Origin of the sequence: Paenarthrobacter sp. TE4293 (assembly GCF_050435325.1) — a bacterium.
Lineage (GTDB): Bacteria > Actinomycetota > Actinomycetes > Actinomycetales > Micrococcaceae > Arthrobacter > Arthrobacter nitroguajacolicus_C.
The window spans coordinates 1-103,710 of sequence record NZ_JBNJRY010000013.1 but is presented as its reverse complement, the minus strand read 5'-3'; the positions used below and the strand labels follow the sequence as shown (position 1 = coordinate 103,710).

General features: G+C 63.1%; 95 protein-coding genes and 1 tRNA gene. 27 read left to right on the top strand and 69 right to left on the bottom strand.

Translation table 11 applies throughout. From position 1 onward, the window contains the following. Positions 1–170: 170 nt before the first annotated feature. The 3 genes from QF015_RS21180 to QF015_RS21170 form a co-directional block, all read right to left on the bottom strand. Positions 171–932, bottom strand: a complete 762-nt coding sequence (locus QF015_RS21180; protein ID WP_310209870.1) for an acyltransferase — start codon at positions 930–932, stop codon at positions 171–173. 76 nt (positions 933–1,008) lie between these two features. After that, positions 1,009–2,889, bottom strand: coding sequence for a hypothetical protein (locus tag QF015_RS21175; protein WP_429390651.1), 1,881 nt, complete (start codon positions 2,887–2,889; stop codon positions 1,009–1,011). Further along, complete coding sequence (locus tag QF015_RS21170) at positions 2,886–4,916, bottom strand: CDP-glycerol glycerophosphotransferase family protein (RefSeq protein WP_429390650.1); 2,031 nt, start codon at positions 4,914–4,916, stop codon at positions 2,886–2,888. The genes QF015_RS21175 and QF015_RS21170 overlap by 4 nt, the downstream gene beginning before the upstream one ends. Positions 4,917–5,106: 190 nt before the next feature. Here QF015_RS21170 and QF015_RS21165 point away from each other — a divergent pair, with 190 nt between their 5' ends. Then, complete coding sequence (locus tag QF015_RS21165) at positions 5,107–5,865, top strand: DUF4191 domain-containing protein (RefSeq protein ID WP_310209881.1); 759 nt, start codon at positions 5,107–5,109, stop codon at positions 5,863–5,865. Between the two features lie 74 nt (positions 5,866–5,939). On the opposite strand, the gene QF015_RS21160 is transcribed toward QF015_RS21165, so the two are convergent. After that, complete coding sequence (locus QF015_RS21160; protein WP_310209883.1) at positions 5,940–6,377, bottom strand: RDD family protein; 438 nt, start codon at positions 6,375–6,377, stop codon at positions 5,940–5,942. Between the two features lie 320 nt (positions 6,378–6,697). Between QF015_RS21160 and glnA (QF015_RS21155) the strand changes: the two genes are divergently transcribed. Continuing rightward, positions 6,698–8,122, top strand: a complete 1,425-nt coding sequence (gene glnA / locus QF015_RS21155) for a type I glutamate--ammonia ligase (RefSeq protein WP_090825712.1) — start codon at positions 6,698–6,700, stop codon at positions 8,120–8,122. 109 nt (positions 8,123–8,231) lie between these two features. Here glnA (QF015_RS21155) and QF015_RS21150 read toward each other — a convergent pair whose 3' ends face one another. From QF015_RS21150 to QF015_RS21135, 4 genes are all read right to left on the bottom strand, one after another. Then, a complete protein-coding gene (locus QF015_RS21150) occupies positions 8,232–8,456 on the bottom strand; it encodes a hypothetical protein (protein WP_429390649.1) in 225 nt (74 codons plus the stop codon). A 188-nt stretch (positions 8,457–8,644) separates the two neighbouring features. Next, the gene (locus tag QF015_RS21145) at positions 8,645–8,995 is read right to left on the bottom strand and encodes a hypothetical protein (RefSeq protein WP_310209888.1); all 351 of its coding nucleotides are present in this window, start codon (positions 8,993–8,995) and stop codon (positions 8,645–8,647) included. Between the two features lie 617 nt (positions 8,996–9,612). Then, positions 9,613–9,828, bottom strand: coding sequence for an AsnC family protein (locus tag QF015_RS21140; protein ID WP_310210105.1), 216 nt, complete (start codon positions 9,826–9,828; stop codon positions 9,613–9,615). 54 nt (positions 9,829–9,882) lie between these two features. Then, positions 9,883–10,452 carry a GNAT family N-acetyltransferase gene (locus QF015_RS21135; RefSeq protein WP_429390648.1) on the bottom strand — a complete coding sequence of 190 codons (570 nt, stop codon included), beginning with the start codon at positions 10,450–10,452 and terminating at the stop codon, positions 9,883–9,885. 61 nt (positions 10,453–10,513) lie between these two features. Here QF015_RS21135 and QF015_RS21130 point away from each other — a divergent pair, with 61 nt between their 5' ends. Next, entirely contained in the window at positions 10,514–12,001 is a 1,488-nt protein-coding gene (locus tag QF015_RS21130) for an arylsulfatase (protein WP_429390647.1), read from the top strand. Here QF015_RS21130 and QF015_RS21125 read toward each other — a convergent pair. Next, positions 11,998–15,009: a bifunctional [glutamine synthetase] adenylyltransferase/[glutamine synthetase]-adenylyl-L-tyrosine phosphorylase gene (locus tag QF015_RS21125; RefSeq protein ID WP_429390646.1), complete on the bottom strand. Its 3,012-nt coding sequence runs from the start codon at positions 15,007–15,009 to the stop codon at positions 11,998–12,000. The two genes, QF015_RS21130 and QF015_RS21125, sit on opposite strands and share 4 nt — an antisense overlap. 8 nt (positions 15,010–15,017) lie before the next feature. Then, entirely contained in the window at positions 15,018–16,358 is a 1,341-nt protein-coding gene (glnA, locus tag QF015_RS21120; RefSeq protein ID WP_310209902.1) for a type I glutamate--ammonia ligase, read from the bottom strand. 190 nt (positions 16,359–16,548) lie between these two features. Between glnA (QF015_RS21120) and panB the strand changes: the two genes are divergently transcribed. Further along, the gene (gene panB, locus QF015_RS21115; protein ID WP_310209905.1) at positions 16,549–17,454 is read left to right on the top strand and encodes a 3-methyl-2-oxobutanoate hydroxymethyltransferase; all 906 of its coding nucleotides are present in this window, start codon (positions 16,549–16,551) and stop codon (positions 17,452–17,454) included. Here the strand turns inward: panB and QF015_RS21110 are convergent. Continuing rightward, positions 17,451–17,615 (bottom strand): SPOR domain-containing protein, encoded by a 165-nt coding sequence (locus QF015_RS21110; RefSeq protein ID WP_011774435.1) that lies wholly within the window; start codon positions 17,613–17,615, stop codon positions 17,451–17,453. The genes panB and QF015_RS21110 overlap by 4 nt on opposite strands. A 108-nt stretch (positions 17,616–17,723) precedes the next feature. Between QF015_RS21110 and map the strand changes: the two genes are divergently transcribed. The 3 genes from map to QF015_RS21095 all read left to right on the top strand — a co-directional run bounded on the left by map (position 17,724) and on the right by QF015_RS21095 (position 20,253). Next, positions 17,724–18,602: a type I methionyl aminopeptidase gene (map, locus tag QF015_RS21105; protein WP_429390645.1), complete on the top strand. Its 879-nt coding sequence runs from the start codon at positions 17,724–17,726 to the stop codon at positions 18,600–18,602. 72 nt (positions 18,603–18,674) lie between these two features. Next, entirely contained in the window at positions 18,675–19,478 is an 804-nt protein-coding gene (ppgK, locus tag QF015_RS21100; protein WP_310210107.1) for a polyphosphate--glucose phosphotransferase, read from the top strand. Between the two features lie 7 nt (positions 19,479–19,485). Next, on the top strand, positions 19,486–20,253 hold the full coding sequence (locus QF015_RS21095; RefSeq protein WP_429390644.1) for an SDR family oxidoreductase: 768 nt from the start codon (positions 19,486–19,488) through the stop codon (positions 20,251–20,253). A 66-nt stretch (positions 20,254–20,319) separates the two neighbouring features. On the opposite strand, the gene nrdR is transcribed toward QF015_RS21095, so the two are convergent. The 3 genes from nrdR to QF015_RS21080 all read right to left on the bottom strand — a co-directional run bounded on the left by nrdR (position 20,320) and on the right by QF015_RS21080 (position 22,901). Continuing rightward, complete coding sequence (gene nrdR, locus QF015_RS21090; protein ID WP_310209911.1) at positions 20,320–20,823, bottom strand: transcriptional regulator NrdR; 504 nt, start codon at positions 20,821–20,823, stop codon at positions 20,320–20,322. 175 nt (positions 20,824–20,998) lie between these two features. Next, the gene (gene hisD / locus QF015_RS21085) at positions 20,999–22,363 is read right to left on the bottom strand and encodes a histidinol dehydrogenase (RefSeq protein WP_310209913.1); all 1,365 of its coding nucleotides are present in this window, start codon (positions 22,361–22,363) and stop codon (positions 20,999–21,001) included. 4 nt (positions 22,364–22,367) lie between these two features. Further along, a complete protein-coding gene (locus QF015_RS21080; protein ID WP_310209916.1) occupies positions 22,368–22,901 on the bottom strand; it encodes a hypothetical protein in 534 nt (177 codons plus the stop codon). Between the two features lie 111 nt (positions 22,902–23,012). Between QF015_RS21080 and QF015_RS21075 the strand changes: the two genes are divergently transcribed. After that, positions 23,013–23,513 (top strand): flavin reductase family protein, encoded by a 501-nt coding sequence (locus tag QF015_RS21075; RefSeq protein WP_429390643.1) that lies wholly within the window; start codon positions 23,013–23,015, stop codon positions 23,511–23,513. A 19-nt stretch (positions 23,514–23,532) separates the two neighbouring features. Here the strand turns inward: QF015_RS21075 and dnaE are convergent, their stop codons facing one another. From dnaE to QF015_RS20955, 24 genes are all read right to left on the bottom strand, one after another. Beyond that, positions 23,533–27,090 (bottom strand): DNA polymerase III subunit alpha, encoded by a 3,558-nt coding sequence (dnaE, locus tag QF015_RS21070; protein WP_310209922.1) that lies wholly within the window; start codon positions 27,088–27,090, stop codon positions 23,533–23,535. A gap of 68 nt (positions 27,091–27,158) precedes the next feature. Further along, on the bottom strand, positions 27,159–28,085 hold the full coding sequence (locus QF015_RS21065) for an RluA family pseudouridine synthase (protein ID WP_429390642.1): 927 nt from the start codon (positions 28,083–28,085) through the stop codon (positions 27,159–27,161). Continuing rightward, positions 28,078–28,701: a signal peptidase II gene (lspA, locus tag QF015_RS21060; RefSeq protein WP_310209928.1), complete on the bottom strand. Its 624-nt coding sequence runs from the start codon at positions 28,699–28,701 to the stop codon at positions 28,078–28,080. Before lspA ends, QF015_RS21065 begins: the two co-directional genes overlap by 8 nt. 99 nt (positions 28,702–28,800) lie before the next feature. After that, complete coding sequence (locus QF015_RS21055; RefSeq protein ID WP_207597125.1) at positions 28,801–29,499, bottom strand: DivIVA domain-containing protein; 699 nt, start codon at positions 29,497–29,499, stop codon at positions 28,801–28,803. A 156-nt stretch (positions 29,500–29,655) separates the two neighbouring features. Further along, positions 29,656–29,943, bottom strand: a complete 288-nt coding sequence (locus QF015_RS21050) for a YggT family protein (protein WP_026542516.1) — start codon at positions 29,941–29,943, stop codon at positions 29,656–29,658. A 106-nt stretch (positions 29,944–30,049) separates the two neighbouring features. Next, complete coding sequence (locus tag QF015_RS21045) at positions 30,050–30,586, bottom strand: cell division protein SepF (RefSeq protein ID WP_026542515.1); 537 nt, start codon at positions 30,584–30,586, stop codon at positions 30,050–30,052. Between the two features lie 85 nt (positions 30,587–30,671). Then, positions 30,672–31,430 carry a YggS family pyridoxal phosphate-dependent enzyme gene (locus tag QF015_RS21040; protein WP_429390641.1) on the bottom strand — a complete coding sequence of 253 codons (759 nt, stop codon included), beginning with the start codon at positions 31,428–31,430 and terminating at the stop codon, positions 30,672–30,674. Continuing rightward, entirely contained in the window at positions 31,423–32,151 is a 729-nt protein-coding gene (locus QF015_RS21035) for a polyphenol oxidase family protein (protein WP_429390640.1), read from the bottom strand. The genes QF015_RS21040 and QF015_RS21035 overlap by 8 nt, the downstream gene beginning before the upstream one ends. A gap of 25 nt (positions 32,152–32,176) precedes the next feature. Next, positions 32,177–33,397 carry a cell division protein FtsZ gene (gene ftsZ, locus QF015_RS21030; RefSeq protein WP_141284800.1) on the bottom strand — a complete coding sequence of 407 codons (1,221 nt, stop codon included), beginning with the start codon at positions 33,395–33,397 and terminating at the stop codon, positions 32,177–32,179. Positions 33,398–33,613: 216 nt separating this feature from the next. Further along, positions 33,614–34,570 carry an FtsQ-type POTRA domain-containing protein gene (locus QF015_RS21025; protein WP_429390639.1) on the bottom strand — a complete coding sequence of 319 codons (957 nt, stop codon included), beginning with the start codon at positions 34,568–34,570 and terminating at the stop codon, positions 33,614–33,616. After that, a complete protein-coding gene (murC, locus tag QF015_RS21020; protein ID WP_310209941.1) occupies positions 34,563–35,933 on the bottom strand; it encodes a UDP-N-acetylmuramate--L-alanine ligase in 1,371 nt (456 codons plus the stop codon). Before murC ends, QF015_RS21025 begins: the two co-directional genes overlap by 8 nt. After that, positions 35,930–37,048, bottom strand: coding sequence for an undecaprenyldiphospho-muramoylpentapeptide beta-N-acetylglucosaminyltransferase (murG, locus tag QF015_RS21015; protein ID WP_429390638.1), 1,119 nt, complete (start codon positions 37,046–37,048; stop codon positions 35,930–35,932). Before murG ends, murC begins: the two co-directional genes overlap by 4 nt. 6 nt (positions 37,049–37,054) lie before the next feature. Further along, on the bottom strand, positions 37,055–38,356 hold the full coding sequence (ftsW, locus tag QF015_RS21010; RefSeq protein WP_310209946.1) for a putative lipid II flippase FtsW: 1,302 nt from the start codon (positions 38,354–38,356) through the stop codon (positions 37,055–37,057). Positions 38,357–38,358: 2 nt separating this feature from the next. After that, positions 38,359–39,948, bottom strand: coding sequence for a UDP-N-acetylmuramoyl-L-alanine--D-glutamate ligase (gene murD / locus QF015_RS21005; protein WP_429390637.1), 1,590 nt, complete (start codon positions 39,946–39,948; stop codon positions 38,359–38,361). Then, positions 39,930–41,039, bottom strand: a complete 1,110-nt coding sequence (gene mraY / locus QF015_RS21000) for a phospho-N-acetylmuramoyl-pentapeptide-transferase (protein ID WP_026542506.1) — start codon at positions 41,037–41,039, stop codon at positions 39,930–39,932. Before mraY ends, murD begins: the two co-directional genes overlap by 19 nt. Beyond that, a complete protein-coding gene (locus QF015_RS20995; protein WP_429390636.1) occupies positions 41,036–42,526 on the bottom strand; it encodes a UDP-N-acetylmuramoyl-tripeptide--D-alanyl-D-alanine ligase in 1,491 nt (496 codons plus the stop codon). The genes mraY and QF015_RS20995 overlap by 4 nt, the downstream gene beginning before the upstream one ends. 6 nt (positions 42,527–42,532) lie before the next feature. Continuing rightward, the gene (locus QF015_RS20990; RefSeq protein WP_429390635.1) at positions 42,533–44,164 is read right to left on the bottom strand and encodes a UDP-N-acetylmuramoyl-L-alanyl-D-glutamate--2,6-diaminopimelate ligase; all 1,632 of its coding nucleotides are present in this window, start codon (positions 44,162–44,164) and stop codon (positions 42,533–42,535) included. A 102-nt stretch (positions 44,165–44,266) separates the two neighbouring features. Further along, positions 44,267–46,063, bottom strand: coding sequence for a peptidoglycan D,D-transpeptidase FtsI family protein (locus QF015_RS20985; protein WP_310209956.1), 1,797 nt, complete (start codon positions 46,061–46,063; stop codon positions 44,267–44,269). Positions 46,064–46,105: 42 nt separating this feature from the next. Then, a complete protein-coding gene (locus QF015_RS20980; RefSeq protein ID WP_310209959.1) occupies positions 46,106–46,768 on the bottom strand; it encodes a hypothetical protein in 663 nt (220 codons plus the stop codon). Then, a complete protein-coding gene (rsmH, locus tag QF015_RS20975; protein WP_429390634.1) occupies positions 46,765–47,763 on the bottom strand; it encodes a 16S rRNA (cytosine(1402)-N(4))-methyltransferase RsmH in 999 nt (332 codons plus the stop codon). Before rsmH ends, QF015_RS20980 begins: the two co-directional genes overlap by 4 nt. 168 nt (positions 47,764–47,931) lie before the next feature. After that, entirely contained in the window at positions 47,932–48,363 is a 432-nt protein-coding gene (gene mraZ / locus QF015_RS20970) for a division/cell wall cluster transcriptional repressor MraZ (protein WP_310209962.1), read from the bottom strand. A 448-nt stretch (positions 48,364–48,811) separates the two neighbouring features. Further along, positions 48,812–49,180: a DUF3040 domain-containing protein gene (locus tag QF015_RS20965; protein WP_310209965.1), complete on the bottom strand. Its 369-nt coding sequence runs from the start codon at positions 49,178–49,180 to the stop codon at positions 48,812–48,814. A 239-nt stretch (positions 49,181–49,419) separates the two neighbouring features. Further along, positions 49,420–50,682, bottom strand: a complete 1,263-nt coding sequence (gene dinB / locus QF015_RS20960) for a DNA polymerase IV (protein WP_429390633.1) — start codon at positions 50,680–50,682, stop codon at positions 49,420–49,422. 44 nt (positions 50,683–50,726) lie between these two features. Beyond that, positions 50,727–51,071, bottom strand: coding sequence for a hypothetical protein (locus QF015_RS20955; RefSeq protein WP_429390632.1), 345 nt, complete (start codon positions 51,069–51,071; stop codon positions 50,727–50,729). A gap of 10 nt (positions 51,072–51,081) precedes the next feature. On the opposite strand from QF015_RS20955, the gene QF015_RS20950 reads away from it, so the two are divergent. Both QF015_RS20950 and QF015_RS20945 read left to right on the top strand, forming a co-directional pair. Next, positions 51,082–51,324, top strand: coding sequence for a hypothetical protein (locus QF015_RS20950; RefSeq protein ID WP_310209972.1), 243 nt, complete (start codon positions 51,082–51,084; stop codon positions 51,322–51,324). After that, positions 51,321–52,415, top strand: coding sequence for a polyprenyl synthetase family protein (locus tag QF015_RS20945; RefSeq protein WP_310209976.1), 1,095 nt, complete (start codon positions 51,321–51,323; stop codon positions 52,413–52,415). Before QF015_RS20950 ends, QF015_RS20945 begins: the two co-directional genes overlap by 4 nt. 119 nt (positions 52,416–52,534) lie before the next feature. On the opposite strand, the gene QF015_RS20940 is transcribed toward QF015_RS20945, so the two are convergent. Then, on the bottom strand, positions 52,535–52,888 hold the full coding sequence (locus tag QF015_RS20940; protein ID WP_310209978.1) for an Rv2175c family DNA-binding protein: 354 nt from the start codon (positions 52,886–52,888) through the stop codon (positions 52,535–52,537). Between the two features lie 258 nt (positions 52,889–53,146). Between QF015_RS20940 and QF015_RS20935 the strand changes: the two genes are divergently transcribed. Together QF015_RS20935 and pknB are read left to right on the top strand one after the other, a co-directional pair. Next, complete coding sequence (locus QF015_RS20935) at positions 53,147–54,484, top strand: LysM peptidoglycan-binding domain-containing protein (protein WP_429390631.1); 1,338 nt, start codon at positions 53,147–53,149, stop codon at positions 54,482–54,484. Positions 54,485–54,571: 87 nt separating this feature from the next. Further along, entirely contained in the window at positions 54,572–56,638 is a 2,067-nt protein-coding gene (gene pknB / locus QF015_RS20930; protein ID WP_429390630.1) for a Stk1 family PASTA domain-containing Ser/Thr kinase, read from the top strand. A gap of 61 nt (positions 56,639–56,699) precedes the next feature. On the opposite strand, the gene QF015_RS20925 is transcribed toward pknB, so the two are convergent. Both QF015_RS20925 and QF015_RS20920 read right to left on the bottom strand, forming a co-directional pair. Continuing rightward, positions 56,700–58,103: a class II 3-deoxy-7-phosphoheptulonate synthase gene (locus QF015_RS20925; RefSeq protein ID WP_429390629.1), complete on the bottom strand. Its 1,404-nt coding sequence runs from the start codon at positions 58,101–58,103 to the stop codon at positions 56,700–56,702. Between the two features lie 66 nt (positions 58,104–58,169). Next, positions 58,170–58,961, bottom strand: a complete 792-nt coding sequence (locus QF015_RS20920; RefSeq protein ID WP_310209990.1) for a lysophospholipid acyltransferase family protein — start codon at positions 58,959–58,961, stop codon at positions 58,170–58,172. 109 nt (positions 58,962–59,070) lie between these two features. On the opposite strand from QF015_RS20920, the gene QF015_RS20915 reads away from it, so the two are divergent. Genes QF015_RS20915 through QF015_RS20905 form a run of 3 tightly spaced genes read left to right on the top strand, consistent with a single transcriptional unit; the run spans position 59,071 to position 61,209 of the window. Continuing rightward, a complete protein-coding gene (locus tag QF015_RS20915; protein WP_310209993.1) occupies positions 59,071–59,859 on the top strand; it encodes an alpha/beta hydrolase in 789 nt (262 codons plus the stop codon). Then, entirely contained in the window at positions 59,856–60,659 is an 804-nt protein-coding gene (locus tag QF015_RS20910; protein WP_310209995.1) for an alpha/beta hydrolase, read from the top strand. The genes QF015_RS20915 and QF015_RS20910 overlap by 4 nt, the downstream gene beginning before the upstream one ends. Beyond that, positions 60,646–61,209 (top strand): hypothetical protein, encoded by a 564-nt coding sequence (locus QF015_RS20905; protein ID WP_429390628.1) that lies wholly within the window; start codon positions 60,646–60,648, stop codon positions 61,207–61,209. The genes QF015_RS20910 and QF015_RS20905 overlap by 14 nt, the downstream gene beginning before the upstream one ends. Positions 61,210–61,239: 30 nt before the next feature. Here the strand turns inward: QF015_RS20905 and QF015_RS20900 are convergent, their stop codons facing one another. Then, complete coding sequence (locus QF015_RS20900; RefSeq protein ID WP_429390627.1) at positions 61,240–62,298, bottom strand: ROK family protein; 1,059 nt, start codon at positions 62,296–62,298, stop codon at positions 61,240–61,242. A 185-nt stretch (positions 62,299–62,483) separates the two neighbouring features. Between QF015_RS20900 and QF015_RS20895 the strand changes: the two genes are divergently transcribed. Beyond that, positions 62,484–64,295 carry an AMP-dependent synthetase/ligase gene (locus QF015_RS20895; RefSeq protein ID WP_310210004.1) on the top strand — a complete coding sequence of 604 codons (1,812 nt, stop codon included), beginning with the start codon at positions 62,484–62,486 and terminating at the stop codon, positions 64,293–64,295. A gap of 64 nt (positions 64,296–64,359) precedes the next feature. Here the strand turns inward: QF015_RS20895 and QF015_RS20890 are convergent, their stop codons facing one another. After that, positions 64,360–67,755, bottom strand: coding sequence for a pyruvate carboxylase (locus QF015_RS20890; protein ID WP_429390626.1), 3,396 nt, complete (start codon positions 67,753–67,755; stop codon positions 64,360–64,362). A 302-nt stretch (positions 67,756–68,057) separates the two neighbouring features. On the opposite strand from QF015_RS20890, the gene QF015_RS20885 reads away from it, so the two are divergent. Further along, positions 68,058–68,867 (top strand): ParA family protein, encoded by an 810-nt coding sequence (locus QF015_RS20885; RefSeq protein ID WP_310210010.1) that lies wholly within the window; start codon positions 68,058–68,060, stop codon positions 68,865–68,867. Between the two features lie 145 nt (positions 68,868–69,012). Here the strand turns inward: QF015_RS20885 and QF015_RS20880 are convergent, their stop codons facing one another. The 5 genes from QF015_RS20880 to gcvH all read right to left on the bottom strand — a co-directional run bounded on the left by QF015_RS20880 (position 69,013) and on the right by gcvH (position 72,082). Next, positions 69,013–69,606: a MerR family transcriptional regulator gene (locus QF015_RS20880; protein ID WP_026542483.1), complete on the bottom strand. Its 594-nt coding sequence runs from the start codon at positions 69,604–69,606 to the stop codon at positions 69,013–69,015. A gap of 235 nt (positions 69,607–69,841) precedes the next feature. Beyond that, a complete protein-coding gene (locus QF015_RS20875; protein WP_310210012.1) occupies positions 69,842–70,345 on the bottom strand; it encodes a bifunctional nuclease family protein in 504 nt (167 codons plus the stop codon). After that, the gene (locus QF015_RS20870) at positions 70,345–71,061 is read right to left on the bottom strand and encodes a MerR family transcriptional regulator (RefSeq protein ID WP_310210113.1); all 717 of its coding nucleotides are present in this window, start codon (positions 71,059–71,061) and stop codon (positions 70,345–70,347) included. The genes QF015_RS20875 and QF015_RS20870 overlap by 1 nt, the downstream gene beginning before the upstream one ends. Before the next feature lie 20 nt (positions 71,062–71,081). After that, positions 71,082–71,558: an FHA domain-containing protein gene (locus tag QF015_RS20865; RefSeq protein WP_310210014.1), complete on the bottom strand. Its 477-nt coding sequence runs from the start codon at positions 71,556–71,558 to the stop codon at positions 71,082–71,084. Positions 71,559–71,695: 137 nt separating this feature from the next. Then, on the bottom strand, positions 71,696–72,082 hold the full coding sequence (gcvH, locus tag QF015_RS20860; protein ID WP_310210017.1) for a glycine cleavage system protein GcvH: 387 nt from the start codon (positions 72,080–72,082) through the stop codon (positions 71,696–71,698). A 117-nt stretch (positions 72,083–72,199) separates the two neighbouring features. Here gcvH and QF015_RS20855 point away from each other — a divergent pair, with 117 nt between their 5' ends. After that, entirely contained in the window at positions 72,200–72,769 is a 570-nt protein-coding gene (locus QF015_RS20855; RefSeq protein ID WP_429390625.1) for a hypothetical protein, read from the top strand. 83 nt (positions 72,770–72,852) lie between these two features. On the opposite strand, the gene QF015_RS20850 is transcribed toward QF015_RS20855, so the two are convergent. Continuing rightward, a complete protein-coding gene (locus QF015_RS20850) occupies positions 72,853–74,061 on the bottom strand; it encodes an MFS transporter (RefSeq protein WP_429390624.1) in 1,209 nt (402 codons plus the stop codon). A gap of 172 nt (positions 74,062–74,233) precedes the next feature. On the opposite strand from QF015_RS20850, the gene QF015_RS20845 reads away from it, so the two are divergent. After that, entirely contained in the window at positions 74,234–74,680 is a 447-nt protein-coding gene (locus QF015_RS20845; protein ID WP_429390623.1) for a MarR family winged helix-turn-helix transcriptional regulator, read from the top strand. 125 nt (positions 74,681–74,805) lie between these two features. On the opposite strand, the gene QF015_RS20840 is transcribed toward QF015_RS20845, so the two are convergent. The 10 genes from QF015_RS20840 to QF015_RS20795 all read right to left on the bottom strand — a co-directional run bounded on the left by QF015_RS20840 (position 74,806) and on the right by QF015_RS20795 (position 84,565). Further along, positions 74,806–74,882, bottom strand: a tRNA-Pro gene (locus tag QF015_RS20840). Between the two features lie 141 nt (positions 74,883–75,023). Then, a complete protein-coding gene (gene der, locus QF015_RS20835) occupies positions 75,024–76,574 on the bottom strand; it encodes a ribosome biogenesis GTPase Der (RefSeq protein WP_310210027.1) in 1,551 nt (516 codons plus the stop codon). Positions 76,575–76,584: 10 nt separating this feature from the next. After that, positions 76,585–77,319 (bottom strand): lysophospholipid acyltransferase family protein, encoded by a 735-nt coding sequence (locus QF015_RS20830; RefSeq protein WP_429390622.1) that lies wholly within the window; start codon positions 77,317–77,319, stop codon positions 76,585–76,587. Continuing rightward, entirely contained in the window at positions 77,309–78,022 is a 714-nt protein-coding gene (gene cmk / locus QF015_RS20825) for a (d)CMP kinase (RefSeq protein ID WP_429390621.1), read from the bottom strand. The genes QF015_RS20830 and cmk overlap by 11 nt, the downstream gene beginning before the upstream one ends. Further along, positions 78,022–79,128, bottom strand: coding sequence for a prephenate dehydrogenase (locus QF015_RS20820; RefSeq protein ID WP_310210037.1), 1,107 nt, complete (start codon positions 79,126–79,128; stop codon positions 78,022–78,024). Before QF015_RS20820 ends, cmk begins: the two co-directional genes overlap by 1 nt. A 3-nt stretch (positions 79,129–79,131) precedes the next feature. Next, positions 79,132–80,343 (bottom strand): pseudouridine synthase, encoded by a 1,212-nt coding sequence (locus QF015_RS20815; protein WP_310210040.1) that lies wholly within the window; start codon positions 80,341–80,343, stop codon positions 79,132–79,134. Positions 80,344–80,494: 151 nt separating this feature from the next. Continuing rightward, positions 80,495–81,151 carry an SMC-Scp complex subunit ScpB gene (gene scpB, locus QF015_RS20810; protein WP_310210041.1) on the bottom strand — a complete coding sequence of 219 codons (657 nt, stop codon included), beginning with the start codon at positions 81,149–81,151 and terminating at the stop codon, positions 80,495–80,497. Further along, positions 81,144–82,061 carry a segregation and condensation protein A gene (locus QF015_RS20805; protein ID WP_429390620.1) on the bottom strand — a complete coding sequence of 306 codons (918 nt, stop codon included), beginning with the start codon at positions 82,059–82,061 and terminating at the stop codon, positions 81,144–81,146. The genes scpB and QF015_RS20805 overlap by 8 nt, the downstream gene beginning before the upstream one ends. A 6-nt stretch (positions 82,062–82,067) precedes the next feature. Continuing rightward, positions 82,068–82,967, bottom strand: coding sequence for a ParA family protein (locus QF015_RS20800; RefSeq protein WP_310210044.1), 900 nt, complete (start codon positions 82,965–82,967; stop codon positions 82,068–82,070). A gap of 251 nt (positions 82,968–83,218) precedes the next feature. Continuing rightward, a complete protein-coding gene (locus QF015_RS20795) occupies positions 83,219–84,565 on the bottom strand; it encodes a cation:dicarboxylate symporter family transporter (RefSeq protein ID WP_310210046.1) in 1,347 nt (448 codons plus the stop codon). Positions 84,566–84,702: 137 nt separating this feature from the next. Here QF015_RS20795 and QF015_RS20790 point away from each other — a divergent pair, with 137 nt between their 5' ends. From QF015_RS20790 to QF015_RS20765, 6 genes are all read left to right on the top strand, one after another. Then, positions 84,703–86,349 carry an ATP-binding protein gene (locus QF015_RS20790; protein WP_429390652.1) on the top strand — a complete coding sequence of 549 codons (1,647 nt, stop codon included), beginning with the start codon at positions 84,703–84,705 and terminating at the stop codon, positions 86,347–86,349. After that, positions 86,346–87,059, top strand: a complete 714-nt coding sequence (locus tag QF015_RS20785; RefSeq protein ID WP_429390619.1) for a response regulator — start codon at positions 86,346–86,348, stop codon at positions 87,057–87,059. The genes QF015_RS20790 and QF015_RS20785 overlap by 4 nt, the downstream gene beginning before the upstream one ends. Before the next feature lie 73 nt (positions 87,060–87,132). Next, positions 87,133–87,774 carry a GntR family transcriptional regulator gene (locus QF015_RS20780; protein WP_310210052.1) on the top strand — a complete coding sequence of 214 codons (642 nt, stop codon included), beginning with the start codon at positions 87,133–87,135 and terminating at the stop codon, positions 87,772–87,774. Between the two features lie 21 nt (positions 87,775–87,795). After that, positions 87,796–89,316 (top strand): MmgE/PrpD family protein, encoded by a 1,521-nt coding sequence (locus tag QF015_RS20775; protein WP_429390618.1) that lies wholly within the window; start codon positions 87,796–87,798, stop codon positions 89,314–89,316. Then, positions 89,317–90,222, top strand: a complete 906-nt coding sequence (gene prpB / locus QF015_RS20770; RefSeq protein ID WP_310210057.1) for a methylisocitrate lyase — start codon at positions 89,317–89,319, stop codon at positions 90,220–90,222. A 76-nt stretch (positions 90,223–90,298) separates the two neighbouring features. Next, positions 90,299–91,438 (top strand): bifunctional 2-methylcitrate synthase/citrate synthase, encoded by a 1,140-nt coding sequence (locus QF015_RS20765; RefSeq protein ID WP_429390617.1) that lies wholly within the window; start codon positions 90,299–90,301, stop codon positions 91,436–91,438. Positions 91,439–91,512: 74 nt separating this feature from the next. On the opposite strand, the gene QF015_RS20760 is transcribed toward QF015_RS20765, so the two are convergent. Continuing rightward, positions 91,513–92,010, bottom strand: a complete 498-nt coding sequence (locus QF015_RS20760) for an 8-oxo-dGTP diphosphatase (protein ID WP_429390616.1) — start codon at positions 92,008–92,010, stop codon at positions 91,513–91,515. A 56-nt stretch (positions 92,011–92,066) separates the two neighbouring features. Between QF015_RS20760 and QF015_RS20755 the strand changes: the two genes are divergently transcribed. Further along, the gene (locus tag QF015_RS20755) at positions 92,067–92,837 is read left to right on the top strand and encodes a hypothetical protein (protein WP_310210066.1); all 771 of its coding nucleotides are present in this window, start codon (positions 92,067–92,069) and stop codon (positions 92,835–92,837) included. 4 nt (positions 92,838–92,841) lie between these two features. Here the strand turns inward: QF015_RS20755 and xerD are convergent, their stop codons facing one another. From xerD to QF015_RS20710, 9 genes are all read right to left on the bottom strand, one after another. Continuing rightward, positions 92,842–93,801 (bottom strand): site-specific tyrosine recombinase XerD, encoded by a 960-nt coding sequence (gene xerD, locus QF015_RS20750; RefSeq protein ID WP_310210069.1) that lies wholly within the window; start codon positions 93,799–93,801, stop codon positions 92,842–92,844. A 2-nt stretch (positions 93,802–93,803) separates the two neighbouring features. Continuing rightward, positions 93,804–94,466: an NUDIX domain-containing protein gene (locus QF015_RS20745; protein ID WP_429390615.1), complete on the bottom strand. Its 663-nt coding sequence runs from the start codon at positions 94,464–94,466 to the stop codon at positions 93,804–93,806. Positions 94,467–94,495: 29 nt separating this feature from the next. After that, entirely contained in the window at positions 94,496–96,241 is a 1,746-nt protein-coding gene (locus tag QF015_RS20740; protein ID WP_310210075.1) for a CTP synthase, read from the bottom strand. 147 nt (positions 96,242–96,388) lie between these two features. Beyond that, positions 96,389–98,128, bottom strand: coding sequence for a DNA repair protein RecN (gene recN / locus QF015_RS20735; protein WP_429390614.1), 1,740 nt, complete (start codon positions 98,126–98,128; stop codon positions 96,389–96,391). A gap of 3 nt (positions 98,129–98,131) precedes the next feature. Continuing rightward, on the bottom strand, positions 98,132–99,163 hold the full coding sequence (locus tag QF015_RS20730) for an NAD kinase (RefSeq protein WP_310210081.1): 1,032 nt from the start codon (positions 99,161–99,163) through the stop codon (positions 98,132–98,134). Between the two features lie 13 nt (positions 99,164–99,176). Beyond that, complete coding sequence (locus QF015_RS20725) at positions 99,177–99,989, bottom strand: TlyA family RNA methyltransferase (protein WP_429390613.1); 813 nt, start codon at positions 99,987–99,989, stop codon at positions 99,177–99,179. A gap of 3 nt (positions 99,990–99,992) precedes the next feature. Then, positions 99,993–100,286 (bottom strand): hypothetical protein, encoded by a 294-nt coding sequence (locus tag QF015_RS20720; protein WP_310210087.1) that lies wholly within the window; start codon positions 100,284–100,286, stop codon positions 99,993–99,995. 9 nt (positions 100,287–100,295) lie between these two features. Further along, on the bottom strand, positions 100,296–101,282 hold the full coding sequence (locus tag QF015_RS20715) for an HAD-IIA family hydrolase (RefSeq protein WP_429390612.1): 987 nt from the start codon (positions 101,280–101,282) through the stop codon (positions 100,296–100,298). Beyond that, complete coding sequence (locus tag QF015_RS20710; RefSeq protein WP_429390611.1) at positions 101,275–102,138, bottom strand: hypothetical protein; 864 nt, start codon at positions 102,136–102,138, stop codon at positions 101,275–101,277. Before QF015_RS20710 ends, QF015_RS20715 begins: the two co-directional genes overlap by 8 nt. A 6-nt stretch (positions 102,139–102,144) precedes the next feature. On the opposite strand from QF015_RS20710, the gene QF015_RS20705 reads away from it, so the two are divergent. After that, the gene (locus tag QF015_RS20705; RefSeq protein WP_429390610.1) at positions 102,145–103,182 is read left to right on the top strand and encodes a hypothetical protein; all 1,038 of its coding nucleotides are present in this window, start codon (positions 102,145–102,147) and stop codon (positions 103,180–103,182) included. The last annotated feature ends 528 nt before the right edge of the window (positions 103,183–103,710 follow it).

Here is a 103,710-nt window from a genome sequence, read left to right as displayed (position 1 = left end):
AGAAGGGCTGGGAAATCCCGGCCGCCCTGGCCCACATCGAGTCCTCGGGCACCACCCGCCAGGAAGCCTCCACCATCCTCGCCGCCCACGGCTAAACACCCAAGCACCCCACAGCCCAGCAACCCAGTCCTCAGCCGCGTCGCCTCATCAGGCGGCGCGGCTGAGTTGCTTCACCCGATAAAGAACCGGTTCCTGCCGTCCATCTGATCCAGCTGGAAGCACCATGCAGCCCGTCCAATGCCGGATGTGGCAGCGTCCAGTCCGCGTTCCAGTGCCTGGATGTCCGCAACCTGTTCGTCGGAGGTGAAGATGAACTCGTCGCCCGAATGGACCAGGCTCGCTTGCGTCTGCGCGCCTGTGTAGCCATGCACCGAGGGCCGCGTCCAGAAGATCCCGTTGCTGACGATCCTCGCCGGCACTCCCGCCGCCGTCGCGTTCGATGGGACGCTCTTGGTAACCAAGGCACGAGCGGCAAGAACGCTGCCCGAGCCCACTCTTGCGCCCTTGAGCAGCAGCGTGTCCTCGCCCAACCACACGTGGTCCCCGACCCAGATGGATTCGCTGGGGTTGATCCGCTGGCGGTTCTCCACTGAGTAGATCAAGTGGGGGTCCGCGGTTCTGAAGGCAACCCGGGAGGAGAACATGGCATCCCGGCCCACAATGACGTGTTTGCGCTCGGTGGGAAGCACCCGCGCTTCGGCCGTGAACGTTGCTCCGGGTCCCAGATAGAAAACAGACTCTTCAAAGACCGTGGCCACCAGTCGCAGGAATCCCTGCGATTTCCGCAGATGGATGACAGCATCGTTTCCCAGGAAACGGAGCCTGGTGTTGCGCAGCCTCGTTCCGTCCTCGACGAAGAGGACATTTCCTGTTCCTGCGAATTCCACAGTAGAGGAGGTGAATTCGGAACCGGGCGTGTCTTTGAGATGCACGACGTTGTTCCGAATCCCGGGAACATCCGCGTAAGAGCGAATGACCTGGTTCTTTGGGGCTGGGTACTTACTGCTGCTATCGCTCTTGTCCGACACCGGCCAAGGCCTCCCCGGAGTCGCCCACCATAATGCTGGTGTCCTCCCACTCGATGGCTGACAGGACATCGGCCGCACCGTCGGGGGCGTCGGCGTGGACAATTATGTGCAAGCGCCGGACGGCGGCTGCGACGACGAATCTCACGGCGGCAAGGTTTGCCAGTGACCAGCCATCAAGGGGCTGGATAACTGCCCTGTAGGCCGTTCGGGCACCCCTGTCGGTGATATCTGTCGGGTCTGATTCGGCGTCGGAAACGAAGTGGACTTCCATCGTGTCGCCCTCCTGGCCCATGGGGAGGCAGCGGTAGCGGAAGCGGGCGAAGACATCGCCGTCGAGCACTGTGTAGTCCCGGACTGTTTCGGCATGGAGAGCGAGCGCCTGGGAGCTCAACGTCTTCTGTGCTATCCGCGATCCCGGTTTGACGGGCTCCGGCAAGGTAGCAGTCCACGTGGTGCCATCCGGTTTTATGGCCATCAACTGTGTGAGCTGATCGATGGGGTCATAGGCAGGAAGGAGGCTCTGCTCGATGGCCGTATATTTGACGAAGTTGTAGGAGTGCTCCGTCATGAGCTGCAGGAACTGTGTCCGCCCTGAACGCCCCCCAATGAACCAGTTCGCTCCAGTAATTCCGGACCCTGTCGGATCGATGCGCACTTGCACCTGAAGCGTCTCCCCATGGCGGAAGGTGCGCATCTCTTCGCAACCGAATACTTCATCGACCGGGCCGTTGAGGAATCTGCGGATGACGCCCAGCATGGCCGGCAATGCGGTACGGGCAACCTCCGAGTGTTCACCGTTGATGCGGTATTTGGACAGGTTGGGTACGTCGGCCGCCAGCTCAATCAGCGAGTGATTGCTGAGCTCATCTGAATTCGTATAGAAGTAGTCTATTTTGCGTCCTTCCGCGAAGTATCCGCGGAGGCGGTCCTCCGGCTGTTCGATATCGCGCAGGCTGCGGTTCTGCAAAAGGTTGTCTTTGAAAAACGGCTTGTTGAAGTAGTACGGCAGGTTCATTTGCGGCACTGCAAGCAGCAAAGCCGCGCGGGGATAGTCCTTGGCGTACTGGATGGCGATGGACCCGCCCTTGGAGGCGCCGAAGAACAACATGTTCGACGGATCGATGTGGAACCGTCTCCGCAAGCCTTCAATCGCTCCCCCAACGCGGCTCTCCAGCGGCCTCCCCGCGTTATCCACCATCATGTAGGAACCGGCCACCAGGTAGCGGTCCTGAAAGCACACCATCAAGGTGTCCTGCAGGTCCCTCTCCGTGAGGTCCTTGAGGTAACTCACCGCGTAGGAGATCCGGGTGGTTGATGGGCCAAACCCAGGGAACGTGACAAGCATCTTCTTCGGGCTGGCCGTGTTGCCGCGCAAGGAGTAAAAGACGTCTCCGTGCTGCTCCACGCCGTATTGCTCATCGTATTTGAGCTGCTGCGGAGTAGTGAAAGCTCCCCGGCCTATCTTCACCTCAAAAGGAACATCAATGTCTACAGTGAAACGGGAGGCATCGTCCGAGCTGACCATAATGTTTCGGTACTCAAGGGGGTAGCCCCGCGCGGGCGGCTCGACCATATTGCCGTAGACCACTTTCCCATCCTGGAAGAGTCGGAACTGCTGCCCTTTGCACAACTCCCAATTTCGAAGGGTGAGTTTTGCAAAGTAGATCCCCTGTGGGAGGTTGTCGGAGGCCAAGCGGCGGATCTTCCCGTCCCAGCCCTTGGCTTTGATGATGCGCCGCACGGGTGAATCGGCGTCGGATGCCAGCACCGCCCTGGCGAGCTCCGATCCCGCGGGCGAGTATGCCGCCGCGCGGCCTGCTTTGGTGATGCGTCGTTTTAAGCCACGAATCAGCGTCGTCACAGACTCAACATCCTTTCCACGATCTTTTGGTTAATGCGTGCCGGATCCACGCCTTCGAAGAACCGCTCGCGACGCCGGACATAGGTGGGGTCCTTGACGGCGAAGTCCTTCTGGACAATGTGGCTGACCAGCGCGGAGTGCTCAGTGAACACCGGACCCAATCCGTCGGCGACGTAGTCCAACCGGCTTTCGTAGGGCTGATCCCTGAAGAAGTCGGCTGCGTCCCAGTGGTAGTAGGCAATAGGGGTGCCAATGAAGGCGGCATCAAGTGCGGCAGAACTGTAATCCGTGAGGACCAATTCGGCTGAGCGTATGGCTTCCCGATAGCTCAGGTCTGATTTCACCACGCGTTCGGAAAACCTGAACTGGCCGGAGCGCTTTTCCACGTTGGGGTGAAGCTTTACGTGCATGATCCTGTCTGTGTCCTCAAGGAACTTCACGAGCCGGGCGTCCGAGAGCAACCGGTCGATGGCCTGGTAGTAGCTCGACTGGGCGAAATGTTCAGTCGATGACTGATGCAGGTTGAAGCGCCATGTGGGCATGAAAAGAAGATGCTGTTGTCCGTGGGGGTCGCGGGCCAGGGCCTCATAGCGGGGCAAACCACAATTGAGGGTCTCCACGGGAGCCAGTTTGCTCATGTAGTCCGCTTCGATCTTTCCCGTCACAACAAAGACATCGAAGTATTTGGAGAGCACCCAATCGGACATGTCATTGAGTTGGATCCCGTGCTGGAGGTAGACGAACCGGGAGTTCGCGAATGACTTGCCCCTGTACCGGATCGTGTAGATCTGGGAAGACACCACGAGGTCGGATACCAGAAATTTCTCGTAGAAGTCTTTGGTGAAGATGGAGATCAGGTTGAAGCCCTTCGCTTCCAGTCGCTCCCAGTCGGGCGATTTGGGGTTGATTGCGAAGTAGGTGTTGCTGTATTCGGGATGTTTCGACGTGAAGTACTCGTAGAGGTGCTCGGCATTGTCGTCCGCTTGATGGGGGCGGTCGAAGAACAGGATGGTCGAGGAAGGACGGATCGGCCGGTTGTAAAAGTTGTAACTGCCGGGCCTGGCGTGGCCGGACCGGAGGTTGCGCGCCAGGTAGCACTTTGTGATCGTCAGGTTGTCCTCACCGAACAGCAACTCATACAGCGGCAACTCGTGGTTGCTGCGCTTCGCCGTCTGGTTTTGGCGGAAAACCAAGTAGGCATCTTTGTCGTTTAATTGTTTGTAGAACTGCTTGTCTGCCGCCGGATCATCCAGCCAGCGGATCCATGCAGCCTCGAAGGGCTGCAACGCTTCCACCATGCCCAAGAGATCCATCAGCTCGAAACCGCGGATCAAGTCCCGGAGATGGTTCAAAGTGATGGACGATGCCTTCTGCCCCCTGCTTCCCCGGAGGAACAGCGCCACGTAGCGCAAAACCTGAAGCCTGATTTCCTTCGACTGCACAGGCATGACGGGCATCAGCCGCTTGGTTTCCACGGAAATCCTGAGCCCGATCGCGGCCTTGGTGTCTGATGCCGTAGAGAAACCGGTGGCCAGCGGCCTGACCTTCGCTATTGACCAGTACATCCGGTAGCTGGTGTAGATGGCCGAACGATCCACATCGCCAAGTGCTTCCAGCGCGTCGGACAACCTCCTGGTGTTGAAGGCACTGCCAAAAACATCGGTGTCCCGGGCGTAATGGTACGCGTCATCCAGCTTGGTTCCCGCCACGTTCTTGGGGATGGGTCCCGTGTAAATCACCGGCTCTGCAAGATAGACGGTCCGTGACTTGAGGTATTCGAAGAGCGTGGCGACGTAGTTTGCCGACAGCTGATGGGAAGTCCGCATGAAGATGACATATTTGCTCGCGATGTGTCGGCAAAGCCCGGCGATCACGTCCGGCGTCAATGGCTCAGCAACGTGCAGGATGGCGAACTGCGATTCAAGGCGCAGGCGTGCAGACAGAAGGCGCCGATACATGGCTGACTCGCGGTCAAGTTGTCCGGTTTCCTCAAGGACGATAGTGAGCAGTGGCGGCAAATCGGGCATTTGGTTCCTATGGGGGGGTCGAACGTGGGGTAGCGCAGCAGTGAGTCACTCCGGCTCTGGGAGTCACCTCAATGAAGTGCCGCTCCGGACCGAAACATGACGGGGAAATCGAAAATCGATCATCTGCACGCCGGCGCCGTTGCCCGATGCGTCCGGCGTCTGGGCGTACATCACGTAGAATTAACGCACTATGGCGAACTCCCCTGATTCCAAATCGACCCCGTCGGCCGACGCACCCAAGCGTGGGCTGTTCCAGCGCAAGCCCAAGGAAGCCAAGGCCAAAAAGCCTAGCCAACTGAAGCAGATCGCTGAAGTCTTCAAGATGACCCGGCGGAATGATCCGCAGGTCGTGTGGATCATGGTGCTGGCCTTCCTTGCTGTGGTGGCTGTTGCCTTCCTTATTGGCTTCCTCTTGGAGAACTGGGTCACAGGCCTGATCATTGGTATTCCGCTCGGTCTCCTGGCGGCAGTGTTCATCCTGTCCCGCCGGGCGGAGAAGGCAGCTTTTGCCCAGATTGAGAACCAGCCGGGCGCCTCAGGCGCTGCCTTGGGCACCCTTCGCCGCGGTTGGGTCACCCAGGACCAGCCGGTGGCCGTTAATCCGCGCACGCAGGATGCAGTATTCATGGCCATTGGCCGCCCCGGTGTCGTATTGGTCAGCGAAGGCCCCACACACCGCGTCAAGCCCCTTGTAGATGCCGAGCGCAAGCGCCTGGCCCGAATTCTCCCGAACGTCACCATCCACGTCCTCGAATCCGGCCGCGGTGAGGGACAGGTGCCGCTGAACAAGCTGGCCAAGACCATGGGCAAGCTCAAAAATGAGCTCACCAAAATTGAAGTCAACGCTGTCAGCAAGCGCATCAACTCCTTGGGGAACCGTCTGCCGATCCCCAAGGGCATTGACCCTTACAAAGCCCGCCCGGACCGCAAGGCCGCACGCGGACGCTGAGTTCTTTATGACAACAAAAAACCGCTGCTCCCCGGACGGGGAGCAGCGGTTTTTTAGTTGCTGTAAAGCTGTTCTTACATCCGGATGAGGATGGTGTTCATGGCCTTGTCATGCAGGCCACGCTGATCGGGATCGAAGACGACTGCCGGGATGACCAGGCATAGGAGAAGCGTCCGTACCACTGCGGCGACGGGACCAGCCGGACCACCGCCCAAGCGGACCACATGGATTCCGGCAATCCGGTGTCCGATGCTGTAGCCCAGCGTGCCGATCAGGAGAATCTGTTCAACGGCGAAAATCGCCAGGGTGGCCCACTGGTTTCCACCGAAGGCAAAGTTGCTGATAACCAACGCAATCGTCCAGTCCACCACGATCCCCAGGATGCGGCGCCCGGCGCGCGCAATGGAGCCGGGGCCAGACTCAGGCAACCCAAGTCTCTCACCGGGATACTTGGAGATTCCGGAGGTGTCCGGACCGCTCAACCAGGAGCCTATGTCTTTTCGATCAACCACACCTCAAGCCTAGCGGTTGGCCAGCATGGCGTCCGACTCGCTCCAGCTGCGGCACCTGTAAGCAAGCTCTCCGGCAGTGCGTTGTTCGCCCAGCGGACCCGCGTGGACCTGACACCGCAAAGCCGACTACCGTTTACACGACAGATGATTCTGTAACCTGCCGGAAACAATACTGACACCCCCGGGAAATCCCATCTCCCTATGGTGGTATGAGTTGCCAGCCACCACTGCAAGGGGATGCTTTGTGTCTCCGGAGCTTTGGTATGGGCTGCACCACGCGGCCTTCCGGGCCTGTTACTTGATATGCATAAGGAGCATAGATGTTCAAGACTGCGGACGAAGTCCTCAAGTTCATCAAAGACGAAGACGTCAAATTCGTCGATATCCGCTTCACCGACCTTCCTGGTGTCCAGCAGCACTTCAATGTGCCGGCCAAGAGCGTTGACCTCGACTTCTTCGTCAATGGTCAGCTTTTCGATGGTTCTTCCATCCGCGGCTTCCAGGGCATCGCTGAGTCCGACATGCAGCTCATCCCGGATGTGACCTCGGCTTTCATCGACACCTTCCGCATCGAGAAGACTCTTGCACTGAACTTCTCCATCGTGAACCCCCGGACCGGTGACCCCTACCACCGTGACCCGCGCGGCGTAGCAGAGAAGGCCGAAGCTTATCTGGCCTCCACCGGCATCGCCGACACCGCGTTCTTCGCTCCCGAAGCTGAGTTCTTCGTCTTCGACAACATCCAGTACGAGTCCTCCCCGCAGGGCAGCTTCTACAAGATCGACTCCGAAGAAGCACACTGGAACACGGGCCGCAAGGAAGAGGGCGGCAACCTCGGTTACAAGACCCCCGTCAAGGGCGGTTACTTCCCGGTTTCCCCGACCGACAAGCAGGCTGACCTTCGCGATGCCATGTGCGTCGAGCTGGACAAGGCCGGCCTCGAGGTTGAGCGCTCCCACCACGAAGTTGGCTCTGCCGGCCAGGCCGAGATCAACTACAAGTTCACTACGCTGACCGCGGCTGCCGATGACCTGCAGAAGTTCAAGTACGTCATCAAGAACACCGCCGACGCCTGGGGCAAGTCAGTCACGTTCATGCCGAAGCCTGTCTTTGGTGACAACGGCTCGGGCATGCACTGCCACCAATCACTGTGGAGCAACGGCGACCCGCTGTTCTACGACGAGAAGGGCTACGCAGGTCTCTCCGACACCGCGCGCTGGTACATCGGTGGTCTGCTGAAGCACTCCTCCGCAGTCCTGGCCTTCACCAACCCGACGGTGAACTCCTACCGCCGCCTGGTCAAGGGCTTCGAAGCCCCCGTGAACATGGTCTACTCGCAGGGCAACCGCTCCGCCGGTATCCGTATCCCGATCACGGGCACCAACCCGAAGGCCAAGCGCATTGAGTTCCGCGCTCCGGACCCCTCCTCCAACCCGTACCTGGCGTTCGCTGCCCAGCTGATGGCCGGCATCGACGGTATCCGCAACCGCATCGAACCCCCGGCTCCGATCGACAAGGACCTCTACGAGCTCCCTGCCGAAGAAGCCAAGGACATCCCCAAGGCACCGGGCTCCCTGGAAGAAGCCCTCGAGGCCCTCCGGGAGGACAACGAGTTCCTGCAGGCCGGCGGCGTCTTCACCCAGGACCTCATCGATACGTGGATCGACTACAAGTACGAAAATGAGATCCGCCCGCTCTCACTGCGCCCGAACCCGTACGAGTTCGAGCTCTACTACGGCGTCTAGCTAGAACATGCGGCAGACGCGGGCACAGTCCGCAGACAGTCCGCAAGAATCAAGACACAGAAAAGGCCGGCCCCAGGTTTCATCACCTCGGGGCCGGCCTTTTTGTCTTCTATGCTTGCTGTTCAGTCCGCGATTTGAGTCGGTCTGCAAGGACGCCCGCCACCGCGGCCCGTGCTGTTTCCTCGTTGTCGGGCCACTTGTGCCCGTACGTGTCCTGCGCCGTCTTGGCTGACGAGTGCCTAAGATTTTTTTGGACCACTTTCACATCGAGTCCGTGCGCAATGAGCATGGGCAGCGAGAAGGTCTGGGCCGATTCCAACCCTGCGAAGGACATCCGTATCCGTACGGAGACCATCGCGGAGCAGCACACCAGACAAACGTCATTGTTTAGTTCGAGCCCTACTAATGCGTCTAAGCAGACCATGCCGCAGGGGCGGGCCTGGTCCGCAGGCATTCCGCAAGACACAGAAACGGCCGGCCCGGAGTTTTATGCCCCGGGCCGGCCTTTTGTATGCGCGGGATCTACTCCGTCTTGTCCTGATCGCGTTCGCGGATGTTCCTGGCGATTTCGTCCAGTTTTTCCTTGACGAAACCGGCCGCTTCCGAGAGCCCCTTTTCCGCGCTGCCGAGCGGGTCCAACTGGAGATAGACCTTGTGATCGACGGTAAGGTCGTATTCGTCCTTCAGGTGGGTTCCGCCCCCAACTCCGTTCAGGGACAAATAGACGAGCGCTTCCGTCCGGGCGATGCCCGCGATGGTTCCAAAGACCACAGTGAAGTCATTGGGCTGAAAGCTGATGGACTGACCCACATGGCGCCGGTCCAACTCCCCCGCCAAGATAGCTTTCTCGGTCGAACTTCCGTTGTATTCCATGGACTTTCCCTCTGTCTTGAGAACAGTGACAGAAAGAAGTCTATAAGGTTACTTAGCGTCGGCGCAGCCCACAGCGCCATGGGGCGCAACAGTGCCGCGGCCCCGAGGGCTGGGAAGGCTTAGTGCCCGGTCCTCGGCGCTTGGCCGACTTCTTCCGGTGCCGCACAGTCAGCGCAGAACACCCGGTCGGTTTCTTCTCCGCAGCACTGGCAGCGATGGATCAGGGCCGCTGGTTCAATCACATACGTTGTCATACGGACCATGCTGCTCCCCGCGCCGTGGCCGGGGCACGAGTAGCGTGTACTCGTTTTTTAGGCCGACGCGCGTCCAGACTACTTGGTTTCGAGGACCCGCGTCCCGTCGACGGAAGCTGAAGCGACGCCCTGGACTCCCCCGCCAGGTTCACAGTCCGGGAAGGTGGCAAAGCACCGGCGGCAGGCAAACGTGCCGGCGCGGCCGTGACGGGAGGCCCAGTGCGGACCCGCCTGCTCACAGCGGAAACAGCACGCGTTTGAAAAAGCGGCCCCGTCCGAATCCACCATGATTGTCACGGGAGAATCCTAGAACACCCAGCCACCAAGGAACAGACCCAAGCGCCCTGCGCCGCGGACGCCCTGCTACTGCTTGCCGTACTTCTTGTGGACCGCCTGCTTGCTGACGCCCAGGCAGAGAGCTATGGCCTCCCACGACAATCCTGACTGCCGGGCTGCCCGCACCAGCGAAGCTTCCCGCCGGCCTACTTCCTTCTGAAGTTCGGCCACTGCGTGGAGCGCCTCGGCCGGGCCCATTCCATCCATCGATCCCACCAGTGTTTTCATCCGGTCCACCTCCATATTGTCAACCATAGTTGACGTCCTTGGAAGCCGTCAACCGTGGTTGACGCCAGGTCACCCGAGAGCCTTGTGCATGATTCGCTGAGGACCGGAACTGCCGCCAAGGTACCGGCCAGCATCGACGAACCCAGCCTTGCGGTAGGCGGCCTGCCCCGCCGGATTGCGTTCATTGACGGATAGCACGACGCCGGCCTGGCCGCCACCCAGGCGAGCCGTCAGCTTGCGCGCTTCCTGCACGGCCGCGCACGCCGCCCTTGATCCGAGACCACGCCCTTGGCTTCGCGCATCAATGAGGAACCCCCTCAGCAGCCATGCGGAATCGTCGTCGGCCCATCCTGCCAGGCGCGCAGCACCGGACTGGAGGGTGAGCACGCCAACAGCCTTTCCGCCGGACTCAATAACATATGGCAGCCGGGAATCTTCCTCAAGGCCGATCAGCATCATGCGCAGCGGGTCTCCGACAAACCCGCGTTGCCCCTCTTTGATGGACAGCCCCGCCACAGCATCAAGGTGTATGGCACGCGAATCGTCGTCGAGGAGTTTTAGCGGTATCAGCCACATGTCACCCACGTCTTCTTGACCACTCTCGATCGAAAAGCCTTCATATGAGTCATTTTCGAGCATTGCCCACGGTCCTCCTACTAGGGTTATAGCAATTGTTCCCTACCTCGAAGGAACCTCCACGATGGGCCAGCCGAACGTCATTTTGATCTGCGTCGATGAATGGAGGGGCGACTGCCTGTCCTCGGACGGCCACCCTTACGTGGAAACACCCCACCTCGATGAACTGGCCCGCAACGGTGTCCGGTTCTCCAAGGCCTATTCTGCTACTCCATCCTGTGTCCCTGCCCGGGCAGCCCTCTTTACGGGACAGTCGCAGGAACGGCACGGCAGGGTGGGGTACAACGATGGTGTTCCCTTCCACGCAGTCCACCCGGTGACGATACAGGACGAGTTCAGAAAAGGCGGATACCACACACAAGCCATCGGAAAGATGCACGTGTGGCCCGAGCGATCACGGCTCGGCTTCGACGACGTGATCCTCCACGACGGCTACCTCCACCACGCACGGCGCGAACACGGGCAGAACTTCCCCAAATTTGATGACTACGTTCCGTGGCTCCGAAGGCAACCCGGAATGGGGCCCGATGCCGAGTATTTCGATCATGGCGTGAGCTGCAACTCGATCGTCGCCCGACCGTGGGACAAAGCGGAGAATCTGCACCCCACGCACTGGATCGGCACTCAAGCGATTGAGTGGATGCACCGGCGCGACCCCGTCAAGCCATTCTTCCTTTACCTGTCCTTCCACCGTCCGCACCCACCGTACGATCCGCCGTCGTGGGCTTTTGAACAGTATCTCGGCATTCCCGCCTATGAAGCCGTGGAAGGCAATTGGGAACACCACTGGGACGATCACCGCAGCGACGGTGACTACCAGGCCAGCTACGGGAGGATGCCGGACCATGTGGTCCATCGGGCACGGGCCGGGTACTACGGCCTGATGGCGCAGATCGACTTGCAGATCAACCGGATCAAGGAGTCACTGGCGGATTTTGGCCTTGACAGCGACACGGTGATCGCCTTCACCAGCGACCACGGTGAGATGATGGGCGACCATCATATGTTCCGTAAGGCGGTGCCTTACGAGGGCTCCTCCCGCGTGCCCTTCATCATCGCCGATGCACCAGCAACCAAGGACGCAGCACGTGGAACCGTGGTGGACCACGTAGTGGAACTGCGGGACATCATGCCGACCCTGCTGGACCTGGCCGGGTTGCCGATCCCGGAGTCTGTCGATGGCAAGTCCCTGGCGCCCGTGGTGCGCGGCAAGAGCACCGAGGCCGTCCGCGACATCCTGCACGGCGAACACGTGTACTGGGGACAGAACCTCCACTGGGCGACCGACGGACACCACAAATACATTTGGGGCTCCGGAGAAGGAACCGAGGAACTGTTCAATCTCGACGCCGATCCCCAGGAGCGTTTCAACCTCACCGACGATCCGGCGAGCCAGGGAACACTGCACCGCTGGCGCGCACGGATGGTGGAAACACTGCGGGACCGCGAAGAGGGCTACGTGGATGACGGCAAGCTGATACCCGGAGCCCCGGTGGTTGCGATGTTGCGGCACGCACGGGAGAAGGCCACTGAGACGCTCTCCAGAGATTAGTTGCCGTAGAAGATCTTCTCGAACACTCCCCTGGCCCTGCGACTAAGCCGTAAGTAGTCCTCTTCGAACTGGCCCGCATGTCCGGGGGCATAGCCGCACCACCGCGCCGCAGCTTCAAGGTCTTTCCGCGATGACGGCAAGAGGTCTGACGCCCGTCCTGTCACGATCACGTTCGCGGAGCGGATACGGCTGGCGAGGCGCCACGCGTCCCTCAGGAGCGTCGCGTCCTCGTGGTCGATGAAGTCCAGCTTCTCAGCGGCGGCGAGGGCATCGAGAGTCGAAGTGGTCCGAAGCTCGGGAAACTCGCCGGCGTGCTGCAGCTGGATCAGCTGGACCAGCCACTCGACATCGCTCAGGCCGCCGCGGCCAAGCTTGACGTGACGCGCCGGATCAGCGCCACGCGGCAAGCGTTCGGACTCCACGCGGGCCTTGATGCGGCGAACCTCCCGCACGTCCTGCTCCGCCAGCTCCTGCGGATAGCGGATGGGATCAATAAGTTTGACGAAGTCGGCGGCCAAGTCATCCGAACCGGCCATGGGGCGTGCACGCAGCAGTGCCTGGGCTTCCCAGATCAGGGACCACCGTCGGTAATACTCGGCGTATGACTCCAAGGACCGGACCATCGCCCCGTTCTTGCCCTCAGGGCGCAGGTCGGCGTCCACCATCAATACGCGTTCGGCCATGATCGCCGGCTTGAGGGGCTGGGTCAGGAAGCTCGAAACCTTGGCGACTATCGCCGTCGCCTGCTCCTGGGCCTCTGCGTCGGAGAAACCGGGCCGGGCCCGGTGCACGTAGATGACGTCCGCGTCCGAGCCGTAGCCGATTTCCCGTCCTCCCTGCCGGCCCATGGCAACCACCAGGACATCGGTTTTCAGCGGACCGTCGGCGGCAACGGCGGCTTCGGCCACATGCAACGCCCCCAGGACAGCCGCCCGGTCGGTCTCGGCGAGGGCAAGACCCACGGCGTCCTGGTCCAACAAACCGGCACTGTCCGCAATCGCCGTACGCAGGATCTCCCGACGCCGGATCAGGCGTATGAGCCTCATGGCACTTTCGGGATCCGGGTGGCGGGAAAGCTTCGACTGGATCTCCTGCCACTGTGCCTCGAACGGGATGGGCACCAGATCCTTGTCACTCCCCAGCCAGGCCACAGACTCCGGAGACACTTCCAAGAGATCCGATATCAATCGGGAATTGGCCAGCACCTGGCACAAGCGTTCCGCGGCCGCTTGGGAGTCGCGGAGCAAACCCAAGTACCAGTGCGTGGTTCCCAGGGCCTCGCTGACCCGCCGGAAGGCGAGCAGACCGGCGTCGGGGTCCACGCCTTCGGCGAGCCAGCCCAACAGAATGGGAAGCAGCTGGCGCTGCAGCGCCGCGCGCCGGCTGACGCCCGCCGTCAACGCTTCGATATGCCGCATGGCACCCTGGGGATCCGAGTAACCAAGGGCGGCGAGTCGGCCTTGCGCTGCTTCAGGGCTGAGTTTCGCGTCCTCGCTGCTCAGCTTCGCGGCAGTATTGAGGAGCGGCCTGTAGAAGATCCGCTCGTGCAATTCACGCACGGACTTCTTCGTCTTCTGCCAGGTCGCCATCAGCTGGTCCGGATGGGGTCGCTCCAACGAAAAGGGCCCGAGAACGGCCTTGGCAAGGAATCGTTGGGCGTCCTCGGTCACTGGCATGAGGTGGGTCCGCCGCAGTTGGAACAACTGGATCCGGTGCTCCAACAGGCGCAGGTAACGGTAAGCGTTGTCGAAGGCGGCTGCGTCAGCGCGGCCGATGTACCCGCCGGCCGACAAAGCTGCGATGGCGGATGTGGTGTCCCTGCAACGAAGCGACTCATCAGACTTGCCGTGCACGAGCTGCAGTAACTGCACCGTGAATTCGACGTCACGCAGGCCTCCGCGGCCCAACTTGATCTGGCGCTGCTCCTCGGCAGCAGGAATGTAATCGGTTACTCTGCGGCGCATCGCCTGCACCGACTCGACGAATCCCTCGCGTCCGGCAGAAGCCCACACCAAAGGCTCAACCGCCTTCTCATAACGCTGGCCAAGGTCGCGGTCGCCGGCGATGGTCCGGGCCTTCAGGAGCGCTTGGAACTCCCAGCTTTCGGCCCAGCGCGCGTAGTAGCTGAGGTGGGAGGGCAGGGTGCGGACCAGGGGTCCCGATTTTCCTTCCGGACGGAGGTTGGCATCGACTTCCCACAGCCCGGGCTCGGGCGCGGAAGAGGAAATCGCCCTGGAAATACCGGAGGCAAGCGCCGTCCCGATGGTGGATGCACGGGCATCTTCCAGTTCCCCGGCCTCGATGACGTAGATGACATCGACATCGGAAATGTAGTTCAGTTCGCGGGCGCCGCATTTGCCCATGCCGATAACGGCCAGCCCGACGTCGGCGACCTCCCCAGTGTGGTACTGTCCAGCCGCTTCGGCCCGGGAGACAGCGAGGGCAGCCTCAATGGCTGCTCCTGCAAGGTCCGCGAGTTCGGCACCAACGGCCGGCATGAAGTCCTGGGGCGAAGCAGCACAAAGGTCCTTGATGGCCAGTTCCGTCAGCCCCCGACGGTAGGCGCTGCGAAGGGCCGCGTAGGCCGGCATGCCTGTGATACCGGCGACCGGACGCTGGGCACCGGGCTCGGCTTTCACGGAACGAAGCAGCATGGCGCGGAGCTCTTCGCTGGAGGCCTGGAGGGGTTCCGGGCTGACGCGGACATCGAAGACATCCAGGTTCTCCGGCCGCCGCATGAGGAACTCCCCCAGTGCCTCGGAAGCGCCCAACAGGCGGTACATTGGTTCGCTGATGTCCTGCTCGGCAGCAGCCGGCTTCTTCAGTCCGGGATTCTTCTCCAGAAGCCTGACCAGCGATTGGAGGGCCGTATCCGGGCTCGCCGACATGGAAAGCCCGGCGAAAAGTGCGTCCTGGTCAATCCCGTCGAGTTCAGGAGCAGCAAGGAAACGTTCGGCCTTTTCGAGATCACTGAATCCGGCCGAGATGAGCCGACGTGCAAGGCTCATGGCCGGGCCTAGAGAATGCCGAGGTTGCGCTGCAACTCATACGGAGTGACCTGGAGGCGGTAGTCCTGCCATTCCGCGCGCTTGTTGCGCAGGAAGTGCTCGAAGACCTGCTCGCCCAGGATCTCGGCCACCAGTTCGGATTCCTCCATGGCGCGGATGGCGTCGTGCAGGCTGGCCGGCAGCGGGGCGTGTCCCATGGCCTTGCGCTCCGCGGTGGTCAGCGACCAGACATCGTCTTCGGCCGCAGCGGGAAGTTCGTAGCCTTCCTCAATGCCCTTCAACCCGGCGCCCAGCAAGACCGCGTAAGCCAAGTACGGGTTGGTGGCGGAGTCGATGCCCCGGTACTCGATGCGCGCCGACTGGCCCTTGCCGGGCTTGTACAGCGGAACCCGGACCAAAGCGGAGCGGTTGTTGTGGCCCCAGCTCAGGTAGCTCGGGGCCTCCCCGCCGCCCCAGAGGCGCTTGTAGGAGTTGACGAACTGGTTGGTGACGGCCGTGAATTCCGGAGCGTGCTTCAGGATGCCCGCGATGAACTGGCGTGCCGTCTTGGACAGCTGGAATTCAGCTCCTGCTTCGAAGAACGCATTGGTGTCACCCTCGAACAACGAGAAGTGGGTGTGCATGCCTGAGCCCGGGTGGTCGGTGAACGGCTTGGGCATGAAGGTGGCGTAGGTGCCCTGCTGGAGGGCGACTTCCTTGATGACCGTGCGGAACGTCATGATGTTGTCCGCGGTCTGCAAGGCATCCGCGTAACGGAGGTCGATCTCGTTCTGCCCCGGGCCGCCTTCATGGTGGCTGAACTCAACGGAGATCCCCACGGATTCGAGCATGGTGACGGCCGTACGGCGGAAGTCCTGGGCGACGCCGCCCGGAACGTGGTCGAAGTACCCTCCTTCATCCACCGGAACCGGCGAACCATCGGGGCCCAGGTCCTTGGACTTCAGCAGGTAGAACTCGATCTCCGGGTGGGTGTAGCAGGTGAACCCCATGTCCGCAGCCTTGGCCAGGGTCCGCTTGAGGACGTTGCGGGGGTCGGCAGCGGAGGGCTCACCATCGGGCGTCAGGACATCGCAGAACATCCGCGATGTCTGCTCCGTCTCACCGCGCCACGGCAGGATCTGGAACGTTGAGGGGTCCGGCTGGGCGAGCATGTCCGACTCAAAGACGCGGGCAAGTCCCTCGATTGCTGAACCGTCGAAACCAAGGCCCTCTTCAAAAGCGCCTTCAACCTCTGCGGGCGCCAGCGCCACCGATTTGAGGGAACCCACGACGTCGGTGAACCACAAGCGTACGAAGCGCACGTCACGCTCTTCGATCGTCCGCAGAACGAACTCTTGCTGGCGGTCCATAGGGCCTCTTTTCCGATTCAGTGTCCATGCCGCTGGTTCCACCGGTGTGAAGCCACGACAACTCAGCCTTCACTCTACTAAGAGTTCGGTGCTAATGCCGCAGCAGTACATGCGCGTAACACAGCGTTTACATTCAGTGACGCCGCACACACTGGTGGCAGGCGTCGTCGGCACCGCTTAGGCTCTACCCATGGCCCCGAGCAACCTCCCTGAGTCCACCACGCCCGACGAAGTTCCCGCACCTTATGGGAACGGCCCGGCATCGGCTGCCACGGCGCCCGTTGCAGCCAACGCGAAGCCGATCAGCAAAGTCAGGATCCACCACCTCCAGCAGGCCAAGGACAACGGCGGCCGCTTCGCCATGCTCACCGCCTATGAGCAATACACTGCGGAGATCTTTGACCAGGCCGGAATCGAAGTGCTCCTGGTCGGGGACTCGGCATCCAACAACGTGTTCGGCAATGAGACAAGCCTTCCCGTCACTGTCGACGAGCTCCTCCCCCTGACTCGGGCAGTAAGCCGGGCGGCCAAACGGGCGATGATCGTGGCGGATCTTCCCTTCGGCAGCTACGAAGTTTCGCCGGGCCAGGCAGTGGCTACGGGCGTCCGGTTCCTCAAGGAAGGGCTGGCGCACGCCGTCAAGATCGAGGGCAGCGCTTACTACGCGGACACCGTCAAGGCCATGGTTCAGGCCGGCATCCCGGTCATGGCCCACATCGGCTTCACCCCGCAGAGTGAACACGCCCTTGGGGGATACCGGGTCCAGGGCCGCGGAGACGACGCTCAGCGCCTCGTGGACGACGCCGTCGCCTTGCAGGATGCCGGCGCCTTCTGCGTGCTCATGGAAATGGTTCCGGCTGGGACGGCCGCTGCCGTGGACGCCGCACTGCGGGTGCCGACGGTGGGTATTGGCGCCGGCAGCAGCACGACGGGCCAGGTCCTCGTGTGGCAGGACATGGCCGGATTGCGTGGAGGCAAGATGGCCAGGTTCGTCAAGCAATATGCTGATCTGCGCTCCACCCTGAGTGATGCGGCAGCTGCCTTCGGTGAGGACGTCAGGTCCGGGCAGTTCCCCGGACCCGAACATTCCTTCTAGTCGTCGTCCTGGGCGTCCCAGGCGTCGTTCCGGGCCTTGACCTTTTCCAGGGCGTGCTCGGCTTCTTCCCTGGTTTTATAGGGGCCAATCAGCTGGGTCCAATCGGACATGGCGTCCTCTTCGATCTCGTGCGTCTTGACGTTGTACCAGTACTCCGTCACATCTCCTCCTCAGTCCTCGGGCGGCTGGACGCGTAACGTTGGCGGGGTCACAGGAACCCAGCCACACTTTGTTACTTACGTCTCTTGTGCGCCTTATATGATCAATCTATGCCTTCTCTTGCTTCGACTGCACCCATCGGCGCCCTCACCCCGGGAACCGTCAGCCCCGAACGGCCTGTCCCGGCTTCCATACCGCGGCCCGAGTACGTCGGCAAGAAAGCGCCGGCCAAGTTCACAGGCTCCGAAGTGAAGTCGGCCGAGACCATCGAGAAGATCCGCGTCGCCGGCAAAATCGCCGCCCAGGCCATCGTCGAGGTCGGCAAGCATCTCCAGCCCGGTGTCACCACGGACTACCTGGACAAGGTCGGCCACGAGTTTCTGCTGGACCACCATGCCTACCCTTCCACCCTCGGCTACCGGGGCTTTCCCAAGTCCCTGTGTTCCTCGCTCAACGAGGTCATCTGCCACGGCATCCCCGACTCCACCGTGGTCCAGGACGGGGATATCCTGAACATCGACATCACCGCTTTCGTCGATGGCGTCCATGGGGACACCAACTACACTTTCCTGGTTGGCGACGTGGATGAAGAATCCCGTCTGCTGGTTGAGCGCACGCAGGAGTCGCTCAACCGGGCCATCAAGGCCGTGGCTCCCGGCCGCGAAATCAACGTAATCGGCCGCGCCATCCAGTCCTACGCCAAACGCTTCGGTTACGGCGTGGTGCGGGACTTCACTGGCCACGGCGTGGGTGAAGCCTTCCACACAGGCCTCATCATTCCGCATTACGACGCAGCCCCGGCGTACAACACCGTGATCGAGGCAGGCATGGTTTTCACCATCGAACCCATGCTGACTCTCGGCACCATCGAATGGGAGATGTGGGCCGACGACTGGACAGTTGTCACCAAGGACCACAAGCGCACGGCCCAGTTCGAACACACCCTGCTGGTCACTGAGACCGGCGCGGAAATCCTGACCCTCCCCTGAGTTCGTCGGAAGGTCCATGCAGCCCGGGCGGCTGCGCCATGCCCATCCCCTCCTGCCATGATCGGAATTGCATTGTCCAAGAAGGATGAGAAGACCCACAAGAACGCACCGCTGATCGGTATCGATATCGGCGGCACCGGCATCAAGGGCGGCATCGTCGACCTGAAGAAGGGCAAGCTGATCGGTGACCGCTTCCGCGTTCCCACCCCGCAGCCCGCAACTCCGGAGGCTGTGGCCGAGGTAGTCGCCCAAATTGTCGAGGAACTGTCCAGCCGTCCCGATGCCCCGGCGGCTGACTCTCCGGTGGGAGTGACCTTCCCTGGAATCATCCAGCACGGTGTGGTCAACTCGGCGGCCAATGTGGACAAAACCTGGCTCGGCACTGACATCGATGCGACGTTTACCAAGCGGCTCGGGCGTCCCGTCGAGGTCATCAACGACGCCGATGCAGCCGGCCTCGCGGAGGCCCGGTACGGTGCCGGTGAAGGAGTCGACGGCACGGTTCTGGTGATCACGTTGGGGACCGGCATTGGTTCTGCTTTCATCTTCAACGGGCAGTTGGTCCCCAACGCCGAACTCGGCCACCTTGAAGTAGACGGACACGACGCCGAAACCAAAGCCTCTGCCGTGGCACGCGAACGCGATGGCCTGAGCTGGGACGAGTACGGTGTCCTGCTCAACCGCTACCTCCAGCACGTTGAGTTCCTGTTCTCGCCCGAACTCTTCATTGTGGGTGGCGGCATCTCCAAGCGGTCCGACGAGTACTTCCCGCACCTTGAGCTGAGGACCAAGATCGTCACCGCCAAGTTGAAGAACGACGCCGGCATCGTTGGCGCCGCGCTTGAGGTTGCCCTGCACCACAAGCTCGCCAAGTAGGCCGGAGATGGCTGAGGGGGCGGTCAGCGACGGCCGAACGGCGATCATCACAGGGGCAAGCCGCGGTATCGGCGCAGCCGTAGCCGTCGCCGCAGCGCGCGCTGGATACGGCGTCGTGGTCAACTACTCCGAGGACAGTGCAGGCGCCAAAACTGTTGTCGAGGAAATCATCGGCCTGGGCGGCAGGGCACTGGCCGTCCAGGCGGACGTCAGCCGCCCTGCCGACGTCGTGCGTTTGTTCGACGAAGCCGAAGGCCTCGGCCCACTGTCCGCCGTCGTCAATAATGCGGCCATCACGGGCAACCTGATTGGCGCCCTGGTGGATGTGCCGGCGGAAACCGTGCAACGTGTTGTTGACGTCAACGTGTCCGGGATGATTTTCCTGTGCCAGGAAGCGGCCCGCAGGCTCTCCACGGACAATGGAGGCGGCGGTGGCTCGATCGTCAACATCTCGTCCACCGCCACGAAGGCCGGCTCCCCCGGAACGTGGGTCCATTATGCCGCCACCAAAGGCGCCGTGGACGTCCTGACGGTGGGTTTGGCGGCCGAAGTGGCCAAACAAGGCATCAGGGTCAACGCTGTGGCCCCGGGCAGCACCAACACCGGACTGCACGCAGCCGCAGGCGTGCCGGACCGGGTGGAACGATTGAACCCCACTATTCCGATGGGGCGTGGCGCTGAGCCTGACGAGGTGGCAGCGGCTGTCATGTGGCTGATGTCAGCCGAGGCCGGGTACATCACCGGCGCGGTGCTTCCTGTTTCCGGAGGACGCTGACCCGGACAAAAGCTCTTGCTTCGGTGCCGGTGGCGGTGCGGCTTCCCCTCCGCACCGCCACCGGAGCTAGAGTTGGCTCTTCTCTGAGTCCTTGGCTTCTTTGGCGCCGGCTTTCGCATGCTCTTCATGCTCGTGGCGAAGCAGCGAGATGGCCGATTCGAAGTCTTCCAGGGACTCGAAAGCCTGGTAAACGCTGGCAAAGCGCAGGTACGCCACCTCGTCCAGCTTCCGCAGGGGACCCAGGATGGCCAGGCCGACCTCGTGCGCATCAATTTCCGCCGCGCCGGAGGACCGGATGTTCTCTTCAACTTCCTGGGCGAGCATGGCGAGGTCATCCTCGGTGACAGGCCTACCTTGGCAGGCTTTCCGGACGCCGCTGATGACCTTGATGCGGCTGAAGGGCTCACCGACGCCGGACCGTTTGATGACCGACAGGCTGGTAGTCTCCACCGTGGTGAACCGGCGGCCACATTCGGGGCACTGACGGCGGCGGCGGATGGAGGAGCCGTCGTCGGCCATGCGGCTGTCGACGACGCGGGAGTCGGGATTCCGGCAGAACGGACAATACACGCTGGGCCTCCCCTGACTGCTCCGGCACGGAACCGTGCCCGGCCGGTTGCCGGAGACGCAGATGGTGCCGGAAGTTTCACTTCCGGCACCAGTTTACGGTTGTTCACACCGTAATGACAAGCGTGTAATTACTACATGTAGTGGTGGGCACCCTTATATGTAGTGGTTGGCCCGACTATGAGAAGCGGATCCGGACCGCATCGCCGTGCCCCGGGAGGTCTTCGGCGCCCGACAAGCTCACGATGTGGCCGCTGACCTGCTCCAGTGCTGACCGGGTGTAGTTGATGACCTGCACGGCACGGAGGAAGGTGGTGACATTCAAACCTGACGAGAAGGCGGCCGTCCCGCTGGTGGGAAGGACGTGGTTGGACCCCGCACAGTAATCGCCGAGGCTGACCGGGCTGTAGTCACCCACAAAGATCGCACCGGCATTGCGGATCCGCGATGCAACGGCGGCGGCGTCCGCCGTCATGATTTCCAGGTGCTCTGCAGCATAGGCGTTGCAGACCGCGATGCCCTGTTCAAGATCATCCACCAGCACCACGCCGGACTGCGGTCCGGACAGTGCCTCAAGAACCCGGGCGCTGTGCTTGGTGGCCGCCGCCTGCCGTGCCAGTTCAAGCACGACGGCGTCCGCCAGGTCAGCGGAGTCCGTCACCAGGACGGAGGCTGCTTTGGGATCATGCTCCGCCTGGCTGATGAGATCCGCAGCCACCAGCGGGGCTTGAGCGGTTGCGTCGGCAAGGATGGCGATCTCGGTAGTGCCGGCTTCGGAGTCAATGCCCACCACGCCCTTGACGAGCCGCTTGGCCGTGGCAACGAAAATGTTGCCAGGGCCTGTCACCACATCCACGGGCTCGATGGGCAACTCGTCCCCGGTTCCCGGGATGCCATAGGCAAAGGAAACGATCGCCTGCGCGCCGCCGATGGCATAGACCTCGTCAATGCCGAGGAGCTTGGCGGCCGCCAGGATGGTGGGATGCGGCAGTCCGCCAAAGTCCTTCTGCGGAGGGGAAGCCAGCGCGATGGACTCAACCCCGGCAGCAACTGCCGGGACCACGTTCATGATCACCGACGAGGCCAAGGGAGCGAGTCCGCCGGGCACATAAAGCCCAACGCGTCCGACCGGAATCCAGTTCTGGCTGACCACAGCACCGTCGGCCAGTGCAACGTCCACGTTGGCCGGCCGCTGTTGGTCAGCAAACTGCCGTGCCCGGCTGATCGATTCCTCCAGGGCAGCACGGACATCGGGGTCCAGCCCGGCCAAGGCCTGGGTGAGGGCCTCTGCCGGAACCCGCGGGTGGACCTGGTCGACGCCGTCGAAGGCTTTTGCCAACTCGGAAAGGGCCGCGAATCCGCGGCCACGAACGGCGGAAATAATGTCATGGACCTTCTGCTCGGCGTCGGCCATCGTCTGATGGCGTGCCCTGGGCACCGCGGCACGCAGCTCAGCCAGGGAAAGATGGCGGCCCCGGAAATCAATGCTCCGAAAATCGAGGGAGGCGGCAGCGCGGGCGGAGGTATCCGAAGAAGTGGTCACCCGGCTATTTTACGGGCTTCTTCGACAGAACCCCGAACAGCGCCAGGACGAACGTGATAAACGCCGTCGCAGCCGGCCACAGCACCAGCACCGCGTAGGAGCGAAGCGTGAAGCCAAACCCGGGGCCGAGGGCAGGGTCCGGGGCCGGGCCCCACAGCTGCGCAGCAAGCAGGCCAGCCAACCACGCAACGATCCCGCCCAGAACGCCGCCCACGAGCGCGAACGCCAGGCGGCGACCCACGCCGGAACCCTGCAGTTTTCCGTCCAGCATGACCCCCGTAAAACACCCCGCGAGGAGAACCAACCCCGCGAGGACCAAATCCCGTGGGAGCCAGGATGCAGGGTTGGCTGCGTCCGCGAGCTCCGGGTTGCCCGAAACAAGGTTGAGCCCACCGGGAGCGAGCAGCCACCAGAGCAGGCCAAGGACGACACCGGCGGCCGCAGGAAGGGCGCACCAGAGGGCTTCCCCGGAACGGCGGGGTGGCCGGGCCGGAGCCGGTTCGACGACAGCAGGGGCGTGCAGGGTTGGCTCGGTCATACACCTCACATTAACAAAGGTTCATGCAGGCTCTACACAATGAGGGTCCCGCAGCGCTGGAGGAATACGCTGAAGGGAGACGCAGACCCCCAGTCCAGGAGATACATCCACGTGGCAAACGAACCATCCGGCTTTGAACAGACTTTCAGGGAGATGTTCCGGCGGCATGCCGCCGGGGTTGCCATCATCACGGCAAACCTGAACGGAAAGCCGTTCGGTTTCACCGCCACGTCTGTGGCCTCGTTGTCCGCCGAACCGCCCCGGTTCACTTTCAACATGGCCAGGAGCTCCAGCTCATGGCCTGCCGTGGCCAACGCCGAGTACATCGGCGTCCACATGCTGGGGCTTGAGAACCAAGCCCTCGCCAACCGCTTCGCACGGACGCGCGACCGGTTCGAAGGGGACCACTGGGCGCCAGGCCCCCACGAGGTGCCGATCCTCAAGGATGTCAGCGGTTGGCTTGTGGGCAAGATCCAGATGCGGCTCTCTTTCGAGAACAACGCGGTAGTGGTGGTTGAGGTGGTCGATGGCCAGGTGGGCGACGACGGCACTCCCCTGCTCTACCACAGCGGCGCCTACAGCAAGCCGGCCCCGTTGGACTACGAGATCTGAACGGACAGCGTCCGGCCTGCTAGTTATCCAGGCAGGCCGGACCCAACAAAACTTTCAGGTCGCCAAAGAGGGACGGACTGGGGTTGACCCGCATATGGACGGGCAAGCCCATGACCTCCACCTTGGTATCACCCATGAGCTTCAACCGGACCTCCGAATTACCGCGGTGCGTCCGGAGGACATCACGCAGATCCGTCACCACGGCCTCTGTTGCCTTGAACGTAGGAATGGTAATCACCACCGGACCGTTGACGCTTTCGCTGAGGTCAGGAACGGAGAGTTCCATGCAGTTCAGGGTCACCGCTCCATCGTCACGGCGCTGCAGCCGGCCCTTGACCACCACGATCAGGTCTTCCGCCAGCACAGAGGCAATGGGTCCGTAGACCTGTCCGAAGAACATGACCTCCATGGAGGCGCCGAGGTCTTCGATCTCCGCCCGGGCGTAGGCGTTTCCGCTGGCCTTGGCGATCCTGCGGCTCAATGAGGTGATCATGCCCGCAATGGTGACGATAGCGCCGTCGTGGGGTCCATCTTCGGCGATGATCGAGGTGATGGACTGTTCCGCGTGCTGGCTGAGGACTCCTTCGAGCCCTTGCAGCGGATGGTCCGACACGTAGAGACCCAGCATGTCCCGTTCGAAGGACAGTTTGTCTTTCTTCTCCCATTCAGGCAGGTCAGGGATTTCCGTGGTGAGGGATGCTTCGGGCTCCTGGTCCTCAAAACCGGCGAAGAGATCGAACTGGCCAATCGCTTCGTTGCGCTTGAGCGTGATCACCGAGTCGATGGCTTCTTCGTGGATCATCGCCAAAGCACGGCGGTGGTGCCCCAAGGAATCGAAAGCTCCCGCCTTGATCAGCGACTCGATGGTTCGCTTGTTGCACACAACAGCCGGCACCTTCAACAGGAAGTCCTTGAACGACGTGTAGCTGCCCTCGGCGGTGCGCGTGGAGACCATGGCATCCACTACGTTGACACCGACGTTGCGGATGGCGCCCATACCGAAACGGATGTCTGTTCCCACCGGGGTGAAGTTCAACGAGGACTCGTTGACGTCCGGCGGCAGGACCGTGATGCCCATGCGCCTGCATTCGTTGAGGTAGATGGCTGACTTGTCTTTGTCATCGCCCACGGAAGTCAGCAATGCCGCCATGTATTCCGGCGCATAGTGCGCCTTCAAATAAGCCGTCCAGTAGGAGATAACGCCGTACGCGGCAGAGTGGGCTTTGTTGAAGGCGTAGTCGGAGAACGGGAGCAGGATGTCCCACAGGGTCTTGACGGCGGCCATGGAGTAGCCGTTGTCCTGCATGCCTTGGGAGAATCCGGCGAACTGCTTGTCCAGTTCGGATTTCTTCTTCTTACCCATGGCACGGCGGAGGATGTCTGCTTGGCCGAGTGAGTAGCCGGCCAGCTTCTGGGCCACGGCCATGACCTGTTCCTGGTACACGATCAAGCCGAACGTGCCACCAAGGATTTCCTTGAGCGGTTCTTCCAGCTCAGGGTGGATGGGAATGACCTCTTGGATCCCGTTCTTACGCAGGGCGTAATCGGTGTGGGCATTGGCACCCATGGGACCCGGACGGTAGAGCGCCAGGACTGCCGAGATGTCTTCAAAGTTGTCAGGTTTCATCAGCTTGAGCAGCGACCGCATGGGTCCGCCGTCGAGCTGGAAAACGCCCAGGGTATCGCCGCGGGCCAGCAGCTCGTAGGACGCCGCGTCATCGAGTTCCAGGTTTTCAAGATCCAGGTCAACACCGCGGTTCATCTTGATGTTTTCCAGGGCATCCGAAATGATCGTCAGGTTTCGAAGGCCCAGGAAGTCCATTTTGATCAGCCCGAGGCCTTCGGACGTCGGATAGTCGAACTGGGTGATGACCTGGCCGTCCTGGAAACGGCGCATGATGGGAATAACGTCAATGATGGGGTCCGAGGACATGATGACACCGGCGGCGTGGACACCCCACTGGCGTTTCAGCCCTTCGATACCCAAGGCCGTCTCAAAGACCTTGGCGGCCTCGGGGTCGGTGGCGATGAGCTGGCGGAAATCGCCTGCTTCGCTGTAGCGCTTGGACTCCGGATTCTGGATGTCCGCCAGCGGAATGTCCTTGGCCATGACAGCAGGCGGAAGCGCCTTGGTCAGGGTCTCGCCCATGCTGAAGGGGTAGCCGAGCACGCGGGAGGAGTCCTTCAGCGCCTGCTTGGTCTTGATCGTTCCGTACGTGACGATCATCGCCACGCGCTCATCGCCGTACTTCTTGGTGACGTAGTCAATCACTTCCGAGCGGCGCCGATCATCGAAGTCGACGTCGAAGTCAGGCATGGAAACGCGGTCCGGGTTCAGGAAGCGTTCAAAGATCAAGCCGTGCTGCAGGGGGTCGAGGTCGGTGATGCGCATGGCGTAAGCCACCATGGAGCCTGCACCGGAACCACGCCCGGGACCCACCCGGATCCCGTTGTTCTTGGCCCAGTTGATGAAGTCGGCAACCACCAGGAAGTAGCCCGGGAAGCCCATGGACGTAATGACGCCGAGCTCGTAGTCGGCCTGCTTGCGGACCTTGTCCGGAATGCCCTGGGGGTAACGGTACTTGAGGCCGGCGTCTACTTCCTTGACCAGCCAGGAGGTCTCGTCTTCCCCGGGCGGGCAAGGGAAGCGCGGCATGTAGTTGGCGCCGGTGTTGAACGATACTTCGCAGCGCTCGGCGATCAGCAGCGTGTTGTCGCAGGCCTCAGGGTGGTCGCGGAACAGTTCCCGCATTTCCTGCGGCGATTTCAGGTAGTAGCCACTGCCTGAGAAGGCGAAGCGGGAACCGCCGTTGTCATAGGTCGGCTCCAGGAGCGTGGAACCGGACTGGATGGCCAGCAGTGCCTCGTGGGCCTTGGCATCGTGCTCGTGGGTGTAGTGGAGGTCGTTGGTGGCCACCAACGGAAGGTTGAGCTCCTTGGCCAGGCGCAGGAGATCTCCGGTCACGCGCCGTTCAATATCCAGCCCGTGGTCCATCAACTCGCAGAAATAGTTCTCTGCACCGAAGATATCGCGGAATTCTGCAGCAGCCTCCACGGCCTCCTTGTACAGCCCAAGACGCAGCTTGGTCTGGACCTCCCCGGACGGGCAACCCGTGGTGGCGATCAAGCCCTCGGAGTAAGTGTTGAGCAACTCGCGGTCCAGCCGTGGCCACTTGCCAAAAACGGAGTCAAGGGAGGCAATGGACGAGGCCCGGAACAGGTTCCGCATGCCCACGTTGTTGTAGCTCAGGAGCGTCATGTGGGTGTACGAGCCACCACCGGAAACGTCGTCCTTGCGCTGGCTTTCGTCGCCCCAGCGTACGCGTTCCTTATCGCCCCGGGCGGTCCCGGGGGTCACATAGGCTTCGACGCCGATAATCGGCTTGATGCCCTTGTCCGTGGCCTTGCGCCAGAAGTCGAAGGCTCCGAACAGGTAGCCGTGGTCCGTGGTGGCCAGGGCGGGCATGCCCAACCGTTCGGTTTCATCGAACAGCTCACCCAGCCGGGCCGCTCCATCCAGCATGGAGTATTCGGTGTGGGTGTGCAGGTGGACGAACGAATCATTGCTGGAAGTCACCACGACAGTCTACCGTCCCGGCTCCGGCCGGACGGCGAACCTGGACGGGGTTCCTTATGCTGGGTTCCCTAAGCCGAGCCGGTGGCGAGCAGATCCAACGCGTATTGGAGGTCCGCCGGATACTCGCTGCTGACTTCCACCCATTCCCCGGTGCGGGGGTGGGTGAAGCCAAGTTGCCGGGCGTGCAGCCACTGCCGTGTCAGGCCCAGCGTGGCTGCGAGTCGTGGATCGGCGCCGTAGGTGAGATCTCCCGCACAGGGGTGCCGCAGCGCCGAAAAATGGACACGGATCTGGTGGGTCCGGCCGGTTTCCAAATGAACTTCCACCAAGGTTGCCTTGCCGAAGGCTTCAAGGACCTCGTAGTGGGTCACCGAGGGCCGCCCGTCCTCGATCACAGCGAATCGCCAGTCATGCCCGGGGTGGCGGCCAATCGGGGCATCGATGGTCCCTTCCAGCGGATCGGGAAGCCCCTGGACCACGGCATGGTAGACCTTGTCCACGGTGCGCTCTTTGAAGGCCCGCTTCAGCACCGTGTAAGCGTGTTCCGTCTTCGCCACCACCATGACGCCCGAGGTTCCGACGTCGAGCCTGTGGACGATGCCGGCCCGCTCAGGGGCCCCGGATGTCGAGATCCGGTAGCCGGCCCCCGCGAGGCCACCCACCACTGTGGGACCGACCCATCCAGGCGAGGGGTGCGCAGCAACTCCCACCGGCTTGTCAATGACAACGAAGTCCTCGTCATCCAGCAGGATCTTCAGGCCTTCCACAACTTCCTCCACGACTTCCAGGGGGTCCTGACGTTCCGGGACCGTGACATCAAGCACCGAGCCGGCGGTCAGCTTGGCCGACTTACCGAGTGCCGCGCCGCCGCTGGTCACGTTTCCTTCGGCAATCAGCAGCGCCGCCGCAGAGCGGGAGATGCCCAGCAAACGGGCCAGACCGGCATCAGCACGGGTCCCGGCCAATTCGTCCGGAACCACGACAGAGCTACTCACCAGCGGCCTCCCCGGTGGAACCGCCGCCCGGCTTGGCATCATCGGCGGGCTTGCCGGCGGCCGGTCCGGGTGCTGCCGTGTGCCGCTTCCCATCCATCCCGATGCCGCGCAACGTCAAGAGGCAGATAATGACGACGCCGGACACCACGGCTGAGTCTGCGATGTTGAAGATGGCGAAGTTCGGGAGCTGGATGAAGTCCACTACATGCCCCATGGCAAAAGACGGCTCACGGAACAACCGGTCCGTCAGGTTGCCCAGCGCTCCGCCAAGGAGCAGCCCCAGCGAAAGCGCCCACCACGCCGAACCCAGACGGCGCACTTGGAAGAGGATTGCCACGGAAACGACTGCCATGACGATCGTGAAGATCCAGGTCACATTCTCGCCGATGGAAAACGCGGCTCCCGAGTTACGGATGTAGTACCAGTGCAGCAACGGGGGCAAAACAGGAATCCGCTCGCCCTCGGTCATGGTGCTGGTCACCCAGAGCTTGGTGAGCTGGTCGAAGGTGTAGGCGAACACGGCGAAACCGGCAAAGAGCCAGAGCATCGCCGGACGCCACTTACGGCGCGCGGTGGGCGCCGGCTGAGTGGCGTCATCGGGGAAGTCGTCGGTCATAGTGCTTTCATTCGGGAAGCGTGGCGGGGCACTGTCAGGGTTTTAACAGCAAAAGCCGGTGGCCGAGGAGTCCTCAGCCACCGGCTTTCAGAATACTTGCTAAACGTCTGCGGTTGCTTCGCCGACCTCAGGGGCGGCGACGGAACCACGGGCATCCAGGTCGCGCAGCTGGCCTTCAATGTAGGCCTTCAGGCGTGAGCGGTAGTCGCGCTCGAAGCCGCGGAGCTGTTCAACCTTGCGCTCAAGGACCGAGCGCTGCTGCTCGAGGGCGCCGAGGATCTTGCGCGACTTTTCCTGGGCATCGTTGACGAGGCTGGAAGCCTCGATCTGAGCCTCGGCAATGATCTTTTCCTTCTGCTGCGCACCGTCGGAGACGTGCTTGTCGTGCATCTGCTGGGCCATGGCCAGCAGGCCTGCAGCAGATTCCGCGGAAGGGGTGACGCTGTTGGTCGCAGCGGGAGCCTTGGCTGCGGCAGCAGCAGCTGCAGCCTGCTCGGCTTCCTTCTTCTTGGCAGCTTCAGCAGCCTTGGCTTCGGCTTCTGCCTTGGCTTCAGCTTCCTTGTCGACCTTGACGGGGGCCGGAACCTTCTCAACCACCGGAGCCGCAGCAGCTGCAGCAGGCACTGCCGAACCGGCTTCGCCGAGCTTCTTGCGAAGTTCGTCATTTTCCTGGTTCAAGCGGCGAAGTTCCACCACGATCTCGTCGAGGAAGTCATCTACCTCGTCCTGGTCGTAGCCTTCGCGGAACTTGGTCGGCTGAAAGCGCTTGTTGACAACGTCTTCTGGCGTCAAAGCCATCTGGTCACCTCGTTGGTCTAGTTAGTCAGTAGGCCTTCCGGCCGTTCAAAACTACGGTACCTAAATATCATCTGGTTCCTCCAATTCAACACCATCGTGTTGAATTGGAGAATTTGCGGCCTATGGACCATCGGTGGTCCGGGTTCCGCGGAGCAGCTACGCCAGGCTGAAGGTCACTGCCATGGCGATACTGACGGCAATTATCAGGATCAGGAACCCCAAATCCAAGGAGATTCCACCCAGCTGCAATGGCGGTATCAGTCGACGAAGCCTTCCCAAGGGAGGATCCGTGACCGAGTAGACCACGTGTGCTGTAACCAACGCCACACCCCTTGGCCGCCACTGGCGGGCGAACATCTGGACCCATTCGAAGACCAGGCGGATGATCAGGGCGATGAAGAACAGAAACAACACAATATGGATAAGGCCGAAAACAATGCCCACGAGTTAGCTCAGATCTCCCACTTGTTCCGGAATGTCGATCGGTCCCTACTATTGCAACACAGATGCCAGGCAGGTTGCCCCGCCTGGCATCCGCAGAAGATCGTTGTCAGCTCTGGTTAAAGAAGCTGGCCTGCGTTTCGCTGGCCTTCTTGTCATCACCGATGACCTCAACGTACGACGGCGACAACAGGAAGACCTTGTTGGTCACCCTCTCGATACTGCCGTGGAGGCCAAACACGAGGCCGGCGGAGAAGTCCACCAAGCGCTTGGCATCGGCTTCACCCATGTCGGTGACGTTCATGATGACGGGAATGCCATCCCTGAAGCTCTCTCCGATGACCTTGGCATCGTTGTAAGAGCGGGGATGAACGGTGGTGATTTGCCTCAAGCCCGAGGCATCTTCGCGGCTGGAGGCCGCACGCTTGATGGGTGTCACGGGTGCGCGGTATTCCTCTTCGGCATCTACAGTGGGCATTTCACGGACAACTTCCCGGACGGGAGCGGGCGCCCGGCGCTCTTCCCGTTCCTGTGCCTGGGGGCGTTCTTCGTCGTGGTGCGAGGCGACGGCCTGCTCAGATTCGTAGTGTTCATCGCCGTCGGCGAGCCCAAGATAGATCATTGTCTTGCGCAGAGCGCCAGCCATGGTGCACTCCTATCGTTTCTGCAGTAGGCGGGCCGCCATGACGTGACATATTGGAACCCCGGCCCGTCATTCCAATACTTTGACGCTACCCCACGGCCGGACGTGAACCGAGAATATCGGAGCCAATTCTCAGGTGTGTCGCCCCGAACTTCACTGCTGCTTCCAGGTCCTGGCTCATCCCTGCGGATATCGCTGCAGAGGCGGGATGAGCGGCCCTGAGCACTTCGGATATGCCGGCCAGCTTTTCGAACGCAGCCTCGGGATCTGCCCCCAACGGAGCCACGGCCATGAGTCCGGACAACTGCAGGCCGGACGCTGATTCGATCTTGTCCGCCAGCACCTCCACATCGGCCGGGCTGGCACCACCGCGGTGAGCACCGGCGTCGTCGTCCAGACCAACCTGGATGAAACAGTCGAGGTCGGCCCGTCCGGTGGCCTCTTGCTCCCGCGCCACGGCTTTGGCCAAAGCGTCCACGACCTGGAGCCTGTCGATCGACTGAACAGACGCGGCATACTTGGCAACCGACTTCGCTTTGTTGCTTTGCAGCTGGCCTATGAAATGCCAGCGAATATCCAGATCTGCAAGGCCGGCACTTTTGGAGGCGGCCTCCTGGTCACGGTTTTCTCCGACGTCGGTCACGCCAAGGGCGGCAAGCCGGCGCACATCCTCTGCGGGATGAAACTTGGTGACCACAATCAGCCGCGGCGGGTCGTGCCGCCCGGCGGCCGCCACAGCAGTGTCAATCCGGTGCCTGACCAGATCGAGCCGCCGCGAGAGTTCAGCAGCGCGGGAGTCTCCCACCACGCCGTGGCCCTGCTCGTCGTCCTGACCGAGGTTAATCATGTGTCCACACCAAACCCGCAAATCGACCGCTCCGGGAGTCCCGGCGGTATGAAAAAAGTGAATCATTCTCCAGCGTGCACTCCCCGGAGTACTCCAAGGGGACATCCAACGCTGCCAACTGGGCCCGCACGCCGGCCGGCAGGTCAAGGGCCGGAGTCCCCCAGGACGTGGAAGACCACGTTTCCGGAACCTGCCGGGACACGGCTGCCCGCAATTCGTCCGGCACCTCGTAGCAAGCACCACAAATGGAAGGACCCAGCCATGCGCGGATCTCCACGGCACCGCGGACCCGCATTTCCTCCACGGTGGCGGGGACAACCGCAGAAGCAACCCCGGGTCGCCCCGCGTGGGCGACAGCAATGACGGGGCGGTTGCCGCCGGCATCGTTTCCGACAAACACCACAGGGACGCAATCGGCCACCATGACAGCCAACGGTTGCGCCGCCTTGCGCGAGCGTGAAGCAGGCGGCGTGGCAGCCGAAACCATGGCATCCGCCGTGGGTCCTGGACCGTACGCTTCGATGGACACCACGGTGTTGCCATGAACTTGGTCCATGAACTGGAACCGTTCGTCGCCAAGGCCCGCAGCCTGTTCCAACACAACACGACGGGCCAGGACATCAGTGGGGTTGTCCCCCACGTGGAGAGCCAGGTTCCCGGCGTCCGTATCCGTGAAGGCTACGGAAACGCCGGGCTGAACCTCATTGCGCCACCAAAACACCAGGTACTGTCTCTCCGGACGCGGCTTACTTCAGGAAGTCGGGAACGTCGAGATCGTCGGAGCGGCTACCCGAAAGATCGGGCTCCACTACCGCCGGCAGATCAACGTCAAAGCCGGAGTCGGCAGGCAGGGCGGACGGACGCTGCTGGCCCCAGTTGCTCAAGCCTGCAGCACCGATGCCTGCCGTTGCGTGCTGCGGTGCTGCCGCGTTGGACGGAGCACTGCTCGGCGCGGCGGGGCGATCCGAAGGCACAGGGTTCTGGGCCGGACGGGACTGGTCCATGGAGGGTGACGTCGCCTTGACGTCATCGAAACCGGCGGCAATGACAGTCACGCGCGCTTCATCGCCAAGGGCGTCGTCAATGACTGCGCCGAAGATGATGTTCGCCTCGGGGTGGGCCACTTCCTGGACCAGGCGCGCGGCCTCGTTGATTTCGAACAGACCCAGATCAGATCCGCCCTGGATGGACAGCAGGACGCCGTGGGCGCCGTCAATGGAGGCTTCCAGGAGCGGGGAGGCAATGGCCAGTTCCGCAGCCTTGACGGCACGGTCTTCACCGCGGGCCGATCCGATACCCATCAGGGCCGAACCTGCACCCTGCATGACGGACTTGACGTCGGCGAAGTCCAGGTTGATCAGGCCCGGAGTGGTAATAAGGTCGGTGATGCCCTGGACACCCGACAACAGCACCTGGTCCGCAGAACGGAAGGCGTCCAGAACGGAGACGTTGCGATCACTGATGGACAGGAGGCGATCGTTGGGGATGACGATCAGGGTGTCGACTTCGTCGCGAAGGGCGTCAATGCCGGCCTCGGCAGATCCTGCACGGCGGCGGCCTTCGAAGGTGAACGGACGCGTCACGACACCGATGGTCAGCGCACCCAGGGAGCGGGCGATGCGCGCGACGACGGGAGCGCCGCCGGTGCCGGTACCGCCGCCTTCACCGGCGGTCACGAAGACCATGTCGGCGCCGCGGAGAACTTCTTCGATCTCGTCAGCGTGGTCTTCTGCGGCCTGCTTGCCGACCTCGGGGTTCGCACCGGCACCAAGGCCGCGCGTGAGTTCACGTCCAACGTCAAGCTTGACGTCGGCGTCGCTCATGAGCAGCGCCTGCGCGTCAGTGTTGATGGCGATGAACTCGACGCCCCGAAGGCCCACCTCGATCATGCGGTTGACTGCGTTCACGCCACCGCCGCCGATGCCGACGACCTTGATGACGGCCAAGTAATTCTGCGGTGCTGCCACGTTTCGTGCCCCTTGCTTGTGTCCTATAGCGAAACTGATCGAGTCCAACTTGAATTCTTGGACCTTAACCCTCTAGTTGAAGGTTATAGTTATGTCAAGTAACTCTACTGCGACGGTATTTCCTATGGTTCGCACATGCAATCTCCGCTTGCGCGTGTCGTGCGATTGCCGCGAAATAAGGCCACCGGCGGCCGTAGGTTACGTTCTCGAAGCTGGTTATTTGGTGAATGGATGCCGCGGGACGCTGACGTCGTAGACACTCACGGGAACCTTCGGGTCCACCGGCATCTTGAGCAGCGCTTCAAGTGCCTTCGCCTTCAATTCCCTGTCCTCGGCATTGCCCCACACTACCGTCTTTCCATCCAGCAGTTTGAGCTCCACGGCATCCGCGGACGCCGCAGAGGCCGTGGACATCCTGGCGAGGACGTCGGCAGGCAAGGTATCCAGAACCGCTGCAATAGCTTTGAAAAGCTCCGTGTTGGTGGCTCCGGCGCCCGCGTCGATCAGTGGCAGCGCCACCGCGGACTGGTCCTTGGTCACACCCAGCTGCACGCCGTCCACGTCCACCATGACGTACGAGTCGCCCTGCTTCAGCAGGGCCACGGGAACACGCTCGTTCACGTGCACCAGCAGCTCAGACGGCGGGCGCGCTTCCATCGTTGCGGAGCGGACCTGGACAAGGGGCTTCAAGAGCTCATTGATCTCTTGTTCGCTTACCTGCGGCAGCGGCTTGCCTTCAAGGCCCGACAAAGCTTTTTGCACGGCCTCCGGCGTCAGCAGCGTCGTACCGTCAACCGTGATGGTTTTAACGGCGAGTACCGGCGAGAACACCGCTCCGGCGATCAAGGCCGCCACCACGGCGATAATGATGGAGAGCGTCCACACCACAAGCCTTCGCTTGCGACGGCCCTTGGGCTCCGGAAAAACAATGACGTTGTCGGACGCCTTGGCATTCTGCGGTGACGTGGCATCCCGTGGTGACGTGGCACCCTGTGGAGACTTGGCACGCTGGGTCGACGCAGCAGCAGACGGCCGTGACGCAGGTGCTTGCTTCACGTCCGGCTCGATGGAACGTTGGGCGCTGATCACGCCATCCGCGCCTGCCGGCCGGGCAGCATCAGCCGGGCGGGGCTCGGCTCCGGCCCTGTACGTCGGCTTGCGGGTGCTAGCCACCCAACTCCTCCACGATCATTGGCCCGTACGCCGTCACGTCGCCGGCTCCGACGGTCAGGACGACGTCCCCGTCGTGTGCGACGGCCACCAGGGCCTCCACAGCTTCATCCGCCGTCACCAGCCGGCCGGTGGCCAGCTGATCGGCAATCAACGCACTGGTGACGCCGGGGATGGGATCCTCGCGTGCTGGATAGATGTCCAGGATCAACGCGGTATCCGCCGCGTTCAAAGCCTCGGCGAACTCGTTGGCAAATTCGCGCGTGCGTGAAAAAAGGTGCGGCTGGAAAAGGACGTGGACTTTGTTGCCGCCGGCTACCGAGCGGGCGGCGGACAGGGCTGCACGCACTTCCGTGGGGTGGTGGGCGTAGTCGTCATAGACCCGCACTCCCCTCCCTTGGCCCTTGAGTTCAAACCGTCGTGACGCGCCAGTGAAGTGGCCCAGCGCTGCGGCGGCAGCGTCGGGTTCAACACCGAGTTCGACGGCGACCGCGAACGCGGCTGCCGCGTTCAGCGCGTTGTGCCGCCCGGGAACCTGCAGTTCCACCCGGTGGACATCGGCCCCGATGGCGACCGAAACGTCGCCGGGACCGCCGTCGGCAAGCCGGATGTCGGCGTCGTCCGATGTCCCGTAAGTCAGCACCCTCGTGGTTCCCGTGGATGCGGTGCGTTCGGCGAGGGCGCGGGCACCGGCGTCGTCGGCACAGGCGAGAAGAACGCCGTCCGCCGGCAGGAGTGCCGCAAAGCTGTCAAAGGAGGCAAAGACCGCTTCAGGCGTTCCGTAGTGGTCAAGATGGTCGGCTTCCACGTTCGTCACCACGGCGATCAGCGGCCGGTAATTGAGGAAGGAACCATCCGATTCGTCGGCTTCCGCAACAAAGATGTCCGACTCCCCGTGTGCTGCATTGACCCCCAACGCGGGAACGTTCGCGCCAATGGCAAAGGACGGGTCAAAGCCGGCTTCCTTCAGCAGGACGGCGATCATGGACGTGGTGGTGGATTTGCCATGGGTGCCTGCCACGGTGACGACACGGTGGCCCGCCATGGTGGCGGCCAAGGCTTCGGAGCGGTGCAGCACGGGCAGCCCGGCGGCACGCGCCGCGGCCAGCTCCGGATTGTCGGCACGGATGGCCGAGCCGGCCACGATCGTCTGGGCATCAGCCAGATTGCCAGGCTCGTAGCCCACCGCGATGCGCGCCCCGGCTGAGGAGAGGTCGTGCATCACCGGCAGGTCCTTGGCATCCGTACCGCTGACCGGGACACCCCGGGCAACCATGATGCGGGCGACTGCGGACATTCCCACGCCACCGATGCCAATGAAGTGGACGCGACCCAGGGATTCGAGGGGGGCGATGGTGGTGCTCATGCGGATACCGCTTCCAGGACAAGATCAGCCATACGCTGATCGGCGTTTCTAATACCAAGGGCTTCTGACGTGCGGGCCATGTCGAGCAGCCGGTCGCGGTTCGAAAGAAGCGGAATCAGTTCAGCCTCAATCCATTCCGGGCTGAGGTCCTTGTCGTCCACCAGGAGCGCTCCGCCCGCCTGGACCAAGGGAGCAGCGTTCAGCGCCTGCTCCCCGTTGCCGATGGGCAAGGGTACAAACACGGCGGGGACACCCACCGCGGCTACTTCGCTGACCGTTCCTGCTCCAGCACGGGCCAGGAGGACATCGGCGGCTGCATAGACCGTCTCCATGCCATCCACGTACTCGACCTGGCGATACCCTTCGGCGGCGAGCAGGCCTCCGTCGTCGTTGAGGACGCTTTTGCCGTTGCCCGTGATGTGCAGGGTCTGGACGCCAGCCGCCGCCAGTGCCGGCAGGGCGGCCACGATGGAACGGTTGATGCTAAGGGCGCCGGAGGAACCACCGGTGACGATCAATGCCGGGCGTTCCGGATCCAAGCCCAGTGACGCCTTGGCCGCCGGCGCCGCCGTGTCCCTGTGGAGACCCGAGATGGCGCGTCGCATCGGCATTCCAACGTGCCGGGCCCCCCGCAACCGTGTTCCGGCGAACGCCACCGCGACGTGATGGGTGAACCGGGCTCCCACGCGGTTGGCCAGGCCGGCTTTCATGTTGGCTTCGTGGATGACGATGGGGATTCCCAGTTTCCTGGCTGCGAGATACATCGGCGTGCAGACGTAGCCGCCCACACCCACCAGGACATCCGCATTGGCTTCTTCGAGGATGCCACGGGCCTGACGGACCGCTGCCCTCAAACGGCCGGGCAGCTTGAGGAGGTCAGCTGAGGGACGCCGCGGAAACGGCACACGGTCGATGGTGGCCAAGTTGTAGCCGGCTGCGGGTATGAGCCGTGTCTCCATGCCCGACGGAGTCCCTACCGCCAGGATGGCGGCCTCAGGACACCTGTCCTTGATGGCATCGGCGATGGCCAGCAGGGGACTCACGTGCCCGGCCGTTCCGCCGCCTGCCAGGACGACGGACAAGGGCTTGGATGCGTTGCGGAAGTCAGAAGTCATGAAGTGCTAAGTACGCTTTCGTGCGGTTTTCGGAGAACGGCGCGGCAGGAACCGGGGGCGCTGCTGGGGCGGCAATTGGCCCCGGGCCAAGGACAACACTACGCCCACGCCACACAGCGACATCACCAGGGCCGAGCCTCCGTAGGAGATGAACGGGAGCGGCACTCCAACCACCGGAAGAAGCTGGGTCACTACTGCCATGTTCATGCTGGCCTGGCCCAGGAGCCACACCATGATGCCACCTGCGAGGGTTCGCTGGAATGGATCTGTTTGCCTGACCACCACGCGGAAAATAGCGATTCCGAGGATGGCGAACAACACCAGAACCACCAGTGTGCCCACAAGCCCAAGTTCTTCCCCGATGATGGCGAAGATGAAGTCGTTGTGGGCTTCGGGAAGCCAGTTGTACTTCTGCCGGCTTTGGCCAAGGCCCAGTCCTGTCCAGCTCCCCTGCGCCAGACCATACATGCCGTTGGTGGACTGGAAGTCGAAATCGAAGTTTTCGGTACAGGAAGCCGAAGCCGTACCCAACCACGACGTAATGCGGCAGATCCGGTTGGCGCTGCTGATGGTGCCCAGGACAGCGCCTGCTGCGCCCACGGCACCGGCTATGGCCAGCATCTTTCCGGGCACGCCGGCGAAGTAGAGCCCAGCAGCTGTAATGGCCGCAATGACAATCACGGTGCCAAGGTCGTTACCGAGCATCACCAACGCAATCACCAGGCCCGCTCCGGGTACCACGGGGATGATCACGTGCCACCAGCGATGCAGGAGCTTTTGCTTGCGGGCCAGTACGGCTGCGATCCAGACACACAGGACGAGCTTGGCCATCTCCGACGGCTGGAGTGTCACCCCGCCGATGTCGATCCAGTTCTTGTTGCCGTTAACGCTGTTTCCCATGACCTGAACCAGGACCAGGAGCACCACGACGCCGCCCAGGGCCCACCAGGACAGCCTTTTCATCCAGTTCACGTTGGTTCGCGAGATGACGTACATGGCTGCAGCTCCGAGCACGCCGAATCCGGCCTGCTTCAGGGCATCCGCGTAGGGCGACTTCCCTTCGGAGATCGCCTCGACGCTCGAAGCCGACAACACCATCATGATGCCGATGGCAGTCAGTGCCAGGGCGCAACCGAGGATGAGGTAGTAAGTGGAACTGTTGGGCGCTTTGTCCTTGCCTTCAAGGCTGTCCCAAAAGTTGCGCAGCTGTCCGCGGAGCCCGGAAGGCTTCTTCCCGGACTTGGCCGGAGCCTTGGGTTTCCCGTCCCGTGGGTCTTTTCCGCGGGTGCGGGTGGGCGTGCTGACCATTGTTACTCCTCGGTGGTCGGTGCCTGCCCTTCCACAAGCTCGCGAACTGCCTGGACGAAAGCATCGCCGCGGTGAGCGTAGGAAGAGAACTGATCCATGGATGCAGCCGCGGGTGCCATCAGGACGGTGTCCCCTGGCATGGCCAGTTCGGCCGCCGACGCCACGGCCTGGGCCATGATGGCCTCGCCGTAGATGGGCGAAGCGGCGTTGCCGGCTCCGGTCTGCACCTTTTCAGTGTCGCCCTTGGCTTGCGCTATCACGGGGACATCCGGCGCGTGTCGCTGGAGCGAGCCTTCGAGGGCCTCGGTGTCGGTACCGATCAGAACGACGGCTTTCAGCCGGGGTGCGTGCTCTTTGACAAGGTCGTCATAGTTGACGCCCTTGGAGAGTCCGCCCGCGATCCACACCACCTGGTTGAAGGACGACAGCGCGGCGGAAGCAGCGTGCGGATTGGTGGCCTTGGAGTCATTGATCCACAGAACATCGTTGTGCTTGGCTACCAACTGGATTCGGTGGGCACCCGGCAGATAGTTGGCCAACCCTTGCTTCACGGCTGCCGGTTCAATCCCGTAGGCGCGGACCAAGGCGGCAGCGGCCAGGGCGTTGGCTACCATGTGGCGCGGTGCCACGGGACCGAGGTCCGACATGGCAGCGAGCTCGGCCGCCGAGTCCTTGCGCTCGGCAATGAACGCACGGTCAACCAGCAGTCCATCCACGACGCCCAGCATACTGATGGCAGGGGTATTGGTGGTGAATCCCACCGCGCGGCACCCTTCCACGACGTCGGCGTTCTCCACCATGCGTTCGGTTTCGATTTGTTCCGCGTTGTAGATGGCGGCCTTTTGGGTGTTCTCATACACCTTGGCTTTGTCCGCGAGGTACGAGGCGTAGGATCCGTGCCAATCCACGTGGTCTTCAGCGACGTTGAGGCACACACTGGCCACCGGTGACAGAGAGTGGCTCCAGTGCAGCTGGAAGCTGGAGAGCTCGACAGCGAACGCGTCGTAGTCCACAGGATCCCGCAGTGCATCAAGGATCGGTGTACCCACATTTCCCACGGCGATGGCTTTGAGCCCGGCGGCCTGCAGCATGGATTCAGTCATGCCCACGGTGGTGGTCTTGCCGTTGGTGCCCGTAATGGCCAGCCAGTCCGCCGTCTTGCGCCCCGCACGGACGCGGACACGCCACGCAAGCTCGACGTCTCCCCAGACGGGAATGTGCTTCCGCTTGGCGGCGGCCAGCAGGGCTTGGTCGGGACGCCATCCCGGCGAGGTGACAACCAATTCGGGCAGGGCGTCGTCGATCAGCGGAAGGGCGTTGACAGCGTCCTCACCCAGGAGCACGTCAACGGCTCCGACGATCTTCAGGGTGTCCGCCTGGGCCTTGGCCTTGGTGGAGGTGGCGGCATCAACCACCACAACCCTGGCACCGAGCTCGATGAGGGTGTCAGCGGCCGAGAAGCCGGACACGCCGATTCCCGTCACCACTACCCGAAGGCCGCTCCAGTCAGAGTCCCAGCTGGTGAGTCCGTTGAGCCTGTCGGCGGCGGACGCCTGGGCGTCGGGGCTTCCATTCACAGCAGTACCACCCATTCAGCGTAGAAAATTCCGAGGCCGGCGGCCACGAAGAGACCGGCGAGGATCCAGAAGCGGACCACCACGGTGACTTCCGCCCAGCCCTTCAATTCAAAGTGGTGTTGAAGCGGTGCCATCTTGAAGACACGTTTGCCGCCGCTGAGCTTGAAGAAGCCCACCTGGATGATGACCGAAAGGGTGATCAGGACGAACAGGCCACCGATGAAGGCCAGCAACAGTTCGGTGCGGGACAGGATGGCGAAGGCCGCAACTGCGCCGCCGATCGCCAGGGAACCGGTATCCCCCATGAAGATCTTCGCCGGGGACGTGTTCCACCACAGGAAGCCCACCAAGGCAGCACTCAGGATCGCCGCCAGCAGCGCAAGGTCCATGGGGTCGCGGACTTGGTAACAGCCGCTTCCTGCCTCCCGCGGTGACCCGCAGGCTTGGTTGTTCTGCCAGATTCCCATGATGGTGTAGGCGCCGAAGACCATGATGGAAGCACCGGCCGCCAGGCCGTCCAGCCCATCTGTCAGGTTCACCCCGTTGGTAGCGGCAGTGATGATCAGGTTGGACCACACGATGAAGAGGATGGCACCGAGCACGGTACCGCCGAACGCCAGGTCCAGCCATGGGATATCGCGCACCAGCGAGATCTGGGTCGATGCCGGACGCAGGCCGTCCTCATTGGGAAACTGCAGCACCAGGACGGCGAAGATGATGCCTACCGCGGCCTGGAGGATCAGCTTGGCGCGGGCATTCAAGCCCAGGCTTCGCTTGTTGGAGATCTTGATGTAGTCGTCCAGGAAGCCAACAAAGCCCATGCCCACCATCAGGAACAGCAGGAGGAGCCCCGAAGCGGAAGGTCCCGGAGAGCGGGGGTTCATCATCCACATGATCAGGTGCGTCACGAAGTAGCTGATCAAGACGGCCGCAACCACCACGGTTCCACCCATCGTGGGCGTGCCGCGCTTGGTGTGATGCGACGTCGGACCGTCGTCCCGGATGAATTGGCCATAGCTCTTGGCCACGAGGAACCTGATGAACAGGGGTGTCCCTATCAGGGCCACCAGAAGGGCGACGCCGGCGCCGATCAAAAGTGCAATCACAGCAGCTCGTTCCCTTCGCTTGCGGTCGATCCGGCCGCGTTGTCTCCGGTGGGCTCGGCCCGTGGAGGTAATGCTATCCGATCACCCAAATGCCGCAGCCCCACCCCGTTGGAGGATTTGAACAACACCAGGTCACCGGGTTCAAGCTCGTTTTGCAGGAGCTCGTAAGCTTCTTCGACCGTCTCGGTGAACGAGCACTCGTCACCCCAGGAGCCTTCCTGGATGGCTGAGACGTACAGGGCACGCGCTTCGCGTCCCACCACCACCAGCCGGGAGATGTTCAACCGGACTACCTGTGTACCCACAGCGGTGTGCTCCCGGATTGAGTCCTCGCCCAGTTCGAGCATGGCCCCGAGGACCGCCCAGGTCCTTCGGCCTTGGCCGAGGTCTGCCAGGGTGCGCAGCGCGGCCCGCATGGATTCCGGATTCGCGTTGTAGGCGTCGTTGATGATGGTGACGCCGTCGGCGCGTTCCGTACGCTCCATACGCCAGCGGCTGGCTGCCGACTGTGAGCTCAGGGAGGAGGCGATGTCCGCTGCCGGGATGCCTGCGGCGAACGCGGCCGCGGCAGCGGCCAACAGGTTGGTCACATGGTGGCCGCCGATCAGGCGGCTTCGCACCTCGACGGCAGGTCCGCCGTCGGGCAGGACAAGATCAAAGTCCGGGAAACCCTGGGCATTGACCACGACGTTGCGTGCCTCGACTTCTTCAGTGGTGGCAGGTGAGGCGGTGAACCCCAGGACCTTGGCTTTGGTCCGGCTGCGCATGGCAGCAACGCGGCCATCGTCCAGGTTGATGACAGCCGTGCCGTGCTCGCTGAGGGCTTCAACGAGTTCGCCCTTGGTTTTGGCGATGTTCTCCACGCCGCCGAACTCACCTGCGTGTGCCGTGCCGACGACGAGGACGACGCCAATGTCCGGTTTGACCATCTCTGCGAGGTACTTGATATGCCCCAGTCCCGTGGCACCCATCTCGATCACCAGGTACCGGGTCTCGGCGTCGGCGGCGAACACCGTCAAGGGCACGCCCACCTCACCGTTGTAGGAACCCTGCGGCGCCACTGTCTTGCCGGCTGTCGAAAGGACACCCGCCAAGAGGTCCTTGGTGGTGGTCTTGCCGGCCGACCCGGTGATGCCGATGACCGTGAAATCCTCGCCACGCTGCGCGCGTTCAGCGCGGATGCGGCGGACGGCTTCCGCGGCCAGCCTGCCCATGGCCAGGACCGCGTCATCAACAACGACGGCGGGGAAAAGGCTTCCGGCGGCATCGGCCACTTCGCGTTCGGCGAGGACCAGGACGGCGCCGCGATCGAAGGCGGCGTCGACGAAGTCGTGGCCGTCGGCATGCTCGCCGGGCTTGGCCACGTACAGCGAACCGGGTGTCGCTTCCCGTGAGTCAGTGACGACAGAGGTGGGCACGACGTCCGTAACTCCGGTCAATCGGCCATGGGTGATGTCGGCGATCTCCGCCGCAGTAAGTGCAATCATCTCGGTTTAGGACTCTATCCGCTGGTCCGATGAAACGCTGAATCCCTTGGATGTCAAGGCGGCCCGCAATTCCACCCTGTCGTCCAGGGCCAGGTTCACGCCTTTGACCTCCTGCCACACTTCGTGGCCTCGTCCGGCGATGAGGATGGTGTCGTTGGCGGTGGCCATCTCCACTGCCAGGCGGATCGCCGCGTCCCTGGGGTGGGACTCAATGATCTCGCTGCCCAACTTCTCTGCATCGCGTGCTACGAGGGCTCCCTGCAGGACCTCGGCACGGATTGACGCGGCGTCTTCGTCGTGGGGGTCGTCATCGCTGACGATCACCACGTCAGCCAGGCGTGCGGCGATGGCACCCATCGTGGGGCGCTTGCTTTGGTCGCGCTGTCCCGTTGCGCCGAAGACCACGATGACGCGGGAGCCCTCCTGCGGCGAGCGAACGGCCTCGAGGGCGCGTGCCAAGGCATCGGGATTGTGGGCAAAATCAACAACGGCCGCAGGCTCCGTCGATACCAACTGCATACGTCCGGGAACAGCCACGGTGAAGGGGTCGTGGGCATCCAGGGCTGCCTGCAGCACCTGTTCATCGATGCCGGAGGCCAGGACCATGACGGTTGCCAAGGCAGCATTGGCGACGTTGAAGTCACCAGGCAATCCGGTGTGGACCCGCAGGACCCGCCCGTCGGAGTGCCGGAGTTCGAATTCCGAGCCCAACCCGCGGGCGGCAACCGCAGCTACGTGCCAGTCAGCACCGCTGTGCTGTCCCGACAACGTTGTCACCGGGATATCGGCCAGTTCCACGAGTTTGCGCCCCCACTCGTCGTCCACTGTGACAACGGCGTGCCGGGCCCTGGCAGCGGTGAAAAGCTCTGCCTTGGTCCGGAAGTACTCTTCCATGCTGCCGTGCAGGTCCAAGTGGTCCTGGGTGAGGTTGGTGAAGCCCGCGACATCGAACATCACCCCGTCCACGCGGCGGAACGAGATCGCATGGGATGACACTTCCATCGAGGCCGCTTCCAGGCCCCGTTCGCGCATCAAGGCGAGGAGGGCATGGACGTCTGTGGACTCCGGCGTGGTCAGGAGGCTGGGAATGGGTTCGCCGCCCGCCACGATCTCGATGGTCCCAATGAGTCCCGGCCTTTTGCCCAAGGCACGCAGCAGGGAGTTGATGAAGTAGGTGGTGGTGGTCTTGCCATTGGTGCCGGTGACCCCGTAGAGCGTCGGGAAAGCACCGTCCGAGGGCTGGCTGCGGTAGATCAGCGCGGCCAGAGGCCCGACGGCGGCCCGCGGCTCCTCGACGATCAGGACCGGCACCGGCTGCTCGCCCGACAACGCAAGCTGGCGCGCCCCGGCGTCGTCCGTCACGACGGCGACAGCACCGGCGTCGACTGCCTGGGGAACGAAATCGGCACCGTGGCGGGACGCTCCCGGCAAAGCCATGTAGAGGTCGCCGGCTTCAACAGCCCGCGAATTGAGCGTGATACCTGTCACGCCCCTGTCATGGCTTCCTTCCGGTGCTGCAATGCCCAGTACTTCCGCAATGGTGGCCAAAGGCACAGCTGCCACGGATTCGGGACGGAATCCGGACTGGCCGGCATCCGTCGTCGCGGCGTTGTTGGCTGCCTCATGGTGCTCTGACACGTGGTTCTCCGTTGGTGCTCGTGGAACGACCGGCTTGGGGCCAGCGGCGCCCGGGCCGTTAGTGGTGGATCGATGAAGGGCCGAAACAGACGCCCAAGAAGCTTACTTGACGAACTGGGGCAGTCGCGCGGGGGTTCCGGTCGACGGCGCCACATTGTAGGTGCGCAGGACCTGAGACATCACCGAACGGAACACCGGCCCGTTGGTGAGGCCGTAGATGTTTCCCTTGGGGCGCTGGAGGACCACTTCGACGATGAAACGGGGGTCATCCATCGGCGCCATTCCCACCATCGAGGCCGTATAGCCGTCGAATCCGGGCAGGCCGTCCTCGCGCGGGGCCTGGGAGGTTCCTGTCTTCGCACCGACGCGGTAACCGTCGATGGCGGCGTCCTTGATCTGGCCCTCGGTCACGGCGCTTTCCAGGATGTCCCGGACCTGCTGTGCGGTCTCCTTGGACACCACCTGGCGGGAGTCCTTGGGGGCAACCTTCTGTTCCTCGCCCTCGGGGGTGATGTAGCTGTCAATGAGCCGGGGTTGCAGCATCACGCCATTATTGGCGATGCTCTGGAACGCGCGGACTGTCTGTAGCGTCGACTGCGAAACTCCCTGGCCGAAGAGCACCGTATATTGCTGCCGTTCGTCCCATTGGTCCGGTGTGGCGAGGATGCCCGTGGCTTCAGCCGGCAACCCGATGTCCGTCTGCTCGCCGATCCCGAACTTCTTCAACCAGTCGTACCGCTGCTCCTTGGTCAATCTGCTGCCGACCATGACGGTGCCGGTGTTCATGGACCATCCCAGGATGCCCGCAAGGGTACGTTCCTCAGTCCCGTGCTCGAAAGCATCGGTGAAGGTCTGGCCGTCGATGGTGTACGACGCGGGGATGGTGAAGTGGTCCAGGGGGAAGGACTTTCCCTCCTCGATGGCCGCAGCAGCGGTGATCATCTTTTGCACGGAGCCAGGTTCGTAGGCCGCCGTTACGGAACGCACGCCACGGTCCTTGGCATCCACTTTGCCGGGATCGTTGGGGTCCGGGGCATTGGTATCCGCCAAAGCCACCAGGTTGCCGGTCTTGGTGTCCATCACAATGATGGACCCCCATTCGGCATTCATCTTGTTGACCTGGCTTTGAATGGCCTGCTGCGCGAAGTACTGGATGTCCGTATTGATGGTGAGCTTCACGTCGCTGCCATCCACGGCGGGAGTCAGTTCATCGGTGGCTACCGGAATCCTCAGTCCGTCAGCGCCGATCTCGAACACGCGCTTGCCTTCGACACCCCTCAGGATCTCGTCCTGGGTCTGCTCGATGCCGGCCTGTCCGGTGGTCCCGTCCTGCAGGAAGCCCACCACGCCACCGGCCACACTGCCGTTGGGGTAGACGCGTTTGCTGACACCTTCGGGGACCACGCCCGGGATGTTCAGCTTGGAGATGCGGTCTTCAAGCTCAGGTTTGATGTCCTTAGCAACCACGAAGTACTTCTTGTCACCTGTGAGCGCCTCGCGGATCTTCTCCACGTCCGACCCCAGCAAGGTTGCGAGGTCAGCAATGCCCTGGTCCCTGGAAATCGTCTCGACTTCGTCGGTCTTCTCGTTGTACCGCTTGAAACTGGGCGTGTTCGTGTTCAACACCTGGTCCACTACCAGGTTGTAGCGGATAACGCTGCTGGCCAGGACCGTACCGTTGGCGTCCACGATCTGCCCACGTTCGGCCGGAAGGACCTGGGGCGTGAGGCGGTTTGCCAAGGCAGCCTCGGCCATGCCGCCCATGTCCAGGCCCTGGACCATGAAGAGCTTGCCGCCCACCACCAGGAGCAGGGTAAGCATGATGCCAAGACCAACCCGCAACCGCTTTCTTGCCGCCGGCGTCTTCGGTTTTTTCGATGTGCCGGGGTTCTGAGCCACGTTGATTCCTTGCTGCTGGCCTTGCGTCAGTGGACTGATGGACTACTGCCCGGGTGCCTTCTGCTGGGGAGCCGGGACTGATCCCCCATGGAGTTCAACCGGCGGTTTGGCTGCCGGGGACGCCGGAGTTGCAGCGGGTGCTGCCGGCGGGGCCGCCTCCACCGGTGCTGCCGGCTTGAGGTTCTCCAACGGATCCTTTGTTGTCACTGAGGGAACCACGTCGAGCATGCCTGCCACGGCCGGCGGAGCCAGCTGGGCCAAAGGGGCATCCCCCTTGACCGCAGGCGTTGCCTTGCCGGTGACTGACATCGTGTTCAGATCAATCTGTCCTTTAACAGTGGAAGGAACCATTCCCAATTCTGCAGCCTTGGCTGCCAGATTTTGGGGAGCTTCGAAGTTCTGCTTCTTCTGTGTCAGGTCCTGGTTTTCCTTGTTCAAGGTGGCCGCCTGGGCTTTGAGTTGCACCAACTGGTACTGCGCAGTGGATACCGAGATGTTCAAGACCAGCACCGTCAGGAGTGCGGCCGCCATCGCGACGAAGCACAGGACGACAAAGGGGGTCCGCCGCTTGCCGGGAGCACTGCGCACCAAGGAGAGCGGGGTGCGGGCCTTCCGGCCGGCGTCAGGCTTACCGGCGGGAACTGGCAGCGCACGGACGGTGTTGCCCACCACGGAGGGCAGTGTCTTCGCTGCGGCGTTGCTCATGCGTCTCTCCTCGGTTTGATGCGCTCCACTGCCCGCAACCGGGCAGACGCCGCGCGGGGGTTTTCAGCGATTTCTGCTGCCGTAGGCACTTCCGTGCCCTTGGTGATGGTCTTTAATTCAGGTTGGTGTTCTTCCAGCTCCACCGGGAAACCGAGCGGGGCCGACGATTTGGATCCGGTCTGGAAAACCGACTTCACGATCTTGTCTTCCAGCGAGTGATAGGACATCACCACGATCCGGCCGCCCATGGCCGTGGCGGCCACGGCTGCTGGAACCGCCCTTTCCAGGACGTCCAGTTCCTCGTTGACCTCGATCCGCAATGCCTGGAAAGTTCGCTTGGCCGGGTGCCCACCACTTTTCGCGGCCGCGGCGGGGACAACACTGCGGATCTGCTCCACAAGTTCACCGGTGGTGGCAAAGGGCTTCCCGGCACGGGCATTGACGATCCTGTTGGCTATGCGGCCCGCAAACTTTTCTTCGCCCCATTTGCGGATGATGCGCACCAGCTCTTCTTCGCTGTAGGTGTTCACCACATCGGCAGCGGTCTGTCCCCGGCTGGTGTCCATCCGCATGTCCAGCGGCGCGTCGTAGGAGTAGGCGAAGCCACGCCCGCGCTCATCGAGCTGCAGGGAAGATACGCCCAGGTCCATGAGGATGCCATGGACCTCGGCGATGCCAAGGTCGGCGAGGACGTCTTCGATTTCGTCGTAGACGGCGTGAACCAGGTCAATCCGGTTGGAAAAGGGCTCCAGGCGTGCACCGGCCAAAGCCAGCGCTTCCTCATCGCGATCAATGCCGACCAGATGCAGGTCCGGAAAGCGTTGCAGCATAGCCTCGGAGTGGCCACCCATACCCAAGGTGGCATCGATGGCTACGGGAGTCTGGCCGCGCTTCCGGGCAGCCTCGAAACCAGGAGCCAGCAAGTTGATGCAGCGGTCTTTGAGGACGGGTACGTGGCGCTCCGATGTGGGCTTTGCCGCGTCCTGCTCTTCCACGCTGCCTCCTCTTTCCTCAAATCGCTTACCTGCTGTTTCTTGAACCGGATCCCCATCCGCGCCTATCGATCCGCCGGCCTGGCTCAGGGGAAGGTGAGCCAGGAAGACTGTTCGATGGGCGGCTGGAGATCCCATTCAAGAAGCTGTACTGCTGCTTCCTCCGACCGGCTAGAAGAAGCCGGGCAGATTGTCGTCGTCTGTTTCAGAGAAGGCTGCTTCCTTCTCGTTGAGGTACTCATTCCAAGCATCGGCATCCCAGATCTCAGCGCGGGTACCGGCACCGATCACAGCCAGTTCCCGGCCAAGGCCGGCATACGTCCGGAGCGCCGGCGGAATCGTCACGCGCCCCTGCTTGTCAGGTACTTCGTCAGAGGCTCCAGACAGGAAAACACGAATGTAGTCACGGGCCTGCTTGGAGGACAGTGGCGCCTCCCGCATCGATTCGTGAATGCGTTCGAACTCTTTCTGGCTGAAGACGTAGATGCAGCGTTCCTGGCCCCTGGTGAGGACCAATCCATCAGCAAGCTCCTCGCGGAACTTGGCCGGAAGGATGATCCGGCCCTTTTCGTCGAGACGCGGAGAGTGAGTACCCAGAAACACTGGCCCCACCGCCCCTCAGTCAAGGTGCCCGCTCATGCCCAACACTGCCACTACCCTCTTATGTGCTCCACTTTACTCCACAACGCCCCACAGTCAACGCAGCACAGGGCGTTTCTCCACCACTTTGAGTTTTAAGAGACCCGAAACGGCGCGGATGCAGGGCTGTGGTGCGAAGTGGAGGGCTGGCCGACCCAGCCGCTGCGTTTGGTCACTGTCCGGCAGGAGCACAGGCTTCAAGCCAGGAGTCGGCGCTGTCTGACGGGTGGATGTGGGTGAAAGTGGAGCAAGGGGTGGGAAGTGGAGGGTGCGTGGAATAAAGGAGAGCAGCAAGACCCTTAAACGCGAAAAGACCCGCTGTGCGGGTCTTTCGTTATCCCCCAGGGAGCTTCAGGGGCGTGGATGGTTCAGTGCGGCCGACGTGTCCGGTGGTGGAAAGTGGAGCGGACGCTCAGGAGTCGTCGCGTCGCCGCTCGTCCCAGCGTTCTTCCAGGCTGCTCATGAACGAACTCTTGGGTTTGCCTTTTCCGGGCTTGACCTTGCCTGCTTTGCCGAAGGCAGCTCCGCGCAACGTGGCGAAATAAACGCCAGCACCCATGACGACGAAACCGAGGACACCCACTGGTATCGCCTGCATCGAGACCCCCACAAGAAGGAGGAGGATGCCTGCAATGGCGCCCAGCACACCAATAATCACATGCCGGGTCGACCAACTGCGGATGGGATCCGAACCCATGGTGTTGGCAAACTTCGGATCGTCCTCATGAAGTTGCTTTTCCAGTTGCTCAAGCAGCTTCTGTTCGTGCTCCGAGAGGGGCATCGCGACCTCCTTTAGTCAGCCAGCGTCTGGACATAACGCGTCCTGTGCGTCTGTTACCAAAACGATCGGGCCAAGAAAATCGTTCCCGAAATTCCCTCTTGGTTCAGCGGGCATCTCAGGGCCGACTGTTCAGGAAACAGTTTGTCCAGACGATCTAAATCTCTGTAATAAATAGGATAGTTTGTCCGACGCCGTTCTGAAAGACGCCCGCAGCCCCGCGGGACCAAGCTCACAGCCGCTCACGTGTCGGCGGGAGGCTTGCCCGGTTCCAAAAGCCGGGCCGGCAGCAAGGTCTTGGATCCGAAACGTTCCGATACCCGGTCCAGGGCTTGCTCGGCTGCCCGCCAATTGTCGTCCCTGCGATCCAGGCTCAGCTGCAGGGACGTCTGGCCTGCGGGCTCCAATTGCTCCGCCCGCACACCCACCAGACGCACGCTCATGGTCCGGGGGCCCAACGACTCCAGCAACTGCACTGCCACTTGGTAGATCATCTGCGCGCTGTCTACCGGCGCGTGGACGGTCCGGCTGCGCGTGACAGTAGAAAAGTCCGAATACCTCAGCTTCAACGCCACGGTCCTGGCCAGCATCCCCGAACTGCGCAGACGGGCTGCCGTTCGGTGGGACAAGCGCAGCAACTCCCGGTGCAACACGGCATCATCACCGGTGTCCAGGGAGAACGTCTCTTCCGCGCCGATACTTTTCTCAAGCCGGGTGGGCGTGACCGGACGCGGGTCAATGCCCATGGACAGGCGGTGCACGTGCTCGCCGCTGGCACCCAGGACTTTCCTCAATGAGGCCAAGGGCGTAGCCGCGACATCCGCGACGGTCCGGATGCCAAGACGGGCCAACACTTCCCCGGTCTTGCCACCGACACCCCAGAGGGCATTGACGGGAAGGCTGTGAAGATAAGGAATAGTGTCCTCGGCATTGATCTGCAGTATCCCGTCCGGTTTGCACCGAGTGGAAGCGATCTTGGCCACGAACTTGGTGCTGGCGATTCCGACGGATGCCGTGATGCCCAATTCGGTCTGGACCCTCCGGCGGATGAGATGGCCGATGTCCAGCGGTGGCCCCAACCGGCGGATGGCCCCACCGACATCGAGAAAAGCTTCGTCGACGCTGAGGGGCTCCACCAGGTCGGTAATGGAAGCAAAGATTTCCATGAGCTGAGCGGACACTTCGTAATAGACCGTGTGGCGTGGATTGATGATCACCGCGGAGGGACACCGCCTCATGGCTATGGACATCGGCATGGCGGACTTCACCCCTGTGGCCCGCGCCTCGTAGGAAGCAGAGAGCACCACGGACCGTTCGGCGGGGAATCCCACGATGACTGGTTTTCCCCGAAGGTCCGGACGGCTGCGGAGTTCGACGGAGACGAAGAAAGCGTCCATATCCACGTGGAGTATGCTGGTTCGCCTTAGTTCCCTCAGGGCGTCACCGGTGCTGCGGGCCGGTCCCTGTCCATCGCTCGGGGCACTGCCGAATGCTTCCTGACTCACATCGGCAATACTATGCCCGGCCACTGACTAAACTGGAGGCACAGTCAGGCCCACCCCCCGGAAGGATCACCTGTGAAGGTCTTTGGAACTCCTCGATCGCGAGGGTTTGCCCTGCTCGCAGTAAGTGTCGCCGTAGCGGCCTCGGCGTGTACGCCGTCACCCGGAGGCTCAGCTGCCCCCTCCCCCACCGACTCTTCATCACCATCGTCAGCGTCGTCGTCCCCCACTGGCTCCAGCTCCGCGTCTGCGGCCGGAACAGCGGCGTCGACGGCGTCGGCCACGCCGGCACCGGGTGCGACGGCAACAGTGAACGCGCTTGTCCCAGGCTTCCCCGAGAAACTCATTCCGGTGATGCCCGCAACGTCCGTCCGTTCCAGCAGCTTTGACAAGAGCACGTCCTTGGCAACTGTTGCACTCGTAGGGACTGTCAAGGCGCCCCCGGAGGGCGTGGTGGATTACTACAAGACCTCGTTGGAGGCCCAGGGTTTCAAGCTTGTCCCCGGATCCGGGGCCGTAGGCAACGTCACGTCCCTGGACTTTATCCGCGGCGACGGCGAAACCGTGAACGTGTCCATTCGGCAGAAAGAAGGCGTGTCCACGTTCACCATCGGCGCCAACGTGGCGTCCGGGTCCATCAAGTGACGGCATTTCCCCAAGTGGCGTCCGAGCAGGCGCTGTTCATCAGCGGCGTTGCCGGGAAGCTGGACGGCTTCCTTGCAGGGCAACAGGAGCTCATGGCCGGAGTGTCGCCGGATGTAGCGCCGCTCATCGGATCCATTTCACATCTGGTCACTGGGGGCAAGCGGCTCCGGGCGCTCATGTGCTACTGGGGCTGGAGAGGTGCCGGCGGTGACGCCGGGGACCCTGGGATCGTGACTGCGGGGTGCGCGCTGGAACTGTTCCAGGCAGCGGCACTGATCCACGACGACATTATTGACCGCTCCGACATGCGCCGTGGTGGTCCAAGCGTCCACAAGCGATTCAGCCAACTCCACGAGGCGAACGGCTGGGCTCTCGACAGCGGGCGTTTCGGCGATGCCGCGGCCATCCTGACCGGCGACCTCTGTTTGTCTTTCAGCGAGGAGTCCTTTACGGACATCGGCCCGCGGGCCGCCGCCGGAAGCCCCGCCCGCGGGATCTTCAACGTCATGAGGGCGGAGGTCATGGCCGGGCAGTACCTCGACATCCTCGAAGAGGTAGCCGGCCCCGTTCGCGACCGGGCGGCGTCGGTGGACCGCGCACAATCGATCATCCGGTATAAATCAGCCAAATACTCCACGGAGCACCCGCTCGCCTTGGGCGGAGCTCTTGCCGGCGCCTCGGCCGGCCTCCTGAAGAGCTATTCCGACTTTTCGTTGCCGCTCGGTGAGGCATTCCAAATGCGGGACGATGTCCTGGGGGTCTTTGGTGATCCCGCGACCACCGGCAAGCCGGCCGGCGATGACCTGTTGGAAGGCAAGCGCACCGTTCTTGTGGGTTTCGCCCTGAACCAGGCAACCGCTGCCGAGGCAGACTACCTTGACCAGATGCTGGGCAATCCCGATCTCGGCGAGAGCGACGTGGCAGAGATCCGCCGCATCATGGTCCAGTGTGGCGCTTTGGACGCCACGGAATCGCTGATTGCAGAGCTGAGCAACCGGGCTTATGCGGCGTTGGAACGCTTGCCGCTCGAGGACGTGCCGCTGAGGGCACTCAGCCAGCTGGCCGAGGCCGCAGTCAGCCGGGCGGCCTGAGGGGCGCGGCATAGCCGCCTCATACTGCACCAAAAGGACACAACACGACGACGGCGGTGGGCACCGCCGTCGTCGTCTTTATTCAGTTCACTTTCCCCTGCCCTGCCGGAAAGGCGTTATTACCAGGCCAGGGACTGGGCGCGACGCCTGATCTCTGTTTTGCGCCCTTCACGCAGGGCATCAATGGGACGCCCCCGCAATGATTCGTCGGGGGTGAAAAGCCAGATGATCAACTCTTCGTCGTTGTAACCGGCATCGCTGAGAACCGCGACGGTTCCCTTCAAGCTGTCGACAACATGACCGTCCTGGATAAACAAGGCCGGGATGGAGCGAATATTCCGCTCTCCCCGCCTGATGGCTACCAGCGAACGCTCATCCAAAAGTCCGTGGACTTTGGTGATGGAAACTTCCAGCAGCTCGGCGACATCCGGCAGCGGGAGCCAGTCGGAAACAAGGCTTTCTACATTACTCACGGAACAAGGTTGCCACGCCGCCCCGCCCGGCGCCTAGCCGGGGTTCGACGCCGGCTCCCGGCGGTGGTCCATAAGACGCCATTTCATTGCCGGCAATTCAGTTCGCATAATCCCGAACGGCAGGAATTGTTGTGCCGATTGAATAAGTGTGAGAGATTCACACTGATCACACTTGCACCATTGATAACATCTGTAACATTGGCAACACTGGCAACAGCGCCAACAATCACCCCCGCTGTTGAGATGAGGACACTTTTCATGACGACGCCCCGCACGCCGAAACGAACCATGAGTATGCCGGTCATCGCGGCCACCACGGCTGCGCTTCCTGCCGTGGTTTTGTCCTCGCTTGCCTTGGCACAACCGTCCATGGCTGCGCCGGCACCGCAACCCCGCAAAGTTCCAGCTACTCTTGCTGCCGCAATGAAGGCCCAGGCCGTCCAGGCCGGCAACGTCATTCCCGCGCAGGCAGTTGCAGCGACCCTCCCCGCCGCCTTGCGTCCCATGGCACCCTCAGTTCCGGAGACGTACACGATCGTGCGGGGTGACACCATCAGCGCAATCGCCCGACGCTTCAACCTGGACACGAATGCGGTACTCCAGCTGAACAAGCTCACGGCCACCACGCTGATCTACCCGGGACAGAGCATCAAGCTCACGGGGACAGCTACGGCCGCTCCTACACAGCCATCGGCTCCTGCAGCCCCCAGCGCACCCAGCAATGCCGCCGTTTACACGGTGGTTTCCGGCGATACCCTGGGCGCCATTGCCGCCAAGCACGGAGTACCCCTGTCCAGCATCTTTAGCTGGAACAACCTCAACGGGAGCTCCATCATCTACCCGGGTCAGAAGATCAAGGTCAGCGGAGGGTCGGCGCCTGCAGCTCCAGCACCCGCTCCTGCTCCTGCACCCGCTCCTGCACCGCAGGGCGGCGCCGGGTCCTACACCATCAAAGCCGGGGACACCCTCAGTGGAATCGCTTCACGCCACGGAGTGTCCCTGAGTGCGCTGATGACAGCCAACAAGGTCACGGCCACCACCGTCATCTACCCCGGCCAAAAATTGACCATCCCCGGCGCCGGCCTGCAGCCTGCCGGCGACACCAAGCCCCTGGTTCCCAGCACTTTCCTGGGCTTCACTTACCCGCCAGCGGTGGTCAGCTCGGCCAACGAGAACAAGGCACTCCTGAACGCCTCCCCGGTGCCCAGCCGCGCCGAAATGAAGGGCATCGTGGCTGATACGGCCAGGCGCATGGGCGTCAGCCCGTCCCTGGCACTGGCCTTCGCCGAACAGGAATCCGGTTTCGATCAGCGGGCTGTATCACCGGCAAACGCCATCGGCACCATGCAGGTCATTCCGTCCTCGGGCCAGTGGGCTTCGGACCTCGTGGGCCGCAAGCTCAACCTCCTGGACCCTTATGACAACGCCACTGCGGGTGTCGCCATCATCCGCGCCCTGATCGCCACGAGCAAGGACCTGGACACGGCGATTGCCGGCTACTACCAAGGCCAGTACTCCGTCAGCAAGTACGGCATGTACGACGACACCAAGCGTTACGTCGAATCGATCAAGGCCCGCCAGCGCACGTTCGGCTAGGCCTCAGCAGCACCTCGGAAGGGGCCCGGATCCCATTGGCCAGCCCAATGCGGATTCGGGCCCCTTCCCTGCCTCGTTTAGGATCGTATGGTGCAAGAACCAACGCAGGACCACCTCATTGGGACCATCGTGGACCGCCGCTACATGGTCCGTTCCCGCCTCGCCAGGGGTGGAATGTCTACCGTTTACCTGGCCACGGACCAACGCCTCGAGCGCGACGTGGCCCTCAAAGTCCTGCACCCCCACCTGGCGAACGATCCCATCTTCCTCCAGCGGCTCAGCCGGGAAGCCAAGGCTGCGGCCAGCCTTTCGCACCCCCACATCGTGGGAGTGCTGGACCAAGGGGAGGATGGGCACATCGCCTACCTGGTCATGGAATACGTCAAGGGCCATACCCTTCGTGACGTCCTCACTGAGCAGGGTGCCCTGGCGCCACGGCTGGCACTGGCGCTGATTGATCCTGTCATCGAAGGCCTGGCAGCAGCCCACAGCACCGGATTGATCCATCGGGACATCAAACCCGAGAATGTCCTCCTGGCCGATGACGGCCGGATCAAGGTCGGTGACTTTGGCCTGGCCCGGGCGGTCTCGGCCAACACCAGTACCGGCGCCTTGATTGGAACCGTGGCATACCTGGCTCCCGAACTGGTCCTCGGCCAGCCCGCGGATGCCCGCAGCGACATTTACTCGGCGGGCATCATGCTCTACGAAATGCTGACGGGCAAGCAGCCCTACACCGGCGACTCCCCCATTCAGGTGGCCTACCAGCACGTCAACGCCGTGGTCGGACGCCCTTCCGAAGCTGCTCCCGGGCTGGCCGAAGACCTTGATGAATTGGTCCAGTGGTGCACGGCGACTGAATCCGAGAACAGGCCCGTGGACGGTACTGCGTTGCTTGCCGAACTCCGCCACATCCGCACCACGCTGACGGACGAGCAGTTGGATCTTCGGCAAGGCCCGGCACCGACGCCGCCCGCCTCCGCTACCGCAACGACTCCCATAGGTACCGCGGCAGAAAATCCGACAGAGGCTCTGGCCACGACGGCGTCGCCCACCGAATTCATCTCACACCGGAGCAATCCGACCACCATCATGGCGGCAGGCGGTCCGGCCCTGCAGCACTCGAGGGCTGTTGTCACCGGCACGGACGCCGATCAGGACATACGCCCCCCTGGCAAACGGGAACTGAAGCGACTGGAGCGGCAACAGAGCAAGGATCGCGCACGCGCTGCAGCCACGCCGGTCCGCCCCCTGAGGGAGGGCAATCCCCGCCGGCGTGGTGTGATCTGGACCATCGTGATCATCGTCCTGGCGATGCTCGCCGCGTCCGCCGGCTGGTTCTTCGGCATGGGACCCGGTTCACCCGGGACCGTCCCTGATGTCAAGAACAAAACCGTGGCTGAGGCCCAGCAACTCCTCCGCACCGCTGGATTTCAGTCGGAGCCCCGGGATGTCTTCGACGACGACATCCTGGCCGGGTTGGCTGTCGGCACCGAACCGGAGTCCGGAGCCGAAGTCCGGAAGTTCCAGCCCATCACCCTTTTCGTCTCCAAGGGGGCCCAGCTTTTCGCGCTGCCCGGCCTGACCGGCGGCACCTTGGATGAGGCGAAGACGGCACTCAATGCCGCTGAAATGGCGCTCGGCAACGTCACTGAAGCCTTCGACGAAAAAGTGCCTGCCGGCGTCGTGCTGTCCCAGGATCCGGCCAAGGGTGCCGAGGTGCGGCACGGAACGCCTGTGGCCCTGGTGGTTTCCAAAGGTCCGCAGCCAATCCCCGTACCGGATGTTCGCGGGCTGGCTCAGGACGCCGCCGTTAAAGCGCTCCAGGATGCCGGGCTCAAAGCAGTCATCGCTCCGGAGACAGTCAACGACAAGACGGTCCCCAAGGGCGCAGTGGTCTCCCAGACCCCTGCCAACGGAACGCTGGTCCGGGGCGAGTCAGTAACACTGACTGTGTCCAAGGGCCCCAAGATGGTCAAGGTTCCCAGTTTCATCGGCAAGAACGCGGATGATGCGATTGCCGAGCTGAAGAAACTTGGCTTTATTGTTGAGCGGACAGACTGGCTGGGGGCGCTCTTCAACATAGTGCGCGAGCAGGATCCGAAGGACAAGGAAGTCGCGGAAGGTTCAATTATCAAGCTGACAGTCGTTTAACACCCCAACCACAACAAAAGGCGCGGCCCGGATTCATCCGGACCGCGCCTTTGTTCCATGACTACCGCTTGGAAAGGGCCCCCGCCACCAGGAAGGCCATCTCAAGGGACTGCATGTGGTTCAGGCGGGGATCGCAGACCGACTCGTAACGGTCCAGGAAGGCATCCTGGTCGATCGGGTCGGCGCCACCCAGGCATTCGGCCACGTCGTCGCCGGTCATTTCCACGTGGAGGCCGCCAGGGACGGTACCCAGCGAGTGGTGGACCTCGAAGAAGCCACGGACCTCGTCAATGACGTCGTCGAAGTTGCGGGTCTTGTAGCCGTTCGGCGACGTGACGGTGTTGCCGTGCATGGGGTCGGTGACCCACAGCACCTGCGCGCCCGAGGCCGTGACGCGTTCGACGACAGCCGGCAGCTTTTCGCGGATGTTCCTGGCACCCATACGCGTAATGAACGTCAGGCGACCGGGTTCCCGGTTGGGGTCCAGTTTGTCAATCAGGCGCAGCGCGTCGTCGCCGCTGGTGGTGGGCCCAAGCTTGACGCCGATAGGGTTCCGGACCCGGGACAGGAAGTCCACGTGTGCATGGTCCAGTTCACGGGTCCGCTCGCCGATCCAGAGGAAGTGGGCGGAGGTGTCGTAGGGCAGTCCGGTACGGGAATCGATGCGTGTCAGGGCGCGTTCGTAGTCCAGAAGCAGCGCTTCGTGGCTGGCGAAGAATTCAACCCGCTTGAGTGCTTCGAAGTCTGCTCCACAAGAGTCCATGAAACTGATGGCACGGTCAATGTCGCGCGCCAGAGATTCGTAACGCGCATGCGCGGGGTTCTCCGTGAAGCCCTTGTTCCACTGGTGAACGAGGCGCAGGTCCGCAAAGCCACCTTGGGTGAAGGCACGGATGAGGTTCAGCGTGGAAGCCGAGGTGTGGTACGCCTTGAGCATCCGGCCGGCATCGTGGGCGCGGGACTCGGGAGTGAAGTCGTAGCCATTGACGATGTCGCCGCGGTAAGCGGGAAGCGTCACGCCGTCACGTGTTTCGTCATTGGACGAGCGCGGCTTGGCGAACTGGCCGGCCATGCGGCCCATCTTGATGACGGGCATGGCTGCACCGTACGTGAGCACCACCGCCATCTGCAGGATGGTCTTGACGCGCGCGCTGATTTTGTCCGCAGTGGCGGCCTCGAACGTTTCCGCGCAGTCACCGCCTTGCAGCAGGAAGGCTTTACCCTGGGCGGCAGCTGCCAGGCGCTCCCGAAGAACGTCCACTTCTCCGGCGAACACCAATGGCGGCACCACGGAGAGTTCCTTCACGGAAGCCTTAAAGACGTCGGCGTTGGACCACGTGGGCTGCTGGGAGATCGGCAGGTCCCGCCAGGCGTCGAGTCCGGGATAGTTCGCGGCCCCGCTCTGGGCGGTGCTGGCGAGAGGATCTGCTACGGAAGATGCGGTGTTCGCGGTTAGCTCAGTCACCCTTCAAGAGTAGTAGCCTCCGGCAAGGTTGCTGGACAGTGCACGTAACTGATGCCCCCGTCCGCGTCACAGTTTCCGCGGTGATGCATTCCCGTTCTTGTCCGGCTCATCCCGGTCGTCCGCGATGTCTTCAGCGGCGTCCTCGGCCACCTCGAGCTGATGAACTGGCTCAGGACCCTTGCCGGCCAACTGGGCCTTGACCACCGCGGCGTACTCATCCACATATTCCTGGCCCGAGAGCCGCATCAAGGCGTACATGATTTCGTCCGTCACCGCACGCTGGATCAGGTGGTCGTCCTCCATGCCGTAATACCGGCTGAAGTCCAGGGGTTGTCCAAAGATGATGCCAACCCGACGGATGCTCGGGAGCCGCTTCCCGATGGGCTGGACCTTCTCGGTGCCGATCATGGCCACCGGAACCACCGGGACCCGCGTTTGCAGGGCGAGCCTGGCCACACCTACCTTGCCGCGGTACAGCCTGGCGTCCGGACTACGGGTGCCTTCGGGATAAATCCCCAGCAATCCGCCGGAAGAAAGGACGTCCTTTCCTGCCTGCAAAGACATTTCCGACGCAGCCCCTCCGGAACGGTCCATCGGAAGTTGATTGCTCAGCCTGAAGAACAGGGCTGTCAGCCGGCCCTTGAACCCCTTGCCGGTGAAGTACTCGGACTTGGCAAGGAAAATCACCGGCCGATGCACCATCAACGGCAGGAAAATGGAGTCCGAAAAGGAGAGGTGGTTGGACGCCAGGATCGCGGCACCGTTCTCAGGAACGTTGTCCAAACCCTTCACCCAGGGCCGGAACAGAAGTTTGAGGATGGGACCCAGGAAGATCCTCTTCATGACCCAATAGAACACGGTTGTCCTCTCACGGCCGACGGATGGCATGCTTCCGGCAACCCGGCCGGCACTCAACTGCAACCCTACTCCAGTGAGAAATCTCCGGAACAGTGACACGATGGGACTCATGACGGAACGCCACACACCTGCAGCGCCGCTTGCATTCCACTATGACGGGCACGGACCCAATGCCACCACAGGTGTGGCCATCTGCCACGGGTTCACGGGCAGCCCCCTGAGCATGCTCCCCTGGGCTGAATACCTGGCCTCACAGGGGTTCGCTGTTTCTGTCCCTCTCCTCCCCGGCCACGGAACCAGTTGGCAGGATCTCGCGACCACGCGGTGGCAGGACTGGTACCGGACCTTCGAGCAGAGCTACCTGGACCTCGCCGGTCGGACCGGGAGCTGTTTTGTCGCAGGATTATCCATGGGAGGTGCGCTGGCCCTTCGGGTAGCGTCACAGCACGATGTTTCCGGGCTGGTCCTGGTCAATCCCGGCCTGAGCTTCTACGACCGGCGCGTCAGGTACGTGGGGGCCCTCAAGTACGTCATGCGCACCACCACACCGATTGTGGAAGACAAGCCGGCCCCGGCCACCGCTGAGACCGGCGACTATTCCAAGACGCCCCTGAAATCGGTGCATGAACTCAAGAAGCTCTTCCGCACGGCGAGCCGCGGGCTGCCCAAGGTGGAGGCTCCGGCGCTGGTGTTCAAGTCTTCAGTGGACGGCGTCATACCGCCAAGCTCCGTTGCCACCATCAGCAGGCACATCGCATCGTCCCGTTTGAAAGTCGTCACGCTTCCCCACAGCGGCCACGTCGCCACGCTCGATGTTGACGCTCCCACCATTTTCGAAGAATCAGCCGGATTTTTCCGCCAGCACGCCAGCCACAGAGTAGCCTCAGAGTCATCATGAACATGCTTCCGGATTTCTCACCGTTCCTCAGCAACTGGAATGGGATTGGGCCGCGCGTGGGTGTCGTTATGTCCCACGGGTTTACAGGCAGCCCGCACAGCGTCAGGCCATGGGCCGAGCACCTGGCCGCGGCCGGATATGCCGTAAGGCTTCCCCTGCTGCCCGGCCACGGCACCACGTGGCAGGACATGGCAACGCGGTCGTGGCGGGAGTGGCACCGCGCAGTCGATGACGCCTACCTGGAACTGGCTGCGGAGTGCGATTACGTCTTCAGCACCGGGTTGTCCATGGGCGGCACGCTGGCACTGCGCATCGCGGCCACGCGTCCAGTGGCCGGGACTGTGGTGGTCAACCCCGGGCTGGTCCTTGACGATCCACGGGCCGTCATCGTCGCCGCGCTCAAGTACGTGGTGAAGACGACTCCAGCCATTGCCAATGACATCCTGAAACCGGACCAGAACGAAGGCGCCTACGCCCGCACTCCGGTCGCGGCGGCCCACCAACTGAAGAAGATGTACAAGGACACGGCGGCGATCCTCCCCCGGATCACCTCCCCGGTCCGGGTCTACAAGTCCACAGTGGACAATGTCATTTCCACCGCGAGCCTGGACTTCCTGCGCTCCCGGGTGAATGCACCCGTGGACGTCAGCTACCTGGGCAACAGCTACCACGTGGCGACGCTCGACAACGATGCCCCGGAGATCTTCGCGGGAACCGTCGAATTCATCCAGAAAACTGTTGCAGCCCTGGCCGGACAGAGACCCTCCCCCGAAAAGGACACAGCCCATGAACAGGCCTGATCCCAACTCTGCCGATCAAAGCGCCAACAAAGACGACGACGCCGTGTGGCTGGACTTGGTGGCACGGCTGGAGTCGACGCAGTCCTCTGTACCGGAAGACCCTTCACCCTCGGCCCGCACCGCGCCGGCCCCTGACGCAGCAGGAGAGGCGAAGCTGGAATCCAGCAAGACGTTCCAGGATTTCGATCCCCTGGGCCTTTCCGCACCAGCTACCGGAACGGCGCCCGAAGCGGCTGCTGTTCCAGCACCTGCCGACAACGCAGTCCGCCCCTTGGGACCACGTGACTTCGAGGTCGACGACGAGGACGAGGACGACGCGTTCGTTCCCGAGGAGCCGCCGAGCCTTGCCGGGACGGAGCCACTGACCATGCTGGCCTGGGTGGGCGCTGTGGGAGGGCCGGTTGCCTTGCTCCTCACGGCGATGTTTTGGCGGTCCGCACCGCTCACTGCGATCCTCGGAATTGTTGCCGCCTTCGTGGCGTCGGTAGTGTTCCTCATCATGCGGCTTCCGCAGGACAAAAATGAGGACGACGACGGCGCCCGCATCTAGGTGCCGACGCCCGGCGCGGCGGGGAATGCCCTAGCTATGCGCCCGGCCGCTGACCCGTGAAAGGTCCGCGGCGCCGATCATGCCGGCCTTTGGGCCGAGGGCTGCGAGTTCTATCCGCGCCATGGGACGGAATCCCCTGCCTGTAAGGTTCTTCCCGAAGGACGCGCGGGCCGGTCCTGTGAGCAACTCCCCCGCATCGCACAATCCGCCGCCGATGACGAACATTCCCGGGTCCAAGGCCGCGGCCAGATTGGCCAGTCCCAGCCCCAACCACTCGCCCTGGTCCGCCAGGAGTTCGCGCGACGTTGCATCGCCCTGGAGGGCAAGTGCCGTCACTGCGGCTCCGGTGAGTTGATCCGCCGTCCCGCCGGCATTCTCCAGCAAGGCACGGCCTTCCGGAGAGTTGGTCCGGACGAGCTGGCGGGCTTCGCGGCCGAGTGCATTGCCGGAGGCGTATTGTTCCCAGCACCCACGGTTGCCACATTCGCAGCGGTGGCCCCCAGGGACAATGATCTGGTGTCCGAATTCGCCGGCCACTCCGTAGCGTCCGCGTTCCACCCGGCCATCCATCACCATGGCTCCGCCGATACCCGTGCCCAAAGTGACGCACACCAGCCGGCTCTCGCCTTGGCCCGCGCCGAAACGCCACTCTGCCCACGCTGCGGCATCCGCGTCGTTCGTCAGGAGGACAGGACGCCGCAGGAGCTTCTGCAGGCTGGCCCTCAGGGGCTCATTGCGCCAGGCCAGGTGCGGGCTGAACAGCACCGTCCCGCCGTCGAGGTCCATCCATCCTGCCGCGCCGATCCCAACGGAAGCCACGCGGTGTCCGGCGCTGAGTTCTTCCACCAGTTCCACGATGGTCCGTTCCACTGCGCGGGGGTCAGCGCCGGGTGTGGACCTGCGGGCCTCGGCGAGGACCCTGCCTTGGGCGTCGACCACACCGGCGGCCACTTTGGTGCCGCCGATATCAATTCCGATCGCCAGGCCGCGACGACCCAAATGGCTGCGGCGGGCAGCCCACGGCACCGCTTTCCATGCTGTGGCCTGTGGCTTGGGTCTGGCACGAAAAGTGGACCGTAGTGCGGGCATCCCATCATCATATTCCGCCGGGCAATCCCACCTTGCATCACGCGGCAACAAGGTCCCGAGTTGCTTGAAATGACGGCACATCCGTAAAGTTACTCGCCAGTAGGTGAAATAGGACACACCTCCGCGAGCGGGCATACTAGAGTGAAAGCAGCCCCTCGTGGCCCGTGGATATCAAAGGAGCTACCGTGCGTGAAATCAGTGTTCCTCCCCTCGTGAACATCGCCCCGGAAACCAACATCACGGACCTCGTGATCCGAGAGGCTGAAAAAGCATCCAACCCGGCGTTGTTCTGCACCTTGGACAGCAATGGGCAATGGCAGGACATCCGGGCAACGGACTTCCTGGCGGATGTCCGGGCCCTGGCCAAGGGTCTCATTGCCAGCGGAGTCGGCCAGGGCGACAGGGTGGGCATAATGTCCCGGACCCGGTATGAATGGTCCTTGGTGGACTTTGCCATCTGGTTTGCCGGCGCTGTCTCGGTCCCGATCTACGAGACGTCTTCTCCCTCCCAGGTGGCATGGAACCTCGGTGACTCGGGTGCGGTGGCGGCCTTTGGCGAAGCAGCACACCATGAGGACGTCATTCGCCAGGCCGTGGCTGCCGAGGACATCAGTTCCGTGGCCAACGTCTGGCAGCTCGAGGGCGCAGGCCTGGACGCCCTGCGCGCAGCCGGGGCAGGAGTTCCCGACGACGAACTCGAGTCCCGCCGCTCCGCCGCAGGCCTGGCCGATGTTGCCACCATCATTTACACCTCGGGAACCACGGGCCGGCCCAAGGGATGCGAGTTGACCCACGGCAACTTCGTGGAGCTCTCCGAGAACGCCCGCGCCTCCCTTCCCGAGATCATCAACGAGTCTGCCAAGACCATCATGTTCCTCCCGCTGGCCCATGTCTTTGCACGGTTCATCTCCGTGCTGGCTGTGGCCGGCGGCGTCAAGGTGGCCCACACCCCGGACATCAAGAATTTGTTGGCAGACCTCCAGAGCTTCCAACCGACATTCATCCTTGCAGTGCCCCGCGTCTTCGAGAAGGTGTACAACTCAGCGCTGACCAAGGCCGAAGACGGCGGTAAGGGCGCTATCTTCCACCGCGCCGTGGATACCGCGATCGCGTACTCCAAAGCCCGCGAGTCAGGCTCCCTGGGTCTCGGCCTGAAGATCAAGCACGCGGTCTTCGACAAACTGGTCTACGGCAAACTCCGTGCCGCCATGGGTGGGCAGGTGGCCCATGCGGTATCCGGCGGCGGCCCCTTGGGCGAACGCCTCGGCCACTTCTTCCAAGGCATCGGCCTGCAGATCCTGGAAGGTTACGGGCTCACCGAAACCACGGCTCCCATTTCGGTCAACACTCCATCCATGATCAGGATCGGCACTGTTGGCGCCCCCTTGCCGGGAAACTCCGTCAAGATTGCCGACGACGGCGAGATCCTCGCCAAGGGCGTTTGCGTCATGCGCGGCTACTACAAGCGCGAAGACCTGACCGAAGAGACCTTCACGGACGGTTGGTTCCGCACGGGCGACATCGGTGAGTTGGACAGCAACGGATTCCTCAAGATCACTGGCCGTAAGAAGGAAATCATCGTCACGGCCGGCGGCAAGAACGTGGTTCCGGCTTTGCTGGAGGATCAGATCCGCGCTGACGCGCTGGTCTCCCAGGTGTTGGTGGTGGGCGACAACCGACCGTTCATCGGTGCTCTTGTGACGCTCGACGAAGAAGCTCTCCCGGGCTGGCTGGAACGGCACGGACTGCCGTCAAGCACCTCGCTGGGAGAGGCCGCGGAGCACGCAGTGGTCAAGGCTGCGGTACAGGAGCTCATCAGCAAGGCCAACCAGTCCGTGTCCCAGGCTGAGTCCATCAAGTCATTCCGGATTGTCCCGGCGGACTTCACCGAAGCTTCGGGCCACCTCACTCCGTCGCTCAAGGTCAAGAGGGCCCAGGTCATGAAGGACTTCGACGCCGTCATCGAGGAGATGTACTCGGCTCCGCGCGCTTCCTGAAGAGCCAGAACCAAAAATACCCCGTCCGGCAAATGCCGGACGGGGTATTTTTATGGGCAGACCGCTAGCCGATCACCAGCAGCAAGTCGCCACCTTGGACCTGCTCCACCGAGGAGATGGCCAGGCGCGAGACCGTGCCGGCCACCGGCGTCGTGATGGATGCTTCCATCTTCATCGCCTCAATGGTGGCAACGGTATCTCCGGCGTTGACGACGTCGCCGGCCTTGACCGTGACGGTCACGGCCCCTGCGAACGGTGCAGCGACCTGGCCCGGCTGTGCCGGGTCGGCCTTCTCTGCCGCCTTGACGTTGCTGACGACTGACCTGTCGCGGACAACCACCGGACGGGACTGGCCATTGAGCGTGCACATCACGGTGCGCATGCCCTTCTCGTCGGCTTCCGAAACCGCCTCCAGCTGGGCAATGAGGCGGACGCCCTTTTCCAGTTCGATGACGTGCTCCGAGCCCTGCTGGAAACCGTAGAGGTAGTCGCGGGTGTCCAGCACGGAGATGTTCCCGTACGTCTCAACGCTTTTCAGGTAGTCCTTGGTAGGGCCTGCGAAGAGCAAACGGTTCAACGTGTGCTGGCGGGTCTTGGAATCGCCCTTGAGTGCGGCACTGTCCTCGGCGCTGATCTCCACATCGCGTACCTTGACGCTGCGGCCCTGGAGTGCCTTGGTCCGGAACGGCTCCGGCCAGCCTCCCGGAGGATCTCCAAGTTCGCCGGAAAGGAAGCCAATCACGGAGTCGGGGATGTCATAGTTCTGCGGGTTTTCGTTGAAGTCCGCAGGATCAGCGTTCAGTCCAACGAGGTGGAGGGCCAGATCCCCCACGACCTTGGAGGAAGGCGTCACCTTGACCAGCCGGCCCAGGATGCGGTCGGCAGCGGTGTACATATCCTCAATGGCTTCGAACTGCTCCCCCAAGCCCAGGGCGATGGCCTGCTGGCGAAGGTTGGACAGCTGGCCACCAGGGATTTCGTGCTGGTACACACGACCTGTGGGTCCCGGCAATCCGGACTCGAAGGGTGCATACACGCGCCGGACAGCTTCCCAGTACGGCTCCATGGCGCCAACGTTGGTCAGGTTGAGTCCAGTGTCCCGCGGGGTGTTGGCCAATGCCGCGACCAAGGCAGAAGCTGCAGGCTGGCTCGTGGTACCGGCCAAGGAGGCAGCAGCGACGTCAACGGCGTCCACTCCTGCGTCAACAGCCGCCAGGAGGGTGGCCAGCTGGCCACCGGCGGTGTCATGCGTGTGAAGGTGCACCGGCAGGTCGAAGCGCTCGCGCAGGGCTGTGACCAGCTTCGCGGCCGCAGCCGGACGCAGCAGGCCGGCCATGTCCTTGATGGCGAGGATATGTGCACCGGCGTCGACAATCTTCTGGGCGAGGTCCAGGTAGTAGTCGAGGGTGTACAGGTCTTCGTTGGGGTCAAGGAGGTTGCCGGTGTAGCACAGCGCCACTTCAGCGACGGCCGTTCCGGTTGCCCGCACGGCGCGGATGGCAGGGGCCATCTGGTTCACGTCGTTGAGGGCGTCGAAGATGCGGAAGATGTCGATGCCGGTGGCCGCTGCCTCGTTAACGAAGGCCTCGGTCACTTCCTCGGGGTACGGCGTGTAGCCAACGGTGTTGCGACCGCGGAGAAGCATCTGGAGGCACGTATTGGGAAGTGCCTGGCGCAAGGCAGCCAACCGGTCCCAAGGATCCTCACCGAGGAACCGCAGTGCGACATCGTACGTGGCTCCGCCCCAGGCTTCCACGGACAGCAGTTCCGGCATCAGTGCGGTGACCGCGGGACCGGCCGCAACGAGGTCGCGCGTGCGGACACGGGTGGCCAGGAGCGACTGGTGGGCGTCACGGAAGGTGGTGTCAGTAACGGCCACAGCCTGCTGCTCGCGGAGCGCCTCGGCGAAGCCCTCCGGTCCGAGTTCCTTCAGCTTTTGGCGCGAACCCGAGGTGGGAACCGGTCCTTCGATCACCGGCAGCTTGCTGGCCGGGTCGGAATGCACGGTGAGCTCGCCGTTCGGCTTGTTCACGGTGACCTCAGCCAGCCATGTCAGCAGCTTGGTGCCACGGTCGGCGGAAATGTGCGACTTCAGCAACTCAGGGCGCTTGTCGATGAAATCCGTCGCCACGTTGCCGGCGTTGAAGTCGGGATCGGCTAGAACGGCCTGCAGGAACGGGATGTTGGTGGACACGCCACGGATGCGGAACTCAGCGAGGCCGCGCCGGGCCCGGGCCACTGCGGCCGGGTAGTCACGGCCACGGCAGGTCAGCTTGACCAGCATGGAGTCGAAGTGCGGGCTGATCTCGGCACCCGAGTAAACAGTGCCGCCGTCGAGCCTTACACCTGCACCGCCGGCAGAGCGGTAACCGGTGATCTTTCCAACGTCCGGGCGGAAGCCATTGGCGGGGTCTTCGGTGGTGATGCGGCACTGCAGTGCCGCACCCTTAATGGACACCGACTCCTGGCTCAACCCAAGGTCCGCGAGGGTCTCACCGGAAGCAATGCGCATTTGGGCCTGCACCAGGTCCACATCGGTGATTTCTTCGGTGACGGTGTGCTCAACCTGGATGCGGGGGTTCATTTCGATGAAGACGTGCTGGCCCGCGCGCTCACCCTCGGTGTCCACCAGGAATTCGACCGTTCCTGCGTTGACGTAGTTCAGGGCCTTGGCGAAGGCGACGGCATCCCGGTACAGCGCCTGGCGGATGTTTTCGTCCAGATTCGGCGCCGGCGCGATTTCCACAACCTTCTGGTGGCGGCGCTGCAGCGAACAGTCACGCTCAAAGAGGTGCATGACGTTGCCCTCGGCATCAGCCAGGATCTGCACTTCGATGTGACGGGGACGCAGCACAGCCTGCTCAAGGAACATCGTGGGGTCGCCGAAAGCAGCATCAGCTTCGCGCATGGCGGACTGCAGGGCCTCGGGGAGGGCTTCGCGTGTCTCAACCCGCCGCATGCCACGCCCGCCGCCGCCGGCGACAGCCTTGGCGAAGATGGGGAACCCGATCTCGTCCGCAGCTGCGATGAGCTCGTCAAGGTCCTTGGACGGCTTGCTCGACTTCAAGACCGGCACTCCGGCCTTGCGGGCGGCTTCCAGGGCGGCAACTTTGTTGCCGGCAAGTTCCAGGACTTCCGCGGGCGGACCCACAAAGGTGATTCCGGCTGCCTTGGCCGCACGGGCCAGGTCCGGGTTCTCCGAGAGGAAGCCATAGCCGGGGTAGATGGCGTCTGCGCCGGCTTCCTTGGCGACGCGGACAACCTCCTCCACGTCCAGGTAGGCGCGGACGGGATGGCCCACCTCGCCGATCAGGTAAGCTTCGTCGGCCTTCTGCCGGTGGATCGAGTTACGGTCCTCGTGCGGAAAGACAGCTACGGTCTTGGCGCCCAGTTCATAACCAGCGCGAAACGCCCTGATCGCGATTTCGCCGCGATTGGCCACCAGAATTTTCGAAAACATACTTCTCCTGCATCATTGCGGGTGGATCGGTCGGTGGTCACAGTGTGTAGTGCCGCCAGCATCAAACACAAATCTTTGTGGCAACCATCACAAAGGAATCGTCATCTGGGCTGTATATACGTGCGCGCGATCGAACGGCATGCTATTACCAACGCTTCTCCCCCGTGGCCGGGCGCGTAGAAAGCGGGTTTCGACCGCGATGCACCATATGATGTTAGGGGGCTTCGGCAAGCCCCGGCTCCGGCGCTTCCGGAGCCGAATCAGCGCGATACGGCAACCGGCGTTAGGTTTTGGGTTTTCAAGTGCAAGTAGTCAGCATCAGCAGCCTCAAAGGTGGAGTGGGAAAGACGTCCGTGACCACTGGTCTGGCGTCCGCGGCCCTCGCAGCCGGCATTCCTACCTTGGTGGTGGACCTCGATCCCCACGCCGACGCCACTACGGCGCTTGGCGTTCAGCCGGGCGGGCAACTCGACATCGGGCGGATGCTGAAAAGCCCCCGCAAGGCCCGGCTCCAGGAAAATGTGGCCGGCAGCAGCTGGGTCTCCAACGGCTCCAGCGACGGCACCCTGGATGTCGCAGTAGGTTCGGCATTCACCGGAATCTATGACCGCCCGGATCTGGGCCGCCGCGACCTCCGCAGGCTGTCTGCGGTCTTGGCCGGCACCACCAGCTACGAACTGGTCCTCGTGGACTGCCCGCCCTCCCTTAACGGGCTGACGCGCATGGCGTGGAGCGCCAGCGACCGCGTGGTCCTCGTTGCAGAGCCCGGACTGTTTTCCGTGGCCGGCACTGAACGGACCATGCGGGCCATTCAGCTCTTCCGGCAGGAGTTCGCGCCGAACCTGGCCCCGGCAGGCATCGTCGCCAACCGGGTACGGACGGGGTCCGCTGAGCACACCTTCCGTTTGGCCGAGATGGAGTCCATGTTCGGCGACTTGCTGCTCACACCCCATATTCCGGAACAGGCCAACTGGCAGCAGATCCAGGGTGCCGCCCACTCGGTGCACCATTGGCCCGGCGATTCGGCCAAGAACTCGGCCAAGCTGTTCGATGCCCTCCTGCAAAGCCTCCTGGCGGGCCAGCCGTCCCTGCGGGACCGCCGCCAGCGCTAGCTGACGCAGCCTCGGACGGGGCTGGAACAATGAGCAAAGCGGACCACAGCAAACCTGGCAGCCACAAGGAAAGCCTCCTCCCCAAGGGGAAGAGGCTTTCTGTGGTTAACGTCCGGGTCCTGCGGTCCAGTCGATGCGGCAGGGTTTAGCCGATGCGGCGGGCCACCCGCCGCTTGCTCAGTTCGTCGTCGGGAAAGGACTGCTCCACGGCGTGCTCACTTGGAAGGGCGGCCAGGCTTCCCTCGACTTCCCGCCATACACGTCCGACGGCAATGCCGAAAACGCCTTGTCCGCCTTGTACGAGGTCAATGACTTCGTCTGCGGAGGTACATTCGTAAACGCTGGCACCATCGCTCATCAGCGTAATTTGCGCAAGGTCCTCCACGCCGCGTTCGCGGAGGTGCTCCACGGCAGTGCGGATCTGCTGCAGGGAAACGCCCGTATCAAGGAGGCGTTTGACCACTTTCAGAACCAGGATGTCGCGGAATCCGTAGAGCCGCTGGGAGCCGGATCCGGCCGCGCCGCGTACAGCGGGCTCAACCAGGCCGGTCCGTGCCCAATAATCGAGTTGGCGGTACGTGATACCTGCGGCCTTGCATGCAGTGGGACCGCGGTAGCCCGCGTCCTCGTCCAGCACCGGAAGGTCCTCTGTGAAGAGCAAACCTTGGGCGCCGGATGCGGGCGCAGCAATGCCGGTCGAGGCCTGCTTCAGCTCGCCTGCTTCGCCTTTCGGACTCACGTGACCTCCTTGTTCTCAGTTCCCTTGGGGACGGTGCGTACTCTGGCACAACACTGAAATGCAGCAGTGTAATTCCCGCAAGTCGGCACCTTCTAGTGTGACTTGCGCAGGCAGTGTATGCAACGGGAACTTGATATCTTCGACGTTAGGCCCGTCGGGGGCCGAGGTCAAAGACCTTGGCCCCAAATTTCCGTCGTGTCGAAACTTTCACCCTCAACTTTAGGCTTAGGGTGTCTCAACCTTCGAAGTCTTCGGGTTCCACGTCATCCAGGAACTCACGGAAGCGGCGCATTTCGCGCTCCTCATCCACGCTGGGATCCGGCTCCGAGTCCTCCCCTTCATCATGTTCGGTGATCCGGACGCCGGCCTCATCCATCACGGCGTCAGCACACCAAATGCGGCACTTGGCGCGCAGAGCCAGCGCAAGCGCGTCCGAAGCCCGGGAACTGACCACCGTGCCGTCGTCGAACTGCAGTTGTCCGTAAAAGATGTTGTCCTCGACGGCCACAATATTGACGCTGATGATGGAGTGCCCCAGCGATTCGACGACGTCCACCAGGAGGTCGTGCGTCATCGGTCGCGGCGGCACCACTCCTTGTTGGGCCAAGGCGATGGCGCTGGCTTCGGGGGTGCCGATCCAGATGGGCACGTGCCGCTCCCCATTGAGCTCGCGAAGGAGCACCAACGGCTGGTTGGACGGCAATTCGATGCGCACGCCGACGATTTCGACTTCGATCATCAGCTATCCATCCGCGAGATGCGATCGTGGACGAGCGCCCTGTGCAGGGTCAGGCAAAGCTCACTGATCTCACGGGCCGCCTCTGCTGCACGGGCCTGCGAGGCGGCGTCACGGCGCGAGGTCAACGGTGCCACGGCACGTTCGACCAGGCCGAACTCCCGTTCGGCCGCAGCCTGGAAGGGACGAAGGTGGCGGGGTTCCAGGCCATGTCCTTCCAATTGAACGCAAGCCCTCGCCACTTGGAGAGCGTGTTCATCGAACCTGCCGCCGACGTGGCTGATCAGCCCAAAGCTCAGGAGGGATTCCAGCAACGGAACACTGGCACCCGACTCAGAGCGCAACTGCTCCTCCGTCAAAGCCCGCGCCCTCCCCTGCACCTCCGCAGCCATACCGGCCGACACAGCCTTGGGTGCCACAGTTACGCCGGGTGGAAGGTTCTCCGGGCGCTCCCCCCGGTCGATGGCATCCAGGTAATCCTTGATGACCTTGAGCGGAAGGTACTGATCGCGCTGGAGAGCGAGTACGAAACGGAGGCGCTCGACGTCACTGTCCGTGTACTGCCTGTATCCGGCAGGGGTCCTCTTCGGATTGATGAGTCCCTTTTCCTCAAGGAAACGGATCTTGGACGCAGTCATCCCGGGGAAGTCATCGCTCAGTTGGGCGAGGACTTCCCCAATGTTGAGGACCTGCGGTCCGCGGCGGTCCGGCTGGGCGATAGCCACAGGCAGGTACCCCGTCAGACTTGGCCTGCTGCGCGGACAGGGCTCAGGTAGTAGGTCAACCGGAACTTGCCGATCTGGACCTCGTTGCCGCTTTTGAGCTGCACGCGGTCAACGCGGTCATGGTTGACGTACGTTCCGTTGAGGCTGCCCATATCCACGAGCTCGAAGCCGGAGGCCGTCCGGAGGAACTGGACATGCTTCCTGGACACAGTGACGTCATCCAGGAAGATGTCCGCATCCGGGTGCCGGCCCGCCGTGGTGGTGTCCGCGTCCAAAAGGAACCGGGCTCCGGCGTTGGGACCGCTGTGGGCGATGAGCAAAGCCGAGTTCGGCGGGAGGGCTTCCACGGATGCACGCTCTTCAGGGGCCAGCTTGGGTGCAATGCTTGGCTCGTCCCACGTGGGCGTGATGCTGATCGAGGTGGTCTCCGACGTGGGCTGTTCCTCCGCGCCGTTCCCGACATTGGCTTGATTCCGTTCGCCGCCAACCATGGAATTTCCTCCTCATCCGCCGGCAGTTCCAAACCCTGCCAGGCACTTCCGCATCCCGGTACCGCCGGGCAAATCGGTTGCTGGCCCGCCGTCGCGCTTTCCCGCTAAGGAAATTCAGCCTGGCGGGCCAGATAACTTTAGCCTACCTGTTGTTCGTACTCCGATGCACTGAGCAGGGAATCCACTGCATCTGCTTCTGCGAGCTTTACCTCAATCAGCCAGCCGTCGCCATAGGGATCCGAGTTAATAAGGGCTGGATCGGTATCCAGGGAGTCATTGCGATTGACCACCTCACCGCTCACCGGAGCGTAGATGTCACTGACGCTCTTGGTGGACTCAACCTCGCCGACTACCTCATTGCCGGTGACTTTTGTGCCCGGTTCAGGCATCTGGGCGTAGACGACGTCGCCCAGGGCGTCCTGCGCGAAGTCGGTAATTCCAATCCGCACAACGCCGTCGGCATCAGGAGCGGTAACCCATTCGTGCTCCGCAGTGTAGGAAAGTTCTTCTGGAATATTGCTCACGGGTGGCCTTTCATCGGGACAATGACGAATCTCGACGGCGGCCTGTGCTGGTGGCCACCGCTGAAAGTATAGACACATTTCCCCTGCACCTGAGGGGGTCTCTGCCATGATTGACCCATGACTGAACAAGCACAAGTACCAGCTCGGAAAAAGCGCAATTGGGGCGTCAAAATAATCCTGATTCTGGTGGCATTGCTTGTTGCGGTGGCTGCCTGCTTTATTCTGGGGGCCATCCTCCCGCGTTGGTGGTCAGACGTCATCGCCGGACAGATCAACCGCGATCTTGGAGCCAGCGTCCTGGTGGGCATGTTCTACGGTTTCGTCTTCACCTTCGCTCCGCTCCTGGTGGCCTGGCAGGCCACGCGCAAGGCGGTTTCCTGGCCATGGAAGGTCGCCATTCTTGTAGTGGCCGTAGCCATCGCCACTCCCAACCTCCTCACGGCCGGCATCGCCTTTGGCACCACGGAATCAGCGCACGCCGGCCAGCGGACCCTCAGCGTGGATGCGGGGTTCTTTACGACATGGACTGCCGTGTCTGCCATTGCGGCAGTGGTCGTCTTTATCGCGGTCACGGTGCTGTGGGCCCTCTGGCGGCGGCGGGGCAAGCAAATGAAAGCGCTGAAACAGGCGGAGAACCAACGGGTCAGGGCAGCGAACGACGCAGCGGCTGAGTCACCCCGCGCCTAGAACCCAACGCCGGGAACCCCGTCCCGGACGCGGGAAGCCCGCCACGGATCAGTCCGTGGCGGGCTTCTTTCTTTCCTCCAGCGTCAGGCGACGGTCGCTTCGTGGGGTTCGCGTTCGACGTCGGGGGCCGCAGCGGGTGCCGCACCTCCCCTGCGCCTGGCCGCCACAGCGGCAACCACCATGACCAGCAATGCGGCAACCGTGATGCCCGCGCCAGCCCAAATGGGTGAGGTGTAGCCGAGGCCGGCAGTGATGGTGACTCCGCCGAGCCAGGCACCGAGCGCGTTACCCAGATTGAAAGCACCGATGTTGGCACCGGAGGCCAGCGTTGGGGCCGTGGAGGCGAAGTACATCACGCGCATCTGGAGGCCCGGGACCGTCGCGAAGCCGAACCCACCCATCAGCGCCAGCGAAACCAGCGTTGCGATGCTGCTGGACGCGGTGAGGGCGAAGAAGACCAGTACTGCGACGAGCCCGGCGAGGATGACGACGAGGGACTTGTCCAATGCTTTGTCGGCTGCCTTGCCGCCCAGGACGTTGCCAACGAACAGGCCGCCGCCGAAGAGCACCAGGAGCCACGGTACGGCTCCGGAATCGAAGCCGGACACCTCAGTCAGCGTAAAGGCGATGTAGGTGAAGGCGCCGAACATGCCACCGAAGCCGAGGATGGTCACAATGATGGAAAGCCAGACCTGGCCGGACCGGAAGGCTCCAAGCTCACTGCGCAGGCCCTTGGTCGGTTCGGTGCTGGCCTTGGGGACCATGAGTGCGATGCCAATCAAGGCGACCACACCGATGGCGGTGATCGCCCAGAACGTGGAGCGCCACCCGAAGTTCTGGCCCAGCAGGGTTCCGAAGGGCACGCCAAGGACGTTCGCGGCGGTGAGGCCCGTGAACATGATGGCAATGGCCCCGGCCTTCTTGTGCGCAGGAACCAGGCTGGCCGCCACTACCGAGCCGATACCGAAGAAGGCGCCGTGGCACAGTGCGGCGACAATGCGGCCTACCAGCATTGCCGTGTAGCTGTCGGCGATGGCGGACAGGAAGTTGCCCGCGATGAACAGCACGAGCAAGCCGACCAGAACAGGCTTTCGCGGCAGCCGGGTCACGGCCGCCGTGACCAGGAGGGCGCCAACGGTAACGCTCAGGGCATAGCCGGAGATGAACCAGCCGGCCGCAGCCTCGCTGACCTGGAAGTTGGCGGCAACCTCGGGCAAGAGGCCCATGATCACGAATTCTGTCAGTCCGATGCCGAATCCGCCGAGGGCAAGGGCAATCAACCCTGCGGGCATGTGAAGCTCCTTATGTGGTGGCTCCCAGGGAGATTGGAACTGCGTCGCCGGGAACCGTAGAATAATAGTTGCAGACGCTTTATATATAGTTGCACACGCTAGATACTTGCGCAAGCAACTACTTCTGATGCGTCGACATCACTACCAAAAACAAGGCAGGAGCACAGCAGGCATGGGCATCAAGGATGACGCCGTAGAGGTACGGGCACAGGGTTGGCGGACCCTTGCCGCCCTGCATGGGAGCATCGAGGCTGAACTGGAGAAGTCACTCCAGGCTTCCAGCGAGCTGTCCGTCGTGGAGTACACGGTCCTGGATGCGCTGAGCCGCCAGGATGGCTGGCACATGCGAATGCAACAACTTGCCCGCGCCACAGCCCTCTCCAGCAGCGCTACAACCCGGCTGGTCAACCGCCTCGAAGACCGGGGGCTGCTCACCCGCATCCTGTGCGCCGATGATCGCCGCGGTATCTACACCGAGCTGACGGTGGCCGGCCAGAAGCTGCTCGAGGCGGCAAAGCCGGTGCACGATGAGACGCTGGCTTCCGCGTTGGAGGCAGCCGAGTCAGTTCCCGAGCTCGAGCCCCTGGTGCGGGCCCTCGGCGCGCTGCAGAAGGCCTAGCAATCCCGGGCCCGTTCGCTGGTCCCCCGCTGTGGATACGCGGACCAGCGAACAAGCCCGGGAACTGATCCGGCGTTAACGACCAAAGGCCGGAATCCCGCGTTTCCGCGTGATTCCGGCCTTCATGGTCGGGCTGACAGGATTTGAACCTGCGACCCCTTGACCCCCAGTCAAGTGCGCTACCAAGCTGCGCTACAGCCCGCTGGTTCCACCGTTCTCCGCCTAAGTTTTCCTCCGAAGAGTCCCACCTAGGCAGTCCGGCCGAACCACCTCCAAAAGCTTACACGAAGTTGGAGGTCGAAGACGCCATCACAGCCAAACGCGACTGTGATGCCCGTCTCACTTAGCGCTTCTTGCCACGCTTCTCGCGTACGCGCATGTTGACCTCGATGGGCGTACCCTCAAAGCCGAACGTTTCGCGGAGGCGTCGCGTGATGAAGCGACGGTAGCCGGGATCCAGGAACCCCGTGGTGAAGAGCACGAACTTCGGCGGGCGGCTGGAGGCCTGGGTGCCGAAGAGGATACGCGGCTGCTTGCCGCCACGGACCGGGTGCGGGTGTGCGGCAACAAGCTCGCCCAGGAACGCGTTGAGGCGTCCAGTGGGGATACGGCGGTCCCAGCTCTCCAGTGCGATATCCAGCGCAGGGACCAGGCGGTCCTTGTGCCATCCGGTCTTGGCGGAGATGTTGACGCGTGGAGCCCATTCAACGTGCGCCAGGTCCTGCTCAATTTCGCGTTCGAGGTAGCGGCGTCGTTCATCGTCCAACAGGTCCCACTTGTTGAAGGCAAGGACCAGCGCACGGCCGGATTCAATGGCCAACTGCAGGATGCGTACATCCTGCTCGCTAAGGACCTCGTCGACGGCAAGAAGCACGACGGCGACCTCCGCCTTTTCGAGCGCGGCTTGCGTCCGCAGGGATGCGTAGAAGTCCGCTCCTTGGGCCATGTGCTGGCGGCGGCGGATACCTGCAGTGTCGACGAAGCGCCAGGTACGGTCGCCGAGCTCGATGAATTCGTCAACCGGGTCACGGGTAGTGCCGGCCAGCGGGTCCACTACGACACGTTCGGAGCCCGCGAGCTTGTTCAGGAGCGAGGACTTGCCCACGTTCGGGCGGCCGATCAGGGCGATTCGGCGCGGGCCGCCTGAGCGCTCGACGCCCTCCACCAGGGAATACTCGGGAAGGGTGTCCATGACGTGGTCCAGGAGGTCGGCAACGCCCCGGCCGTGGAGTGCGGATACAGGGTACGGTTGGCCGAACCCCAGGCCCCAGAGTGCTGCCGAGTCGGCTTCCTGGGCGAAGTCGTCCACCTTGTTGGCCACCATAATGACCGGCTTCTTGCTCTTCCGGAGCATCTTCATGACGCCCTCGTCCGTGGCGGTGGCGCCGACGGCGGAGTCCACCACGAAGAGGACGGCGTCGGCAAGCTCAACGGCCATCTCGGCCTGCTCGGCAACGCGGGCGTGGATGCCCTTGGCGTCATGCTCCCATCCACCGGTATCTACCAGGGTGAAGTTGCGGCCATTCCAACGGGCCGAGTACATGACGCGGTCCCGGGTGACGCCTGGGGTGTCTTCAACCACGGCTTCGCGGCGGCCCAGGATGCGGTTGACCAAGGTGGATTTGCCCACGTTCGGGCGTCCAATGATGGCAAGGACAGGGTCCAGCTTCAGGGGGCCTTCGTCGCCCTCATCGCCGTACTCCCCGCGCAGCAGCGCTGCATCTTCTTCATCGAGATCGTAGTCGTCCAGGCCCGCGCGGAGCGACGCGGCGCGGAGTTCGGCCTCTTCGTCGTCCAGGGCAGCCAGGTTCTCCGCCACCTGGTCGGTGCCGGTGGGCGTGTATTCGTCGTCGCCGGCTCCGTGGAGGCCGGATTTTTGAGTCGTATCGCTCATTGCACTTTCCTTAGGGGTGGTCTGCCGGCGTCCCGGCTACTGCTGTATGGCGGTGCTGCGGAGTGGTTTCTCCGGGCGCAGGATCCTGGGGAAGGCCCTGGCCTGTGACCCGGACGGCGTCCTGGACGTGTTCGGCCAGGGCTTCACGGATCTCCGCAGCCGCCCTGTCCATTGAAACACGCCCGGCTTCGCCCTTCCGGCGCTTCACCGTGATGGGTTCGCCGAAGCTGACATGGAACTTCCGGCGTGGTGTGGGGATATGGTCGCGATGCTCGTCGCCTTGGCGGGTTCCCAGGATCGCGACCGGAATGACAGTTGCACCTGAGGTGATGGCGAGCCAGGCAACTCCGTTGCTGATGCTTTCGGCTGCACCGCTCCCCCGCGTCCCTTCCGGCAGAATCCCGACGCAACGGCCGGCGTCGAGCAGTTGCTTGCCGGTATGCAGGGCGCGGCGGTCACCGGTCCGGTCCACCGGTATTTGGCCGGAGCCCCTCAGGACCCTGCCCAGGAAACCTTTGAACATCTCCTTCTTGACCAGGATGTGCATGGGCCGCGGTGATGCGCCGAACATGACAGGCCCGTCCAGGAAGCTGATGTGGTTGGCGGCGAAAACTACCGGTCCTGCGGCAGGAACGTTGCTTTTGCCCGACACGACGGTCCGGTAGATGACGTGGTCCAGGAACCAGCCAACGGGCCGGCTCCAGAGCCGGGTCCACTCAGCCGGAAGTTGATTCTCAGTCGCCATAGATGACCTTGCTAACGATCGCCAGGGCGGTATCCACGGTTTCTTCGAAGTTGAGGTCCGAGGAGTCGAGCGTGACCACACCGTCGGCTGCCTGGGTGAAGTTCACCACCGTTGAATCCTTGGCATCACGCTGGATGACCTGCGCGGCAAGCTGTTCCTTGCTTTGCGTGCCACCCAACTGGATTCCACGACGCCGCAGCCTGGCTTCCTCGCTGGCGGTCAGGAGCATGCGGACCTCGGCGTTGGGGGCGACGACGGTGGTGATGTCGCGCCCTTCCACCACCATGCGGTGGTGGTGCTGGTCGATCAGCTCGCGTTGGCGGCGAATCAGCTCGGTGCGGGCACCCAAGGTGGTGGCCACGGCACTCACAGATGACGAGATCAAGGGATCCCGGATCTCATCCGTGATGTCGGTGCCGTCCACTGCCACGTACTCCGTGGCAGTAGTGGTGCTGATCTCCAAGGGCATGGTCTTGGATGCCTGTTCAACAGCCGCGCCATCGTGGAGGTCCACTCCGGTCTTGAGGCAGTACCAGGTCAGGGCACGGTACATCGCGCCGGTGTCGAGGTACGCCAGCTTCAAGCGCCGGGCAACTTCCTTGCTGACGCTGGACTTGCCCGATCCGGAGGGGCCGTCGATCGCAATCACGAGCGGCTTGCCGGGACGGGCAACTGTCTCCGGTCCAAAGAATTCACGCGTCATTACTGGAGTACCCGCCATCCACGGTCAGTCAAAGCTTCAACAAGGAGGTCATGCTTGCTGGGAAGGACGGAAAGCTCCACCATGCCCACGTTTTGTCCCGACGAATGGTCGAGCCGGAGGTCTTCGACGTTGACGCCGATCTCGCCGATCTCCGTGAGGAGGTGGGCGATCTGGCCCGGCTTGTCGTCCACCAGGATGGTGAGCCAGGAGTAAGCCTGCGGAGGCCCTCCGTGCTTGCCCGGGATCCGTGCCTGCCCTGCGTTGCCCTCGCTGATCAGCTGTGCAAGATCCAGCCGGGCGCCAGGCGCCAGCGGTTCTTCCAGCGTTCCGATCAGGCGGTTCAAGTCCTCGCGGACACCATGGAGGATGGACACCACCTTCTCCGCATTGCCTCCAAGGATCTGCACCCAGAGGGTGGGATCACTGGCTGCGATGCGGGTGGTGTCCCGAAGCCCGTTTCCCGCCAGGGACAGGGCATGCAGGGGCGTTCCCTGCAGCCGGCTGGCCAACAGGGAAGACATGATCTGCGGCAAATGCGACACCAGCGCCACAGCTTCATCGTGCTCGTCTGCTGTGAACTGGGAGACGATCCCCCCAAGATCCACCGCAAGGGAACGTGCCGTCTGCAGTGCCGCATCGGAGGTTTCTTCGGAGGGGCAGATTACCCACGGCATGGAGGTGAACAATTCGCCCCGGGCAGCCACAGGACCGGACTTCTCACGACCGGCCATGGGGTGCGTACCCACATAGCGTGCCAAGTCCACGCCACGTTCCCGCAGCTGCGCCTGGACGGTCGCTTTGACACTGGCAATGTCAACCACGACGGCGGACGGGTAGTCCGCCAGTGCTTTCTGCACGACGTCGGCCGTGACGTCCGGCGGAGCCGCGACAACCACCAGTTGGGGTTCTTCATCCAGCTCCCCCAACGGTCGTCCCGCCCCGATGTCCACAGCAACCGCCTGGTTGGTGGGCGAAGGATCGGACAGGAAGACCGGAACTCCGCGTCCGCGCAGGCCAAGGCCTATGCTGGCCCCCAACAAGCCTGTACCGAGAACGACGACCGGACCATCAAGATGGCCCCGGCCGTGCGTACCGAATGCCGACATGCCCTAGAGCCCTACAGATGCCAGGAGGTGTCCGACTTCCTGCCTGCCGAGGTTGCGGATGCTGCCTTGACGCTGGTCACCCAGGCCAATGGGACCGACCTTGACGCGGACAAGCCGTTCCACCGGGAAGCCGACGGCGTCGAACATACGGCGCACAATGCGGTTCTTGCCTGAGTGGAGGACAACTTCGATGAGGACGTGGCCCGGGGTGGAGTCCACCAAACGGAACGAGTCCACCGCAGCTACGCCATCTTCAAGCTCGACGCCATTCTTCAGCTTCGCGCCCACGCCCTGCGGGAACGGGCCGCGCACCTGGACCAAGTAGGTCTTGGGCACCTCGTAGGAAGGGTGGGTCAAGCGGTTGGCCAGTTCGCCGTCGTTCGTCAGCAGCAGCAGGCCCTCGGTGGCGACATCCAAGCGGCCGACGTGGAACAGGCGTTCGCCCTTGTTCTTGTTGTTCTTCAGGAAGTCGCTGATGCAGGGGCGGCCTTCGGGGTCTTCCATGGTGGAGACGACGCCCTTGGGCTTGTTGAAGACCATGTAGACGAGGGTTTCGTCGAGCTGGATACGGATGCCGTCAACGTGGATCACCGCGGAAGTGGGATCTACGCGCATCCCCAGCTCTGTGGTCACCACGCCATCGACCTCGACGCGGCCCTCGAGGATCATTTCCTCGCACACGCGACGCGAAGCCACGCCCGCCTGGGCCATGACCTTCTGCAGGCGTACGCCGTCGGCGTCGTGGAGATCCGACTGCGGGACGTCCTGGCGCGGACCGCGGTTGCGGCCCGGCTTGCGGATGGGGCCGAGGTTTTGGCCGAAGCGTTCGCTGCCGAAGGCTTTGGAACCGAATTGCTTGGCCTGCTTCGGCTTGGGCTTGAGCGCACCCGGAGTACCGGGAGCCTTGCCGAAACCGGGCTTGTTGGAGCCGGGCTTGCGGAAAGGCTTGGCTGGCCTGGCAGCCTGGCCGCGGTCGAAATCGCCGGCCGACGTGGGATTGTCGGGATCGAAGGGAGCGGCTTCCCGCGGCTTCGAAGCCTTGAAAGGGCGTCCTTCGCCCTGGGTGAAGTTGCGCTTTCCAGCGCCGGCACTGCCGCCGCGGCCGGAGAAGCCGCCGGCGTTGGAGCGGCCTGTGCCGCCCTTGGCCTCATTGCGTCCAGAACTGTTGCGTCCCGAACCGTTACGTGGTGAACTCTGGCGTCCCGCCTGTGTCATGACCCGTCCTTGTGTAGTAATGGCCGGCATTCGGTGTTGTCATCAACACTAGCCAGCCGGGCAGACATCGTCTGCCCTTTGTCGCTGTGCACCCTGAAGGTGCCGTGAATCCGTATGAAATTTTCTTGCTGTGCCGGCGGAGGCCCGTGGGCTACATCCGGCTGGCGTCGTAGTACTCGTCGATGCCTTCCAGACCTGGGAGGTGCGGCGAAAGCTGGGGCAGTTCCGCCACGGAGCCGATGCCCATCCGCTCCAGGAAATACGAGGTTGTCCGATAAAGGACAGCCCCGGATTCAGGATCGTTTCCGGAATCCTCGATCAAACCCCGCTGGGTGAGGGTCCGGACCACCGAATCGACGTTGACGCCGCGAATGGCGGACACCCGGGCTCTGGAGACCGGTTGCCGATAGGCAATGACCGCCAAGGTTTCAAGCGCTGCCTGAGTAAGCCTGGTGGTCTGGCCTTCGAGCACGAACCTGCCCACGATCTCGGCGAAATCCGACCGTGAATAGATCCGCCACCCACCGGCGACGTTCCGCAATTCAAAACCCCGGGGTGCAGTGCTGGCATCGGCAAAGCCGACAGCATCCACGTCCGGGGCTTTAACAGTATAGCCGCTATACTCCCGCTGCAGTTCATGCAGCAAGTCCTCGACGACGGCGACCGTCACGTTAAGTCCGGCGGCCAGCTCTTCGGAGGTGGCCGGCTCGTCAATAACCATGAGGACTGCTTCCAGTGCCGCCTTTGCACCCCCGGGCAGCCCGTCCAGTTCAGCCAGGTCATCCTGGGCCGCTTCCTGCTCACTCATTGCTGTTCTCCGTGCTTCCCTGTCCGGGTCCCGCTTCGTATTCCTCGCTCAGGCTGGAACTGTCCCAATCTGCGTCATCACCTGTCCACCGCACCGTCAACTCCGCCAAGGGCTCGGGCTGTTCGAAGGCCACTACCCGGTCCCTGAACATTTCCAGCAGCGCGAGGAACCGCGCCACCACCACCAAGGTGGTTTCCGCGTCCGCTATCAACGTTTGGAAGGACAAGGGCGCACCCAACTTCAAGCGGTATCCCATGATTTCGGCCTGTTCCTTGACGCTGACCGGCGGCGCGTGGAGGTGGCCCAAGCCCACTTCCTCGGGCACGGCATCCTTGGGCTTGAGCGCTTTGGCGGCCAGTTCCGCAAACTGTTCCGGGGTGTGGCGCCAAACAAGCTCCGGCAGCAGGGCAGCGAAATGACCTTCCAAAGCAACCTGGCGGGGGTATCGACGTGCTTCCTGTTCCAATGTTTCGCCCAGGATCCCGGCGATCTGCTTGAACGCCTTGTATTGGAGGAGACGGGCGAACAACAGGTCCCGGGCCTCGAGGAGCGCGATGTCCTCGGCATCTTCCACTTCGCCGGACGGCAGGAGCCGGGCCGCTTTCAGGTCCAGGAGCGTTGCTGCAATGACCAGGAACTCACTGGCCTCATCCAACGCCCAGTCCTCCCCCAATTCCTGGAGTCGCCGGATGTACTTGATGAATTCGTCGGTGACTGTAGCCAACGCCACTTCGGTGATATCCATCTTGTGCTTGGAAATAAGGCCAAGCAGGAGATCAAAGGGGCCCGTGAAGTTGGCCAGCCGAACTTCAAAGCCGGCCTTGCGACCCTCGGAGGCTCCGGCGTCGGGCGCTGCCCCAGTGGCGGCAGCGTCCGCAGCCTCCGTAGCTGAAGCGAGTGACGGTCCCACCGTCCGCTACGGCGCGCCGCCGCGCGAGATCAGTTCCTTGGCAAGCCGGCGGTAGGCATCGGCACCAATGTGGTTGCCCGCATAACTGGTGATCGGCTCGGCCGCCACAGTGGCATCCGCGAACTTGATGGAGCGCTTGATGACGGTCTCGAAGACTTTGTCACCGAAGGCCTCCACCAGGCGCGAGATCACTTCGCGGCTGTGCAGGGTTCGGGCGTCGTACATCGTGGCAAGGACACCGTCCACCTGCAGGCGCGGGTTGAGTCGGTCCTGTACCTTTTCGATGGTCTCCACCAGGAGTGCAACAGCACGCAGGGCGAAGAATTCGCAGATCAACGGAATGATGACGCCGTGGGCGGCAGTCAGCGCATTGACGGTCAACAGGCCCAGGGACGGCTGGCAATCAATCAGGACGACGTCGTAGTCATCTTCGACGCTCTTAAGGGCGCGGTCCAGCACCTGCTCGCGGGCAACTTCATTGACGAGCTGGACTTCCGCGGCGGAGAGGTCGATGTTGGCGGGAAGAAGGTCAACGCCCTCGACGCCGGTTTGCTGGATGGCGTCACGGATGTCCACCTTGCGGTCCATCAAGACGTTGTAGACGGTCAGGTCCAGTTCGTGCGGGTTGGCGCCAAGCCCCGCGGACAGAGCACCCTGGGGATCGAAGTCCACCAGAAGGACACGCCGGCCGTATTCGGCGAGCGCAGCAGCGAGATTGATGGTGGACGTGGTTTTACCCACGCCTCCCTTCTGGTTGACCATGGCGATGACTCTCGCCGGGCCGTGGGAGGCAAGTGGAGCGGGTTCCGGAAATTCGCGGTAAGGGCGGCCGGTGGGCCCCATGACGGCGTCTTCCAGATCGAGCTCGGTGCCTTCCAGCGTTGCTGAACCCCGTTCGATGCTCACGTATCTAACCACTCTTTCGACGACGATCTTCCCTGCCGCTGGCCCCCAGCTACAGCGCTACTACCCACCTAGGCTACAGCGCCCGACACGGTTATTCGGGGAACTTGACTTTGTCCCCTTGTTGAGCCTTGACCCTCTAGTTGAGGTCGAAGGTTGACTGGAATGCCCCGCCTGGGCACCGACGCGGCGAAGGCCGGCACCTGGGCAGGTGCCGGCCTTCGGGTTGGTGCGATGCGTTGCTGCGGCCTGTGTCAGACGGCGGCCTTCTCGCGGGATTCCGCCTCCGGCGCGGCTTCCTCTTCGTTGCCGTGGGCGATCATGGTCTGCTCATCGAACGGCTCATTGCCGGAGAGGACGCGCTCCACCTGGCCGTTGTCGATCTCCTTCACCCAGGTGCCGATCAGGACGGTTGCCACGGCATTGCCGGTGAAGTTGGTCAGGGCCCGGGCCTCTGACATAAAGCGGTCGATTCCGACAATCATGCCAACGCCTCCCAGGAGTTCGGGCTTGTGTGCTTGGAGACCGGCGGCCAGGGTGGCCAATCCGGCACCCGTGACGCCGGCGGCACCCTTGGAAGCAATGATCATGAAGACCAGCAGGGAGATCTGGGCGCCGAGGTCCAACGGAGTTCCCATGGCGTTGGCGACGAACAGCGAAGCCATGGTCAGGTAGATCGCCGTACCGTCAAGGTTGAAGGAGTAGCCCGTGGGAACGGTGACGCCAACAACCGGCTTGGAAACACCCAGGTGCTCCATCTTGGCAATCAGGCGGGGCAGTGCTGCCTCGGATGAGGACGTGGAGAAGATCAGGAGGTACTCGCGGGCCAGGTACTTCATGAGCTTGAAGATATTCACGCCGGCTACGGCCCGGAGCAGGGTACCGAGGATGACCACGATAAACAGTGCGCAGGTGATGTAGAAGGCCAGCATGAGGGTGAACATGCTGAGGATTGCCTGGGCGCCAGTGGCACCGACGACGGCGGCAATGGCACCGAACGCACCCACAGGAGCCAGCCACATGATCATGATGAGGATCCGGAAGACCAGGCGCTGTCCGTGTCCAATGGCGGTGAGGATCGGGGTTCCTTGCTTGCCCATCTTCTGCAGGGCGAAGCCGACCAGGATCGCAGCCAGCAGGGTCGGCAGGACCGGAATGTCGCCCGGGATGATTCCGAGGAGGAAATCAACGGTGCTGTTGGTCTCCGTCTTCTTGTTGGGATCGTAGGGAGTCAGCTTGAGTCCTTCACCCGGGTGGATGAGGTTGCCCACCACGAGGCCGATCGCCAGCGCAAAAGTTGACATGGCCACGAAGTAGCCCAGGGCGAGTCCACCCACCTTGCCAACAGTGGCAGCTTTGGCAATGGAACCGATACCCAGGACGATGGTGCAGAAAATGACCGGGGCGATCATCATCTTGATGAGTTTGATGAAGCCATCGCCCAGCGGTTTGAGTGACTTGCCGACTTCGGGAAACACCAGGCCGACCACGGCGCCGAGCACTACGGCCAGGATGACCGCGATGTACAAGTAATGCGACTTGTCGAGCCCCTTGCGTCCAGCTTTGGCAGCTACTGCCGACTCTCCTCGTTGAGAGGTCATGGGAATCTCCTTTGGATACTGTGTAAGGCGCTGCGGTCCTGCACTGATGTCCAATCCGCTGCCCTTGTGTGATATCCATCATTGAGCCGCTGGTGACACACATCACCGTTGCGGTCATATTGGTCATGGAGGTCCACGTGTTTCACAGCTGGAGCATCGCCCGCCGCTTGTTCGTCGCAAACCTGCTCTTCGTCCTGGCGCTGACCGCGGTCTTCGGGGCATTCTCCGTGGTGGAGGCCCGGGACCGGGCCTACGACAATGCCGGCGGACGGATGCTGGCCGTGGCAACATCCCTTGCGGACAGTCCCTTGGTCCTGAACGCGGCATCCTCTGCAGACCCCACGGCAGTGCTGCAACCCTACGCGCTGGAGGTCATGGAGGATGCTGACGCGGATTTCATCACGATCATGGCCCCGGACCGGACCCGCTGGACGCATCCGCGGGTGGAGGAACTCGGCAAGCCCTACATCGGCACCATAGATCCCGCACTCCGCGGCGAGACGTTCACGGAGGTCACTGCCGGCACCTTGGGGCCCTCCGTCCGCACCATCGCACCGGTCAAAGCGGCGGACGGAACCGTCAAAGCACTGGTGGCGGCCGGGGTTACCGTCCGGACTGTCGACACGGATGTGGCCGAACGCCTCGGCGTCATCGGCGGCATTGCGCTGGTGGTGTTGTCCTTTGGTTCCGTGGCTTCCTGGCTCCTTGGTCGGTACTTGAAATCGGTGACCAGGGGGTGGGGGCCCGAACAGCTGGCGCAGCTTTTCGCCTACTACGAGTCGGTGCTGCACTCGGTCCGGGAAGGCGTGATCCTGATTGATACGCGCGGCAAGGCGGTCATGTACAACGACCAGGCGGCTGAGCTGTTGGGCCTTCAGCCATCCGACGCCGACCGCGCTCCGGACGCTGCCCCGAAACTTTCCGAGCTACCCTTTGACGGCAGCCTGCGGGCCCTGTTCGAATCCGGACGGCCCGCCCATGACGAAATCCACCTCACGGGTTCACGGATTTTGGTGGTCAACCAAGCCCCTGCGGTGGGGCCGGTGCCCGAGCGCAGCCGGCAGAAACCGGCGGTCTACGGCACGGTGGCCACCATCCGGGACCGCACCGAGATCGAATCCCTTGGTTCGGAACTCCAAACAATGAAGACGTTGTCGGATGCCTTGCGCGCCCAAACCCATGAACATGCCAACCGGCTGCACATGATCGTTTCGCTGCTGGAACTGGGACGGACGCCGCAAGCCCTGGACTTCGCCACCAAGGACCTTGAACTCAGCCAAAAACTCACCGATGACATGGTGGCATCGGTGGACGAGCCCGTGATGAGTGCGCTGGTCATGGGCAAAGCAGCGGAGGCCCATGAACGTGGTGTGGACCTGGTGGTCCGCACGTCAGGAAATTCCGGTGTCATGGGGCTGGAAGTCCAGGACCTGGTGACCATAGTGGGGAACCTGCTGGACAACGCGATCGATGCCGCAGCGGCGGGCGATGCTCCGCGCACAGTGGAGCTGGACGTCGACGCGGGATCTGCCGCCGTCGAATTCACGGTGCGGGACTCCGGTACTGGCATCGATCCTGATTCCGTCGACGACATCCTGCAGTACGGCTTCAGTACTAAGTCTCCGGCGGACAGCCCCCGGGGCGCACATGGCCGCGGCGTTGGCCTCGCCCTGGTCCGTCAGGCACTGGATCGGCTCAACGGTACGATGACCATCAGCAATCCCGGCGGAGCACAATTCCATGTCGTGCTGCCTGCACCGGTTCCCGAGGAAGAGAATTCATGACAGACATCCGTGTCCTGGTGGTGGAGGACGAACCGATAGCCTCGGACGCCCACTCCGTCTATGTTGGCCGTCTGGAGGGGTTCACGTTGGTGGGAACGGCACCCGACGGACAGTCAGCCCTTCGGATCCTCGGCGAGTTCGCGGCTTCGGGTTCGGCTGTTGACCTTGTCCTCCTGGACATGAACCTCCCCGACCTTCACGGCCTTGATGTAGCCCGGCGCATGCGGTCCGCAGGAGTCTTTGCCGACATCATCGCCATTACCGCAGTGCGTGAACTGAACATTGTCCGCAGTGCTGTATCCATCGGGGTGGTGCAGTACCTCATCAAGCCTTTCACCTACGCGACCTTTGCGGACAAGCTCAGGAGCTACCGGACTTTCCGGGAGCAGCTGGCTGGTTCACTGTCCGGAATTTCCAAGGCTGGGGCCTCCCAAAGCGACGTCGACCAGGCATTCGCAAGCCTTCGGGCCCCCACGGAACTGCCACTGCCCAAAGGCCTCTCCGGGTCGACCCTGGAATCAGTGAAGGACCTGGTGAGGGCGCGGCAGGTGCCGGTCTCCGCGAGTGAAGTCATGGACGCGCTGGGCATGTCCCGTGTCACCGCACGCCGCTACCTGGAGTATTTGGCCGACGCCGGGACAGTAACCCGGGCTCCGCGCTACGGCACCCCGGGACGCCCTGAGAACGAGTACGGCTGGAATCGCGGATAGGCTTCTGTATACACAGACTGCGTTTTTTGCCGTATTACTAGCCTCGTAGGCACTTGGTGTATACACTGAAGGCATGCGCGCCAGTGATCGGGCTTACGCCGCCCTCCGGGAAGACATCATTGAATGGCGGCTGCGGCCGGGCACTGTCCTCGCAGAAGTGGAGCAGTCCGAACGCCTCGGAGTGTCGCGCACACCGGTCCGGGAGGCGCTGAGCCGGCTGACCGCTGAAGGATTGACGACGGCGGCAGGCGGCCGCGGCGTCGTCGTCACCGATATCTCGCTGGACAGTATCGATGAACTGTTCGAACTGCGCGAAACCCTGGAGGTGCGCGCCGCCGCCCTCGCCGCCCAGCGGGGCGAGCCCGGTGTTTTCGCCGAGCTGCATACCCAACTGCTGCTGGCACCTGAACTGCTCAGCGACCAGGATCCCGCCCGCCACGAGTACTACGCCCTGGTGAGCCGCCTGGACGACGCAATCGACACCGCAGTCGCCAACTCCTACCTTGCCCAGGCGATGCGCAGCTTGCGCGTCCACTTGGTCCGCGTCCGCCGCCTGGCCGCCGACGACGCTGCCCGGCTCCACGCGGCCGCCGCCGAGCACGCGGCGATCGCCGAAGCCATCGCCGCCGGCAACCCGCGCCTGGCAGAAGCCGCCACCACAGTCCACCTCCACCGCAGCCTCACCCACGTCAAGGCTGCCCAGCTGGCCCGTTAACGTCCCACGAGAAGGAGCATCATGGTTAAGAACAACCACGTCCGCGTTTACAAGTCCGAGGAGAACCTTCCCCGCGAGGAGCAGTTGGCGCACAAGATCGCCGTGGTCGCTGCCGACCCCGTCGAAGTAACCGCCGAGGTCACCGACATGGTGATTAACCGGATCATCGACAACGCCTCGGTGGCCATCGCCTCGTTGAACCGGGCACCGATCGTCGCGGCCCGCGCACAGGCATTGACCCATTCCCCGTCTGCCAACGGCAAGGGCGCCCACGTTTTCGGGATCACCGAGCAAGTCTCCCCCGAGTGGGCCGCCTGGGCCAACGGTGTGGCCGTGCGCGAACTCGATTACCACGACACCTTCCTGGCCGCGGATTACTCCCACCCGGGAGATAATATCCCGCCGATCCTGGCCGTCGCCCAGCACGTCGATTCCAACGGTGCGGACCTGGTGCGTGCCATCGCCACCGGTTACGAGATCCAGGTGAACCTGGTCAAGGCGATCTGCCTGCACAAACACAAGATTGACCATGTCGCCCACCTCGGCCCCTCCGCCGCCGCCGGCATCGGCACCCTGCTCGGCCTGGACGTTGAGACGATCTTCCAGTCCGTGGGCCAGGCCCTGCACACCACCACCGCCACCCGGCAGTCCCGCAAGGGCGAAATCTCCACGTGGAAGGCCCACGCCCCGGCGTTCGCGGGCAAGATGGCTGTTGAAGCGGTGGACCGTTCGATGCGCGGCCAGACCTCCCCGGTGCCGATCTACGAAGGTGAAGACGGCGTGATCGCCTGGATGCTGGACGGCCCGGATGCCTCCTACGAGGTTCCGTTGCCGCTGCCCGGTGAAGCCAAGCGCGCCATCCTGGACACGTACACCAAGGAACACTCCGCCGAGTACCAGGCCCAGGCGTGGATCGACCTCGCCCGCAAGCTCAACCGCGAGCACCCCGAAACCACCGATCCGGCCAACGTGAAGTCCGTGCTGATCAAGACCAGCCACCACACCCACTACGTCATCGGTTCCGGCGCGAACGATCCCCAGAAGTACTCCCCCACTGCGTCCCGCGAGACCCTGGACCACTCCATCCCGTACATCTTCACCGTTGCCCTGCAGGACGGCGCCTGGCACCACGTGGACTCCTACGCCCCCGAACGCGCAGCACGCCCGGACACCGTGGAACTCTGGCACAAGGTCACCACGGTCGAGGACCCGGAATGGACCCGCCGGTACCACTCCTTGGACATCGCGGAGAAGGCCTTCGGCGGCACTGTTGAAATCACCCTCAACGACGGCACGGTCATTACCGATGAAATCGCCGTGGCCGACGCGCACCCCCTCGGTGCCCGGCCGTTCGCCCGCGAGCAGTACATCAACAAGTTCCGCACCCTCGCCGCCGGTCTCGTGGAGGAAGCCGAAATCGAAAGGTTCCTCGCCGCCGTCGAACGCGTCACCGAACTCGGGGAAGGCGAACTGGACCAGCTGAACATCACCGCAGCGCCTGGCGTGATCGACCTCACCAACGCACCTAAGGGACTGTTCTAAATGCTGTACTCCAAAGTCACTCCCGAACAGAAACGCCTCAAGCTGCGGGAGCTGCTGGCTTCCGGGACCGTGCAGCAGTTCCCGGGCGCGTTCAACCCGCTCTCGGCCCGGCTCATCGAGGAGAAAGGCTTCGCCGGGGTGTACATCTCCGGCGCGGTCCTGGCCAACGACCTCGGCCTGCCCGATATCGGCCTGACCACCCTCACCGAGGTGGCCACCCGGGCAGGGCAGATCGCCCGGATGACGGACCTGCCCTCCCTGGTGGACGCGGACACCGGCTTTGGCGAGCCCATGAACGTGGCCCGGACCATCCAGGAACTCGAAAACGCGGGCCTGGCAGGCTGCCACATCGAGGACCAGTTCAACCCCAAACGCTGCGGACACCTGGATGGCAAGAACGTGGTGGACATCGACACCGCCACCAAACGCATCCGCGCCGCAGCAGACGCCCGCCGGGACCCGAACTTCCTCATCATGGCCCGCACCGACATCCGCGCCGTCGAAGGAATCCAGGCCGCACAAGACCGCGCCAAAGCCCTCGTAGAGGCCGGCGCGGACGCCATCTTCCCCGAAGCCATGCGTGATCTGAACGAGTTCCAAGCCATCCGAGACGCCGTGGACGTGCCCGTCCTCGCCAACATGACCGAATTCGGCAAAAGCGACCTCTTCACCGTCGACCAACTCCAAGGAGTCGGCGTGAACATGGTCATTTACCCGGTCACACTGCTCCGCATTGCCATGGGCGCTGCAGAGCGTACGCTGGAATCGATCAAGGCTGCGGGGACCCAAGAGTCGCACGTTGGAGACATGCTCACCCGTGCGCGCCTCTACGAACTCGTCGACTACGAGGCATACAACCAATTCGATACCGGCGTTTTCAACTTCCAGGTGCCTGGCGTCCGCTAGGTTCCGGATTCATCAAGGGGAACGCAGGCGCTCCGGATCGCCCGGCGCGCCTGCATAATGAACGAAGGAGTTCAGCATGGCTGCTGAAGACATCAAAAAAGGCCTTGCCGGCGTCGTGGTGGACTACACCGCGGTCTCGAAGGTCAACCCGGACACCAACTCGCTGCTGTACCGCGGGTATCCGGTCCAGGAACTGGCCGCCAAGTGCAGCTTCGAAGAAGTGGCCTACCTGTTGTGGAACGGCGAACTGCCCACCAAAGAAGAGCTGGCCGAATTCACTGCGCGGGAGCGTGCCGGCCGCGCCCTGGACCCCGTGGTCAAGTCGGTAGTGGATGCCCTCCCCACCACGGCGCATCCGATGGACGTCTGCCGCACCGCGGCGTCGGTGCTTGGTGCACGGCACGAACTGGCCGAGGATTCCTCGCCCGAAGCCAACATGAAGAAAGCCATCGACCTCTGGGCAGCCATGCCCGCCGTCGTAGCCTACGACCAGCGGCGTCGCCACGGCCAGGAGCCTGTGGAACCGCGCGAAGACCTCGACTACTCCGCCAACTTCCTCTGGATGACCTTCGGCGAAGAACAGGTCCCCGAAGTGGTGGAGGCGTTCAATGTCTCGATGATCCTGTACGCAGAGCACTCCTTCAACGCCTCAACCTTCACCGCCCGCGTGGTCACCTCCACGCTCTCCGACCTGCATTCAGCGGTGACGGCGGCGATCGGTGCACTCAAGGGTCCGCTGCACGGCGGCGCCAACGAAGCTGTCATGCACACCTTTGACGAGATCGGCATCCGCAGCGAAGAGTCCCTCGAGGAAGCTGCCACGCGTGCCCGGGCCTGGATGGAAGACGCCCTGGCCCAGAAGAAGAAGGTCATGGGCTTCGGTCACCGCGTCTACAAGCACGGAGACTCCCGCGTGCCCACCATGAAAGCCGCGCTCGACAAGATGATCGCCCACTACGGCCGGCCCGAGCTTCTGGGACTCTACAACGGGTTGGAACAGGCCATGGACGAGGCCAAGGCCATCAAACCCAACCTCGACTACCCCGCCGGGCCGACGTACCACCTCATGGGCTTCGACACCCAGACGTTCACCCCCTTGTTCGTGGCCAGCCGCATCACCGGCTGGACCGCGCACATCATGGAACAGGTTGCCTCGAACTCCCTGATCCGTCCGCTGAGCGAATACAACGGACCGGAAGAGCGGCACGTGCCGTAAGGCTGCTGCCTCCCAGGCATAACCAACGACGGCGGACCGGTCACCGAAAGGCGACCGGTCCGCCGTCGTTTCCGTTACGCCTCCGGGTCCGCCCACTCCATCGTGCTGACATGGGCCACGTTCTCATTGTCTGCTGCCAAGTCCACCCGTACGGCGATTCGCTGACCGGAAATCATGGCCGGGAGCCAGTGCTCGGCATCGGCCCACATACGGTCCACCGGGAGCTGGGCCACCGGAAACCAGGCCGGAGCGATCTCCTCGCTTTCGGACGGGTCCCCTTCCCACGCCCGGGTCAGGAAGACCGTGGTGGCCATGTTCCACTCCGGCCTCGCCGGAAACACGAAATCGACGGTGCCGGCCGGAATCAGGTCCTGCGCCCGAACCAGCACGTTGATTTCCTCCCTGACCTCCCGGCAGGCTGCCTGCGAGGCGGTCTCCCCCAGCTCCACGTGTCCCCCGACACCCACCACCTTGCCCTGTCCAAAGCCGGTCTTCTTGGTCCCGAGCAGGACGTGCCCGCCGTCCGCACCGTCGCGGAGGAGGAAGCACAAAGTCACATGGGCAGCAGTCATGCTGCCTACCTTAACCTGATCTCCCCTGCCGGTCCCGCCATTGCTACAGTGAGCCCATGACTGAAGGTGGGGGTGACGCGCGCGCCGTTGTGGCCGCCGCCGTGGACGCTGCAGAGGTGCCATCCGGCGAGGGTGGCACCGGTGCTGACACTGTTGCTGGATCCGTTGTCACAGCGACGCCGGAACGGGACGCGTGGCTGCCTCGTTGGCTGGTGGCGCACCCGCTCTACGCGGGCTGGGCCTGGACCGTGGTCTGGGCGGGGTTGATTGTTCTGGACGAAGTAGTCGACCTGGCCGGATGGACCTGGTACCTGCTGGTCCTGGTGGCAGCGTTGCCCACGTTGATCTCCACCCTGGTGGTACTGCATGCCACGCCCCGGAGCCATCTCAGGGCGGTGGATGCGACAGTCCTGGGCCACTTCTTCGTGCGGTTCCTGGCACTCGTGGCAGCGTTCATGGTGTGGGCTGCCTCCGTAGTGATGAGCGCCTCCATCTCCACCACGGTCCAGTCATTGATCGGGGACTCCGAAAAGGAAGTCACAGCATTGGGGTTCAACCTCATGCTTGCCGCGGTCCCCCTGGTGCTCTCCATCCTGTGGATGGCGTTCATCGTGCGCTGTGCATGGTTCCTGCGGCGGTTGCGCGGCTGGCGCCAGGTGCCCGTCAAGACCCGGGTTCCCAAGAAGTTCCTCAAGGGACGCCCCCGGCTCAAACGCGTCGTGGTGGGCCTTGCGCATCCGGGCCTCCTGCTCGTGGCCGGGTTGGGTACCTCGCTGTTGGCACTGTTTGTCGACGCGGTGGAGTTGACCCTGAACGTGCTCGGGTAGCTGCTTATCCCAAGGCCCTGGGGTGCGCCGCCGCATAGACCTCGCGAAGCGTGTCGGCAGTGACCAGCGTATAGACCTGGGTGGTGGTCACCGAAGCGTGGCCCAACAACTCCTGTACCACCCTGACGTCCGCTCCGCCTTCCAGCAGATGGGTGGCGAAGGAGTGCCGCAGGGTGTGTGGCGAGACGTCCTTGGTGATATTCGCTTTTTCGGCCGCCGTCTTAAGGATGGTCCAGGCACTCTGCCTGCTGATCCTGCCGCCCCGCGCATTGAGGAACAGGGCAGGAGTGCCCTTGCCCTTGGATGCCAGCAACGGCCGGCCGCGGACAACATAGGCTCCGACGGCGCGGGCTCCGTACGAGCCAAGAGGCACCAACCGCTCCTTGGAGCCTTTGCCGAACAACCTGACGATCGCCGGATCACCCCCCGTGTCTTCAAGGGAGACATCGTCCACGTCCAACCCGACAGCCTCACTGATGCGGGCGCCGGTGGAGTAGAGGAATTCGAGGAGAGCGCGGTCCCTGAGCCCTGTGGGTGAGTCGGCTCCGGCAGCTTCCAGTATCCGCGTGACTTCACCGACGCTGATGGCTTTCGGCAGCCGCCTGCCCGGCATGGGCGGGTGAACGTCGCTGGCGGGATCCGCCGTCGTGGTTCCTTCCAGTGCCCAGAACTTATGAAGCCCGCGGACGGCCACCACGGTTCGCGCCGCAGACCGGACTCCCAGGACCGCGGCACCGTCGCTGCCGTCCGACAAAGCCTGGACGAAAGCGGTCACATGATGCCGGGTAATATTGCCGGGCCGTTCCACACCCTGGGCAGAGAGGAAGTTCGAGTACCGTGCGAGGTCCCGGCGGTATGCGGCAAGGGTATTGGCTGCCAGGCCGCGCTCCACGCCCACATGCTGCAGGTAGTCGGTGACTGCGCGGTCAATGCCGTTGGGGGCCCGAGTCGCAGCTTCGGCCATGCTCAGCGCTGGCTCGGGTGAGCCGGCCAGGGCGCATTGGCAGGACGAAGGCTCGTGAATCCGTCCGCCTTCGCCGCAGCAGCGGCCAGGATCCCCAAAACGGCGGAAGGGTTGTGCAGTCGGCCTTCGAGGACCGCTTTAACAGCGTCCTCGAGCGGAACCCAATGCAACTCGATTTCTGCCTCTTCGTCGGTACGGGTGTGCCGATCCGCTTCCGGGACATCGCTGAGGCCGCGCGCCAAATAGATGCGAACAGCTTCACTGGAGGAGCCCGGCGAGTTGAAGAAGTCCACCAGGACGTTCCATGTGGCGGCAACGAGGTCCGCTTCCTCCGCAAGTTCCCGCGCAGCACCCACCACGAAGTCCTCGCCTTCGACGTCCAGCAGACCGGCAGGAATCTCCCAGAGGTCCATGCCGACGGGATGCCTGTACTGCTTCAGCAGCAGGATCTCGCCGTCCACGTTCATGGGAAGTACCGCGACCGCGCCCGGGTGGTCGATGTAGTCACGGACCAGTGTGTCGGTGTCCTCACTGAGCTGGAACGAATCGCTCACGACGTCCCAGATGCGGCCCTCATAAACCTTGCTGGAAGACAAAAGACGGCGCGGGCTCGGCATGTCCGAAACCTGCCTTGATGTGCGGGGGGTTTCAGAAATACCGGGCATCGCGCCGTCCTTTTGTTAGTACTTGCGGTTTACTTGGCAGCTACCGTGCGGGCACCGGTCTTGGTGGCAACGGGGCCACCTTCGCGGCGCTCGAGTGCGGCCTTGACCAGACCTGCGAACAGCGGGTGCGGGCGCGTCGGGCGGGAGCTGAGCTCCGGGTGCGCCTGCGTTGCCACGTAGTACGGGTGGACTTCGCGGGGAAGCTCCACGTACTCCACCAGCTTGCCGTCAGGAGAGGTACCGGAGAAGACCAGGCCCGCGGAGGCGATCTGGTCACGGTACTTGTTGTTGACCTCGTAACGGTGACGGTGGCGTTCGCTGACCGTGGTGGTGCCGTAGGTCTCTGCGATGACCGAGCCCTCGTCCAGCTTGGCTTCGTACAGGCCCAGGCGCATGGTGCCGCCGAGGTCTCCCTTGCCTTCAACGATGTCCAGCTGCTCTTCCATGGTGGCGATGACCGGGTACTTGGAATCGGGCTCGAACTCGCTGGAGGAAGCGCCTTCAAGGCCAACCACATTGCGGGCGTACTCGATCACCATGCACTGCAGGCCAAGGCACAGGCCCAGGACCGGAAGCTTGCTTTCACGGGCGAACTTCAGAGCACCAAGCTTGCCTTCGAGGCCACGGATACCGAAGCCACCCGGAACGCAGATGGCGTCCACGCCGGCGAGGGCCTTGGTGGCACCGGCAAGGGTTTCACACTCGTCCGAGGGGACCCAGCGGATTTTGACCTTGGCTTCGTTGGCGAACCCGCCCGCGCGGAGTGCTTCGGTCACCGAGAGGTACGCGTCCGGGAGGTCGATGTACTTGCCCACCAAGGCAACCTCAACTTCGTGCTTGGGGTTGTGGACGGCTTCGAGCAGCTTGTCCCACTTGCTCCAGTCAACGTCCTTGAACGGCAGGTCCAGCGCACGGACGATGTAGGAGTCCAGGCCCTGGGAGTGCAGTGTCTTGGGGATGTCGTAGATGCTGGGGGCATCAGCGGCGTTGACCACTGCGTCGATGTCGACGTCGCACATGCGGCCGATCTTTTCGCGCATGGCCTCGGGAACTTCGCGGTCCGAACGGATCACAATCGCCTCAGGCTGGATACCAATGGAGCGAAGGGCTGCCACGGAGTGCTGCGTCGGCTTGGTCTTCAGTTCCTGCGAAGGGCCAATGTACGGGACCAAGGAAACGTGCAGGAAGAAGACGTTGTTGCGGCCAACATCCTGGCGCACCTGGCGGGCCGATTCCAGGAACGGCTGGGACTCGATGTCGCCCACGGTGCCACCGATTTCGGTGATGATGACGTCCGGAGCGTTCTTGCCCTCGGCGGGAAGGCGCATGCGGCGCTTGATTTCATCGGTGATGTGAGGGATGACCTGGACAGTGTCTCCGAGGTACTCGCCGCGACGTTCCTTGGCGATAACCGTGGAGTAGATCTGGCCGGTTGTAACGTTGGCCGAACCTTCGAGGTTTTCGTCGAGGAAGCGCTCGTAGTGTCCGATATCGAGGTCGGTTTCTGCGCCATCATCCGTCACGAAGACTTCACCGTGCTGGAAGGGGTTCATCGTGCCCGGATCCACGTTCAGATAGGGATCGAGCTTCTGCATTGTTACAGACAAACCGCGTGCCCGCAGCAGGTGACCGAGGCTGGAAGCCGTCAGACCCTTACCGAGCGAGGACGCCACACCACCGGTGACGAAGATGTGTTTGGTCGTCTTGGACGAGCCCGGGAACCGGGAATTTACACGGGAATTTGATCGCTGCACCACGGAATTCGAGCTTATCATCAATTACGCCTTCCAAGCGTCCTGTTCGGATTCCCCAAATGGTCAATAGTTGCTCACCACTGCATTCCAAGCAAGGGCCGGGCGGGATTTTGGGCGCCGATGTGACGGTGCTCGCACTCCGGGTTCCTTGCACGCCCGGCTCCTGCGCTACGCCCGCTGCGGGAGGAGCTTCGCGTCGTCCAGTAATTCCTGGGCGTGAGCCTGCGCCGATTCGGAATCCTCTTGTCCGGCCAGCATGCGGGCAAGCTCCTTGACCCGCTCGTCGTCGCTCAGGAGCTGCACGTCACTGGAGGTGAACCCGGTGGTCGTCTTCCCATCCGCGCCGCGCACGGAGGTTTTCGTGACGCGGATGTGCTGATCGGCAAATGCGGCCACCTGGGGCAGGTGCGTCACCACCAGGACCTGGACATGCCGGGCGAGCATGGCCAACCTTCGGCCGATTTCGACGGCGGCACGCCCACCCACGCCCGCGTCCACCTCATCGAAGACGAACGTCGGCACAGGATCCACCGCGGCAAGCACTACCTCGATGGCCAGCATGACGCGGGACAGTTCACCGCCCGAGGCTCCCTTGCCCAGCGGCCTGGCCGGAGCGCCGGAGTGGGGCTGGAGAAGGAAGGCGATCTCATCGGTGCCCCACGGGCCCAGCTGTCCACTTCCATCGACCTCGATGACCAGCGTGGCATCAGCCATCGCCAGGGCCTTGAGCTCGGCGCTGACCCGGGTTGAGAGGTCTTTTGACGCCTTCAGGCGGGCCTTCGTGATGGCCGCAGCCTGCTTGCGGAGCGTCGCCTCCGCTGAAGCGACTTCAGCGTCCAGGGACTCGATGCGGGTCGAGTCGTCCTGGAGCTCTTCCAGACGGGTCCGGGCGTTGGCGGCCCACTCAAGTACTTCGTCAATGCTGGGCGCATACTTGCGGATCAGCTTGGCAAGGGCAGCCCGGCGATCCTCGATCTCAGAGAGCCGCTCAGGGCCTTCGGTATCCAGGGCCGCCTGGTAGCTGGAAAGCTCCGTGGCGATGTCGTTGAGAAGAAAACCGACCTCCGCCAGCCGCGCGGCGGCGGAACGCAACTCTTCGTCGTGGTCGGCAACATGCTCCAGCGTCCGTTTCGCCGCATCCACCATGGTGGTCGCGTCGCCGGCGTCCCCAAATTCCTCCGCGATCAGCGACTCGTGGGCTGCGGCCGCGGCCAGCCGGAGCTCCTCGACGTTGGCGAGCTTCACGGCCTCGGCCTTGAGCGTCTCGTCTTCGCCCGGCTGGGGATCCACCTCGTCGATTTCCTTGAGGGCAGCATCCAGGGACTCAGCCTCACGAAGACGCTCCCGGGCTTCACTGCGCAGCGTCTCGAGCTCGGTCTGGATGGCCTTCCAGTGGCTGTACAGCTCCTGGTACTCCCCCAGCGTTTTGGCGAGGGGTGCGCCGGCGAACCGGTCCAAGGCGTGGCGTTGCGCGGTGGCGCTCTTGAGCCGGATCTGGTCGGACTGGCCATGGACCACCACCAGGCTCTCGCCCAACTCGGCCAAGACGCCGACAGGTGCGGCACGCCCGCCAACGTAGGCACGGCTGCGCCCATCGGCACCCACGGTACGGGCAAGCAAAAGCTCTGCAACGCCGTCGAACTCTTCGGCCTCGCCGCCGGCCTCTTTGGCGCGCTCCACGGCGCTGTGAGCAGGATCGAGCTTCAAGACTGCCTCGGCAGACGCTGACTTGGCGCCGCTCCGGACGGCACCGGCATCCGAACGGGCGCCCAGGAGGAGTCCGACGGCGGTCACCACCATGGTCTTACCCGCACCGGTTTCGCCGGTGACGACGCTGAGGCCGGGGCCCAACGGCAAGGCAGCGTCGGTGATGACGCCAAGGTCACGGATTCGGAGTTCTTCAAGCATGGTTCACTTCGCATTCGTGGGGTCGGAAGGGTCACCGTCCCTGGGACCTTCAGCATCCCGAGGACTGGGCAACGGAGCCGGTGAAAGGGTCCGGATGACGGGGATGGGGCCGGTGTGGACTTCCCCACTTCGGGGAGCCGGTCCACGCCAGCCATGGATGGGGAGCTCAAACTTGCGGACGAGCCTGGCGGAGAAGGGAGTCTTATGGGTTCGGGCCAGCCGCACCGGAGTGGCAGACCGGGTAACTTCGACACGCGCCCCGGGCGGCAGATCCACCGACCGCCGCCCATCACACCAGAGAACGCCCAGCGCATCCGTCCGGTTCATGATTTCGACGGCAAGCTTGGACCTCGGCGAGACCACCAATGGCTTGGCAAAGAGGGCGTGGGCACTGATCGGAACGATAACCAGTGCTTCAACCTCCGGCCACACCACAGGCCCTCCCGAGGAGAACGCGTAGGCGGTGGACCCCGTGGGGGTGGCCAGGACGACGCCGTCACAGCCGAAGGACGTCAACGGACGCTCATCCACTTCCGTGACCACTTCCAGCATGCGTTCCCGGTTGGCTTTCTCGATGGCGGCTTCATTCAACGCCCACGTGTGCCAGATCTTTTGACCCTTGACCCAGACCTGGACGTCGATGGTCATGCGCTCTTCCACCGTGTACTGGCGGCTGGCGATCCACTCGACGGTCTGTGCCAGATCGGCGCGTTCGCTTTCTGCCAGGAATCCAACGTGCCCCAGGTTGACGCCCAACAAGGGGACATCCACCTCGCGCACGAGTTCCGCGGCCCGGAGGATGGTTCCGTCTCCACCGAGGACCATCACCAGCTCCACGTCCTCCAGGTTGACGTGGTCGTTGAGGATCTCAATGGGAGTATCCAACGCACCGAAGAAACGCTCGATGTCGGCAAGTTCCGACTTTTGCAACACAGGAACCAAACCGGAGGAATGCAATTGCGTACAGGCATCCCACGCTGCGCGGAGCGATTCCTCCCGCCCAGTGTGGGCAAGGACAAGTACACGCCTGCTCATCGGGTTCTGCTTTCTAGTGGTTTGGCCAGAGTTTCTTGATCAACGCAGCAACGTCCTCGTCCCGCTCTTCGATCTTAGGCAACACCGAGGACATCCTGCGCTTCATCCACAGGAAGTATTCAACATTTCCGTCCTGGCCCGGCAACGGGCTGGCTGCGAGGTCCACCAGATCAAGCCCGGCGTCCACCGCAGCCCGGGCAACCTGGGCGACAGCCCGGCGTCGTTCATGATCTGAGGTGACCACACCGGTGCGGCTCAGCCGTTCCTTGCCCACTTCGAACTGAGGCTTGACCATCAGGACCAGGTCCCCGCCCGGTTCTGTACAGTCAGCGAGCGGCCCGAGCACAAGGGTCAAGGAAATAAAGGACAGATCCGCCACCGTCAGGGTTGCCTGGCCGCCGATCTGCTCCGGAGCCATGTACCTGACGTTCAAGCCCTCATGGACGTCCACCCTGGGGTCCTCCCGGAGGTGCGGCACCAATTGGCCGTGCCCGACATCCACGGCCACCACCTGTGCCGCCCCCTGCCGCAGCAGAACGTCGGTAAAGCCACCTGTGGAGGCACCGGCGTCGAGACACCGCTTTCCGGCAACCACGACGGCGGGAAACGCCTCCAGCGCGCCGGCCAGCTTATGCCCGGCGCGGCTCACGTAGATATCTTCAAGATGCGCCTCGACCGTCAGATCCGTAGTCGAGTCCACTTGGTGCGCCGCTTTTGCCATGACCGTCCCGGCAGAGCTTACTTTGCCATCGCTGATGAGTTTTGCGGCATGGGTGCGGGACCTCGCCAGCCCACGGGTGACCAGTTCCTGATCGAGTCGTGCCATACGCTAGCTGTCGCCTTCCGGGCGGGGGATGCTTTTAGGGCCTGCAGGCAGCCCGGGTTCGGCATCCAGTGCCTCAAGCAAGGAGTCGTGCAGTGCAGCGTACAGATCGCCATGGTCTGCCACGGGAGTCGACGGCACCTCGTCCAGGACGCCCAGGGCCCCGTCCACCAGCGGGTCGCCGGTGGGAGTGGGGGCGTCGGGCCACTGGACCTCCGGGCGTGCAGATTCAGGACTTTCAGGCACGTGGCCCTCTGGGCCATCGTGGGCTGGCGCCGGAAAGTTGTTGGGCTCGGTCATCGCACCAGTCTAGTGAGTTCGCCATTCCAGCTGCGGCGCCTGCGCCACGGCCGTCGTGGGCAATTCCGCCCACCAGGCAGCGCAAGCGGCGCGCCACGCATCGAGGTCGCCCTCGTCGCCCGTGACTATCACGGTGTTGTCTTTCGCAACGGCCGAAGCCGCGCCGCAACGGAACGTCCCGCCGTCGTTCACGACATCCGGGTACGGGGCGTAAAGGCCCGCCAAATCAGCCAACAGGTAGGTGGGACGTTCGTCGGTCCGCGCTGCGAGGATGGTGCGGGTGGTATCAACCCCGGTGAGGACGGCCGCCGTCGCATATCCTGCACGATTGCCGCCCAGGATGTCCGTATCCAAGCGGTCACCCACTACCAGCGGGCGATCCGCCTGAAGCCGCTTTGCGGCTGCGTGGAAGAGCGGCGCCTCGGGCTTCCCAGCCACCAAGGGGGTCTTACCCGTGGCGGCTGCTACTGCAGCCACCAGCGTTCCATTCCCCGGTGCCATCCCACGGGCTTGCGGGATGGACATGTCCGTGTTCGTGGCAAACCACATGGCTCCTCCGGCCACCACGTACGATGCCTCCGCGAGGTCCTTCCAGCCAATCTCAGGGTTGAATCCCTGGACAACGGCAACAGGCGACTCAGCAGCACTGTGCACGGGCGTGAGACCCACCAACTCAATCTCATGGGCCAAAGCCGCGCTGCCGGTAATGAGGACATGCGCCCCCGCAGGCAGCATGGAAGCCAGGAGCTCCCCTGCTGCCTGGGAGGAACTGACCACTTGATGATCCTCTGCCGGCGCGCCCAGCTCACGCAGGTGCGCCGCGACCTGGGCCGGTGTCCGGGAAGCGTTGTTCGTCACGTAACCCAGGCCAACGCCCACGGTCTCCAGACGTCGCAAAGACTCCACGGCCCCCGGGATGGCATGCGGTCCTGCATAGACCACCCCGTCCAGGTCAGAAAGGACGGCATCAAAGGATGAGATCAGTGAATCAGCCATGCTGGGAGTCGGTACCCTCGTTCTCGGTGTCGGCTTCCTCAAAGTGTGTTTCTTCGTCTGCGTCTGTTTCTTCCGCTGACCCTGTTTCTTCCTCTGCAGCGTCTTCGGCCGAGTCAATGTCCGACTCAGCATCATCCGACTCGAAGTAGTCCGATTCCGCGTCATCAAGTTCAACGTCATCGTGCTCTACGTCAGCCGCAGCGGCTTCCGCAATGACCGTTTCCGTCTCAGGCTTGACGACGTCGGCCTCCGGAGCCCGCTTCTCAAAGCGCGGCTTGCGGGCGGCTGCTTCTTCCTGCTCGTCCCAACCAAGATCCAGAATCTCAGGCTCAGCGAAATCTCCGACGCCCAGGGCATTCTCAGCCACCAGGGCCTGGCGCGCCCACTTGTCCGCTTCCTCCGTGCGCCCCACGGCGGTGAGAGCCTCGGCGTAAGCCCGGAAGAGACGCGGGCTGTAAGAGAACGCCCGGTTCATGTCCAGCTGTGGGATCTCCAGTTCGGTAACGGCAGCATCGAACTGCTTCAGATCTGCACGGGCACCCGAAGCCACCATGGCAAGCTCTACCTTGCCCGGAGCATCAAGGTCCTGGGCTTCAGGGGAACGGACCATGTCCAAGGCACGATCCGGACGTCCGAGGCCACGCTCGCAGTCAGCCATCACAGGCAAGTGCACATTGGAACCGCTGATGCGGCGGTATGTACGGAATTCACGCAGGGCCTCACCGTAGTGGCCCGCGGCGTAGGCGGTAAGGCCCACAGCTTCACGGACAACGGAGAGACGCCCGCCACGGCGGCTTGCGGCCAAGGCATGCTGGAAGGCCAACTCGGGCTCAATGTCGATCAACCGGCCAGCCATGACCAGGTGCTTCGCAACCCAGCCTGCACTCTGCTCCTCGAGGGTCTTGATCTGGTGGCCCGTGGCGCGGTCGAGTTCCTTGCCCGTAACGTCATCGTCAATCTCGGGAGAACGTTCGCGATCAGGACGGTTGGCGCTGCGGATGTCCTTGGCGTTGGGAACGCGGGCCGGACGATCTTCCCAGGAATTGCCACGGTCATTACGGTCGCGGTCACCACCGAAGGAGCGGCGCTCACCATCACGGGCAGGACGATCATTGCGGTCACCAAACGGCTTACGGTCGCCGCGGTCATTGTTGAAGGGGCGACGCTCATCGCTGTCACGACGCGGGCCATCGAAATTGCGCGGGCCACGCTCAGGACGATCGCCGAACGGCCTGCGGTCGCCGCGGTCGTTGTTGAACGGACGACGCTCACCATCACGGGCCGGACGATCGCCGAACGGCTTACGGTCGCCGCGGTCGTTATTGAAGGGGCGACGCTCACCATCACGGGCCGGACGATCGCCGAACGGCTTACGGTCGCCGCGGTCGTTGTTGAAGGGGCGACGCTCATCGCTGTCACGACGCGGGCCATCGAAGTTCCGCGGGCCACGCTCAGGACGGTCGCCGAGCGGCTTGCGGTCGCCGCGGTCGTTGTTGAACGGGCGACGCTCACCATCACGGGCCGGACGATCATTGCGATCACCAAACGGCCTGCGGTCGCCGCGGTCGTTGTTGAAGGGGCGACGCTCACCATCACGGGCCGGACGATCATTGCGGTCACGGTCTCCACCGAAGGAACGACGCTCACCATCACGAGCAGGACGATCATTGCGGTCACGGTCTCCACCGAAGGAACGACGCTCACCATCACGAGCAGGACGATCGTTGCGGTCACGGTCTCCACCGAAGGAACGACGCTCACCATCACGAGCAGGACGATCGCCGAACGGCTTACGGTCACCGCGGTCGTTGTTGAACGGACGACGCTCACCATCACGGGCCGGACGATCATTACCGTCGCGGTTCTCCCTGGAACGGAACCCCCGGGGATCCCCGCCTGAATTGTTGTTGGGGCGGTACGAACCGCGGTCGTCGCGGTTTCCGCCGAAGTTTCCGCGATTACCGCCGCGATTACCGCCGTTGTGCTCAGCCATGGTGGATTCCTCCTGTTGCGAGCCGACCACTGGCGCGTGCGTAGTCGCTCATAACCCTTATTTCGTTGTCACGCCGCCGACAGCGCTTAGCTACCGACTCGTTTGTCTTATGCAATTCTATTCGACTCGGCCACGGCCACCGAACGCCTTGAGCCGATGAAGGGTCCCTCGTGGCAAGTCTCACAGCTCGGGTGAAGCCCCATATGAACAGGTCCTGGAGCGGATTGTTGTCCGTTATGTGGGCTAGGGCCTTGGCTCGTGGCGATGTCGGTTATGTGGTGACGGCGGTGATGATCGGCGTGGATCCGCAGCGCGGCCTGTGATGCGGCCAACCTGGGGGTGTTTGTGGGTTAAAGGGGAAGAGCCCCGACCGTGTGGTCGGGGCTCTTGCCTAATGTGTGTCCGGCGGTGTCCTACTCTCCCACACCCTCCCGG

Bases quoted from the DNA above. Each gene is read 5' to 3' on its own strand.
- QF015_RS21170 (WP_429390650.1), bottom strand. From the start codon at position 4,916: ATGCCCGATTTGCCGCCACTGCTCACTATCGTCCTTGAGGAAACCGGA.
- QF015_RS21165 (WP_310209881.1), top strand. From the start codon at position 5,107: ATGGCGAACTCCCCTGATTCCAAATCGACCCCGTCGGCCGACGCACCC.
- glnA (WP_090825712.1), top strand. From the start codon at position 6,698: ATGTTCAAGACTGCGGACGAAGTCCTCAAGTTCATCAAAGACGAAGAC.
- QF015_RS21150 (WP_429390649.1), bottom strand. From the start codon at position 8,456: ATGTCCTTCGCAGGGTTGGAATCGGCCCAGACCTTCTCGCTGCCCATG.
- QF015_RS21145 (WP_310209888.1), bottom strand. From the start codon at position 8,995: ATGGAATACAACGGAAGTTCGACCGAGAAAGCTATCTTGGCGGGGGAG.
- QF015_RS21140 (WP_310210105.1), bottom strand. From the start codon at position 9,828: ATGGAGGTGGACCGGATGAAAACACTGGTGGGATCGATGGATGGAATG.
- QF015_RS21135 (WP_429390648.1), bottom strand. From the start codon at position 10,452: ATGCTCGAAAATGACTCATATGAAGGCTTTTCGATCGAGAGTGGTCAA.
- QF015_RS21130 (WP_429390647.1), top strand. From the start codon at position 10,514: ATGGGCCAGCCGAACGTCATTTTGATCTGCGTCGATGAATGGAGGGGC.
- QF015_RS21125 (WP_429390646.1), bottom strand. From the start codon at position 15,009: ATGAGCCTTGCACGTCGGCTCATCTCGGCCGGATTCAGTGATCTCGAA.
- glnA (WP_310209902.1), bottom strand. From the start codon at position 16,358: ATGGACCGCCAGCAAGAGTTCGTTCTGCGGACGATCGAAGAGCGTGAC.
- panB (WP_310209905.1), top strand. From the start codon at position 16,549: ATGGCCCCGAGCAACCTCCCTGAGTCCACCACGCCCGACGAAGTTCCC.
- map (WP_429390645.1), top strand. From the start codon at position 17,724: ATGCCTTCTCTTGCTTCGACTGCACCCATCGGCGCCCTCACCCCGGGA.
- QF015_RS21095 (WP_429390644.1), top strand. From the start codon at position 19,486: ATGGCTGAGGGGGCGGTCAGCGACGGCCGAACGGCGATCATCACAGGG.
- QF015_RS21080 (WP_310209916.1), bottom strand. From the start codon at position 22,901: ATGACCGAGCCAACCCTGCACGCCCCTGCTGTCGTCGAACCGGCTCCG.
- lspA (WP_310209928.1), bottom strand. From the start codon at position 28,701: ATGACCGACGACTTCCCCGATGACGCCACTCAGCCGGCGCCCACCGCG.
- QF015_RS21055 (WP_207597125.1), bottom strand. From the start codon at position 29,499: ATGGCTTTGACGCCAGAAGACGTTGTCAACAAGCGCTTTCAGCCGACC.
- QF015_RS21045 (WP_026542515.1), bottom strand. From the start codon at position 30,586: ATGGCTGGCGCTCTGCGCAAGACAATGATCTATCTTGGGCTCGCCGAC.
- QF015_RS21040 (WP_429390641.1), bottom strand. From the start codon at position 31,430: ATGATTAACCTCGGTCAGGACGACGAGCAGGGCCACGGCGTGGTGGGA.
- murC (WP_310209941.1), bottom strand. From the start codon at position 35,933: ATGAGCACCACCATCGCCCCCCTCGAATCCCTGGGTCGCGTCCACTTC.
- murG (WP_429390638.1), bottom strand. From the start codon at position 37,048: ATGACTTCTGACTTCCGCAACGCATCCAAGCCCTTGTCCGTCGTCCTG.
- ftsW (WP_310209946.1), bottom strand. From the start codon at position 38,356: ATGGTCAGCACGCCCACCCGCACCCGCGGAAAAGACCCACGGGACGGG.
- murD (WP_429390637.1), bottom strand. From the start codon at position 39,948: ATGGGTGGTACTGCTGTGAATGGAAGCCCCGACGCCCAGGCGTCCGCC.
- QF015_RS20995 (WP_429390636.1), bottom strand. From the start codon at position 42,526: ATGATTGCACTTACTGCGGCGGAGATCGCCGACATCACCCATGGCCGA.
- QF015_RS20980 (WP_310209959.1), bottom strand. From the start codon at position 46,768: ATGAGCAACGCCGCAGCGAAGACACTGCCCTCCGTGGTGGGCAACACC.
- QF015_RS20965 (WP_310209965.1), bottom strand. From the start codon at position 49,180: ATGCCCCTCTCGGAGCACGAACAGAAGCTGCTTGAGCAACTGGAAAAG.
- QF015_RS20935 (WP_429390631.1), top strand. From the start codon at position 53,147: ATGACGACGCCCCGCACGCCGAAACGAACCATGAGTATGCCGGTCATC.
- pknB (WP_429390630.1), top strand. From the start codon at position 54,572: ATGGTGCAAGAACCAACGCAGGACCACCTCATTGGGACCATCGTGGAC.
- QF015_RS20915 (WP_310209993.1), top strand. From the start codon at position 59,071: ATGACGGAACGCCACACACCTGCAGCGCCGCTTGCATTCCACTATGAC.
- QF015_RS20910 (WP_310209995.1), top strand. From the start codon at position 59,856: ATGAACATGCTTCCGGATTTCTCACCGTTCCTCAGCAACTGGAATGGG.
- QF015_RS20905 (WP_429390628.1), top strand. From the start codon at position 60,646: ATGAACAGGCCTGATCCCAACTCTGCCGATCAAAGCGCCAACAAAGAC.
- QF015_RS20900 (WP_429390627.1), bottom strand. From the start codon at position 62,298: ATGCCCGCACTACGGTCCACTTTTCGTGCCAGACCCAAGCCACAGGCC.
- QF015_RS20890 (WP_429390626.1), bottom strand. From the start codon at position 67,755: ATGTTTTCGAAAATTCTGGTGGCCAATCGCGGCGAAATCGCGATCAGG.
- QF015_RS20875 (WP_310210012.1), bottom strand. From the start codon at position 70,345: ATGATCGAAGTCGAAATCGTCGGCGTGCGCATCGAATTGCCGTCCAAC.
- QF015_RS20865 (WP_310210014.1), bottom strand. From the start codon at position 71,558: ATGGTTGGCGGCGAACGGAATCAAGCCAATGTCGGGAACGGCGCGGAG.
- QF015_RS20855 (WP_429390625.1), top strand. From the start codon at position 72,200: ATGACTGAACAAGCACAAGTACCAGCTCGGAAAAAGCGCAATTGGGGC.
- QF015_RS20850 (WP_429390624.1), bottom strand. From the start codon at position 74,061: ATGCCCGCAGGGTTGATTGCCCTTGCCCTCGGCGGATTCGGCATCGGA.
- QF015_RS20845 (WP_429390623.1), top strand. From the start codon at position 74,234: ATGGGCATCAAGGATGACGCCGTAGAGGTACGGGCACAGGGTTGGCGG.
- der (WP_310210027.1), bottom strand. From the start codon at position 76,574: ATGAGCGATACGACTCAAAAATCCGGCCTCCACGGAGCCGGCGACGAC.
- QF015_RS20830 (WP_429390622.1), bottom strand. From the start codon at position 77,319: ATGGCGACTGAGAATCAACTTCCGGCTGAGTGGACCCGGCTCTGGAGC.
- cmk (WP_429390621.1), bottom strand. From the start codon at position 78,022: ATGACGCGTGAATTCTTTGGACCGGAGACAGTTGCCCGTCCCGGCAAG.
- QF015_RS20820 (WP_310210037.1), bottom strand. From the start codon at position 79,128: ATGTCGGCATTCGGTACGCACGGCCGGGGCCATCTTGATGGTCCGGTC.
- QF015_RS20815 (WP_310210040.1), bottom strand. From the start codon at position 80,343: ATGACACAGGCGGGACGCCAGAGTTCACCACGTAACGGTTCGGGACGC.
- scpB (WP_310210041.1), bottom strand. From the start codon at position 81,151: ATGAGTGAGCAGGAAGCGGCCCAGGATGACCTGGCTGAACTGGACGGG.
- QF015_RS20795 (WP_310210046.1), bottom strand. From the start codon at position 84,565: ATGACCTCTCAACGAGGAGAGTCGGCAGTAGCTGCCAAAGCTGGACGC.
- QF015_RS20785 (WP_429390619.1), top strand. From the start codon at position 86,346: ATGACAGACATCCGTGTCCTGGTGGTGGAGGACGAACCGATAGCCTCG.
- QF015_RS20780 (WP_310210052.1), top strand. From the start codon at position 87,133: ATGCGCGCCAGTGATCGGGCTTACGCCGCCCTCCGGGAAGACATCATT.
- QF015_RS20775 (WP_429390618.1), top strand. From the start codon at position 87,796: ATGGTTAAGAACAACCACGTCCGCGTTTACAAGTCCGAGGAGAACCTT.
- prpB (WP_310210057.1), top strand. From the start codon at position 89,317: ATGCTGTACTCCAAAGTCACTCCCGAACAGAAACGCCTCAAGCTGCGG.
- QF015_RS20765 (WP_429390617.1), top strand. From the start codon at position 90,299: ATGGCTGCTGAAGACATCAAAAAAGGCCTTGCCGGCGTCGTGGTGGAC.
- QF015_RS20760 (WP_429390616.1), bottom strand. From the start codon at position 92,010: ATGACTGCTGCCCATGTGACTTTGTGCTTCCTCCTCCGCGACGGTGCG.
- QF015_RS20755 (WP_310210066.1), top strand. From the start codon at position 92,067: ATGACTGAAGGTGGGGGTGACGCGCGCGCCGTTGTGGCCGCCGCCGTG.
- xerD (WP_310210069.1), bottom strand. From the start codon at position 93,801: ATGGCCGAAGCTGCGACTCGGGCCCCCAACGGCATTGACCGCGCAGTC.
- QF015_RS20745 (WP_429390615.1), bottom strand. From the start codon at position 94,466: ATGCCCGGTATTTCTGAAACCCCCCGCACATCAAGGCAGGTTTCGGAC.
- QF015_RS20740 (WP_310210075.1), bottom strand. From the start codon at position 96,241: ATGATAAGCTCGAATTCCGTGGTGCAGCGATCAAATTCCCGTGTAAAT.
- recN (WP_429390614.1), bottom strand. From the start codon at position 98,128: ATGCTTGAAGAACTCCGAATCCGTGACCTTGGCGTCATCACCGACGCT.
- QF015_RS20730 (WP_310210081.1), bottom strand. From the start codon at position 99,163: ATGAGCAGGCGTGTACTTGTCCTTGCCCACACTGGGCGGGAGGAATCG.
- QF015_RS20725 (WP_429390613.1), bottom strand. From the start codon at position 99,989: ATGGCACGACTCGATCAGGAACTGGTCACCCGTGGGCTGGCGAGGTCC.
- QF015_RS20720 (WP_310210087.1), bottom strand. From the start codon at position 100,286: ATGACCGAGCCCAACAACTTTCCGGCGCCAGCCCACGATGGCCCAGAG.
- QF015_RS20715 (WP_429390612.1), bottom strand. From the start codon at position 101,282: ATGGCTGATTCACTGATCTCATCCTTTGATGCCGTCCTTTCTGACCTG.
- QF015_RS20710 (WP_429390611.1), bottom strand. From the start codon at position 102,138: ATGGCTGGCCGGTTGATCGACATTGAGCCCGAGTTGGCCTTCCAGCAT.